Annotated in this window: 126 protein-coding genes, 3 tRNA genes and 2 pseudogenes (2 of these 131 cut by a window edge); 36 read left to right on the plus strand and 95 right to left on the minus strand. The window is 52.3% G+C overall.

Going from position 1 to position 110,186, the window contains the following annotated elements; genetic code table 11:
* The 6 genes from ruvB to aspS form a co-directional block, all read right to left on the minus strand.
* On the minus strand, positions 1-827 hold the 5' portion of the coding sequence (gene ruvB, locus ACJ9Y9_RS14195) for a Holliday junction branch migration DNA helicase RuvB (RefSeq protein WP_028018631.1). 184 nt of this gene lie to the left of the window's left edge; only the first 827 of its 1,011 coding nucleotides appear in the window; its start codon is at positions 825-827; its stop codon lies off the left edge, out of view.
* 8 nt (positions 828-835) lie between these two features.
* Positions 836-1,450, minus strand: coding sequence for a Holliday junction branch migration protein RuvA (ruvA, locus tag ACJ9Y9_RS14200; RefSeq protein ID WP_028018630.1), 615 nt, complete (start codon positions 1,448-1,450; stop codon positions 836-838).
* Between the two features lie 79 nt (positions 1,451-1,529).
* Positions 1,530-2,051 carry a crossover junction endodeoxyribonuclease RuvC gene (gene ruvC / locus ACJ9Y9_RS14205; protein WP_014832404.1) on the minus strand — a complete coding sequence of 174 codons (522 nt, stop codon included), beginning with the start codon at positions 2,049-2,051 and terminating at the stop codon, positions 1,530-1,532.
* Positions 2,052-2,085: 34 nt separating this feature from the next.
* Complete coding sequence (locus ACJ9Y9_RS14210; RefSeq protein ID WP_028018629.1) at positions 2,086-2,826, minus strand: YebC/PmpR family DNA-binding transcriptional regulator; 741 nt, start codon at positions 2,824-2,826, stop codon at positions 2,086-2,088.
* A gap of 27 nt (positions 2,827-2,853) precedes the next feature.
* Positions 2,854-3,297 (minus strand): dihydroneopterin triphosphate diphosphatase, encoded by a 444-nt coding sequence (gene nudB / locus ACJ9Y9_RS14215; protein WP_028018628.1) that lies wholly within the window; start codon positions 3,295-3,297, stop codon positions 2,854-2,856.
* Position 3,298: 1 nt separating this feature from the next.
* A complete protein-coding gene (aspS, locus tag ACJ9Y9_RS14220; protein ID WP_028018627.1) occupies positions 3,299-5,071 on the minus strand; it encodes an aspartate--tRNA ligase in 1,773 nt (590 codons plus the stop codon).
* A 264-nt stretch (positions 5,072-5,335) separates the two neighbouring features.
* On the opposite strand from aspS, the gene ACJ9Y9_RS14225 reads away from it, so the two are divergent.
* From ACJ9Y9_RS14225 to cmoB, 5 genes are read left to right on the plus strand one after another with little or no spacing between them, the layout of a single operon-like run.
* On the plus strand, positions 5,336-5,902 hold the full coding sequence (locus ACJ9Y9_RS14225; RefSeq protein ID WP_028018626.1) for a hydrolase: 567 nt from the start codon (positions 5,336-5,338) through the stop codon (positions 5,900-5,902).
* Positions 5,899-6,717 (plus strand): DUF72 domain-containing protein, encoded by an 819-nt coding sequence (locus ACJ9Y9_RS14230; RefSeq protein WP_028018625.1) that lies wholly within the window; start codon positions 5,899-5,901, stop codon positions 6,715-6,717. Before ACJ9Y9_RS14225 ends, ACJ9Y9_RS14230 begins: the two co-directional genes overlap by 4 nt.
* A 52-nt stretch (positions 6,718-6,769) precedes the next feature.
* Positions 6,770-7,165: an MAPEG family protein gene (locus ACJ9Y9_RS14235; protein ID WP_028018624.1), complete on the plus strand. Its 396-nt coding sequence runs from the start codon at positions 6,770-6,772 to the stop codon at positions 7,163-7,165.
* A 41-nt stretch (positions 7,166-7,206) separates the two neighbouring features.
* On the plus strand, positions 7,207-7,950 hold the full coding sequence (gene cmoA, locus ACJ9Y9_RS14240; protein ID WP_028018623.1) for a carboxy-S-adenosyl-L-methionine synthase CmoA: 744 nt from the start codon (positions 7,207-7,209) through the stop codon (positions 7,948-7,950).
* Positions 7,947-8,918 (plus strand): tRNA 5-methoxyuridine(34)/uridine 5-oxyacetic acid(34) synthase CmoB, encoded by a 972-nt coding sequence (cmoB, locus tag ACJ9Y9_RS14245; RefSeq protein WP_028018622.1) that lies wholly within the window; start codon positions 7,947-7,949, stop codon positions 8,916-8,918. The genes cmoA and cmoB overlap by 4 nt, the downstream gene beginning before the upstream one ends.
* Before the next feature lie 139 nt (positions 8,919-9,057).
* On the opposite strand, the gene cutC is transcribed toward cmoB, so the two are convergent.
* A complete protein-coding gene (cutC, locus tag ACJ9Y9_RS14250) occupies positions 9,058-9,801 on the minus strand; it encodes a copper homeostasis protein CutC (RefSeq protein ID WP_028018621.1) in 744 nt (247 codons plus the stop codon).
* A 78-nt stretch (positions 9,802-9,879) separates the two neighbouring features.
* Entirely contained in the window at positions 9,880-10,440 is a 561-nt protein-coding gene (locus tag ACJ9Y9_RS14255) for a VOC family protein (RefSeq protein ID WP_028018620.1), read from the minus strand.
* Positions 10,441-10,679: 239 nt separating this feature from the next.
* Between ACJ9Y9_RS14255 and argS the strand changes: the two genes are divergently transcribed.
* Complete coding sequence (gene argS / locus ACJ9Y9_RS14260; RefSeq protein WP_028018619.1) at positions 10,680-12,413, plus strand: arginine--tRNA ligase; 1,734 nt, start codon at positions 10,680-10,682, stop codon at positions 12,411-12,413.
* A gap of 42 nt (positions 12,414-12,455) precedes the next feature.
* Here argS and ACJ9Y9_RS14265 read toward each other — a convergent pair whose 3' ends face one another.
* From ACJ9Y9_RS14265 to ACJ9Y9_RS14330, 14 genes are all read right to left on the minus strand, one after another.
* Positions 12,456-12,848, minus strand: a complete 393-nt coding sequence (locus ACJ9Y9_RS14265) for a flagellar protein FlhE (protein ID WP_028018618.1) — start codon at positions 12,846-12,848, stop codon at positions 12,456-12,458.
* Positions 12,848-14,926, minus strand: coding sequence for a flagellar biosynthesis protein FlhA (flhA, locus tag ACJ9Y9_RS14270; RefSeq protein WP_028018617.1), 2,079 nt, complete (start codon positions 14,924-14,926; stop codon positions 12,848-12,850). The genes ACJ9Y9_RS14265 and flhA overlap by 1 nt, the downstream gene beginning before the upstream one ends.
* Entirely contained in the window at positions 14,919-16,067 is a 1,149-nt protein-coding gene (gene flhB / locus ACJ9Y9_RS14275; RefSeq protein ID WP_028018616.1) for a flagellar biosynthesis protein FlhB, read from the minus strand. The genes flhA and flhB overlap by 8 nt, the downstream gene beginning before the upstream one ends.
* 148 nt (positions 16,068-16,215) lie before the next feature.
* A complete protein-coding gene (cheZ, locus tag ACJ9Y9_RS14280) occupies positions 16,216-16,860 on the minus strand; it encodes a protein phosphatase CheZ (RefSeq protein WP_008500432.1) in 645 nt (214 codons plus the stop codon).
* 10 nt (positions 16,861-16,870) lie between these two features.
* A complete protein-coding gene (gene cheY, locus ACJ9Y9_RS14285) occupies positions 16,871-17,260 on the minus strand; it encodes a chemotaxis response regulator CheY (protein WP_000763862.1) in 390 nt (129 codons plus the stop codon).
* Between the two features lie 17 nt (positions 17,261-17,277).
* Positions 17,278-18,327, minus strand: a complete 1,050-nt coding sequence (locus tag ACJ9Y9_RS14290) for a chemotaxis response regulator protein-glutamate methylesterase (RefSeq protein WP_028018615.1) — start codon at positions 18,325-18,327, stop codon at positions 17,278-17,280.
* Entirely contained in the window at positions 18,324-19,190 is an 867-nt protein-coding gene (gene cheR, locus ACJ9Y9_RS14295) for a protein-glutamate O-methyltransferase CheR (RefSeq protein ID WP_028018614.1), read from the minus strand. Before cheR ends, ACJ9Y9_RS14290 begins: the two co-directional genes overlap by 4 nt.
* A 19-nt stretch (positions 19,191-19,209) precedes the next feature.
* Positions 19,210-20,811 carry a methyl-accepting chemotaxis protein IV gene (tap, locus tag ACJ9Y9_RS14300; RefSeq protein WP_028018613.1) on the minus strand — a complete coding sequence of 534 codons (1,602 nt, stop codon included), beginning with the start codon at positions 20,809-20,811 and terminating at the stop codon, positions 19,210-19,212.
* Between the two features lie 44 nt (positions 20,812-20,855).
* Positions 20,856-22,523, minus strand: a complete 1,668-nt coding sequence (tar, locus tag ACJ9Y9_RS14305; protein ID WP_028018612.1) for a methyl-accepting chemotaxis protein II — start codon at positions 22,521-22,523, stop codon at positions 20,856-20,858.
* 84 nt (positions 22,524-22,607) lie between these two features.
* Positions 22,608-23,570, minus strand: coding sequence for a spore coat U domain-containing protein (locus ACJ9Y9_RS14310; protein WP_028018611.1), 963 nt, complete (start codon positions 23,568-23,570; stop codon positions 22,608-22,610).
* Positions 23,567-25,951: a fimbria/pilus outer membrane usher protein gene (locus ACJ9Y9_RS14315; protein WP_028018610.1), complete on the minus strand. Its 2,385-nt coding sequence runs from the start codon at positions 25,949-25,951 to the stop codon at positions 23,567-23,569. Before ACJ9Y9_RS14315 ends, ACJ9Y9_RS14310 begins: the two co-directional genes overlap by 4 nt.
* Positions 25,927-26,685 (minus strand): molecular chaperone, encoded by a 759-nt coding sequence (locus tag ACJ9Y9_RS14320; RefSeq protein WP_028018609.1) that lies wholly within the window; start codon positions 26,683-26,685, stop codon positions 25,927-25,929. The genes ACJ9Y9_RS14315 and ACJ9Y9_RS14320 overlap by 25 nt, the downstream gene beginning before the upstream one ends.
* 16 nt (positions 26,686-26,701) lie before the next feature.
* Positions 26,702-27,250, minus strand: a complete 549-nt coding sequence (locus tag ACJ9Y9_RS14325) for a spore coat U domain-containing protein (RefSeq protein WP_028018608.1) — start codon at positions 27,248-27,250, stop codon at positions 26,702-26,704.
* Positions 27,251-27,262: 12 nt separating this feature from the next.
* Positions 27,263-27,835 (minus strand): spore coat protein U domain-containing protein, encoded by a 573-nt coding sequence (locus tag ACJ9Y9_RS14330; RefSeq protein WP_028018607.1) that lies wholly within the window; start codon positions 27,833-27,835, stop codon positions 27,263-27,265.
* 429 nt (positions 27,836-28,264) lie between these two features.
* On the opposite strand from ACJ9Y9_RS14330, the gene ACJ9Y9_RS14335 reads away from it, so the two are divergent.
* Positions 28,265-29,524: a dicarboxylate/amino acid:cation symporter gene (locus ACJ9Y9_RS14335; protein ID WP_028018606.1), complete on the plus strand. Its 1,260-nt coding sequence runs from the start codon at positions 28,265-28,267 to the stop codon at positions 29,522-29,524.
* A 107-nt stretch (positions 29,525-29,631) separates the two neighbouring features.
* Here the strand turns inward: ACJ9Y9_RS14335 and cheW are convergent, their stop codons facing one another.
* The 6 genes and pseudogenes from cheW to flhD all read right to left on the minus strand — a co-directional run bounded on the left by cheW (position 29,632) and on the right by flhD (position 35,059).
* Positions 29,632-30,135 carry a chemotaxis protein CheW gene (gene cheW, locus ACJ9Y9_RS14340; RefSeq protein ID WP_008500420.1) on the minus strand — a complete coding sequence of 168 codons (504 nt, stop codon included), beginning with the start codon at positions 30,133-30,135 and terminating at the stop codon, positions 29,632-29,634.
* Between the two features lie 19 nt (positions 30,136-30,154).
* Positions 30,155-32,185, minus strand: a pseudogene (gene cheA, locus ACJ9Y9_RS14345) (chemotaxis protein CheA).
* Positions 32,186-32,189: 4 nt separating this feature from the next.
* A complete protein-coding gene (gene motB, locus ACJ9Y9_RS14350; protein WP_028018604.1) occupies positions 32,190-33,119 on the minus strand; it encodes a flagellar motor protein MotB in 930 nt (309 codons plus the stop codon).
* Positions 33,116-34,003: a flagellar motor stator protein MotA gene (motA, locus tag ACJ9Y9_RS14355; RefSeq protein WP_008500417.1), complete on the minus strand. Its 888-nt coding sequence runs from the start codon at positions 34,001-34,003 to the stop codon at positions 33,116-33,118. The genes motB and motA overlap by 4 nt, the downstream gene beginning before the upstream one ends.
* A gap of 124 nt (positions 34,004-34,127) precedes the next feature.
* Positions 34,128-34,706, minus strand: coding sequence for a flagellar transcriptional regulator FlhC (gene flhC / locus ACJ9Y9_RS14360; RefSeq protein WP_010432486.1), 579 nt, complete (start codon positions 34,704-34,706; stop codon positions 34,128-34,130).
* Between the two features lie 2 nt (positions 34,707-34,708).
* Positions 34,709-35,059, minus strand: a complete 351-nt coding sequence (flhD, locus tag ACJ9Y9_RS14365; RefSeq protein ID WP_023312264.1) for a flagellar transcriptional regulator FlhD — start codon at positions 35,057-35,059, stop codon at positions 34,709-34,711.
* A gap of 796 nt (positions 35,060-35,855) precedes the next feature.
* On the opposite strand from flhD, the gene uspC reads away from it, so the two are divergent.
* Entirely contained in the window at positions 35,856-36,284 is a 429-nt protein-coding gene (gene uspC, locus ACJ9Y9_RS14370; RefSeq protein ID WP_028018602.1) for a universal stress protein UspC, read from the plus strand.
* A 15-nt stretch (positions 36,285-36,299) separates the two neighbouring features.
* On the opposite strand, the gene otsA is transcribed toward uspC, so the two are convergent.
* From otsA to araF, 5 genes are all read right to left on the minus strand, one after another.
* A complete protein-coding gene (gene otsA / locus ACJ9Y9_RS14375) occupies positions 36,300-37,724 on the minus strand; it encodes an alpha,alpha-trehalose-phosphate synthase (protein WP_028018601.1) in 1,425 nt (474 codons plus the stop codon).
* Positions 37,699-38,502, minus strand: coding sequence for a trehalose-phosphatase (otsB, locus tag ACJ9Y9_RS14380; protein ID WP_028018600.1), 804 nt, complete (start codon positions 38,500-38,502; stop codon positions 37,699-37,701). Before otsB ends, otsA begins: the two co-directional genes overlap by 26 nt.
* Positions 38,503-38,678: 176 nt before the next feature.
* Complete coding sequence (araH, locus tag ACJ9Y9_RS14385) at positions 38,679-39,659, minus strand: L-arabinose ABC transporter permease AraH (RefSeq protein WP_032666953.1); 981 nt, start codon at positions 39,657-39,659, stop codon at positions 38,679-38,681.
* A 14-nt stretch (positions 39,660-39,673) separates the two neighbouring features.
* On the minus strand, positions 39,674-41,188 hold the full coding sequence (gene araG, locus ACJ9Y9_RS14390) for an L-arabinose ABC transporter ATP-binding protein AraG (protein ID WP_028018598.1): 1,515 nt from the start codon (positions 41,186-41,188) through the stop codon (positions 39,674-39,676).
* Between the two features lie 70 nt (positions 41,189-41,258).
* A complete protein-coding gene (araF, locus tag ACJ9Y9_RS14395; protein WP_024909787.1) occupies positions 41,259-42,248 on the minus strand; it encodes an arabinose ABC transporter substrate-binding protein AraF in 990 nt (329 codons plus the stop codon).
* A gap of 789 nt (positions 42,249-43,037) precedes the next feature.
* Here araF and ACJ9Y9_RS14400 point away from each other — a divergent pair.
* Together ACJ9Y9_RS14400 and ACJ9Y9_RS14405 are read left to right on the plus strand one after the other, a co-directional pair.
* Complete coding sequence (locus tag ACJ9Y9_RS14400; RefSeq protein WP_028018597.1) at positions 43,038-43,541, plus strand: non-heme ferritin-like protein; 504 nt, start codon at positions 43,038-43,040, stop codon at positions 43,539-43,541.
* Positions 43,542-43,698: 157 nt separating this feature from the next.
* Entirely contained in the window at positions 43,699-45,042 is a 1,344-nt protein-coding gene (locus ACJ9Y9_RS14405; protein ID WP_028018596.1) for an anaerobic C4-dicarboxylate transporter, read from the plus strand.
* A gap of 42 nt (positions 45,043-45,084) precedes the next feature.
* Here the strand turns inward: ACJ9Y9_RS14405 and ACJ9Y9_RS14410 are convergent, their stop codons facing one another.
* Positions 45,085-45,336, minus strand: a complete 252-nt coding sequence (locus tag ACJ9Y9_RS14410; RefSeq protein WP_028018595.1) for a DUF2766 family protein — start codon at positions 45,334-45,336, stop codon at positions 45,085-45,087.
* A gap of 231 nt (positions 45,337-45,567) precedes the next feature.
* On the opposite strand from ACJ9Y9_RS14410, the gene yecR reads away from it, so the two are divergent.
* From yecR to tyrP, 3 genes are all read left to right on the plus strand, one after another.
* Positions 45,568-45,906, plus strand: a complete 339-nt coding sequence (gene yecR, locus ACJ9Y9_RS14415) for a YecR family lipoprotein (protein ID WP_028018594.1) — start codon at positions 45,568-45,570, stop codon at positions 45,904-45,906.
* 202 nt (positions 45,907-46,108) lie between these two features.
* Positions 46,109-46,606 (plus strand): non-heme ferritin, encoded by a 498-nt coding sequence (gene ftnA / locus ACJ9Y9_RS14420; protein WP_028018593.1) that lies wholly within the window; start codon positions 46,109-46,111, stop codon positions 46,604-46,606.
* 247 nt (positions 46,607-46,853) lie between these two features.
* Positions 46,854-48,065 (plus strand): tyrosine transporter TyrP, encoded by a 1,212-nt coding sequence (gene tyrP / locus ACJ9Y9_RS14425; RefSeq protein ID WP_028018592.1) that lies wholly within the window; start codon positions 46,854-46,856, stop codon positions 48,063-48,065.
* A gap of 33 nt (positions 48,066-48,098) precedes the next feature.
* On the opposite strand, the gene ACJ9Y9_RS14430 is transcribed toward tyrP, so the two are convergent.
* Complete coding sequence (locus ACJ9Y9_RS14430) at positions 48,099-48,767, minus strand: YecA family protein (RefSeq protein ID WP_028018591.1); 669 nt, start codon at positions 48,765-48,767, stop codon at positions 48,099-48,101.
* Between the two features lie 425 nt (positions 48,768-49,192).
* On the opposite strand from ACJ9Y9_RS14430, the gene ACJ9Y9_RS14435 reads away from it, so the two are divergent.
* The 7 genes from ACJ9Y9_RS14435 to ACJ9Y9_RS14465 all read left to right on the plus strand — a co-directional run bounded on the left by ACJ9Y9_RS14435 (position 49,193) and on the right by ACJ9Y9_RS14465 (position 57,707).
* Positions 49,193-50,314: a branched-chain amino acid ABC transporter substrate-binding protein gene (locus ACJ9Y9_RS14435; RefSeq protein ID WP_028021355.1), complete on the plus strand. Its 1,122-nt coding sequence runs from the start codon at positions 49,193-49,195 to the stop codon at positions 50,312-50,314.
* A 100-nt stretch (positions 50,315-50,414) separates the two neighbouring features.
* Entirely contained in the window at positions 50,415-51,329 is a 915-nt protein-coding gene (locus ACJ9Y9_RS14440; RefSeq protein ID WP_028018589.1) for an ABC transporter permease subunit, read from the plus strand.
* A gap of 10 nt (positions 51,330-51,339) precedes the next feature.
* Positions 51,340-52,614 carry a high-affinity branched-chain amino acid ABC transporter permease LivM gene (gene livM, locus ACJ9Y9_RS14445; protein ID WP_028018588.1) on the plus strand — a complete coding sequence of 425 codons (1,275 nt, stop codon included), beginning with the start codon at positions 51,340-51,342 and terminating at the stop codon, positions 52,612-52,614.
* On the plus strand, positions 52,611-53,486 hold the full coding sequence (locus ACJ9Y9_RS14450; protein ID WP_028018587.1) for an ABC transporter ATP-binding protein: 876 nt from the start codon (positions 52,611-52,613) through the stop codon (positions 53,484-53,486). Before livM ends, ACJ9Y9_RS14450 begins: the two co-directional genes overlap by 4 nt.
* Positions 53,483-54,199 carry an ABC transporter ATP-binding protein gene (locus ACJ9Y9_RS14455; protein WP_028018586.1) on the plus strand — a complete coding sequence of 239 codons (717 nt, stop codon included), beginning with the start codon at positions 53,483-53,485 and terminating at the stop codon, positions 54,197-54,199. The genes ACJ9Y9_RS14450 and ACJ9Y9_RS14455 overlap by 4 nt, the downstream gene beginning before the upstream one ends.
* 553 nt (positions 54,200-54,752) lie before the next feature.
* Entirely contained in the window at positions 54,753-56,231 is a 1,479-nt protein-coding gene (locus ACJ9Y9_RS14460) for a DUF1254 domain-containing protein (RefSeq protein ID WP_028018585.1), read from the plus strand.
* A gap of 12 nt (positions 56,232-56,243) precedes the next feature.
* Positions 56,244-57,707: a DUF1254 domain-containing protein gene (locus tag ACJ9Y9_RS14465; protein ID WP_028018584.1), complete on the plus strand. Its 1,464-nt coding sequence runs from the start codon at positions 56,244-56,246 to the stop codon at positions 57,705-57,707.
* A gap of 890 nt (positions 57,708-58,597) precedes the next feature.
* Here ACJ9Y9_RS14465 and ACJ9Y9_RS14470 read toward each other — a convergent pair.
* Both ACJ9Y9_RS14470 and ACJ9Y9_RS14475 read right to left on the minus strand, forming a co-directional pair.
* Complete coding sequence (locus tag ACJ9Y9_RS14470) at positions 58,598-58,756, minus strand: hypothetical protein (protein WP_375294218.1); 159 nt, start codon at positions 58,754-58,756, stop codon at positions 58,598-58,600.
* 161 nt (positions 58,757-58,917) lie between these two features.
* Positions 58,918-59,157 (minus strand): hypothetical protein, encoded by a 240-nt coding sequence (locus ACJ9Y9_RS14475; protein ID WP_032666942.1) that lies wholly within the window; start codon positions 59,155-59,157, stop codon positions 58,918-58,920.
* An 86-nt stretch (positions 59,158-59,243) separates the two neighbouring features.
* Here ACJ9Y9_RS14475 and ACJ9Y9_RS14480 point away from each other — a divergent pair, with 86 nt between their 5' ends.
* Positions 59,244-59,510: a DinI family protein gene (locus tag ACJ9Y9_RS14480; protein ID WP_023292714.1), complete on the plus strand. Its 267-nt coding sequence runs from the start codon at positions 59,244-59,246 to the stop codon at positions 59,508-59,510.
* Positions 59,511-59,604: 94 nt separating this feature from the next.
* On the opposite strand, the gene ACJ9Y9_RS14485 is transcribed toward ACJ9Y9_RS14480, so the two are convergent.
* The 6 genes from ACJ9Y9_RS14485 to ACJ9Y9_RS14510 are packed head-to-tail and all read right to left on the minus strand — an operon-like array spanning position 59,605 to position 66,254.
* The gene (locus ACJ9Y9_RS14485; RefSeq protein ID WP_028018572.1) at positions 59,605-60,960 is read right to left on the minus strand and encodes a hypothetical protein; all 1,356 of its coding nucleotides are present in this window, start codon (positions 60,958-60,960) and stop codon (positions 59,605-59,607) included.
* 47 nt (positions 60,961-61,007) lie between these two features.
* Positions 61,008-61,961: a DUF6453 family protein gene (locus ACJ9Y9_RS14490; protein WP_231079213.1), complete on the minus strand. Its 954-nt coding sequence runs from the start codon at positions 61,959-61,961 to the stop codon at positions 61,008-61,010.
* Positions 61,962-61,963: 2 nt separating this feature from the next.
* Positions 61,964-64,672: a DUF1983 domain-containing protein gene (locus ACJ9Y9_RS14495; protein ID WP_231079214.1), complete on the minus strand. Its 2,709-nt coding sequence runs from the start codon at positions 64,670-64,672 to the stop codon at positions 61,964-61,966.
* Positions 64,672-65,070, minus strand: coding sequence for a DUF6950 family protein (locus ACJ9Y9_RS14500; protein ID WP_231079216.1), 399 nt, complete (start codon positions 65,068-65,070; stop codon positions 64,672-64,674). The genes ACJ9Y9_RS14495 and ACJ9Y9_RS14500 overlap by 1 nt, the downstream gene beginning before the upstream one ends.
* A gap of 6 nt (positions 65,071-65,076) precedes the next feature.
* Complete coding sequence (locus tag ACJ9Y9_RS14505) at positions 65,077-65,661, minus strand: hypothetical protein (RefSeq protein ID WP_231079217.1); 585 nt, start codon at positions 65,659-65,661, stop codon at positions 65,077-65,079.
* On the minus strand, positions 65,661-66,254 hold the full coding sequence (locus tag ACJ9Y9_RS14510; protein WP_028019713.1) for a hypothetical protein: 594 nt from the start codon (positions 66,252-66,254) through the stop codon (positions 65,661-65,663). Before ACJ9Y9_RS14510 ends, ACJ9Y9_RS14505 begins: the two co-directional genes overlap by 1 nt.
* A gap of 150 nt (positions 66,255-66,404) precedes the next feature.
* Here ACJ9Y9_RS14510 and ACJ9Y9_RS14515 point away from each other — a divergent pair, with 150 nt between their 5' ends.
* Positions 66,405-66,662, plus strand: coding sequence for a hypothetical protein (locus ACJ9Y9_RS14515; RefSeq protein WP_050482969.1), 258 nt, complete (start codon positions 66,405-66,407; stop codon positions 66,660-66,662).
* Between the two features lie 109 nt (positions 66,663-66,771).
* Here ACJ9Y9_RS14515 and ACJ9Y9_RS14520 read toward each other — a convergent pair whose 3' ends face one another.
* The 17 genes and pseudogenes from ACJ9Y9_RS14520 to ACJ9Y9_RS14600 form a co-directional block, all read right to left on the minus strand.
* Positions 66,772-70,044: a phage tail tape measure protein gene (locus tag ACJ9Y9_RS14520; RefSeq protein ID WP_407226235.1), complete on the minus strand. Its 3,273-nt coding sequence runs from the start codon at positions 70,042-70,044 to the stop codon at positions 66,772-66,774.
* A 42-nt stretch (positions 70,045-70,086) separates the two neighbouring features.
* Entirely contained in the window at positions 70,087-70,275 is a 189-nt protein-coding gene (locus tag ACJ9Y9_RS14525; RefSeq protein ID WP_028019712.1) for a YebO family protein, read from the minus strand.
* A 57-nt stretch (positions 70,276-70,332) separates the two neighbouring features.
* On the minus strand, positions 70,333-70,623 hold the full coding sequence (locus ACJ9Y9_RS14530) for a DUF4035 domain-containing protein (protein ID WP_028019711.1): 291 nt from the start codon (positions 70,621-70,623) through the stop codon (positions 70,333-70,335).
* Positions 70,624-70,634: 11 nt separating this feature from the next.
* Positions 70,635-71,003 (minus strand): phage tail assembly chaperone, encoded by a 369-nt coding sequence (locus ACJ9Y9_RS14535; protein WP_028019710.1) that lies wholly within the window; start codon positions 71,001-71,003, stop codon positions 70,635-70,637.
* 34 nt (positions 71,004-71,037) lie between these two features.
* A pseudogene (locus tag ACJ9Y9_RS14540) lies at positions 71,038-71,457 on the minus strand (phage tail protein); the annotation flags it as partial.
* Between the two features lie 56 nt (positions 71,458-71,513).
* Entirely contained in the window at positions 71,514-71,861 is a 348-nt protein-coding gene (locus ACJ9Y9_RS14545; RefSeq protein WP_028019708.1) for a DUF3168 domain-containing protein, read from the minus strand.
* Complete coding sequence (locus ACJ9Y9_RS14550) at positions 71,858-72,307, minus strand: HK97-gp10 family putative phage morphogenesis protein (RefSeq protein ID WP_028019707.1); 450 nt, start codon at positions 72,305-72,307, stop codon at positions 71,858-71,860. The genes ACJ9Y9_RS14545 and ACJ9Y9_RS14550 overlap by 4 nt, the downstream gene beginning before the upstream one ends.
* Positions 72,304-72,642 carry a phage head closure protein gene (locus ACJ9Y9_RS14555; protein WP_028019706.1) on the minus strand — a complete coding sequence of 113 codons (339 nt, stop codon included), beginning with the start codon at positions 72,640-72,642 and terminating at the stop codon, positions 72,304-72,306. Before ACJ9Y9_RS14555 ends, ACJ9Y9_RS14550 begins: the two co-directional genes overlap by 4 nt.
* Positions 72,643-72,650: 8 nt before the next feature.
* Positions 72,651-72,977: a head-tail connector protein gene (locus ACJ9Y9_RS14560; RefSeq protein ID WP_028019705.1), complete on the minus strand. Its 327-nt coding sequence runs from the start codon at positions 72,975-72,977 to the stop codon at positions 72,651-72,653.
* A gap of 43 nt (positions 72,978-73,020) precedes the next feature.
* The gene (locus ACJ9Y9_RS14565; protein ID WP_028021402.1) at positions 73,021-74,232 is read right to left on the minus strand and encodes a phage major capsid protein; all 1,212 of its coding nucleotides are present in this window, start codon (positions 74,230-74,232) and stop codon (positions 73,021-73,023) included.
* Between the two features lie 9 nt (positions 74,233-74,241).
* Positions 74,242-75,090 (minus strand): head maturation protease, ClpP-related, encoded by an 849-nt coding sequence (locus tag ACJ9Y9_RS14570; protein WP_231079218.1) that lies wholly within the window; start codon positions 75,088-75,090, stop codon positions 74,242-74,244.
* 13 nt (positions 75,091-75,103) lie between these two features.
* Positions 75,104-76,408: a phage portal protein gene (locus ACJ9Y9_RS14575; protein WP_059476491.1), complete on the minus strand. Its 1,305-nt coding sequence runs from the start codon at positions 76,406-76,408 to the stop codon at positions 75,104-75,106.
* The gene (locus tag ACJ9Y9_RS14580; RefSeq protein ID WP_231079219.1) at positions 76,408-78,144 is read right to left on the minus strand and encodes a terminase large subunit; all 1,737 of its coding nucleotides are present in this window, start codon (positions 78,142-78,144) and stop codon (positions 76,408-76,410) included. Before ACJ9Y9_RS14580 ends, ACJ9Y9_RS14575 begins: the two co-directional genes overlap by 1 nt.
* Entirely contained in the window at positions 78,144-78,641 is a 498-nt protein-coding gene (locus ACJ9Y9_RS14585) for a phage terminase small subunit P27 family (protein WP_231079220.1), read from the minus strand. The genes ACJ9Y9_RS14580 and ACJ9Y9_RS14585 overlap by 1 nt, the downstream gene beginning before the upstream one ends.
* Positions 78,642-78,798: 157 nt before the next feature.
* The gene (locus tag ACJ9Y9_RS14590) at positions 78,799-79,149 is read right to left on the minus strand and encodes an HNH endonuclease (protein ID WP_032619870.1); all 351 of its coding nucleotides are present in this window, start codon (positions 79,147-79,149) and stop codon (positions 78,799-78,801) included.
* A complete protein-coding gene (locus tag ACJ9Y9_RS14595) occupies positions 79,149-79,739 on the minus strand; it encodes a hypothetical protein (RefSeq protein WP_375294219.1) in 591 nt (196 codons plus the stop codon). The genes ACJ9Y9_RS14590 and ACJ9Y9_RS14595 overlap by 1 nt, the downstream gene beginning before the upstream one ends.
* Entirely contained in the window at positions 79,721-81,178 is a 1,458-nt protein-coding gene (locus ACJ9Y9_RS14600; RefSeq protein WP_028019546.1) for a glycosyltransferase family 2 protein, read from the minus strand. Before ACJ9Y9_RS14600 ends, ACJ9Y9_RS14595 begins: the two co-directional genes overlap by 19 nt.
* A gap of 69 nt (positions 81,179-81,247) precedes the next feature.
* Here ACJ9Y9_RS14600 and ACJ9Y9_RS14605 point away from each other — a divergent pair, with 69 nt between their 5' ends.
* Complete coding sequence (locus ACJ9Y9_RS14605) at positions 81,248-81,439, plus strand: hypothetical protein (protein ID WP_152546614.1); 192 nt, start codon at positions 81,248-81,250, stop codon at positions 81,437-81,439.
* A 99-nt stretch (positions 81,440-81,538) separates the two neighbouring features.
* Here the strand turns inward: ACJ9Y9_RS14605 and ACJ9Y9_RS14610 are convergent, their stop codons facing one another.
* The 7 genes from ACJ9Y9_RS14610 to ACJ9Y9_RS14640 are packed head-to-tail and all read right to left on the minus strand — an operon-like array spanning position 81,539 to position 83,815.
* On the minus strand, positions 81,539-81,763 hold the full coding sequence (locus ACJ9Y9_RS14610; protein ID WP_028019547.1) for a hypothetical protein: 225 nt from the start codon (positions 81,761-81,763) through the stop codon (positions 81,539-81,541).
* 29 nt (positions 81,764-81,792) lie between these two features.
* Positions 81,793-81,984 (minus strand): hypothetical protein, encoded by a 192-nt coding sequence (locus tag ACJ9Y9_RS14615; protein ID WP_050482960.1) that lies wholly within the window; start codon positions 81,982-81,984, stop codon positions 81,793-81,795.
* The gene (locus ACJ9Y9_RS14620; protein WP_028019548.1) at positions 81,935-82,210 is read right to left on the minus strand and encodes a hypothetical protein; all 276 of its coding nucleotides are present in this window, start codon (positions 82,208-82,210) and stop codon (positions 81,935-81,937) included. Before ACJ9Y9_RS14620 ends, ACJ9Y9_RS14615 begins: the two co-directional genes overlap by 50 nt.
* Positions 82,207-82,518, minus strand: coding sequence for a hypothetical protein (locus tag ACJ9Y9_RS14625; RefSeq protein ID WP_028019549.1), 312 nt, complete (start codon positions 82,516-82,518; stop codon positions 82,207-82,209). The genes ACJ9Y9_RS14620 and ACJ9Y9_RS14625 overlap by 4 nt, the downstream gene beginning before the upstream one ends.
* 1 nt (position 82,519) lies before the next feature.
* Entirely contained in the window at positions 82,520-83,152 is a 633-nt protein-coding gene (locus ACJ9Y9_RS14630; RefSeq protein WP_028019550.1) for a glycoside hydrolase family 19 protein, read from the minus strand.
* Positions 83,152-83,433 (minus strand): phage holin family protein, encoded by a 282-nt coding sequence (locus ACJ9Y9_RS14635; protein ID WP_028019551.1) that lies wholly within the window; start codon positions 83,431-83,433, stop codon positions 83,152-83,154. The genes ACJ9Y9_RS14630 and ACJ9Y9_RS14635 overlap by 1 nt, the downstream gene beginning before the upstream one ends.
* A complete protein-coding gene (locus ACJ9Y9_RS14640; RefSeq protein WP_022648767.1) occupies positions 83,420-83,815 on the minus strand; it encodes a phage holin family protein in 396 nt (131 codons plus the stop codon). Before ACJ9Y9_RS14640 ends, ACJ9Y9_RS14635 begins: the two co-directional genes overlap by 14 nt.
* A 124-nt stretch (positions 83,816-83,939) precedes the next feature.
* Between ACJ9Y9_RS14640 and ACJ9Y9_RS14645 the strand changes: the two genes are divergently transcribed.
* Positions 83,940-84,581 (plus strand): hypothetical protein, encoded by a 642-nt coding sequence (locus ACJ9Y9_RS14645; protein WP_032667037.1) that lies wholly within the window; start codon positions 83,940-83,942, stop codon positions 84,579-84,581.
* Between the two features lie 73 nt (positions 84,582-84,654).
* Here the strand turns inward: ACJ9Y9_RS14645 and ACJ9Y9_RS14650 are convergent, their stop codons facing one another.
* The 12 genes from ACJ9Y9_RS14650 to ACJ9Y9_RS14705 form a co-directional block, all read right to left on the minus strand.
* A complete protein-coding gene (locus ACJ9Y9_RS14650) occupies positions 84,655-85,233 on the minus strand; it encodes a DUF1133 family protein (RefSeq protein ID WP_028019553.1) in 579 nt (192 codons plus the stop codon).
* 13 nt (positions 85,234-85,246) lie between these two features.
* Positions 85,247-86,236, minus strand: coding sequence for a DUF968 domain-containing protein (locus tag ACJ9Y9_RS14655; protein WP_028021400.1), 990 nt, complete (start codon positions 86,234-86,236; stop codon positions 85,247-85,249).
* Complete coding sequence (locus ACJ9Y9_RS14660; RefSeq protein ID WP_028019555.1) at positions 86,233-86,949, minus strand: phage antirepressor KilAC domain-containing protein; 717 nt, start codon at positions 86,947-86,949, stop codon at positions 86,233-86,235. Before ACJ9Y9_RS14660 ends, ACJ9Y9_RS14655 begins: the two co-directional genes overlap by 4 nt.
* 24 nt (positions 86,950-86,973) lie before the next feature.
* Positions 86,974-87,363: a RusA family crossover junction endodeoxyribonuclease gene (locus ACJ9Y9_RS14665; RefSeq protein WP_023338483.1), complete on the minus strand. Its 390-nt coding sequence runs from the start codon at positions 87,361-87,363 to the stop codon at positions 86,974-86,976.
* Positions 87,360-87,680 (minus strand): LexA family transcriptional regulator, encoded by a 321-nt coding sequence (locus ACJ9Y9_RS14670; protein WP_028019556.1) that lies wholly within the window; start codon positions 87,678-87,680, stop codon positions 87,360-87,362. The genes ACJ9Y9_RS14665 and ACJ9Y9_RS14670 overlap by 4 nt, the downstream gene beginning before the upstream one ends.
* A complete protein-coding gene (locus ACJ9Y9_RS14675; RefSeq protein ID WP_028019557.1) occupies positions 87,677-87,925 on the minus strand; it encodes a hypothetical protein in 249 nt (82 codons plus the stop codon). The genes ACJ9Y9_RS14670 and ACJ9Y9_RS14675 overlap by 4 nt, the downstream gene beginning before the upstream one ends.
* On the minus strand, positions 87,922-88,581 hold the full coding sequence (locus tag ACJ9Y9_RS14680) for an MT-A70 family methyltransferase (RefSeq protein WP_032667038.1): 660 nt from the start codon (positions 88,579-88,581) through the stop codon (positions 87,922-87,924). The genes ACJ9Y9_RS14675 and ACJ9Y9_RS14680 overlap by 4 nt, the downstream gene beginning before the upstream one ends.
* Positions 88,581-89,075 (minus strand): hypothetical protein, encoded by a 495-nt coding sequence (locus ACJ9Y9_RS14685; RefSeq protein WP_028019559.1) that lies wholly within the window; start codon positions 89,073-89,075, stop codon positions 88,581-88,583. Before ACJ9Y9_RS14685 ends, ACJ9Y9_RS14680 begins: the two co-directional genes overlap by 1 nt.
* Positions 89,072-89,998: a conserved phage C-terminal domain-containing protein gene (locus ACJ9Y9_RS14690; RefSeq protein ID WP_028019560.1), complete on the minus strand. Its 927-nt coding sequence runs from the start codon at positions 89,996-89,998 to the stop codon at positions 89,072-89,074. Before ACJ9Y9_RS14690 ends, ACJ9Y9_RS14685 begins: the two co-directional genes overlap by 4 nt.
* A complete protein-coding gene (locus ACJ9Y9_RS14695) occupies positions 89,955-90,167 on the minus strand; it encodes a DUF4222 domain-containing protein (RefSeq protein WP_072032750.1) in 213 nt (70 codons plus the stop codon). The genes ACJ9Y9_RS14690 and ACJ9Y9_RS14695 overlap by 44 nt, the downstream gene beginning before the upstream one ends.
* Positions 90,168-90,407: 240 nt before the next feature.
* Complete coding sequence (locus tag ACJ9Y9_RS14700; protein ID WP_028019562.1) at positions 90,408-90,878, minus strand: YmfL family putative regulatory protein; 471 nt, start codon at positions 90,876-90,878, stop codon at positions 90,408-90,410.
* A 25-nt stretch (positions 90,879-90,903) separates the two neighbouring features.
* Positions 90,904-91,128 carry a helix-turn-helix transcriptional regulator gene (locus tag ACJ9Y9_RS14705; protein WP_028019563.1) on the minus strand — a complete coding sequence of 75 codons (225 nt, stop codon included), beginning with the start codon at positions 91,126-91,128 and terminating at the stop codon, positions 90,904-90,906.
* A 107-nt stretch (positions 91,129-91,235) separates the two neighbouring features.
* Here ACJ9Y9_RS14705 and ACJ9Y9_RS14710 point away from each other — a divergent pair, with 107 nt between their 5' ends.
* Positions 91,236-91,895 carry a LexA family transcriptional regulator gene (locus ACJ9Y9_RS14710; RefSeq protein ID WP_028019564.1) on the plus strand — a complete coding sequence of 220 codons (660 nt, stop codon included), beginning with the start codon at positions 91,236-91,238 and terminating at the stop codon, positions 91,893-91,895.
* Between the two features lie 305 nt (positions 91,896-92,200).
* On the opposite strand, the gene ACJ9Y9_RS14715 is transcribed toward ACJ9Y9_RS14710, so the two are convergent.
* Positions 92,201-92,518, minus strand: coding sequence for a hypothetical protein (locus ACJ9Y9_RS14715; RefSeq protein ID WP_059363706.1), 318 nt, complete (start codon positions 92,516-92,518; stop codon positions 92,201-92,203).
* 383 nt (positions 92,519-92,901) lie between these two features.
* On the opposite strand from ACJ9Y9_RS14715, the gene ACJ9Y9_RS14720 reads away from it, so the two are divergent.
* From ACJ9Y9_RS14720 to ACJ9Y9_RS14765, 10 genes are all read left to right on the plus strand, one after another.
* Positions 92,902-93,369 (plus strand): hypothetical protein, encoded by a 468-nt coding sequence (locus ACJ9Y9_RS14720; RefSeq protein WP_229255565.1) that lies wholly within the window; start codon positions 92,902-92,904, stop codon positions 93,367-93,369.
* Positions 93,362-94,396: a chromosome partitioning protein ParB gene (locus ACJ9Y9_RS14725; protein WP_028019566.1), complete on the plus strand. Its 1,035-nt coding sequence runs from the start codon at positions 93,362-93,364 to the stop codon at positions 94,394-94,396. The genes ACJ9Y9_RS14720 and ACJ9Y9_RS14725 overlap by 8 nt, the downstream gene beginning before the upstream one ends.
* Entirely contained in the window at positions 94,383-94,943 is a 561-nt protein-coding gene (locus ACJ9Y9_RS14730; protein ID WP_050482962.1) for a hypothetical protein, read from the plus strand. Before ACJ9Y9_RS14725 ends, ACJ9Y9_RS14730 begins: the two co-directional genes overlap by 14 nt.
* Positions 94,940-95,536, plus strand: coding sequence for a hypothetical protein (locus tag ACJ9Y9_RS14735; RefSeq protein ID WP_028019567.1), 597 nt, complete (start codon positions 94,940-94,942; stop codon positions 95,534-95,536). The genes ACJ9Y9_RS14730 and ACJ9Y9_RS14735 overlap by 4 nt, the downstream gene beginning before the upstream one ends.
* Positions 95,533-96,348, plus strand: a complete 816-nt coding sequence (locus ACJ9Y9_RS14740) for an ead/Ea22-like family protein (protein ID WP_028019568.1) — start codon at positions 95,533-95,535, stop codon at positions 96,346-96,348. Before ACJ9Y9_RS14735 ends, ACJ9Y9_RS14740 begins: the two co-directional genes overlap by 4 nt.
* A 3-nt stretch (positions 96,349-96,351) precedes the next feature.
* Positions 96,352-97,020: a hypothetical protein gene (locus ACJ9Y9_RS14745; protein WP_050482963.1), complete on the plus strand. Its 669-nt coding sequence runs from the start codon at positions 96,352-96,354 to the stop codon at positions 97,018-97,020.
* Complete coding sequence (locus tag ACJ9Y9_RS14750; RefSeq protein ID WP_407226180.1) at positions 97,017-97,244, plus strand: hypothetical protein; 228 nt, start codon at positions 97,017-97,019, stop codon at positions 97,242-97,244. The genes ACJ9Y9_RS14745 and ACJ9Y9_RS14750 overlap by 4 nt, the downstream gene beginning before the upstream one ends.
* A gap of 70 nt (positions 97,245-97,314) precedes the next feature.
* Complete coding sequence (locus ACJ9Y9_RS14755; protein ID WP_028019570.1) at positions 97,315-97,584, plus strand: hypothetical protein; 270 nt, start codon at positions 97,315-97,317, stop codon at positions 97,582-97,584.
* A 33-nt stretch (positions 97,585-97,617) separates the two neighbouring features.
* Positions 97,618-97,845 carry a DUF4224 domain-containing protein gene (locus ACJ9Y9_RS14760; protein ID WP_016063584.1) on the plus strand — a complete coding sequence of 76 codons (228 nt, stop codon included), beginning with the start codon at positions 97,618-97,620 and terminating at the stop codon, positions 97,843-97,845.
* The gene (locus ACJ9Y9_RS14765; RefSeq protein WP_028019571.1) at positions 97,845-98,855 is read left to right on the plus strand and encodes a tyrosine-type recombinase/integrase; all 1,011 of its coding nucleotides are present in this window, start codon (positions 97,845-97,847) and stop codon (positions 98,853-98,855) included. The genes ACJ9Y9_RS14760 and ACJ9Y9_RS14765 overlap by 1 nt, the downstream gene beginning before the upstream one ends.
* Positions 98,856-98,981: 126 nt before the next feature.
* Here the strand turns inward: ACJ9Y9_RS14765 and ACJ9Y9_RS14770 are convergent.
* The 6 genes from ACJ9Y9_RS14770 to uvrY form a co-directional block, all read right to left on the minus strand.
* Positions 98,982-99,068: transfer RNA gene (locus tag ACJ9Y9_RS14770), tRNA-Leu, on the minus strand.
* Between the two features lie 11 nt (positions 99,069-99,079).
* Positions 99,080-99,153: transfer RNA gene (locus ACJ9Y9_RS14775), tRNA-Cys, on the minus strand.
* A gap of 46 nt (positions 99,154-99,199) precedes the next feature.
* Positions 99,200-99,275 (minus strand) — tRNA-Gly (locus ACJ9Y9_RS14780).
* Between the two features lie 152 nt (positions 99,276-99,427).
* The gene (gene pgsA, locus ACJ9Y9_RS14785; protein ID WP_028019572.1) at positions 99,428-99,976 is read right to left on the minus strand and encodes a CDP-diacylglycerol--glycerol-3-phosphate 3-phosphatidyltransferase; all 549 of its coding nucleotides are present in this window, start codon (positions 99,974-99,976) and stop codon (positions 99,428-99,430) included.
* A gap of 56 nt (positions 99,977-100,032) precedes the next feature.
* Positions 100,033-101,865: an excinuclease ABC subunit UvrC gene (uvrC, locus tag ACJ9Y9_RS14790; RefSeq protein WP_028019573.1), complete on the minus strand. Its 1,833-nt coding sequence runs from the start codon at positions 101,863-101,865 to the stop codon at positions 100,033-100,035.
* Positions 101,862-102,518, minus strand: coding sequence for a UvrY/SirA/GacA family response regulator transcription factor (gene uvrY, locus ACJ9Y9_RS14795; protein ID WP_407226181.1), 657 nt, complete (start codon positions 102,516-102,518; stop codon positions 101,862-101,864). Before uvrY ends, uvrC begins: the two co-directional genes overlap by 4 nt.
* Positions 102,519-102,984: 466 nt before the next feature.
* Between uvrY and ACJ9Y9_RS14800 the strand changes: the two genes are divergently transcribed.
* Positions 102,985-103,209 (plus strand): DUF2594 family protein, encoded by a 225-nt coding sequence (locus tag ACJ9Y9_RS14800; RefSeq protein ID WP_014832453.1) that lies wholly within the window; start codon positions 102,985-102,987, stop codon positions 103,207-103,209.
* 66 nt (positions 103,210-103,275) lie between these two features.
* Here the strand turns inward: ACJ9Y9_RS14800 and sdiA are convergent, their stop codons facing one another.
* The 9 genes from sdiA to ACJ9Y9_RS14845 all read right to left on the minus strand — a co-directional run.
* A complete protein-coding gene (gene sdiA / locus ACJ9Y9_RS14805; RefSeq protein ID WP_028019575.1) occupies positions 103,276-103,998 on the minus strand; it encodes a transcriptional regulator SdiA in 723 nt (240 codons plus the stop codon).
* Positions 103,999-104,219: 221 nt separating this feature from the next.
* Positions 104,220-104,972, minus strand: coding sequence for an L-cystine ABC transporter ATP-binding protein TcyN (gene tcyN / locus ACJ9Y9_RS14810; RefSeq protein WP_023312288.1), 753 nt, complete (start codon positions 104,970-104,972; stop codon positions 104,220-104,222).
* The gene (gene tcyL / locus ACJ9Y9_RS14815) at positions 104,969-105,637 is read right to left on the minus strand and encodes a cystine ABC transporter permease (protein ID WP_028019576.1); all 669 of its coding nucleotides are present in this window, start codon (positions 105,635-105,637) and stop codon (positions 104,969-104,971) included. The genes tcyN and tcyL overlap by 4 nt, the downstream gene beginning before the upstream one ends.
* 21 nt (positions 105,638-105,658) lie before the next feature.
* Positions 105,659-106,645 carry a D-cysteine desulfhydrase gene (gene dcyD / locus ACJ9Y9_RS14820; RefSeq protein ID WP_028019577.1) on the minus strand — a complete coding sequence of 329 codons (987 nt, stop codon included), beginning with the start codon at positions 106,643-106,645 and terminating at the stop codon, positions 105,659-105,661.
* A 107-nt stretch (positions 106,646-106,752) separates the two neighbouring features.
* On the minus strand, positions 106,753-107,553 hold the full coding sequence (gene tcyJ / locus ACJ9Y9_RS14825) for a cystine ABC transporter substrate-binding protein (RefSeq protein WP_028019578.1): 801 nt from the start codon (positions 107,551-107,553) through the stop codon (positions 106,753-106,755).
* An 86-nt stretch (positions 107,554-107,639) separates the two neighbouring features.
* A complete protein-coding gene (gene fliZ, locus ACJ9Y9_RS14830; protein ID WP_028019579.1) occupies positions 107,640-108,191 on the minus strand; it encodes a flagella biosynthesis regulatory protein FliZ in 552 nt (183 codons plus the stop codon).
* A 54-nt stretch (positions 108,192-108,245) separates the two neighbouring features.
* Positions 108,246-108,965: an RNA polymerase sigma factor FliA gene (locus tag ACJ9Y9_RS14835; RefSeq protein WP_028019580.1), complete on the minus strand. Its 720-nt coding sequence runs from the start codon at positions 108,963-108,965 to the stop codon at positions 108,246-108,248.
* 132 nt (positions 108,966-109,097) lie between these two features.
* Entirely contained in the window at positions 109,098-109,811 is a 714-nt protein-coding gene (locus ACJ9Y9_RS14840) for an acyl-CoA reductase (protein ID WP_229255566.1), read from the minus strand.
* Positions 109,697-110,186, minus strand: partial view of an acyl-CoA reductase gene (locus ACJ9Y9_RS14845; protein ID WP_229255567.1) — the 3' portion only. Its footprint extends 119 nt past the window's final position; the window shows 490 of its 609 coding nt (coding positions 120-609); the start codon falls outside the window, past its right edge; it ends in the stop codon at positions 109,697-109,699. Before ACJ9Y9_RS14845 ends, ACJ9Y9_RS14840 begins: the two co-directional genes overlap by 115 nt.

Below are 110,186 nucleotides of genomic sequence, written 5' to 3' on the forward strand. Positions count from 1 at the left end.
AATTTGTCCAGCACCGCCAGTAGCAGCTTGCGGTCCATATAGTCAAAACCTTCAGCATCGACATTCAGCATATCCAGCGCCTGAGCAGCAATCTCGGCGGAAATGGAACCATCATGCTTCACTTCGGCAAAGTCACGCACGCGGCGCAGCAGGCGGTTGGCAATACGCGGTGTCCCGCGCGAGCGCTTCGCCACTTCAAACGCGCCCTCTTCGCTCATTTCCAGCCCCATATAGCGGGCGCTACGGCCAACGATGTGCTGGAGGTCCGCCACCTGGTAAAACTCAAGACGCTGTACGATGCCGAAACGGTCTCGCAGCGGAGAGGTCAACGACCCGGCGCGGGTTGTTGCGCCAATCAGGGTAAACGGTGGCAGATCGATCTTGATAGAGCGCGCAGCCGGCCCTTCACCGATCATGATATCCAGCTGGTAATCTTCCATCGCCGGATAGAGCACCTCTTCCACAACCGGCGACAGGCGGTGAATCTCATCGATAAACAGCACGTCATGGGGTTCAAGGTTGGTCAGCATCGCCGCCAGATCGCCTGCTTTCTCCAGCACCGGGCCGGAGGTAGTACGCAGGTTGACCCCCATTTCATTGGCGACGATATTCGCCAGCGTGGTTTTCCCCAGTCCCGGAGGACCAAAAATCAGCAGGTGATCGAGTGCATCGCCGCGCAGTTTTGCCGCCTGGATGAAAATCTCCATCTGGGAACGTACCTGCGGCTGGCCAATGTACTCATCAAGCAGCTTCGGGCGGATCGCACGATCCACCACGTCTTCTGCCTGAAGGGAGCCTGCCGATACCAGGCGATCTGCTTCAATCATCCTTTACCTCACAATGCAGCGCGCAGCGCTTCACGAATCAGAGTTTCACTGCTGGCATCCGGTTTGGCGATTTTACTCACCATACGGCTGGCCTCCTGAGGTTTATAGCCCAGTGCCACCAGCGCAGCAACCGCTTCCTGCTCGGCGTCATCATCCGTCGCTGGCGCGCCAGGCGAGGTCAGCACCAGATCGGTCGCAGGGGTAAAGAGATCGCCATGCAGCCCTTTGAAGCGATCTTTCATTTCGACAATCAGACGCTCGGCGGTTTTCTTGCCGATACCCGGAAGCTTAATCAGCGCTGCGGGATCTTCGCGCTCAACGGCATTCACAAACTGTGGAGCTGACATACCGGAGAGAATTGCCAGCGCCAGCTTCGGTCCGACGCCGTTGGTTTTAATCAGCTCGCGGAACAGGGTACGTTCCTGTTTGTTGTTGAAGCCGTACAGCAGTTGAGCATCTTCACGCACCACAAACTGAGTAAAGACAATCGCCTCTTTATCCGCGTCCGGCAGCTCGTAGAAGCAGGTCATCGGCATATGGACTTCATAGCCCACGCCACCCACTTCCAGCAGCACTAACGGGGGTTGTTTTTCAATGATGATGCCTCTGAGTCTGCCTATCACGTGACGCTCCTGCGTTCTGGAAAAATTAACTGCCGACATAATAAAAAAAGGCTGGATAAACATCCAGCCTGATTTTTCATTATCGTAACCTGCCTCGCGCCAGATTGAGCCGCGACTCGCTCATTTGCATCGCGTTCTGGCTGACGTGACAGTGGGTAATCGCGATAGCCAGCGCATCCGCGGCGTCCGCCTGCGGGTTCGCGGGGAGCTTTAGCAAGGTTCGCACCATGTGCTGCACCTGGCTTTTCTCCGCGCTGCCAATCCCCACCACCGTCTGCTTGACCTGCCTTGCCGCGTATTCGAACACCGGTAAATCCTGGTTTACGGCAGCAACAATGGCCACACCGCGCGCCTGACCAAGCTTTAATGCCGAATCAGCGTTTTTGGCCATAAAGACCTGTTCGATGGCGAAATAGTCTGGCTGGAACTGGGTGATAATTTCTGTCACACCTGCGTAGATCAGTTTCAGGCGTGACGGCAGATCGTCCACTTTGGTGCGAATACACCCGCTGCCGAGGTAGGTTAACTGGCGTCCCACCTGACGGATAACGCCATAGCCGGTGACGCGTGAGCCGGGGTCAATCCCGAGGATAATCGACATCACGCGTCTCCCGTTAACGGTTTACACGCTCTCATCAGAGAGTCGCTGCAACCTCATCAGAGATTTCACCGTTGTGATACACTTCCTGCACGTCGTCGCAGTCTTCGAGCATATCGATCAGACGCAGCAGTTTCGGTGCAGTTTCCGCATCCATGTCCGCTTTGGTTGATGGGATCATAGACACTTCAGCGTTGTCTGCTTTCAGACCCGCCGCTTCCAGCGCGTCACGTACCGCACCCATCTCTTCCCACGCGGTGTAGACGTCGATTGCGCCATCATCGAAGGTCACAACGTCTTCTGCACCGGCTTCCAGTGCCGCTTCCATGATCACATCTTCGTCGCCTTTCTCGAAGGAGATCACGCCTTTCTTGCTGAACAGATAAGAAACGGAACCATCAGTTCCAAGGTTACCACCGGTTTTGGTAAACGCGTGACGCACTTCGGCTACGGTACGGTTACGGTTGTCGGACAGACACTCAACCATGACCGCAGTACCGCCAGGGCCGTAACCTTCATAAATGATGGTTTCCATGTTCGCGTCTTCATCACCGCCCACGCCACGTGCGATTGCACGGTTCAGGGTGTCACGCGTCATGTTATTAGACAGCGCTTTATCAACCGCCGCGCGCAAGCGCGGGTTAGAAGCCGGATCGCCGCCGCCCAGACGTGCCGCTGTTACCAGTTCACGAATGATTTTGGTAAAGATTTTACCGCGTTTGGCATCCTGTGCCGCTTTACGGTGTTTGGTGTTGGCCCACTTACTATGACCTGCCATAAAAAGTTCTCCAAAAATCGCGCCTTCTCAGGCTGCGTTAATTACAAATTCTTCAATCGCCTGCCGGTTGCTCCACGACTTGGTCAGAGCGGCGGCATCCGCCGCACTTACCCAGCGGTAGGTCAGGTGTTCGGTAAACACAACCTCACGTTCGTGGGGGAGTGCAAGACAGAACCACGATTCCGTATTCCGCTCGGTACCCGGCGCATAGCGATGACGTAAATGGCTAAAAATTTCAAACTCCACCGTGCGCTGACAGTCCTTCAGGGTCAGTTGCTCGCGGGCAACATCAATGGTGACCTCTTCCTTTACTTCACGCGCGGCGGCCTGCAGCGCGGTCTCCCCCTCTTCCAGACTGCCAGTTACCGACTGCCAGAAATCAGGGTCATCGCGCCGCTGCAACATCAGCACCCGCTTCGTGTCTTCTGCATAGATGACCACCAGGACCGAAACGGGCAGCTTATATGTCATATCAGTTTTTCTCTTCCTTCTTCACCACTTCAATGCCCAGCTCGGCCAGAGAGGCCGGGTTAGCAAAACTTGGTGCTTCGGTCATCAGACACGCCGCGGCAGTGGTTTTCGGGAAGGCAATAACATCACGAATGTTATCGGTACCGGTCAGCAGCATGGTCAGACGGTCAAGACCGAAGGCCAGACCCGCGTGCGGAGGCGTACCGTATTTCAGGGCGTCCAGCAGGAAGCCGAATTTCTCGCGCTGCTCCTGCTCATTGATGCCCAGAATGCCGAACACGGTCTGCTGCATGTCACCGCTGTGAATACGCACGGAACCACCGCCCACTTCGTAGCCGTTGATGACCATATCGTAGGCGTTCGCCACCGCGTCTTCCGGTGCGGCTTTCAACTCAGCGGCAGTCATGTCTTTCGGCGAGGTGAATGGGTGGTGCATTGCGGTCAGACCACCTTCACCGTCGTCTTCAAACATTGGGAAGTCGATAACCCACAGCGGTGCCCATTTGTTCTCGTCGGTCAGGTTCAGGTCTTTACCGAGTTTCAGACGCAGGGCGCCCATCGCATCGGCAACCACTTTCTTGTTGTCCGCGCCGAAGAAGATCATGTCGCCGTCCTGCGCGCCAGTGCGCTCAAGGATCGCTTCCACGATGTCCGCGTTCAGGAATTTCGCGACCGGGCTGGTGATACCTTCCAGACCTTTTGCACGTTCGGTGACTTTAATATAGGCCAGACCTTTCGCGCCGTAGATCTTGATGAAGTTACCGTAGTCGTCAATCTGCTTACGGCTCAGTGCCGCACCGCCTGGTACACGCAGTGCAGCTACGCGGCCTTTAGCATCATTAGCCGGGCCAGCAAATACCGCAAACTCAACGGATTTAACCAGATCAGCAACGTCCACCAACTCCATCGGGTTACGCAGATCTGGTTTGTCAGAACCGTAGCGACGCTCAGCTTCAGCGAAGGTCATGATTGGGAAATCACCCAGTTCAACGCCTTTCACGTCGTTCCACAGGCTACGTACCAGAGCTTCCATCACTTCACGCACCTGCTCAGCGGTCATGAAGGAGGTTTCCACATCGATCTGGGTAAATTCTGGCTGGCGATCAGCACGCAGGTCTTCGTCACGGAAGCATTTTACGATCTGATAGTAGCGATCGAAACCAGACATCATCAGCAACTGTTTGAACAGCTGTGGAGACTGTGGCAGCGCGTAGAATTTACCTTTATGCACGCGGGATGGAACCAGGTAATCGCGCGCGCCCTCCGGCGTGGCTTTGGTCAGCATCGGGGTTTCGATATCCAGGAAACCGTGGTCATCCATAAAGCGACGCACCAGACTGGTGATTTTCGCGCGGGTTTTCAGGCGCTGAGCCATTTCCGGGCGACGCAGATCCAGGTAGCGGTACTTCAGACGTGCTTCTTCAGTGTTGACGTGGTTAGAGTCCAGCGGCAGCGCTTCAGCACGGTTGATAATCACCAGATCGGACGCCAGCACTTCAATTGCGCCAGTCGCCATGTCTGCGTTGACGTTTTTCTCGTCACGCGCACGAACGGTGCCGGTGACCTGAATGCAGAACTCATTACGCAGCTCAGAAGCCAGTTTCAACGCATCTGCGCGATCCGGATCGAAGAACACCTGAACGATACCTTCGCGGTCACGCATATCAATGAAGATAAGGCTACCAAGATCACGACGGCGGTTGACCCAACCACACAGGGTTACCTGCTGTCCAACGTGGGACTGACGCAGCTGCCCGCAATATTCTGTACGCATGAGATATCCCTTAATTAGCCGCAGGCTAAATGTCGCCTGGTATGCAGGCTACTATGTCGCAGCTTTCTGTATGTCACAACTGGATGAAAAAAGGCGGCTATTATACTGGAAATTCCGCCGGACGATAAGAGCGAACCTCGGCCTGACGGTCGTTTGCTGCACTCTTATTGCGCATTCTCACAAAAATTAACAAAATTATCCGACCGGTAACAGGCCATCACGTCGTATGGTGTAGCGGAAGTGATTAATTTAACTGGAGTGACTATGTTAACACTCGATACCAGCAAAACCGCGCTTGTCGTCATTGATTTACAGGAAGGCATCCTGCCTTTTGCCGGAGGCCCGCACACCGCAAATGATGTGGTCAGCCGCGCCGCTCGCCTGGCGGAAAAATGCCGCACAAGCGGAGCGCCTGTTGTCATGGTGCGCGTCGGCTGGTCCGCCGATTTTGCCGAAGCCTTAAAACAGCCCGTCGATGCGCAGATTGCGGCGCATTCGCTACCGGAAAACTGGTGGACGTATCCGGTCTCACTCGGCAAGCGTGACAGTGATATCGAAGTGACTAAACGCCAGTGGGGTGCATTTTACGGTACCGATCTGGAGCTGCAGCTGCGCCGTCGCGGAATCGACACCATCATTCTTTGTGGCATTTCCACCAACATCGGCGTGGAATCTACCGCCCGCAACGCGTGGGAACTGGGCTTTAACCTTGTGATTGCAGAAGATGCCTGCAGCGCGGCCTCCGCGGAACAGCACCTGGGCAGTATGACTCACATCTTCCCACGCATCGGTCGTGTGCGCAGCACTGACGAGATTTTAAACGCGTTATGATGTATGTGGGCCTGCCTCAATGGTCGCACCCGAAATGGGTGCGCCTTGGCATCACCAGCCTTGAGGAATATGCCCGACACTTCAATTGCGTCGAGGGTAACACCACGCTGTATGCACTACCCAAAGCAGAGATTGTTGAACGCTGGCGCGAACAAACAACCGATGATTTCCGCTTCTGCTTTAAGTTTCCGGCAACCATCTCCCATAACGCGGCCCTGCGTCACTGCGACGATTTGACCGCCGAGTTCTTGAACAGAATGTCGCCGCTGGCAAACCGCATAGGTCAGTACTGGCTGCAGCTTCCCGCCGTCTTTGGCCCACGCGATCTGCCCGCGCTCTGGGAGTTTCTGGATACACTTCCCAGGGAATTTACCTATGGTGTAGAAGTCAGGCATCCTGCATTTTTTGCCAAAGGTGAAGAAGAGAAAGCGCTCAATCGAGGCCTGCTTGAGCGCTCAGTCAACCGTGTGATCCTCGACAGCCGTCCGGTGCATAGCGCCATTCCGCATAGCGAAGCCATCATTGATGCGCAACGCAAAAAGCCCAAAGTGCCTGTTCATGCCATCGTGACGGCTCATCACCCTATGGTCAGGTTTATCGGCAGCGATAACATGCAGCAAAATCAGGAGATGTTCGCCGTCTGGCTGCAAAAATTAGCGACGTGGGAACAGACCACCACGCCATATCTCTTCCTGCACACCCCGGATATCGCGCAGGCACCTGAACTGGTCGATGCTCTCTGGCAGGCCTTGCAGGCTGCGGTACCGTCCGTGGGCAGCGCCCCCGTCATCCCACAACAATCTTCTCTTTTCTGATATCACCCCCTATCATAGTAAAGTGCCATCTGCCAAAAAACAGGGAGTTTGTATGGTCAGCGCGCTGTATGCGGTATTAGGTGCATTGCTACTGATTAAGTTTTCATTTGATGTTGTGCGCCTGAGAATGCAGTACCGCGTTTCTTACGGTGACGGCGGATTTTCCGAGCTACAAAGCGCTATCCGCGTTCACGGCAATGCGGTCGAATACATCCCGGTGGCGTTAATTTTGCTGCTGTTTATGGAGATGAATGGCGCAGAAACCTGGATGGTGCACATCTGTGGCCTGCTTCTGCTTGCCGGCCGACTAATGCATTATTACGGTTTTCACCACCGCCTGTTTCGCTGGCGTCGTTCCGGCATGAGTGCGACGTGGTGTTCACTTTTGCTGATGGTGCTGGCTAACCTTTGGTATATGCCGTGGGAGTTGGTTTTCTCCTTCCATTAGCGCACAATACGCCACTTTATTTTTCCCGGATTTTTTACGTTATGTCAGATCGCGACACGCTTTTTTCCGCGCCTATCGCCAGCCTGGGCGACTGGACCTTCGATGAACGGGTAGCCGAAGTCTTCCCGGATATGATCCAGCGCTCTGTTCCCGGTTATTCCAATATTGTCTCTATGATCGGCATGCTGGCTGAGCGCTTCGTTCAACCCGGCACAAAGGTCTATGACCTGGGCTGTTCGCTTGGCGCGGCAACGCTGTCGGTACGTCGTAACGTTCACCACGAAGGCTGCCGGATCATTGCCGTGGATAATTCCCCGGCAATGGTTGAACGCTGCCGTCGCCATATTGATGCTTACAAAGCCCCTACCCCGGTGGACGTCGTAGAAGGTGATATCCGTGAGATTGAGATCAATAACGCGTCGATGGTGGTGCTGAATTTTACCCTGCAGTTCCTGGTGCCTGAAGACCGTCAGCTGCTGCTGGACAAAATTTATAAAGGGCTGAACCCTGGCGGTGCGCTGGTCCTTTCCGAAAAATTCAGCTTTGAAGACGCCGAGGTTGGCGAACTGCTGTTCAATATGCACCACGATTTCAAACGTGCGAACGGTTACAGCGAGCTGGAGATCAGTCAGAAGCGTAGCATGCTCGAAAACGTGATGCTCACGGACTCCGTGGAGACCCATAAAGCGCGTCTGCGTCAGGCAGGATTTGAGCATAGCGAACTGTGGTTCCAGTGTTTCAACTTTGGCTCCCTGGTGGCACTGAAAGCGGGGGTTCCTGCATGATTGAGTTCGGCAACTTCTATCAGCTGATTGCGAAAAACCACCTTTCCCACTGGCTGGAAACCCTGCCGGCGCAGATTGCTACCTGGCAGCGCGATCAACAGCACGGCCTGTTAAAGCAGTGGTCAAATGCAGTGGAGTTTCTGCCTGAACTGACACCTCACCGTCTGGATCTGCTGCATAGCGTGACCGCAGAAAGCGCAGAGCCTCTTTCCGCCGGGCAGACTAACCGCATCGAAACGTTGATGCGAAACCTGATGCCATGGCGCAAAGGACCGTTTTCACTTTACGGTGTGAACATCAATACCGAATGGCGCTCAGACTGGAAATGGGATCGCGTTTTGCCGCATCTGTCCGATCTGACCGGACGTACCATTCTGGATGTCGGCTGCGGCAGTGGTTACCACATGTGGCGCATGATTGGCGCAGGTGCGCATCTGGCAGTGGGCATTGATCCGATGCAGCTGTTCCTGTGCCAGTTTGAGGCAGTGCGTAAATTGCTGGGTAACGACCAGCGCGCACACCTGCTGCCGCTGGGTATTGAGCAACTGCCAGCCCTTAAAGCCTTTGATACCGTGTTTTCCATGGGCGTGCTGTACCACCGCCGTTCCCCGCTGGAGCATCTATGGCAGCTTAAAGATCAGCTGGTCAGCGGTGGCGAACTGGTGCTGGAAACGCTGGTTATCGAAGGTGATGAGAATGCGGTTCTGGTGCCGGGTGACCGTTACGCGCAAATGCGAAATGTCTACTTCATCCCTTCCGCGCTGGCACTAAAAAACTGGCTTGAGAAGTGCGGGTTTGTGGATGTACGCATTGCAGATGTCTGCGTGACGTCAATCGAAGAACAGCGCCGCACCGACTGGATGATTACCGAATCGCTGGAGCAATTCCTTGACCCGGCCGATCACAGCAAAACCGTTGAAGGCTATCCTGCGCCGATGCGTGCGGTGTTGATTGCCACGAAGCCGTAGCCTTTTAGCCGTTGGTGGCCAACGCAGCTGCGGCTTGAAATATGAAGGATAAAAAAAGGCCCCTGTTGAAATTGCAGGGGCCTGGTACAAGCAAGCATCATATTGGGCGACATGATGCGCGGTAAAAATCGGTACGTTGCTACACGTGATGACGCTCAATCAGCGACTTCATTTCCGCAACCGACTCTCCCTCTACACCGTAGCGTGAATACTCATCCGCTTCAGCATCTGTCGACATTGACAACCCTGTATTGCGATAACGCATGGGAGACGGCATCCACTTGCCTGCCGAGCTGTGAAGCTCCTCTACCCCGGCGTTTAAAAACCGTTCCAGATTGCTGGCACGGACACCCGCACCCGCCATTATTATTGGAACACCAGAATGGGCTTTTAGTTCCGTAATTAATTGCAGACCTTTTTCCGCAGAGGACTGCTGCCCCGATGTCAGAATGCGTGCCACGCCCAGTTCGGTAAGCGAATCAAATGCTTGAAGGGGGTCTTTGCACATATCAAATGCGCGATGGAAAGTCACTGCCATCCCTTTCGCGGCATCCATGACCTGGCGCATACGTGGCATATCGACCTGACCGTCTTCATCAAGCAACCCGATAACCAGCCCGGGAAATCCCAGTTCACGAACCAGAGTGATATCTTCAAGCATGGCACTGAACTCGCCCGACGTGTAACAAAAATCGCCGCCGCGAGGACGAATAATCGGGTGAACGGGAATGGTGACGGCCTGACGGGCAGACTTTAACATGCCGTAGGATGGCGTCAGCCCACCCTCTTTGGGTGCCGCGCACAGTTCGATGCGATCAGCACCGTGTTTTTGCGCAGTCACGGCACACTCCACGCTGTAACAACAAATCTCCAGCAGTGCCATTTAATCCTCCTGACATCCCACTAAACGAATCATCATGACACGCCGCCCGTTTTTAGTCCCGGCGTTAACTCACAACTCTCACGCTTCACTGGCAACAATCTGCTCAATGGTCCACGGGTGAAACTTCACGGTGACCTGTCCGTCCGTGACGGCCAGCGTCGGGTTAGGTAAACGCTCGCGTTCGCCTTTGGGTGAACTCGTTTTGACAAAAATCCCCGGTTTGCTTAAGCCTTCATCAGATAACAAGGCCAGTGCGCGCGCGTTCAGTGTTTCTGGCTCACCCGGCAGAACAATTTCAATATGCTCCCAGCCTTCGTGCGGATAACGTTTTTCCCCCGGCCACGGCAGTTCGACAACGGTGAATTGCCAGTGCGCTACCTTCACGGGTTCATGCAGTTTAAACAGGCATATTGGGCGACCGTTAATAATGTTCTCAGAGAGCAGCTCACCGCACTGTTCAAAACCTCGACGCCAGCGCTCGGCGGTCGCATTTTGATGACAGCGCAAAGAGATGTGATCCGCTTCAAGCGGTGCGATATCCAGACCAAGGCGGGTGGCAAGTTCTGTGAACGCCTGGGTGAAGCGCGGTAAATCTGCGGAAATATCATGCAGTTCGTCAATGGAATACCAGTTCGCCATAAGTCAGTCTCTTTTCATGTCGCAAAGCCGCTAATTTACTCTGTTGCCCAGTTTTGACCAACCGCAGAATACGGCTTTTTATGACTGCATGATTATGCACGCCTTCTTAGCCTGGATTCTGAACAATCTTCGGCCCGCGCAATGCTGACGCCAGAGGGCATTTGCAGTATACTCCCGCCCTAAATTCTATAACTGGCGCGGGTGGTTGTGAGCCCGCATCAAAAAAGTAAGGTATCCAGGTGAATATTCAGGCTCTTCTCTCCGAAAAAGTCAGTCAGGCACTGATTGCCGCAGGTGCGCCTGCGGATTGCGAACCGCAGGTTCGTCAGTCAGCAAAAGTACAGTTTGGCGACTATCAGGCTAATGGCGTGATGGCAGTGGCTAAAAAACTGGGCATGCCGCCGCGACAACTCGCTGAGCAGGTACTGACGCATCTGGATCTCACCGGTATCGCCAGCAAAACCGAAATCGCCGGTCCGGGCTTTATCAACATCTTCCTGGAACCTGCTTTCCTGGCAAGCCACGTTGACGCGGCGCTGAAATCTGACCGTCTGGGTGTCTCCCAGCCGGAAGCGCAGACCGTTGTGATCGACTACTCTGCCCCGAACGTGGCGAAAGAGATGCACGTGGGTCACCTGCGCTCCACCATCATTGGTGATGCTGCCGTGCGTACCCTTGAATTCCTCGGTCACAAGGTGATCCGCGCAAACCACGTGGGCGACTGGGGTACCCAGTTCGGTATGCTGATTGCTTACCTGGAAAAACAGCAGCAGGAAAACGCGGGTGAAATGGCGCTGGCGGACCTGGAAGGGTTCTACCGCGAAGCCAAAAAACACTACGACGAAGACGAAGCCTTTGCCGAGCGCGCGCGCAGCTACGTGGTTAAACTGCAGGGCGGCGACCAGTACTTCCTCGAGATGTGGCGCAAGCTGGTTGACATCACCATGTCTCAGAACCAACTCACCTATAACCGTCTGAACGTCACCCTCACCCGTGACGATGTGATGGGTGAAAGCCTCTATAACCCAATGCTGCCGGGCATTGTGGCTGACCTGAAGGCCAAAAATCTGGCAGTTGAGAGCGAAGGCGCAACGGTCGTGTTCCTTGATGAGTACAAGAACAAGGAAGGTGAACCGATGGGCGTGATCATCCAGAAAAAGGATGGCGGCTATCTCTACACCACTACCGATATCGCCTGTGCAAAATACCGTTACGAAACGCTGCATGCCGACCGCGTGCTGTACTACATCGACTCCCGTCAGCACCAGCACCTGATGCAGGCGTGGACCATCGTGCGTAAAGCCGGTTACGTGCCGGATTGCGTTCCGCTGGAACACCATATGTTCGGCATGATGCTCGGTAAAGACGGCAAGCCGTTCAAAACCCGTGCGGGCGGTACCGTGAAGCTGTCCGACCTGCTGGACGAAGCGCTGGAACGCGCCCGTCGCCTGGTGGCGGAGAAGAACCCGGATATGCCTGCCGATGAGCTGGAAAAACTGGCGAATGCCGTGGGTATCGGTGCGGTTAAATACGCGGATCTTTCCAAGAACCGGACCACCGACTATATCTTCGACTGGGATAACATGCTGGCGTTTGAAGGCAACACGGCGCCGTACATGCAGTATGCCTACACCCGTGTGCTCTCTGTATTCCGTAAAGCCAATATCGACGAAAGCGTACTGGCGAATGCTGCCGTGACCATCACTGAAGATCGCGAAGCGCAGCTGGCAGCGCGTCTGCTGCAGTTTGAAGAGACACTGACGGTTGTGGCGCGAGACGGAACACCGCACGTGATGTGTGCTTACCTGTACGATCTGGCAGGCCTGTTCTCCGGCTTCTACGAGCACTGCCCTATCCTGTCTGCGGAAAGTGACGCGGTACGTAACAGCCGCCTGAAGCTGGCGCAGCTCACGGCGAAGACCCTGAAGCTGGGTCTGGATACCCTGGGTATCGAAACCGTAGAACGCATGTAATACAAAAAACCCGGCAAGCGCCGGGTTTCTTTTTTCACACCGTTAACGATAGTTAACGATGACAGCGTTACTCTGAACTTTCAGCGCCGGAATCAAACGCCCTCCACCCGGCACTTCCCAGATAAAACGCAAAGGTTCGATGGCCGGCACGCCATTAAATGCCTGTGTGGTGCCGTTCTCTCCGTCAATTTCCGTGCAGCGAGTCTGAGAGCAGAGACGTACCCGCAACCCTGCTGGCGTTGGGCCAATCAGCCTGTAGTTCCACACCACAAGCCCCATCTGGCCGGAAACCGGCTCAGAGGGCGACAACGGGTTTGATGACATGGCAACCCCACGATTGCTGAGGATCACGCCCATGCTGCTCGCCTGCCAGGTCCCTTCCCCGGCAGCCTGCGCCACCAGCGGGAAGAATAAGATCCATAACCACTTACGCATTATTTTCCTCCAATCGTCGCGGTCATGCGGATATGACGGTTATCCGACAGCTCCATATTTGACAGCACGACCAGTTGGTTCAGGCTACGACGCAGGAAGCGCGACAGCAGAGGACGCAGCGCATGGTTAACCAGCAGCACCGGCGGTGCTCCCAGCATCTCCTGACGCGCCAGCGCCTCCTGCGTTTGCGCCAGCAGGCGGTCCGCCAGACCCGGTTCCAGCCCGCCGCCACCCTGCAAGGCTTGCAGCAGCAGACGTTCAAGCGGCGTATCAAGACCAATAACCTGCACTTCTCCGGTTCCAGGGAACCACTGCTGGGTAATCGCGCGCCCCAGCGCCACGCGCACCACCGCGGTGAGCTCATGCGGATCGTTTTGTAACGGCGCATGTTCGGCAAGGGTTTCCAGAATGGTACGCATATCGCGGATCGGTACTTTCTCGTCGAGCAGGTTTTGCAACACTTTGTGCAGGGTAGTCAACGTCAGCACGCCCGGCACCAGATCTTCCGTCAGCTTCGGCATCTCCTGCGTGACGCGGTCAAGGAGCTGCTGCGCTTCCTGACGTCCAAACAGCTCTGCCGAGAATTGGCCAATCAGGTGATTAAGATGGGTTGCCACCACGGTACTGGCTTCGACTACCGTATACCCCTGAATTTGCGCCTGCTCTTTTAGCGCACTTTCAATCCAGATCGCGGCCAGACCAAAAGCCGGATCGATGGTTTGCTCGCCTGGCAATGTGCCTGCGGCGGTGCCGGGGTTAATCGCCAGCCAGCGTCCCGGATAGGCATCGCCGCTGCCGATTTCAACGCCTTTCATCAGGATGCGATAGCGCGCAGGCGGCAGGTCCATATTGTCGCGGATGTGTACCACCGGCGGCAGGAAGCCCATGTCCTGGGCGAATTTTTTACGGATACTGCGGATGCGGCCAAGCAGTTCGCCATCCTGCTGGAAATCGACCATCGGGATCAGGCGATACCCAACTTCCATACCCAGCGAATCTTCCAGCTGAACGTCATTCCAGGTCGCTTCGACAGCCTGGGTGTTCTCCGGCATTTTAACCGCAACAGGCTCGGCTGCCGGTTGGGTTTCACGCCCTCGCATCCACCAGGCAAGACCCAGCAGTGCCGCAGTGAACAGCAGGAACACGAGGTTTGGCATACCTGGGACCAGACCGAGTAACCCCAGTACCGCAGCGGCCAATAGCATGACGCGCGGGTTACTGAAGAGCTGGCCGACCATCTGCTCGCCAACGTCCTGATCGGTACTCACGCGGGTCACAATCACGCCCGCCGCCGTAGAGATAACCAGCGCCGGGATCTGCGCGACCAGACCGTCACCGATGGTCAGCAGCGTATAACTTTCTGCCGCGTGGCCCATGTCCATGCCATGTTGCAGAACACCGACCAGCAGGCCACCCACCACGTTGATCACCATGATCAGAATGCCCGCGATGGCGTCACCGCGCACAAACTTACTCGCACCGTCCATGGAGCCGTAGAAGTCCGCTTCCTGCGTCACTTCCGCACGGCGTTTTTTCGCTTCATCTTCCGCGATAAGACCGGCGTTCAGGTCGGCATCAATCGCCATCTGCTTGCCTGGCATCCCGTCCAGCACAAAGCGCGCGCCCACTTCGGCGATACGCCCTGCACCCTTGGTGATAACCATAAAGTTGATGATTACGAGGATCACAAACACCACGATACCGATGGCGAAATTACCGCCTACCAGGAAGTGGCCGAAGGCCTCAACCACTTTACCCGCCGCAGCCGCACCCGTATGACCTTCCATCAGAATGATACGCGTGGAGGCCACGTTCAGCGCCAGTCGCAGCAAGGTGGTAAACAGCAGAATGGTCGGGAACGCCGCGAACTCAAGGGTACGCTGGGTGAACATCGCCACCAGCAGCACCATGATGGACAACGCAATGTTGAATGTGAAAAGCAAATCGAGGATGAATGCCGGGAGCGGCAGTACCATCATCGACAGAATTAGCAGGATGAGAATCGGCCCGGCAAGGATCTGCCATTGGGTCGATTTCAGGTTGCCGGGCAGGCGCAACATTGCCACCAGATTAGCCATCAGTGTCCTTCTCGTTCAAAAAATCCAGCGCTTCAGGCACCGGAAGGTTCTCAGGTTTCACAGGTCGTTGTCCGCCAGCCAGACGCCAGCGCTTCAACTGCCATACCCAGGCCAACACTTCCGCCACGGCGGCGTAGAGTTGTCCGGGGATCTGTTGTCCAATTTCCGCATGGCGGTATAAGGCACGCGCCAGCGGAGGGGCTTCCAGGATAGGTACACGGTGTTCAGTACCAATCTCACGAATGCGAAGTGCTATCAGACCCGCCCCTTTCGCCACCACTTTCGGCGCGCTCATTTTGTTTTCGTCATAGCGCAGCGCAACGGAATAGTGTGTCGGGTTGGTGACGATCACGTCAGCTTTTGGCACGTCTTCCATCATGCGTCGACGGGCAGCGGCGCGCTGCATCTGGCGGATACGCCCTTTGACGTGCGGGTCACCTTCCATCTGTTTGTATTCGTCACGGATATCCTGGCGTGACATGCGCAGTTTCTTGAAGTGGGTATAAAGCTGGAAGATCACGTCAAAACCCACCATCGGAATAATGCTGAGCACCACCAGCAGCGCGCAGAGTCCGACCAGGTTCAGCGCATTGCTCATTGCGGTGAGGGGGGATTCACTGATAAGACGCATCATTTCCGGCCAGTGGTACCAGAGGTAAAACCCCGCTGAACTCCCCATCAGTACCGATTTGAGAATGGCTTTGAGCAACTCCGCCCCGGTCTGCGCAGAGAACATTTTCGCAATGCCCGGCAGCGGGTTCAGTTTGGAAAATTTCGGCTGCAGCGATTTGGCACTAAAGACCAGACCACCCAGCATCACCGGCGAAACCAGCGCGACCAGCACAACCCCTGTAATCAGCGGCAGCAGTGCAACCATCGCCCCTTTTATTAGCTGGATAATCTGGCTGAGGATCAGATTCGGGTCATTGACCATGCTGTGGTCAAAACGTAAGCCAGTAGACAACATTCCCGCCAGTTTGCGGGCGAGCGACTCCCCACCCCACCAGATAATGCACACCCCTACGATAAGGATCAGCAGGGAAGTCAGTTCTCGGGATCGGGGGATCTGCCCTTCCTCACGCGCCTTTTCTAGTCGGTGGGGTGTGGGGGCTTCCGTTTTGTCGTCGTTCTCTTCTGCCACAGTGCATGCCCAACCTATTAAGTCACGGGTATCATGCCAGTGCAGCGAAAATCCAATGGCGGGAAAAGCCCGTTTATTCGGGCTCTTTTCAGTGATTTTGTCGTAAACCGCCTCAGACGGTGTTAACCCTCTGAGGCGGAATGGACAATCAGAAGCCGAGGCTATCGAGCAGATCGTCCACCTGGTCCTGGCTTGCTACCACGCCCGCTTTGCTGGCGTCGAGCTGTGGACCATTGAGCAGGCTTTCGTTCTCGCGTTTTGGGCGGGCTGCAGGCTCTGGAATATTCTCCAGCAGCACCATCAGCAACTGACGTTCAATCTCCTGGATAACATCCATCATGCGCTTGATAACCTGACCGGTCAGGTCCTGGAAATCCTGCGCCATCATGATGTCCAGCAGTTGTGCGTTGGTGAAGCTGGTATGGCCAGGAACATCCCCCAGGAACTGACGGGTATCGGTAACCAGTTCACGGGCGTCCGCCAGTTCGATCGGATTCTCAAACCACTCATCCCAGCGTTTTGTCAGCGCTTTCGCGCCCTTTTCCATCGCGTCCTGGTGCGGTTGTGACGCTTCAACGCTGTTCAGCGCACGTTCAGCCGCCTGAGCAGTCATCTGCACGACATAGTCCAGGCGATCGCGCGCATCAGGAATGGCTTCCGCCGCTTCGGCAATCGCCTGATCCAGCCCCAGTTCACGCAGGCTGTCACGCAGCATGCGCGTCAGGCTGCCGATGCGTACGATGATATCGCTCGGCGAGTGTTCTTCAACGGGTTTCATAGCAGGTTGCATCATAACCAACACCTCACATGCCGAGTTTCTCGAAGATCTTGCCGAGCTTCTCTTCCAGGGTCGCAGCAGTGAATGGCTTCACCACGTAGCCGCTTGCGCCCGCCTGTGCAGCGGCAATGATGTTCTCTTTTTTCGCTTCTGCGGTGACCATCAGAACCGGCAGAGACGCCATGCCCGCATCTGCACGAATGGTTTTCAGCAGTTCCAGACCATCCATGTTTGGCATGTTCCAGTCGGAGATAACAAAACCAAACCCACCCGCCTGCAGTTTGTTCAGCGCATCAACACCATCTTCTGCTTCTTCAACGTTGTTGAAGCCCAGCTCCTTCAGCAGGTTGCGTACAATGCGACGCATGGTGGAAAAGTCATCCACAACCAAAAACTTAAGCTCTTTATCCGCCATCTAATTCTACTCCTGAGTCAAATACGTATTGCCTGTCCGGCACTGATTTTCGCCAACATCTGCTGGCTTACCTGGCTAAGATCGACCACTTCGCTCACGCCACCCATATTGATGGCCTCGCGCGGCATGCCGAACACCACACAACTTGCTTCATTCTGCGCAATCGTCCAGGCGCCAGCCTGGTGCATTGCAAGCATTCCGGCGGCACCATCGTTGCCCATCCCCGTCAGGATCACCCCAACGGCGTTGCGCCCCGCATGTTTCGCCACCGAATGAAACAGCACATCCACCGACGGACGGTGCCGGTTGACCGGCGGCCCGTCATGAATTTTGATTTGATAGTTAGCGCCGCTGCGCGCCAGCTCCATATGTTTGTCACCCGGCGCAATATACGCATGCCCCGGGAGCACGCGTTCGCCGTCTTCCGCCTCTTTCACGCTGATCTGACACAGCTTGTTCAGACGTTCAGCGAACGAGCGGGTAAAGCCAGGCGGCATATGCTGAGTGATCAGAATACCCGGACTTGAAAGCGGCAATGGCTGGAGTACATGACGAATTGCCTCTGTTCCCCCGGTTGACGCCCCAATCACCAGCAGTTTTTCCGAGCTGAGCAATGGACCCGCCTTCAACGTTGCCGGTGCAACCATCGGTTTGTGAGCGGCGAGTTTCGCTCGCGATGCGGTACGGATCTTCTCTGCGATCATCTCGCTGTAGGCCAGCATTCCTTCACGAATGCCGAGCTGCGGTTTGGTGACAAAATCCACCGCCCCTAACTCCAGCGCGCGCAGCGTGATTTCCGATCCTTTTCCCGTCAGGGAGGAGACCATCACCACCGGCATCGGGCGCAGTCGCATTAATTTTTCCAGAAAATCTATGCCATCCATGCGCGGCATCTCGACATCCAGCGTTAGCACATCGGGGTTATATTTTTTAATTAAATCCCGCGCTACCAGCGGATCCGGCGCTGTTGCCACCATCTCCATGTCGCTGTGGCTATTGATGATTTCAGTCATTATCTGGCGCATCAGCGCCGAATCATCGACAGACAATACCCTGATTTTACTCATGCTTTTTCCTTACTCAGCGCATATACCGTTTGCCCACGCAGGCTAAACTCACGCACGAGGTTGCTGAAGTTTTCCGAGTGCCCGGCAAACAGTAAACCGTCAGGCTTGAGCAACGGAACAAACCGACGCAGAATGTCCTGTTGCGTCGTTTTATCAAAATAGATCATGACGTTACGGCAAAAAATAGCGTCAAAAGGTCCCGGCACGTTGTACTGCTTATCCAGCAGGTTAACGGGCGCAAATTCGACGCAGTTCGCCAGTTCCTGGCGTACGCGTACCAGGCCTTCATGTGGACCGGTTCCACGCATGAAATAACGCTGTAGCTGTTGCGGTGACAGCGTTTTCAACTCATCCTGGCGATAAACACCGTTACGCGCTTTCTCCAGTACCTCGGTGTCGATATCGCTGGCGTAGACTTTCCAGCGTCCGGGTGCCATGCCCAGGGTATCGGCAAGGGTGATTGCCAGCGAGTACGGCTCTTCACCCGTCGAGGCTGCCGCGCTCCAGACGCGATACTCCCCGGTGCGGCGACGCGCGTGCTCTGCCAGGACCGGGAAGTGGTGCGCTTCACGGAAAAACGCCGTCAGGTTCGTGGTTAATGAGTTAATAAAAGCCTGCCACTCGGCGCTGTTCTGGTTCGCTTCGAGCATGCTCAGATAGCGACCAAAGTCATCCAGCCCCAGCGTACGCAAGCGCCGCACCAGACGGTTGTAAACCATGTCTCGCTTATGATCCGCAAGCACGATCCCCGCACGCTGGTAGATTAACTGACATATCCGACGGAAATGCGCGTCGGACAGCGCGAGGCGCTGTGTCATCTGCAACAATAATGACGTTTGCCCGGAGGGCATTGGTGATGTCATAGCGCCTTCTTAATTACATTCAGGATACAACTGGCACGGCCTGCGACCGCCCGACTTCTGTTACTGCTTCAACGTGCTCTTTCACATTAAATACCGCGACCAGTCCGGTGAGATGATCCGCCTGGCTGGCCAGCTGATCGGTTGCCGCTGCCGCTTCCTCAACTAACGAGGCGTTCTGTTGCGTGACCTGATCCATCTGACTGACTGCCTGAGCAACCTGCTCAATCCCGCGACGCTGTTCGTCCGACGCCGAGGCAATTTCGCCCATGATGTCGTTCACCCGCGTGACAGAGGTGACGATCTCGTGCATGGTTTGTGCCGCCGTATCGACCAGCGTAGAGCCCTGCTGGACGCGTGAAACCGACTCTTCTATCAGCACCTTAATCTCTTTCGCCGCGTTGGCACTTCGGCTTGCCAGGTTACGCACTTCACCCGCCACCACCGCAAAACCACGACCCTGTTCACCGGCGCGCGCCGCTTCGACAGCGGCATTGAGCGCCAGAATGTTGGTCTGGAACGCGATACCGTCAATCACGCTGATGATGTCACCAATTTTCTGCGAACTGGTGGCAATCTCCTGCATGGTGCTCGCAACATGAGACGCCTGATCCCCACCCTTTTTCGCCGTCATTGCTGCCTGTTTCGACAGGTCAGACGCCTGACGCGCGTTATCAGCGTTCTGACTTACCGTCGCAGTCAGTTGCTCCATACTGGCTGCCGTCTGCGCCAGGGAGGCCGCCTGCTGCTCGGTACGGGACGAGAGATCGTTATTGCCTGCCGCAATCTCTGAAATCCCGGTGTGCATGGCATAACTGCCCTGACGCACATCGGATACCGTTTCCCGCAGCGATCCCTGCATCGCCTTCAGGCTGGCAAAGATCGCCGAAATTTCGTTCTTGCCATAAACCGCCACCGGACGCGCCAGATTCCCCTTTGCAATACTGTCGAAGTGGCTGCTGATAATCGCCAGCGGCTGCACAATCATTTTGCGCGACCAGATCAGTGCCCCGCCGGTCAGCAGCGCCGCCAAAATCACCACCACGGCAAAAATCACGCCGGACATGTGGTAGCTCATTCGACTGTCTTCCCCAGCGCGTTGAACAAACTGGTTAATATCCTGCTGCCACGCGTTAAAGCTGCCATCAAACGCCGCCTGAGACGCCTGAACCGGTGCGGTCATAAAATCTGACAGCTGGTTGTTCTCAAGCCAGGTTGCCTGGTGGTCCAGATCGCTGTACCACTGTTCAAAGTTCTTTTTCATGGCAGCCTTTAGCGTTTTCTCTTTCTCGCTAACGGCTTCCTGCGCCGTAAAGGCTTTAAACTGCCCGTCTGCCTGTTTCAGGCTGTCACGCGCGGTCGCCATCAGCTCTTTGATGTCATCCGGCGGATAACTCAGCGCGGTTAAGGTTCCCGCCTTATTCAGCGCAGTGCTTGCCTGCAACAGCACGGCACGCGTTTGTGCCAGTGCGGAGCGCTGCTGATTACTCGCCTCAACTTCCTGCAAATTCTGATAGCCATCGCGAAACGCCCAAAAAGACAACCCGTTACTGCCAACCTGCAACACACCGCAAAGGATCAGAATCAAAAACAGTGTGGTCGAGATACGAATACGATTTAACATCCACGCTCCCATCAAGCGGCAAGCAGCCGCGGTTTAATTGTCAGTCAAAATGTTTCCCAGTTTTCATCTTGTCCGGTCGTCGCAGCACGGGTACGGGTTGCCGCTGATTCTGCAGCGGGCACACGATAGGTGGCTTGCGGGGTGACCGTGTTTCCAGCGAGTGAAGCGAGACGAAACGCCGAGACGGCCATCTTCAGACGGCTCGCCTGGTCTTCCAGGGCAGCAGCCGCCGCAGCGGACTCCTGCACCAGCGCGGCGTTTTGTTGTGTCACGCGATCCATTTCCGATACCGCCAGAGCAACCTGGTCGATACCACGACTCTGCTCGTCAGATGCAGAGGCGATTTCACCCATGATGTCCGTTACGCGAGTAACAGCATTCACGATGTCATTCATGGTTTCCCCGGCACTTTCTACCAGCACGGAGCCGGTATCCACGCGGGAAACGGAATCTTCAATCAACGCTTTGATCTCTTTCGCCGCATTGGCACTGCGACTGGCGAGGTTACGCACTTCACCCGCGACCACGGCAAACCCACGCCCCTGCTCGCCCGCACGTGCCGCTTCCACGGCGGCGTTCAGCGCAAGGATGTTGGTCTGGAAAGCAATGCCATCGATGACGCTAATGATGTCGGCGATTTTCTTCGAGCTGTCGGCGATTTCGTGCATGGTTTTCACCACGCCATCCACCACGCGACCACCACGTTGCGCCGTCTCAGAGGCACTTTCAGCCAGTTGAGAAGCCTGACGGGCGTTATCGGCGTTCTGCTTCACGGTCGCGGTAAGTTGTTCCATGCTGGCGGCCGTCTCTTCCAGGGCGGATGCCTGCTCTTCAGTACGGGAAGAGAGATCGTTATTCCCCAGCGCAATTTCGCTGGTGCCGGTATAGATAGCCTCCGACCCGTTTCGCACGTTGGCGACGGTTTCAATTAATGAACGCTGCATATGGTCAACGCTGTTGGCCAGTTCGGTGATCTCATTGCGCCCGGAAACGGTCAGCGTTTTGGTCAGGTCGCCACCGGCAATTTCACGAATGTGGGCAATGACGCGACCGAGAGGGTTCAGCAGGATATGGCGAATGCCGTACCAGACCGCGACCAGCACAATAACCAGCGCCAGCGCCATCACGGCCATCTGCCATTTCGCAAAGCGATAGTCATTCTGGCTTTCGTTAAAGGCCGAGTGATACAGATCGCTACTGACCTTCGCATATTCCCCCAGCGCTGCGCCGAGTGCGTTTTGCATCCCTTGCGTTGGCTGTGCGAAATAGGCGTCCATGTTGCCGCTTTCCAGGAACTGAATCAGCTCCGTCAGACCGGCATTGTAGGCGTTGTATTTTTCGTCAATATTCTGGCTCACCTGCTCCATGGCAGGCTGCGGGGTGATCTTTTTGAAGGCGTCGTAATGTTTTGCGGCGTCAGCGAGAGTAGCACGGGCATTTTTCAACAGATCGGTTTTCGCGCTGCTCTGCTGATTATTCGGATCCATCATCATGCGCGCGGACGAGCGGCTCAGATTGATACGCGTTTGCAGCATCAGATCCCACGTCGACGTGAGTTCACTCTGCTGAAGGCGGAGATCGTTCGAGGCCGCGAAACTGTCCTGGTTCTGTTTTAATGACGAGAAAAAAAGCCCGCCGGAGATGAGCTGAAGAAGTGCGAAAATGACCAGCACCATCATGAGCATTGTGACAACGCGGATACGGTTCAACATACAACACCTTCTCATAGATTTATTAACGGTGTTATCGGCACTGCCCACAGGAACTTTACATTTGAGAAAGGGAAAAGCGCGGGGTTAAAACGCCACGTCGACAATCAGCGTATCGGTGTAGGTTCCGGCGGGGGGCGTGGCCTGATTGGTCAGGACTTTCGCGGTGTAGTTGTAGGTGCGCAGTAAACCATCAGTACTGACCTGCGACGATACCGCGCTGGACCAGCGCTCGCTGCCGCTCCCCCCCCAACGGTTACTGGTGGCTTCTTTATAGATGTCGTAGCTCATAAAGTTGCTACCATTCACCATACGCCGTACGTTGTTCAGCGCGTTGGCACCGTTATTGATGCCGATGGTATACGAACTTCCTTTGGTACAGGTGACGGCAATCGCCTGTGAGACGGTGGGGAAACTTTGTACCAGCGGCGCGCTATTGAAGCTCACGTCTGGCGTGGTCATCGCGCTGCAGTCATTGGTGACGGTCATATCTAACAGGATGGTGGTGGTCGAGGTTCCCGTCTGATTGATTGTGCAAATGCCGAGCGCGCCCACGGAGCACACGCTGTAGGTAATGCTGAAGGTTAACTGCACCTGATATGGCCCGGCAGTGACGTTTTGCCCGGCGACGGTGCGAAAATAGAGCGGAATGTTGTACTGCTTTGACCCCAGCAGCCCCAGCAAGGTATTCCCACTCCAGGTATACGATTTACTTATCTGTACCTCGCTGCTGCTTGCGCACCCCGATAGACCGCACAATCGCGTGGGGATCACGTCCGTAATGGTCGCATTATCCGTCCGTTTCATGGTGGCCCGACTGCTGCCCGAGACCGATGCCGAGCTATAGGTCAGCGTCACTGAGTCGCTGGTCAACAGATTCAGTATGGCATCGCACGCCACCACCAGCGTGCCCGTGGTTTCGACCTCTCCGCTTCCGCTGAGTGCGAACGAGGTAACGCTACCAAACGACGCATTGACCGTGCTGATGTTACACGCCGCCCAGCCGCTGCCAGAGAACAGCAACAACATCAACAGCAGCAAGCGTTTCACTGTCCCTCCCGACAAACCAGAGGACCGTAGGTTTGCAGTTTGTGTTGCGGATTGGCACTCACCGTCAGCGTGACCGAGCAGTGCTTTCCGTCAGGGGTGATAACGTCGAGCGGGTTCACATCACTGAGATTTTCCAGCCAGGCGATACCGTCATACCCTACCACCGCATTGCTACGCGATGCGCGTCGGACCTGGCTTCCCACCGGAATAGCCTGTCCCTGCGCATCATGCAGAATAACGCTCGCCACCCGCTCCTGTTCCATCGGGAAATCGACCAGGTAGCCGCTATGGCGGCGGATCGCAATCCGGCGTTCGGTCTCTTTCAGCCGAGTATCCGCAGGCAAATTCAGCGTATCAATCCGGTAACTGGCCGGATAATACGCCGACACCCCGCTCACCAGCAGATAACCGTTGTTATTGGTTTTACCGACGGGCTGGTTCTCGTAGCTGACCGGGACATCCGGGTGACCATCGGTACTGATGACCACAAAGGCATCGTTGATCTTGTTGGCCGCAAACAGCTCGCCGTCCATCAGAACAATCGCCCCCATCGCCTCGCCCCACCAGGTCATGTTGTCCTTTTCACCATAACCGCCTCCCTGTAGCTCAATGTTGTTATTGCGCCAGCCCAGCGTTCCCTGCTGATAGTCACTGGCTTTCGACTGGTTAGCCCATGCCATGTTCCAGCTAAACCCGCCGTCGGAAGGCATCGAGTGGTTATAGTTGATGCGCTGCGTGCTGCCCGCATCCGGGGTGTTTTCGAAAGTGACGGCGGCGCTGTCACGCGCCCCCAGCGGCACCTGCAGCGACAACGCCACCGTCCAGTCTCCCCGCTGCTGGTCCCGGCTTGCCGCCAGATAAATACTGCTCGCACCCCACAGATTACGGCTCCAGGAGAGATTCAGCAGCTCGGTTTTTTGACTGTCGAAGCTCTCTACGCCGATCCAGGCTGCGCCAATATTGCCGTACTGCCCCAGATTAAAGGTGAGAGAATACTGATCCGTATTGCGACTAAAACTGGCGATGGGTTTGTCATTTTCGTCATAGACCGTCGGCTGGTCGTAGAGAGCCAGATTGCCAAAACCGCGATCGCGCCGCGTGTGCTGGGTTGCCACGCTAAACTCGCTGGTGCTGTACTGGTAACCCCAGTTGATTTGCCCGCCTGCATCACCGCGCATGCGGCTTTGCGAGTAAGAGGTATTCACCACGCCAAACTGTCCGAGTTTAACCACAGTGCCAGCTCCCCCTAACGCCAGCTCTTGTGCCCCTTCCGCATGCCCCTCCAGCGTGAGCCAGTCCGTCAAACCATAGCGATATGAACCGCTGCCTGCCGCAGGGCCGTAGTCAAAATTCCTGATGCCATAATTACGCCGCAGGCTTCCGAGCGTCACGGCCCCGTCGCTCAGGCCTTGTTTTAACAAATCACTGGTGACATAAAACGGTAGCGTGGTACTTACCTGACGACCCAATGCATCGGTGGTGACCAGCACCGCATCCCCAGCACCGTTGATATAGGGCAGATTAGTCAGCGTAAATGGCCCCGGCTGGAGCTGAGTTGAGCCGGACCGATAGCCATTAATAAAGAGATCAACCGAGGTGGGTACCGCGGCTTCTCCCGAAAATTCGGGTAGCGGCCATGTGACCAGGTCCGGACGCAGGGAGAAATCCCGTCCGTAACTTATCCCGCCCATACGCACGCTGGTACTCCAGCTCAGTGCGTCGCTGATCACATCCCCGGCACTCCAGGAAATCGCCTCATCCTCATTGGTGAACAGCAGAGTGGTGTCATAGCGGACATATCCTTCCTGCTGACCATTATTCCCGGTGAAATTTTCCCGGGCGTAGCCGGTAGAGGAAAACGAGCCGTTCTCGTTAAAGTAGCGGAATTCGTGCCAGAGCGACGCCTGACCACCAAGATGTTCCGTGTGGTTGGTGTAGAGATCATAATTCAGCAATGCCCCGCGTCCAAAGTGCGGTTTGCTCTGCGCCGTTTGTGTGCTGAACGGCGTCACGCGGGTCGTGACCCAGTCGCGGGGAACGGTCAGCAATAACCGTTGCGCAGCGCTGTCATACTCCACCCTAACCTGAGAAAGCGAAGAGAGATTAACGTCCCCGGTTGGTACATGCTCAGGGGGAAGCCCTGCGCGTAACAAATCTGCGCTGGAGATATAGAAAGCGCCTTTACGTTGCGTCACAGGCACCACCAGACCGGTATCGTAGTGGTTCAGCACGAGGGCGAGCTGGAAGACCGCCTCATCATTGATCGCCTGAGCCTGGGGGGGCGGCGGTAAACTGTCGTCGCCGGTTTCAGCCCAGGAAGTGGTACTGACGCAAAGCAGTATCATCATCGCCGGTTTCAGTTGACGGGCGTCGACTGCCATTGCGCGTCCCTGGCATTAATTTGCGCACTCATCCGGTCTGGCTGGCGAACCCCGGCGGGTATTGGCCAACTGCGGGTGCTGCCGGGGAGAACGTAACCCAGTAGTCCATCCGCTACCGTGTGTTTCCGACCTCCCTGCTCCAGCGCCACCTGGCTCAGCCTGACATGGACATCACCCCGATTTCTGACCTCCAGCGCAGGCTGCCCCTCCGCGCGCGTCACCCGCCAGCTCAGGTTTTGGGTTTCCGCCAGCGCGTGATGCGCGCCTTCTTTGATGGTCGGGATCCCCTGTCCATACACAAACAAAGGGATGGAGTAACGCATCTGCAATTTGAGGCCGATGGCGGGTTCGGCTTTTGTATCAGGCTGGGGGATTTCATCTACGATAATGCGGTAAGCCTGTTCGACACCAGCGGGAACAGAAGCCTGTTTGATAAGGCGAATAAGCTGCTTGCTGCCAGTACCAATCGTGACGATGGGCGGGCTGGCGACCACATCCTGCTGCGAGGTATAACGCTCGTGTCCGTCCTCCTGCTTCCAGCGCACGATGCGGACCTGCATCGTCGTGGCGCTGTTTCCCTGATTCTGGATCCACAGCTCCGTGGCGTTGGCGTCTGCAGCAAGCCACGGATCGATCGGCCAGAGCAGAATAGTCGCCGCCGCCTGCACCTGGCCGGTTACCGCAGCCATACCCAACGCACCCGCCAGACATACCGGTCTGAAAAATGGCTTCATCAACACTCTCCCTTTATTACCATGACAAGGTCACGGTGAGCTGATCGGAATAGGTTCCTGCCGGGCTAAATCCGGTCAGTAGCGCCACGCCAAAAAGCGGCAGCGCGATGTTATTGCTGTTGGTATACGTCACCGGTATCGCCTGGTTTACGCCAATTTCGCTGTTCGCGGCCAGCGAGCTGCTGCTGTAGAGCCGGTACGGCACCAGTTCTGTTCCACCGGACCGCTTCATCCGACGCACGGATGAATAATTTTGACCGCCATTAATGCTCATGCTCAGCGCCACGCCCGGCGTACAGGCGATAGACAACGCCCCGTTTGGCACAAAGCTGGTGCTGACCGGCGCGCTCTCGACGCCGTTATGGGTGCCAAAATCCAGCGTACCGAGAAGCCCTCCGCTACCGGTGGCCACCGCGCATCCCGGTACTATCGTCGCGCTGACCTTAAAGGACTGTGATGTCACAGCGTCCGCAGAGGGCATCACGAGCAATCCGACAATCAGCGCGAAAAAAGGCTGCACGCGTCCCTCTGCGCGTTTGCGCAGACCTGTGAGAGTTGCCTTCATGGCGGTTCGGGACTAATAGGTGACGCTGACGTTAATCGTGTCGGTGTAGGTTCCCGGGACGACCGTCACGCTGTTACCACCGCCGGTAATACGCCCGTAGAGGGTGTAGCTATCCACGCCTCCGGCCGTAGAGGCGATCGGCAACGCGGCGTTATTGGCAATCACGGTGTTAAACCCGCTGTCGCTGTACAGGCTATAAGCCACGCCCTGTGCCGCGTTGGCTGTATTAACCAGATAGCGTTCAGGCGTACCCGGCGAACCGACAACGGAGCCGGGCGCGGTGGAGTGGGTATTACCGGTGATCGCGACCGTATAGCTTGCGGTCGTACATTGAATGGTGAAGGTGTTTCCGCCGCTGGCGCCGCTCAGCTGCGTCGTAAGAGTGGAAAAGGTAGCCGGATGGGTACCGAAATCGAGCGTACCGAAGTTAATGCCACTTTGCGCGGGCGATCCGTTTATCAAACAACCGTTTGTCAGCGTCAGCGTCGCGCCGATGGTGCCGCTGCTGGTAACGGCCAGCGCCTGATGGGCCGTTGTTGCAGTCAGTAAGCTGCCTGCGCAGATCAACAGGAGTTTTCTTTTCATTTACCACCCTCCAGAAGACGTCTCCGTTCCCTTGCCGCATTTTATTTTTGTCGTTCAAGATGTTAGCCCCGCTTAAGGTTCCTTTGAGGGGGTTATTGAGAATTTAGTTTATGGATATCGCTTCTACCACCTGCCCCATGACGCATAAGCCGAATGTCTTATTGACGATGTATTTCTATAAATAACAGTTAGTTGAACTCTAAAAAACAGAGATTTTATTTTATCCACAGAGAATATATCCGCAATAATGTGATATTGATCACAATATATCGTCAGTGAATTAACAACAAAATTAATAAAACTTAAAAAGGAGTTGTATCCCCCTACACTTTGCGTCAATTTATGTGCCGAATAATTTCCCGCGTCGTAATAAAAAATTTATATGTATCGACTCGGGCTACATCTAAAGCGCATAGAGGGTCTTTTTTCGTGGCAAGTGCAAACAAACTCACACTCTTCATCGTGATTTTCATGCTGGCGGGTATTCTTTCAGGGGCAGCAATTCATGAGTACGCATCTGCGGATGCTATTAAAGCCTGGTCGGATAATATTACCCTTCTGACCGATATCTTCCTTCGCCTGATCAAAATGGTGATTGCACCTTTGGTCTTCAGCACGTTAACCGTCGGCATCATGAAACTGGGTGAAACCTCCACCATTGGCCGCGTTGGCGGCAAAGCGATGGTGTGGTTTATCAGCTCATCCGTGCTGTCTATTCTGGTGGGGCTGTTTATCGTCACGCTCGAGCATCCGGGAAGCGGTCTGAACCTGACGATCCCAACCGAAGCCGTCGATACCGGTCTGGCCGTTGGTGGCATGACGCTGAAAGCCTTCCTGTCTCACACCATTCCAACCAGTATCGCAGGGGCGATGTCGAACAATGAGATCCTGCAGATTGTGGTGTTCTCGATGTTCTTCGGCATCGGCGGCGCGTCGCTGGGACAGAAATTCAACGCGCCTCTGGTAGCTGCGCTGGATGTGGTTTCCCATATCATGCTGAAGGTGACGGGTTACGTGATGTACGTTGCGCCACTGGCCATTTTCGCGGCGATTTCATCCGTTATTGCCACTCAGGGTCTGGGCATTCTGTTGAACTACGCCTCCTTTATTGGTGGCTATTATGTTGCCATTCTTCTCACCTGCATGGTGCTGCTGGCCGTGGGTTACATGGTGCTGAAAAAAGAGGTGTTTCGCCTGGTCAGTATGCTGAAAGACCCGGTACTGGTAGCGTTTACCACCAGCAGCTCTGAAGCGGCCTATCCAAAAACGCTGGAACAGCTGGAGCGTTTTGGCTGCTCGCGCAACATTGCCTCTTTCGTCCTGCCGATTGGCTACTCCTTCAACCTGGTAGGTTCGATGGTGTACTGCTCTTTCGCCTCGATGTTTATCGCCCAGGCGTACAACATTCACCTGAGCTTCTCTGAAGTGACGGTATTGATGCTGACCCTGATGCTCGCTTCAAAAGGGATTGCGGGCGTACCGCGTTCATCGCTGGTCGTTCTGGCGGCAACTATTCCAAGCTTCAATATTCCGGTGGCCGGTATTCTGCTGCTGATGGGAATTGATCACTTCCTGGATATGGGTCGCTCTGCAATTAACGTTCTGGGGAATGGTATCGCGACCGCGATGCTGTCGCAGAATGAAGGTGCGCGGGAAGCGGAAGCTGAGCTGGTGGAGCAGGAAGCGTAACGGTATGAAAAAAAGGGTGAGGCCTGATGCCCTCACCCCAGCCCTCTCCCACAGGGAGAGGGAGCAAGCACAAAAAACGGCAACCTGGGTTGCCGTTTTGCATTTACCTACGCTACGTGACTCGCGGCGATATCCAGCAGTGCCATCTCATCGCTGTTCAGCAGCTTCTCAATATTCACCAGAATCAGCATACGCTCGCCGAGCGCGCCCAGACCGGTCAGGTATTCCGTCGACAATGTGACGGCAAATTCCGGTGCAGGACGGATTTGGTCAGAGGTCAGGGAAAGCACATCAGACACGCCATCCACCACGATGCCCACTACGCGCTGACCCAGGTTCAGAACAATCACCACGGTGTTGTCGTTGTAGTCAACGTCGCCCTGGCTGAATTTCACGCGCAGGTCAACGATTGGCACAATCACACCACGCAGGTTGGTGACACCTTTAATAAAAGCAGGCGTATTAGCGATGCGGGTAACCTGGTCGTAACCACGGATTTCCTGCACTTTCAGAATGTCGATACCGTACTCTTCGTCACCTAAAGTGAAAACCAGGAATTCCTGCCCTGATGGCTCGCCCGCCAGTTTCGTTACATTACTCATACCGGTCATGTTATTACCTTCTACTTAATCAGGCGGCTGTGTACGCCACACGTTGTTCACGATTTAATCCCTGAAGCGCCGACACATCGACGATCAGCGCCACGCTACCATCACCCAGAATGGTCGCGGCAGAAATACCTGGTACCTTGCGGTAGTTGCTTTCGAGGTTTTTCACCACCACCTGGTGCTGACCAATCAGCTGATCAACCAGCAGCGCGTAGCGACGGCCCGCACTTTGCAGGATCACAACGATACCCTGCGTGGCCTCTGTCTTCGCCCCGTCCACTTCAAACACTTTCCACAGTTCCACCAGCGGCAGATACTCACCGCGCACTTCGAGAACACGCTCGCCACCCGCCAGCGGATGCAGATCTTCCTCACGCGGCTGCAGCGATTCCATCACGGCGTTCAGAGGCAGAATAAAGACTTCGTCTGCCACTTTGACTGACATACCGTCCAGAATTGCCAGCGTCAGCGGCAGCAGGATGCGAATGGTGGTGCCAGAGCCCTGCTTAGACTGGATCTCAACGTGGCCGCCCATCTCCTGGATGTTACGTTTCACCACGTCCATGCCCACACCGCGCCCGGACACGTCGGTCACTTGTTCCGCAGTCGAGAAGCCTGGCGCAAAGATCAACATGCCCACTTCTTCGTCGGTCATGTTTTCATTGACCGCCATCCCCTGCGAAATCGCTTTTGCCAGGATGCGTTCACGGTTAAGGCCCGCACCGTCATCGGTCACTTCGATGCAGATGTTCCCACCCTGGTGTTCCGCAGAGAGGATCAGGTTGCCGACCGGAGATTTCCCGGCGGCAATGCGGTTTTCCGGCAGTTCGATACCGTGGTCGAGGCTGTTACGCACCAGGTGCGTTAACGGGTCAATAATGCGCTCGATCAGGCTCTTATCCAGTTCGGTTGAGCTGCCCATCAGGGTCAGTTCAATCTGTTTATTCAGTTTGCTGGCAAGGTCGCGGACCAGACGCGGGAAGCGGCTGAAGACATATTCCATCGGCATCATTCGGATGGACATGACCGATTCCTGCAGATCGCGGGCATTACGCTGTAATTGCCCCATGCTGGTAATCAGATCGCCGTGCGTGACCGGGTCCAGTTCGTTTGAACGTTGTGCCAGCATTGACTGAGTGATCACCAGTTCGCCCACCAGGTTAATCAGCTGGTCAACCTTCTCAACGGCAACACGGATGCTGGTGGATTCACTGGAACGCGCAGCCGGTTTTTCACCACGGCCTGGCGCCGCAGCCTCTTTTGGCACGGCTTTCAGCGCCGGAGCCGCAGGCACAACGGCCGGTGCAGTAGTCTGAGCAACAACAGCGACCTCTTCTGCTGGCGTTTCGACAACGGCCGTTTCGGTTTCGAAGGCAATCTGGTCGGCTTCAATGACGAAGCACAACACCGCCACGATATCGTCCTGGCCAATGCCGTCATCAAGCGTCGCAGCAAGACTGTCTTTGCCTTTTACCACATTGCTTAATGTCGCCAGATTACCCAGCTCTTCTTCCAGCAGGTTAACTTCATTCTCTTTCAGGCGTGACAGCACAACACGCAATTTGCCCGCTTGTGCTTCGGCAGGGGCAGACTCCTAGGCGGCAACGGCATCGACAACGCTCAGTTTTGCGGCCGGAACAACGGCTGCTGCAACCTCACCTTTTGCTTCCAGCGCGAGCTGGCGCAGCGCATTGCAGATGTATTCAAAGCTGGCGGCATCAGGCTCTGCCGAGCTTTTATAGGCGTCGAGCTGTTCCTGCATAATATCTTTGGTTTCCAAAAACAGGTTGATAATATCGGTATTGAGCTGCATCTCACCGCGTCGTGCTTCATCAAGCAGGTTTTCCATCAAATGGGTCGTTTCCTGCAGGATGGTAAATCCAAACGTTCCGGCTCCGCCTTTAATGGAGTGCGCCGCACGGAAGATGGCATTAAGCTGCTCAGAGTCTGGTGCTTCAGGCACCAAATCGAGCAAGTGTTGCTCCATATCGGCCAACAACTCGTCGGCTTCATCAAAGAATGTCTGGTAAAAATCGCTAATATCCATGCTCACGCTATCACCTCGGATTGGCTGGTGGCGATGTTGGAACGGCAGCCGAAGGAACGGCCCCAGGCTGTTTTAAATCGTCCAGTGACTCATTCTGACTTTCGGCGTTTTCATGCAGGATGGCCTGCTCCGCCTGCTGGTTCAGCACTAAAAGACTGATACGACGGTTGATGGCGTCATCCGGCCCGCGGTCAGAGACACGCATGGTTGCTGCCATGCCGACCACGCGCAGTACCTTGCCATCATCAAGCCCACCGGCCACCAGCTCGCGACGCGAGGCGTTGGCACGATCGGCAGAAAGCTCCCAGTTGCTGTATCCCTTCTCTCCACTGGCATACGGGAAATCATCCGTGTGTCCTGACAGGCTGATTCGGTTAGGAATGCCGTTCAGCACCGGCGCAATAGCACGCAAAATATCGCGCATGTACGGCTCAACTTCCGCACTCCCGGTCTTAAACATTGGGCGGTTCTGGCTATCAATAATCTGGATACGTAACCCTTCCTGTACCAGATCGATTTTCAGATGCGGACGCAGCGCGCGCAGTTTTGGATCTGCTTCAATCAGCTGATCGAGATCGCCACGCAGTTTCTTCAGGCGCGCCTGCTCCATCTTTCTTTTCAGCTCGTCGATGTTCGGCTCTTTTTTCACCTCACCCTTCTGCTGGGTGTAATCATCGCCACCGCCCGGGATTGGGCTGTCGCTGTTAGAGATGCGCGGCCCACCGGCCACCGCCGTCGCCAGCGGCGTTCGGAAATATTCCGCAATCTGGATCAGTTCTTTCGGGCTGGAGATGGAGATAAGCCACATCACCAGAAAGAACGCCATCATTGCAGTCATAAAATCGGCGTACGCAATTTTCCACGAGCCGTGTGCGCCATGCCCGCCGCCCTTATGCTTGCGTTTTTTTACGATGACGATCGGATGGGACTGGTTTTTCATGCGTCCTCAGTTGTCGTCTGTTGGTTTGGGTTTTTCACCGCACGCACGTGTTCTTCAAGTTCGATAAACGACGGACGCTCGCTGGAGTAAAGCGTTTTACGGCCAAACTCAACCGCGATCGGTGGCGCATAACCGTTGAGGTTAGAGAGCAGCGTGATCTTCACGCACTGCATCATTTTAGTCGTTTCCGCGCTCTTCTGGCGCAGAACGCTTGCCAGCGGAGAGATGAAGCCATACGCCAGCAAAATACCGAGGAAGGTGCCCACCATCGCATGGGCGATCAGTGCGCCCAGCTCAGCGGCAGGACGATCCGCCGAGGCCAGGGCGTGAACAACCCCCATGACAGCGGCAACGATACCGAACGCAGGAAGGGAATCGCCCACCAGCGCCAGGCTGTTGGCCGGCACTTCGGATTCACTTTCGTGGGTTTCGATCTCTTCGTCCATCAGCGCTTCAATTTCGAAGGTGTTCATATTGCCGCTGATGATGAGTCGCAGGTAGTCGACGATGAAATCCAGCATCATGGCGTCGGCAAGAATGCGCGGATAGCTGGCAAAAATTTCACTCTCTTTCGGGTTTTCGATATCGCGTTCAAGAGAGAACATCCCCTGTTGACGTGACTTCGCCATCAGGCGATAGAGCAGCGCCAGCAGGTCCATATACATGCTTTTGGTGTATTTCGAGCGACGGAACAGCAATGGAATCGCTTTCAGCGTGCCCTTGATCGATTTACCGTTGTTACCAACGATAAAAGCCCCTACCCCTGCGCCGCCGATGATAATAAGTTCAGCCGGTTGATAGAGTGCTCCAAGGTGCCCGCCGGTCATCATGTAACCGCCGAAAACTGTACCGAGAACTACCAGGTAACCTAATAAGATAAGCACGACATCATCCTTCCGCTAGTGACTATGGCAAGGACGTTCAGTTCGCAGCGTTTACCGTTTGCGGGGTAAAAAAAAAGCAGCGGTAATTGCTTACCGCTGCTGGAATCTTGCCCACACGTTCGGGTTAAACAGCTTGTTCGATCTGTTCATCCAGCAGTTGTGGAATAATATCGGCAGCATCCCGGGAAAGTTTACGTCTTTTTACTGCACGGGATGGAGGCTGACATAAACTACAGGCGAAGCTGCCTGCAGGCTGATGAGCATGGGTAATAAAATTGCCATCGCAGCAATTGCAGCGCGACAGTTCAAGCATTCCGCTTTCAACAAAACGCACCAGCGTCCATGCGCGGGTCAGCGCCAGCAGTGGACCATCTTCCTGCTGTGGGCATTGTTCAAGGTAAAGTTTGTACGCTTTGATCACAGCGTCAACGCCGCTACACAAACCGGTTTTGAGAAGATACTGCCAGGCGTTACAGAACATGGATGCGTGGATGTTCTGCTCCCACGTCATAAACCAGTCGGTAGAAAACGGCAGCATGCCTTTCGGCGGGGGACTACCACGTAACTCTTTGTACAGTTTGATGAGACGACCACGGCTCAACTGAGTCTCGCTTTCCAGCATTTGTAAACGAGCACCCAGTGTAATCAGCTCCATGGCCAACTGTATGTCACGCGCTTCCTGAACAATGCTTTTTTCGCTCATTGCTAGGCCCTTTTCTTACGGGCTGCGTCATCAGGCTGGCTGATTTCGTTAAGCAAGCGAGTGGAGAGAAGTATACCGGTATGGATCTGTTGAAGATCGTCAACACGGGATTCCTGCGTCAGACGCGTTATTGTCTGTGAATCATCGAAACGGAACTGACAAACCAGCTGATTCGTTTCGGCCAGTTTAACCATCTGAGGGAGGGTTAACCCCCCCAGCATGGTTGCCATTTCTTCGTTAATACCCAGACGAAACATCGCGGACGCCTTGTCCTGACTAATCAAACGCTGCGCGAGCAGTAAATACGACAAATTGATGTCATAGATATGTTTTAGCAACTCGGATGTATGCATTGTTCCCATCCCGAATAACCAACTATTATTTTTATGCGGAAAGACCGCACCCCGTGATGTCGCCGGGAAATCACCCGGTATAAAAAAGAAAAGGCCAAATGCATAGTTGAATTTAGGTTTGTATTCATTTGATACACGCAAGAGAAGAAACGCCGTTGCGCCTCTTACATCTTTTATCATTTCTTACAAATAACTAAGATTTTTCCTAATTCGACGCAAACTCTACTCGTCAGATTTGATACATACAATGCAGCCTTCCTCAAATTTAAAAAAAATGTGATCCACGTCACATAATTTAAGTGAATATCACCCATAAATCCATCAGTATGACTTGTAATTTGTTCAAATATCGAACAATCAGTACTGTTTTGTATTCTTAAATGCCGAATACTCATGCAGAAGGGTGAACATAACTGGCATATCACGTGCTTTGCCTGTCATTCCCGGTGTCTGCAATCGTTCACATCCCGAGAATGTCCTGGATACATTTTTCTTACCTCGAAAAAACATATACTTATGCGTAACGCTCAAAAAAAATGTTTCAGTATGTGATCATTCGAATTGTGTTTATAACGCGTTAAAATGATTTAATAGTGGAAGAGTAAAATTGTGTGATTTACGTTAAGTTGTTAATTTTTTTCATTTAGGCGTATTTTTCAGTTATTCTTCTTATAAGAATAATTAATGAATAATTATGATAAGCTTCACACTAATGTCGTATTCAACTCTTGCAGAACCAGGGGATTCGCGGTAAAGGTGGGTAGACGCAGTCTGTCAGACATCTAAGGAGTGCACCATGAGTTACTCCCATCTTCTTGTTTCTGTTGCTGTTTCACCCGAAAGCCATCAGCTTGTCGCCCGGGCAGTTTCCATTGCCAGGCCCCATAATGCCCGCATCAGCCTCATCACTCTCGCGGCCGAACCCGAAATGTATAACCAGCTGGCAGCCCCTATGCTTGAAGATATTCGGGAGGTACTTCAGGAAGAAACACAGCAATTTCTGCGGGAGCTGGCTGAAAAGGCACAATATCCTGTTTATGAGACCGTTATTGCAACGGGAGAACTTAATGCACATATTCTTGACATGTGTCGTAAACAGAATATTGATTTAGTGATATGCGGGAACCACAACCATAGCTTTTTATCGCGCGCGGCATGTGCGGCGAAATCTATTGTTGCTTCAAGTCAGGTCGATGTGCTGTTAGTACCTCTTGGGGGAGATTAATCCCCCAGTAGAAAATCAGGCGAGTTTAGGAAATGTCGCGATCTTTTTTTGCAGATCACCATCCTTACTTTTCGGGGCGATATCACGTAAATCCTGAATAAAATTCGCCTGCCAGTGATTAATGTCGTTCTTACGGATCGTCTCCATCATTTCGGCATGCCGGGAAATGCGCTCTGTAAGCGGCATTGTCAGGGCGCGGTTCAGGGCGTTAGCCACATCATCCCGATCGTAAGGATTTACGATAAGCGCTGAAGTGAGTTCATTTGCCGCTCCGGCAAACTGTGAAAGTACCAGTACACCCGGGTCGGCAGGATCCTGGGCCGCCACATACTCTTTCGCCACCAGGTTCATCCCGTCACGCAGCGGCGTGACCAGGCCAACGTCTGCATAGCGGAACACTTTCATCAGGATTTTACGGTCAAAGTGCTGATTCAGATAAAAGAGCGGCGTCCAGCCCAGTTGGCCATAGCGGCCGTTAATGCGCCCCGCTTCTGTCTCCAGCTGATGCCGAATGTCCTGGTAGGCCTGAACTTCGCCGCGCGACGTTGGTGCTATCTGCGTATAGCGAATTTTACCGTGGTGTTGAGGGTATTTATCCAACAGCGTTTCATATGCCAGAAAGCGTTCCGGTAACCCTTTGGAATAATCAAGTCGCTCTACCGAGAAGATATTTTTCACATGCTTAAGTTCATTCTTAAGCTGCGCCAGCTTTGATGGCAACGGCCCGGCGGCCTGCTCCGCAATCTCGTCGGGTTCAATCCCAATCGGATACACTTCGGTGTGGAATGTTTTCCCCCATGCGGTATGCGTTTTTCCACCTTTGGTCACCAGGCGCGTTTTGCCTGACACAGAATCCAAAAACGCAAGGCGATCATTTTCAGTCTGGAAGCCCAACAAATCGTAATCACATAGCGCCTCCAGCAACGCTTCATGGGGTGGTAACGCCGTAAAAATCTCCGGTGTCGGGAACGGGATATGCAGGAAAAAACCAATCCGGTTATTTACGCCCCTTTCCCGCAATTCTCTGGCGAAGGGGAGCAGATGATAATCGTGGATCCATAAAATATCGTCTTCTTCGATTAAAGGCAGCAGTTTATCCGCCAGCAGCGCGTTGACTCGCGTGTAGCCTTCGAAGGATTCACGCTGGAATTTAACCAGGTCAAGACGGTAGTGAAATGCAGGCCACAGAACGGCATTCGAGAACTGCGAGTAATACTCGTCATAGTCTTTCTCTTTTAACGCGAACGATGCCCACGTAATATTTCCGCGCGTCACTTTTTTGAGCGGTTTTTCGTCTTCACTGATTTCACCACTCCAGCCAAACCACAGCCCGCCTGCAGCTTTTAAGGCACCTAACACCCCTACCGCCAGGCCACCCGCGCTGACTTTTTTATCATCAGGCGGCGCGATTCGGTTAGAGACGACGACTAAGCGACCCATAATGGTTTCCCCCTTGGTTTTGCGCTATTTGTTGTTGTTGCTGGTTAGCGATGTCAGATATCCACTGCCAGACGCTGGCGACATCCACCAGCCGCCATTGGGCAACAGTGTCGCCGGGCCCAACCTTAACGGAGATCCCTCGTGCCTGATTCACCACGCGGAACCCAGCTTCGTCGGTCAGGTCATCCCCAAAGAAAACGGGCGTCCGGCCCTTAAAAGGTTCCTCCGCCATAAACGCGGTGATGGCCGCGCCTTTATTGATCCCTTGCGGTTTTAGCTCCACCACGCATTTACCCGGCTGTAACGCCAGTTGCGGGTGCGCATTCGCAATTTCTCTGGCAAGGGCAAGCACGCGCTCTTCATGTTGTGGGGCCTGACGATAATGCAGAGCAAAGGCCATGCCTTTAGCTTCCAGTTCTGTGCCCGGCAGTTCTGCCAGCGCAGCAGAAAGTTTCTCCTGAAGACGTTGTGTGAGTGCATCGGGAAGTGAAACGATATGCGTTTGATCATGGATGTCGCGGCGCTCCGCTCCGTGTACACCGGCCAGCGGAAAGTGGTAAGGACTGGCGAGCATATCCAGCTCGGCCATTGAGCGCCCTGATATCAATGCCAGTGCTCCCTCATTCATAAGCGAGAGCTGATGCAAATCCTGTAATACCGCATCCGGAATAGACACCTGATCGGGGTGCGGTTTTATCCCGGCGAGCGTGCCGTCGAGATCAAAAAAGAAAGCATAGTGTCCGGACAGTACAGGCGGTGCGGTTAACAAGTCAGCCACCCTTTTCCTCCTTACGGTTTGCGAAAGGTAAACGCCTTTACCTCTTTCATAGCCATGTAAGTATAGACAGTGTGACGTGGCTCGCCATTTGACAACCGCCCCGCCAGTTTTACTGGCGAGGCGGTTAAGGGGTCAACTAAGGTTATAAGTTGAGCAATAAAAGACGGGAAAAAGCGTTATACGGTACGCTTCGCTTTTTGCTTGTAACGGTCGAAAATCACCGCTGCCAGCAGGATCAGGCCACGAACCACGTACTGAGAGAACGGGGAAATATTCAGCAGGTTCATGGCGTTCTCTACCGTCCCTAAGATCAGGATACCGGCCACCACATATGAGATTTTTCCGATGCCGCCCTTCAGGGAAACGCCCCCTAAAACGCAGGCCGAAATGACGATCAGCTCGTAACCGATAGAGGTCATGGGTTGGCCGCTGGTCATGCGTGATGCCAGAATAATGCCCGCGGCGGCAGAAACCAGCCCCGAGAGCACAAAGATAATAATCTTGGTTCGCACGACCGGCACCCCAGCCAGACGCGCCGCTTCTTCATTGCCACCAATCGCCAGCGTATTACGGCCAAAGGTGGTCCGGTTAAGCAGGAAGCCGAACAGGATCAGGCAGGCTACGGTCAGCCAGATAGGCGCAGGCAGACCGAGCCAGTTGGCGTAACCCAGCGTAAAGAAGCGCTCGTCTTCAATCCCCACCGCTTTACCGTCGGAAATAATATAGGCCAGGCCTCGGACAATTTGCATTGTGGCAAGCGTGGTGATCAGGGCATTTATCTTCAGACGCGCAATGACAAAACCGTTGACCAGACCGCTGATGACGCCCAGTAACAGACCGGCCAGGACGCCGATCCACAGGCTTTCAGTCATGTTGATCACCACTGCCGTGGTCACACCCGCGCAGGCAATAACGGACGCCACCGACAGGTCAAAATCGCCGGAGGCCAGGCAGAAGAGCATGCCGCAGGCCACCATCCCTGACATGGAAATGGCCAACCCCAGCCCTTTCATATTAATGAAAGTGGCAAAATTAGGAACAAAGATCGCACAGGCGAGGAACAGCGCGGCAAAGACCACCAGCATGCCGTACTGATCCCAGATGCGTCCAAAACTGAAAGCCGACTTCGGCACTCCGGATGTAGTAACAGAGGACATCATTAACTCCTTACTCAGGCGACAGCCTGGCTGACTTTAGGCATGGCGAGGTTCAACGCCTGTTGTTCATTCGCCTGTTCATGAAGTAATTCACCGGCAATTTCACCTTCACGCATCACGACAATGCGGTCGGCTACGCCAAGCACCTCCGGCAGATCGCTGGAGGCGAAGAGCACCGCCACGCCGCGTTTTGCCAGTTCATAGATCACGTTATAAATTTCGTGTTTTGCCCCCACATCAATACCGCGCGTTGGCTCATCTAATAAAATGACCTTCATATCTTCCGACAGCCAGCGGCCTAAAATAGCCTTCTGCTGGTTTCCGCCGGAGAGATTCATGATCAGCTGTTCCGGGCCAGGCGTTTTGATATTCAGCGAACGAATATGATGGTCGGCATTGCTCGACTCCCAGCTATCGTTAATCAGGCAACCGGCGCGGATAAACTTACGGCGGGCGGAAATATTGATGTTATCGCGCACCGAATGAACAGGAATAATCCCCTCCGCTTTACGGTCTTCCGGGCAGAGCATCATCCCCGCCCTGATCGCGTGGGCCGGTTTCTGAATATCTACCCGCTCGCCGTCAATGGAAACCTGACCTTCGGTAATCCGGGTACCGCCGAATAACCCTTTCATTAACTCGCTGCGCCCCGCCCCCACCAGGCCAAACAGTCCGACGATTTCACCGCTGCGTACTGACAAGGAGATTGGCGTACGCACGCCTGGCGCTTTTACGCTATCCAGACGCAGGCGTTCAGGGCCATACTCGCGCGGCTGCCAGTGATAAATGTCACCCAACTCGCGGCCAACCATCGCCTGAACAAGCTGGTCATGGTTAACCTGCTTCATGTCGGTAAAGGTGCGTACATAGCGTCCGTCTTTAAAGACGGTAATGGCATCACTCAGGGCGAATATCTCTTCCATACGGTGCGAAACGTACAAAATGGTGCGGCCTTCCTGACGCAATTCGCGGATCACACGGAACAAATTTTCGATTTCCCGCGCGGAGAGCGAACTGGTGGGTTCATCGAAGGCTATGATTCGGGCGTTACGCGCCAGCGCCTTAGCAATTTCAACCATCTGCCACTGACCAATGGAGAGATATTTCAGTGGCGTCTGGGGATCAACGTCCAGGCCAAGATGTTTAAGCTGCAGCCCCGCTTCATAATTAAGTAGCGAACGATTCACCACGCCGCTTTTATGCGGAAGCTGTCCTAAATAGATGTTTTCTGCCACGGTCATCTCAGGGATGAGGTGCAGTTCCTGATAAATAATGGCTACCCCGGCGTTGAGCGACGCCGTGGTATCGGCAAACGCCACCTCGTCTCCGCGAATAGCCAGCGTGCCGGTCGTCGGCGTGTAGTTACCGCTGAGGATTTTCAACAGCGTGGATTTTCCCGCGCCGTTTTCGCCCATCAGGGCGTGAACCTGGCCGGCATAGCAGTCGAAACTGATATCGGTCAGCGCATTAACACCGGGGAAAGTTTTACCGATGCCGCGAAAAGAGAGATACGGCTCAGACTGTTGCATAACGTCTCCGTGATTCCAGTAGTGTGTACATCTGGCCCCTCACAGGAATGAGGGGCACAATCACAGCGAATTACTTACCGCCCAATCCTTTTTTCGCCAGTTCCTCTTTGAAGTTATCGCGGGTGATCAGCACCACGTCAGTCACTTCGGTAAATTTCGGCGGTTCAGCCCCTTTGGTTACCCAGTTGTAGAGCATCTCGCTGGATTTGTAGCCGTGAACGTCCGGGCTTGGCAGCAGAGAGCCATAGAAGCCAGTGGCCTGCGCTTTGGACAGCTCGCTGACTGCGTCAACGCCGTTGATGCCGATCCCGATCACGTCAGGCGCTTTGAAGCCCTGGCCTTCCGTCGCGCGTACTCCGCCCAGCACGGTATTGTCGTTCATCCCGACCACCAGCCAGTGTTTCACCTCCGGATGCTGAACCAGCATGGAGTTCGCGGCGTCGAAAGCACCCGGGATATCGTTGGATTTGGTGGGGACTTTGTAGATCTGTTTTTCCGGGAAGCCGGCTGCTTTCAGCGCGTCCATGGAACCGGAAGTACGGCGGCGAGCCGTGTCCAGTTCGTCCGCAGTAATGGCCATCACAGCGGTTTCTTTCACATCCCAGCCACGTTTTTGCATCTCTTTATAAAGTTCCTGGCCCTGACGTTCACCGATTTTGGTCGCCGCCATCATCACCAGAGGGACGCTGTCCATCGGTTTGCCTTTGGCGTTAACGAACTGATCGTCAACCGCAATGACCTTCATGTCGTAACCACGCGCTTTCGCCGCGATTGCCGATCCCAGTTTTGGATCGGGTGTGCAGATAACGAAACCTTTCGCACCGCTGGCCGCCAGGCTGTCGATGGCATTCAGGGTTTTTTCACCGTCAGGCACGGCGATTTTAATCACTTCAAAACCTAAATCTTTTCCGGCTTTATCTGCGAATTTCCACTCAGTCTGGAACCAGGGTTCTTCGGGCTGTTTTACCAAAAAACCGAGTTTTAAATTCTCAGCGATAGCGGATTGTGACATAACGGCAGCCAGACCGATGGCCGCCAGCGCTTTAGTAAATTTGTGCATGGTAAACTCCAGCTTTAGCATTCTTTTCTGTAGGGAATATGTGCGTGCTTCTAATTTAATCGGACTTAAAACAAGGCATTAGCGCTTACCTCGTCATAAGCGTTATTGCTGGTGATAGTTTTAGCGGGAAATTAATCATCCATAAGAGAGCCCCATCACACCGCAGAATTACAGTAATTGCGTACATAAATTCAGCGAAAAATGACATAAAAAAGGCAGGATTTGTCAGACAAATGAAAGAGGGTTAAGCAGAATTATCCATAAGATTAGCTAAGAAATCCCTGACACCGTCCGCCGGGAAAAATGGCAACCAACGAAAAAAAAGATCAAACTGCGTTTCATCACAAATGCACGGGAACCACATCAGACTGTTATTCTGCAGAAATTGATTTAGCGCAATTTTTCCCGCGTATCATATATTCGCAATGAATAATCCGTATTTCATTTTTTCTCAGAGCATTATTCCGACTTAATATTTACGGAAGAACATTAGCATGCGACAAATTAAAATAATAATTAATTATCAATGGCTTATACTATATTTGCTTTATGAAAATCCATTTGCAAATTTGTAGTATTTTAATTTTTGTAATGTATGGTAAAAATAAGGTGTTTAGGAGTTTTCTTACCCCGGAGACAAGGGTATGCTTATTTATATCGAACACAGGAAGTGAATTTTAGGTCGATTTTAGATACTGCGGAAATTGTATATCTGCGAGTTCTTCGTCAATGCCTGACGCTCAGGTTAAGCAGCGGACATCTCGTCCCACAGTCAATAAGGATATGAGTATGGCTACCCCAACGATGATGCAAAAACTAAATGCGCAGATGAACCTTGAGTTCTATGCGTCCAATCTGCACCTTCACTTAAGTGCGTGGTGTGCTGAGAACAGTCTTACGGGTTCAGCAACATTCTTCCGTACTCAGGCACAAAGTAACGTCACGCACATGATGCGCGTCTTTAACTTCATGAAGGCCGTTGGCGCCAATCCTGTTGTTAAAGCCCTTGATACCATTAACGATGACTACTCCTCCCTGGAAGAACTGTTCCAGAAAACGCTTGAAGAGTATGAGCAACGTTGCACCACTCTCAGTAAACTGGCCGATGAAGCCAAAGCGCAGCAAGACACTACCACCCTTAAATTCTTACGCGACATGGACAAAGAACAGCAGCAGGACGGCATGCTGCTGAAGATACTGGCGGATGAACTGCGCAATGCGCGACAGGCAGGGTTATGCCCGGAACAGACTGACCGTCACCTGCTCGACATTGTGACGGTGCAACATCACTGATCCCTTTTAACCTGCTCCCGTCCGGGCGCAGGTTCCCCATCTCACCGCCAACCTTCTGCTTTTGCTGAAATTTAACAAATCAGATCTTGCTCCCAATGATTATCCACACAACATGTAATGATTTATTTAATTACATAATCATTGACGAGGGAGCATCATGATCACCATCGAGTTTGTTGTCATTCTCCTCTGCCTGCTGACAGGTACACGTTTCGGCGGTATGGGGCTGGGGTTAATAAGCGGTATTGGGCTTTTTATTTTGTGTTTTGTTTTTGGGCTGCAACCTGGCAAGCCCCCGGTTGACGTCATGTTGACCATCCTCGCAGTGATTGGTTGTGCTGCTACTCTGCAGACCGCAGGCGGTCTCAATGTCATGATGCAATTTGCAGAGCGCCTTCTGCGTAAACACCCGCAGCACATCACACTTCTCGCCCCCTTTACCACCTGGATGCTGACTTTTCTGTGTGGTACCGGGCATGTGGTCTACACCATGTTCCCGATCATTGCAGATATCGCCCTGAAAAAAGGGATCCGTCCGGAACGTCCAATGGCGGTAGCATCCGTGGCCTCGCAGATGGCGATTACGGCATCACCGGTTTCCGTTGCCGTTGTATCGCTGGTGTCCATCCTGGGCGCTCAGCATGGAATTGGCCATGCGTGGGGCATCCTTGAAATACTTGCAGTGTCAGTTCCTGCTTCACTTTTCGGTGTAGCCATCGCTGCCCTGTGGAGTTTGCGGCGCGGGAAAGATCTGGCCGACGACATGGATTTTCAGGAGAAGCTTAAAGATCCAAAGCAGCGCGAGTTTATCTATGGCGGAACAGAGACGTTAATGAATCAACGTTTTCCAAAACAAGCCTACTGGTCCACGTGGATTTTCTTTGCCGGTATTGCCGTAGTAGTTCTGCTGGGTGCATTCCCGGAATTGCGCCCCGCCTTTGAACTGAAAGGCAAAATGACGGCGCTGTCGATGAACCTTGTCATTCAGATGATGATGCTAATTGCAGGCGCCGTAATGCTGATGGCCTGCAAGGTCAATGCCTCTGCTATTTCTAACGGTGCGGTATTCAAAGCCGGAATGGTGGCGATCTTCTCGGTGTTCGGCGTAGCGTGGATGAGTGATACCTTTTTCCAGGCGCATCTTGACGAGTTAAAACTGGCGCTGGAAGGCGTAGTGAAAAGCCACCCGTGGACGTATGCCATTGTACTGTTTCTGGTGTCGAAGCTGGTGAACAGCCAGGCCGCAGCGCTGACGGCCGTTGCGCCCATGGGCCTGATGTTGGGTATTGAGCCGAAAATGCTGATCGCCTTTTTCCCGGCGTCATACGGGTATTTTGTCCTGCCGACCTACCCAAGTGATTTGGCCTGTATCGGTTTTGACCGTTCAGGCACGACCCGCATCGGCAAATTTATCATCAACCACAGCTTTATTCTGCCAGGGCTGATTGGTGTAAGTTGCGCGTGCGCGGCAAGCTACCTGCTGGTCCAGACGTTCTTCTGATGGCATTGAAGGGCGACAAATACTGTCGCCCATTTCCACTCTTCAGTGAGACTCACTCTGCGGTGTGAATCGCAGCTCAATCAGCGCAATGGCTTTTTGGATGGCACGAAGCGTAACCGGATCAGCCGCTGCCGGATGACTGGCGAAATCAATGTTTTTCAGCTGAGTTGACATCTTCTCGCGCACTTCAACCGGCGCAATAACGTCCAGGACATCAAGGATTTGTTTGATAACCAGCTGACAGGCGACAACGTCAGAGACCAGTTCCTGATCGGCACTCAGGTTTTGAGACATGGGGGCTTTCTCCTTATTTAAAGGCCGCCATAGTAGCAAAACGCAGGCTCTTTTATCTCCCCTTCGTCACGTACAGGTACAAAAAAACCGCCAATATTAAATGTACCGGATGCGGATTACATTCAATTCCATCCCGTTGCAAAGAGAGAGGGCAGATTGTCCGGCTATTCCAGGCATTGCAGCAGACATCTGCAGGTACGATAACGTATTTCCATCCATTCAGAGCGAACCATGAAAAGAGTCATCGTAGCTGGCACGATCCTGCTGCTCGCGGGGTGTAGCATTAACCGCCAGGCTGAGGTCAGTAGTCTCGACGCGCCCAACGGCATAGTCCGCCTCGACTACGGCCAGGCGGCGCTACAAAATGCGTATTCTGATGAGTATGTGAATAACGGTACGGCGGCAAAAGCGTGTCAGAGCATGGGGTATGCCACCGCCTCTGCCTATGGCCAGCCCATCAAAACCTGCACGCTGATTAGCGGCTCTCTGTGTCTGAACGAGAGCGTGACTATCCAGTATAAATGTATGGGTTTTGCCGTTAACCCTAAGTCAAATAATCCGTGGTATTAATCAGGACTGCCAGTGTTTGCTGGCAGTTTATTTCATTACGAACAAAAATAATTCTCATTAATAAATATAAAAATCGTCAATGCGTTTTATTCCCATTCGTATTTTAAATAAAGAAATAAAAATTTTACGTTTTGCAAATAATTAAATAACAAATTATAGTATCGCTCATTGTGAATCAGAAATAATAACCAGGAGCGCCACTATGCTGAAAACTGAAATGATCGACAAGCTCAATGCACAAATGAACCTTGAGCTTTTTTCGTCCCTGCTCTACCAGCAGATGAGCGCCTGGTGCAGCTTCCACAGTTTCGAAGGCGCGGCTGCGTTTTTGCGTCGTCACGCTCAGGAAGAGATGACCCATATGCAACGTCTGTTTGATTATCTGACAGATACCGGCGCCCTGCCGCGCATTGAGAACGTGGCATCACCGTTTGCTGAGTACACATCTCTCGATGAACTGTTCCGCGCGACCTACGAGCACGAACAATTAATCACACAGAAAATTAACGAACTGGTTCATGCGGCGATGACCAGCCAGGATTATCCAACCTTTAACTTCCTGCAATGGTATGTTGCTGAACAGCACGAAGAAGAGAAGCTGTTTAAATCCGTCCTGGATAAATTATCTCTGGTGGGTAAATCTGGCGAAGGTCTTTACTTTATTGATAAAGAACTTTCTACCCTCGATACGCAAAACTAATTCCAGCGCGGTGCCGAAAATCGGCGCCGCGTTTTTTACTTACATTCCCTGCATCAAAACCCTCATTGTATTTCCTGTTCCCCTTATTAACGTTACGTCTGGATGACGCCCCATGCATGATCGCAGAGCGCTCAATTTCGTAAACATTTCATTACACTACTTGTAACGGTGATTTGACGAGTTACCGCTTTTCCCTTACTCTGCGCCGCAGATTTTGTCGCGATTACGAATAGTTGTAGAGGAAAGCGTGAAAAACAGAACCCTGGGAAGTATTTTTATCGTCGCCGGAACGACGATTGGAGCAGGAATGCTGGCAATGCCCCTGGCAGCCGCAGGCGTGGGGTTTGGGATGACCTTGCTGCTACTTGGCATGCTCTGGGCGTTAATGTGCTACACCGCACTGTTGTTACTTGAGGTTTATCAGCATGTGCCAGCCGACACGGGTCTGGGTTCTCTTGCAGCACGCTACCTGGGACGCTACGGTCAGTGGATAACCGGCTTTAGCATGATGTTCCTGATGTACGCTCTGACTGCCGCCTATATTAGCGGTGCCGGGGAGCTCATCGCCTCCAGCGTCAATGACTGGTTCGGATCCGATATTACCCCGGCAACCGGCGCCATTTTCTTTGCACTCATCGGCGGGGGTGTGGTCTGCGTGGGGACGTCGCTGGTCGATCTGTTTAACCGTATTCTGTTCAGCGCCAAAATTCTGTTCCTGATTGTGATGCTGGTACTGCTCGCGCCGCATGTACATAAGGTCAACCTGCTGACGCTGCCGCTGGAAAAAGGGCTGGCGCTTTCCGCGATCCCGGTCATTTTCACTTCGTTTGGTTTTCACGGCAGCGTGCCGAGCATTGTCAGCTATATGAACGGCGATATTCGCAAGCTGCGCCGTGTCTTTGTTATCGGCAGCGCGATCCCCCTGATTGCCTATATTTTCTGGCAACTGGTGACGCTGGGCAGCATTGACTCTTCGACCTTTATTGGACTGATGGCGCAACACGCTGGCCTGAATGGTTTTCTGCTGGCACTGCGCGAGGTTGTGACCTCCCCACATGTGGAACTGGCGGTACACCTGTTTGCCGACCTGGCACTGGCCACGTCGTTCCTGGGTGTTGCGCTGGGCCTGTTTGATTACCTGGCTGACCTGTTCCAGCGTCGCAATACCGCGGCTGGCCGGTTGCAGACGGGCGCAATCACCTTCCTGCCACCGCTGGCCTTTGCACTGTTTTACCCGCGCGGGTTTGTGATGGCGCTGGGTTACGCGGGGGTGGCACTGTCGATCCTTGCCCTGTTGCTCCCTTCCCTGCTGGCATGGAAGAGCCGTCAGCAACATCCTCAGCAAGGGTATCGCGTGGCGGGGGGAAAACCGCTGCTGTGTATCGTATTTGGCTGTGGCGTGGTGATTATTCTGGTGCAGGTTTTGATTGCAGCGGGAATGCTGCCGGAAGTGGGGTAACTAAAAAAGGGGCTATCATCAGCCCCTTTTTTATCAGTGCAAACAGCAGCTCTTAAACTTCTTCCCGCTGCCGCAAGGACACGGATCGTTACGCCCGACCTTCGCCCCATTCACAATCGGCTTCTTCGCTTCCGGTTGCTGCGGGTTATTCACCCAATAATTGTACAAACGTAGTGCCGCAGGCTGGATGCTTTCAATGCTGGCTTTATATTCCTCTTCTGTCAGCGCATCCAGTTTCTCACTGTTCTCTTCCGTACCGTGCAGCGCAATCACATCCAGATCGGCCTTTAGATCTTCCGGCAAGGCAGACCAGTCCGTCAGCGCCACGCCGCGCATGTAGCCGTAGCACCACTCTTCCACAACGGTATAGCTTTCACCGTCCACGTCGTTGTAACCAAACATCGGTTCAAACTGATCCGGGTATTCGCTCAGGCGCTCGGCGATATCGTTCATATGCTTAAAGCAGAGATCGATAAAACGGTTCATCTCACGATCGTTTTTCCAGCGTGGAATGTATTTCTCGCCACCCCACACCGCCACCAGCCAGGTATCGGGCTCGACGACAACGGGGCCAGAAAGCACTGCGGTAAGCATGCCGTCCAGTTCGGAGACGTCAATCACGGACGCATCGTCGTGACCGTAAGACATTAATGTCTCTTCAAGCCACTCCATTTCGCTTTCATTCAATGGGCCTTCAGTCATCGCTGACACTCCTGATAAAAAGGAAAGGATCCTACCACATATCGCACACCTTTCCGGGTTGAAGTTTAGGTCTTTATTGCTGCAAAAACGTGCAAATCGTGACTCCTGCACAACTTATGGGCTTTATTGTTAACGATATGTGATCTCCGCTGTAATTTCTTCTCCTCCCGCAAGGCGACATAACACGGGGCTCTATACTCAAACATGTCGCAAACCCATCAATGGGTTAACCATTCTGGCAACGTTTTTGCTTAATGTTCTTCGCGCGAAGTTGCGCATGGAAACCTCGCCGTATCACGCAGGATGCAGTCTGGATCTTGTTCGTTTAGTGCATTTTGTTCTTGCTCGTGTTTTGGACTGGCTGCGCCGTCGGGCGTTTGGGTATACGCCGTGGTGCAAAAACCTCTTTGCTAAGGAACATAATAATGTCGCTGAAATTTATCAGAACGCCTCTTTCTCTTGTGTTGGCCGGTTGCCTGGTGACCGCATTTTCCGCCCAGGCAGATATTGTGATTGGTGTCGCCGGACCATTCACAGGCCCCAATGCCACCTATGGCGATCAGTACTGGCACGGCGCAACGCAAGCCGCTGAAGACATTAATGCTGCTGGCGGCATTAACGGGGAGAAGATCAAACTGGTTCAGGGGGATGACGCCTGCGAGCCGAAACAGGCTGTGGCTGTTGCTAACCGTCTGGTGGACCAGGATAAAGTCAACGCCGTGGTTGGCCACTTCTGCTCCTCTTCCACCATGCCCGCCTCCGAGGTTTACAGCGATGCGGGGATTATTGCCATCACTCCCGGCTCGACCAACCCGCTGATTACGGAACGCGGTATGAGCGACATGTTCCGCATGTGCGGACGCGATGACCAGCAGGGCCAGGTCGCCAGCGACTTCATCATCGACAAGCTGAAAGCCAAACGTGTGGTGATCATTCACGATAAAGATACCTATGGTCAGGGTCTGGCTGACGCCACCAAAGCGGCGCTGGCGAAACGCGGGGTTCAGGATGTGATGTATGAGGGACTTTCGCGCGGTGAAAAAGACTTTAACGCGCTGGTGACGAAGATCGGTGCACAAAAACCGGACGTGGTGTTCTTCGGCGGCTGTCACCCGGAAGCCGGTCCGCTGGTTCGCCAGATGCGTGAACAGGGCGTGCAGGCGAAATTCTTCTCCGGCGACTGTATTGTCAACGAAGAGATGGTAACCGCCGCGGGCGGCCCGCAATACACCAACGGCATTTATATGACCTTCGGTAAAGATCCGCGCCTGATCCCGGACGGTAAAGCGGTTATCGAGAAATTCCGCGCCGGTAAATTCGAACCCGAAGGTTACACCCTCTATTCCTATGCCTCTGTACAGGCCATTGCTGCTGCCTTCAAAGCCACCGGTGGCAAGGACTCTGCCAAAGCCAGCGAGTGGCTGAAAGCCAATGCCGTCGACACGGTGATGGGCAAAAAAGCCTGGGACAGCAAAGGCGATCTGAAAGTGTCTGACTACGTGGTTTACCAGTGGGACGACAAAGGAAAATATAAGGAAGTGCAGTAACGGGACGGAATCACGCTCAACGCCGGCAGGCCAGCCTGTCGGCGCGTAATAAACATCAGGCTGCGTAAGTCGCGCAGCCTATAAAAACGAGCGCGCTAAGATGAGTACATTCTTCCTGCAACAGTTAATTAATGGCTTAACGCTGGGCTCCGTCTACGGCCTGATCGCCATCGGCTACACCATGGTGTACGGCATTATCGGCATGATTAATTTCGCCCACGGCGAAGTGTATATGATTTCCGCCTATCTCTGCGCCATTGGCCTGGCGCTGCTGTCATTCTTCGGCCTGCAGTCGTTCCCTCTGTTGATCCTCGGGACGCTGGTTTTCACTATTGTGGTGACCGGGGTTTACGGCTGGACCATCGAGCGAATTGCCTATAAACCGCTGCGGAACTCCACACGCCTGGCGCCACTGATCTCCGCCATCGGTATGTCGCTTATTCTGCAAAACTACGCGCAGTTGAGCCAGGGCCCGCGCCAGCAAGGGGTTCCGACCATGCTGGATGGCGTTATTCGCCTGCATCTGGGGGAAGGGTTCGTTCAGATAACCTATACCAAAGTGTTTATTCTGGTCGCTTCATTTGCCGGCATGCTGGTCCTCACCTGGATAATCAACCATACCCGCCTGGGACGGATGTGCCGCGCGGTGCAACAGGACCGCAAAATGGCCTCCATTCTGGGGATAAACACCGATCGGATTATTTCGCTGGTCTTTGTCATCGGCGCGGCAATGGCGGGTCTGGCGGGTGTGCTCATCACCATGAATTACGGCACCTTTGATTTCTACGTCGGATTTGTCATTGGTATCAAAGCCTTTACCGCGGCGGTACTCGGCGGCATCGGTTCCCTGCCCGGGGCAATGCTCGGCGGACTTATTCTCGGCGTGGCGGAAGCCCAGTTCTCGGGCATGGTGAACTCGGACTATAAAGATGTGTTCTCGTTTGGGCTTCTGGTGATGATCCTTATTTTCCGTCCCCAGGGACTGCTTGGTCGCCCGATTGTGGCCAAAGTGTGAGGGAGCAACGATGACAAGCCACGGTTTTTCTCTCAAACGCTGCACTCTGGACGCTATTTTTTCCGGGCTGATTGCGCTGATTATCTTCGGCCCAATTGCGGGCGTGGTGCTGGACGGGTACAGCTTTAACTTCGCCGGGCAGCGACTGGCCTGGATGGTTGGCATTGTGATGCTGGGGCGCTTTCTGTTAAGCGCTTTTTTGGGTACTGCCACCGGAGCCCGTTTCCAGTCACGCTTTGAAGCCGATAGCGCGGGCGTGTATGTCCGCCCCCCGGAATACAAAAGCCGCATGCGCTGGATTATTCCTCTGGTGATTACCCTTGCGATTTGCTTCCCGTTTGTCGCCACCAAATATGTGCTGACCGTTGCCATTCTCGGGCTGATCTACGTGCTTCTTGGTCTGGGACTTAACATCGTCGTGGGTCTGGCCGGTCTGCTGGACCTGGGATATGTCGCGTTCTATGCCATCGGCGCTTATGGCCTGGCGCTGGGTTATCAGTATCTTGGGTTAGGCTTCTGGAGCATGCTACCGCTGGCGGCAATCATGGCCGCTGCCGCAGGTGCCCTGCTCGGTTTCCCGGTGCTGCGCATGCACGGTGACTATCTGGCCATTGTGACCCTCGGGTTTGGGGAGATCATTCGTCTGATCCTGAACAACTGGCTGACCTTCACCGGAGGGCCCAATGGTGTTTCAGCCCCTCCTCCTACCTTTTTCGGTCTGGAGTTTGGCCGTCGGGCTAAAGAAGGTGGAGTGCCCTTCCATGAATTTTTCCACCTGACCTACAACCCCAATATGAAGTTTATCTTTATCTATGCGGTACTGTTTCTGGTGGTGATGCTGGTGCTCTATATTAAGCACCGCCTGACGCGGATGCCGATTGGCCGGGCGTGGGAAGCATTGCGCGAAGACGAAATCGCCTGTCGCTCAATGGGCTTGAATCATGTTCTGGTCAAGCTTTCGGCCTTTACGCTCGGTGCCTCAACCGCCGGGATTGCCGGGGTATTCTTTGCGACTTATCAGGGTTTCGTGAATCCGACCTCATTTACGTTTTTTGAATCGGCACTGATCCTCGCCATCGTGGTGCTGGGCGGCATGGGCTCTACGCTTGGCGTCGTGCTGGCGGCCTTTGTGCTCACCGTCACACCCGAGTTGCTGCGCAGTTTTGCCGAATACCGGGTCCTGCTGTTTGGCATGCTGATGGTGGTGATGATGATCTGGCGTCCACGCGGTTTGATCCGCATTAACCGCAGCGGGTTTGCCGTGCGTAAGGGCGTTGCGCCATGAACGATATGATATTGCGCGTTGAACATCTGATGATGCACTTCGGCGGGATTAAGGCGCTAAACGATGTCAACCTGGACGTGCAGCGTGGCTCTATTACCGCCCTGATTGGGCCAAACGGTGCGGGGAAAACCACCGTGTTTAACTGCCTGACGGGCTTCTACAGAGCCTCTGGCGGCAACATTTTATTTAATACCCGCAATAAAACGACCAACGTCATTCAGGTCCTCGGGCAAAAATTCCAGCCAGGTGACTGGATTAACCCCGCGCAGTTTGGGCAGCGTCTTTTCTACAAAATGTTTGGCGGAACCCACCTGGTCAACCGCGCCGGACTGGCGCGCACGTTTCAAAATATCCGGCTTTTTCGCGAAATGTCGGTCGTGGAAAACCTGCTGGTTGCACAGCATATGCGCGTTAACCGCAATCTTCTTGCCGGGATCTTAAATACGCCGGCATACCGCCGGGCGGAGAGTGATGCCCTGGACAGAGCCTTCTACTGGCTGGAAGTGGTTGATCTGGTGGAGTGCGCCAATCGCCTGGCGGGAGAGATGTCGTATGGGCAACAGCGGCGTCTGGAAATCGCGCGGGCAATGTGTACCGGGCCGGAGATGATCTGCCTGGATGAGCCCGCTGCCGGGCTTAACCCGGTAGAAACACATAAGCTGAGCAGCATAGTTCGTTTTCTGCGCGATCATCACGACATCACGGTGTTGTTGATCGAGCATGATATGGGGATGGTGATGGAGATTTCGGACGACATTATCGTGCTCGACCACGGCGATGTTATTGCCAGAGGAAAACCCGAGCAGATCCAGCATGATGAAAAGGTCATTGCCGCCTACCTGGGTACGGACGAAAGCGAGGTCACCTTATGAACGAACCGCTGCTGGCATTTCGCGAGGTGGACGTGTTTTACGGCGTCATTCAGGCGCTGAAGCAGGTTTCCCTGGAGGTCAATAAGGGTGAAACCGTAGCGCTGATTGGCGCAAACGGCGCGGGTAAATCGACACTGCTGATGTCCATCTTTGGCCAGCCCCGTATCCGCAACGGGCAGATCCTTTTTGGTGGTGAAGATATCAGCCATAAATCCACCCACTACGTCGCGTCCGGCGGCATTGCGCAGGCGCCGGAAGGCAGACGAATCTTCCCGGATATGACGGTTGAAGAAAACCTGCTGATGGGGACTATCCCCATCGGCAATCAATTTGCGACTGAAGATATGCAAACCATGTTTGACCTGTTTCCGCGCCTCAAAGAGCGTCGCAAGCAGCGCGCGATGACCATGTCCGGCGGTGAACAACAAATGCTGGCCATTGCCCGGGCGTTGATGAGTCGCCCGAAATTGCTGCTGCTGGATGAACCGAGTCTTGGGCTGGCACCCATTGTGGTAAAACAGATTTTCCAGACGCTGCGCGAGCTGGCCCGCAACGGCATGACGATTTTTCTGGTCGAGCAGAATGCGCACCATGCGCTGAAACTTTCTGACCGGGGATATGTGATGGTTAATGGCCAGATCCGCCTGAGCGGTAGCGGCGAGGAGCTGCTGGGCAATCAGGAGGTGAGGAAAGCGTATTTAGGTGGGGTTTGATTCGATACCCGTCATGGTTACAGCCCAACTGAGGGCGTTTGGCACACTGCAGGTATATTGATGAAACCCTTTTCACCGCTACTTATCTGGTATGCAGAAAAGTATGGTTATGTCTGGAGGAAGACTTTCTTAATTTCTACACGTTGATTTTATTCACAGCTGCGATTTCAACCACAACTTTAAATCGGCAGGTGAAAAACGTGGAGGTTTTTCTTCGTTAACTGATAAAAATCGCACAATTGCTATTCTTATATTCCGTAAACAACCAGTAAACCCCACCGCAGTTTCCACCGAGGAAAGCGCAAGCCACCCGGTGTCATTTTGATCGTTAAGCGCTGTCCGTTGCGCCTCCGTACAAGACTTTTTTTCATTTAGAAAGAAGAAAGCTTTTATTTCGAAGATTTATTAATAAATAAATCTAAAGATTACAAATTTTCAGCTTTAACTATCATTAAATGGCATTCGGCATTTTTCAGTGCCAGACGTTAATGTCCTCAGGGGTACAGAAGGCATTCGCTACTGGTTTTTCAGCTTATTCATTCAGGAATGTGTTATGAAAGTTCAGATAATCACATCTGCTGTTTTACTGGCACTGACATTTTCTCAGCCAGTATTCGCAGCCGATGCGCCTTTATCACCATTGATGAAACAACTCAATAACGGCAACTGGCTGGCACCTGATGAGGCGCAGTCGCTCAGCGACGAACTTTATTATCAGGATGCTATTCAGGTATACATTCAAACGTTGCCCCTTCTGAACACCATCGGGTTACGTGACGGATCAGAAGCCGCATTTGGCAAAGGGTACAATGTCCTGCCAATTTGGAAAGAGCGCATGGACAGCCGTGCCGTCGTGCCGACGCCAAACGGCGATGTCATCTATTCGATGAGTTATCTGGATCTTAAAGAGACAGGTCCGCTGGTTATAAAAGCCCCGGCAAATGTCATCGGCATGTTTACTGATTTCTTCCAGAAAACCATCACCGACGTGGGTGCTATCGGTCCTGACCGCGCTCGCGGTGGCTTGTATTTACTGTTACCCCCAGACTATGAAGGGCCAGTGCCTCAGGGTTACTATGCCTTTAAATCATCAACTTATAACGTATTCCTCTTCTTCAGAACCATCATGGCAAAGGGTGATGGTAAACCCGATCCTGTCCCGGCGGTAAAAAATGCAGAAACGACGCGTATTTATCCGCTTTGGGATGTAGAGAAAGAGGTCAAACCGATGCAGTTCCCGGACGCCAGCGGCAAGCGCGTCAATATGATGTATCCAACAGACGCCAGCTACTGGCAGAAACTGAAAACCTTCATGGACTATGAGCCTTTAACAGCGATACCAGAAGCGACACGGAGCGCACTGTTAAGTATTGGGATGGTCAAAGGTAAACCCTTCAGCCCAACGGCGAAGCAGCAGGAGATGCTCAACAAAGCAGTCGCTACTGCGCCACGTATGATTCTGGCGCGCCGACAGGTTGGGCGAGATGACCAGCGGCAGCTGTACTACAAAGACAGACAGTGGGAAAACTCATGGGCAGGTGCTACCGCAGAATGGATGCAGTACGGCACACTTGATGCTAACCAGCGCGCGGCCTTCTTCCAAATTGCCTATTCCAGCGCGGCTGCGATGGTGATGCATACCACCGGAGCTGGCTCGAAATACCCTTTCGCCACCAAAGACAACACCGGTAAATTCTTGAACGGCAGTAATACTTACAAACTGCATTTACCGCCAAATCCACCAGCTGCTCTGTTCTGGGCGGTGACGGCCTACAACATTACTGATGGCACGATGCCTGAAACCGATCAGCTACTCCCTTCCACCAACGGTTACTACAACATCCCGAAAAACAATGACGGCTCTATCGATCTCTGGTTTGGTCCAAACAAACCTGATGGCGTAGCGGACAGCGCGTTTATTAAAACAGTCCCTGACCGTAATTTCCTTGTTGCCCTACGCCTGTATGGAACCGAGGACGGCTTCTACGATCAGACATGGGTACCTGACGATCTGATTCAGACAAACAAATAATAGAGAGAAAATATGAATAAACATTACCTCACCCTCTTCACTGCACTGACGCTCAGCGCCGGCGTATATGCGCAAACAGCACCGCTGACTATTCCGCATCCAACCCAGTTTGATCAGTTAACTCAGCCGTCTGCCGATGTAACGATGCCTGAAAGTTACGTAAAGGCAATTGCTCAGCAGGCCTACATTTGGGGCTGGCCAATGGTGAACCAATTCAACCGCCGGGAAACCATCACCAAAGCGCCCTATCCTGCACTTAATGGTGGGATGGTTCCTGTCGCGCCAATGGGTCAACTCAGCATGCTGACAGACTATATTAAACCAGAAGAAACCTTCGTCACCTGCCCCAATCAGGATGTTGCATATGGTCTGGGCTTCTTCGAGTTAGATAAAGAACCGATAGTTATTCAGGTTCCCGATTTCGGTGAGCGTTTCTGGGTTTACGCTCTCTATGACGCACGCACGAATCAAATTGGTAATGTTGGTAAACCTTACGGCACCAAGCCTGGATTTTATTTATTTGTCGGGCCGAACTGGAAAGGCGAAACACCGAAGGGGATTGCAGGGATTATCCGTTCGTCTACTGAAATGGCCAACGTTATTCCGCGCGTACAGATGGATGATACCCCGGAAGATCGTAAAGCGATTCAGGCTCCAATAAAAGAAATCATGACCTACCCGTTAAACCAGTTTGACGGGAAAATGAAATCCTTTGAATACTCAAAAATTCCGGCTATTGGTGATAAACCAGATGCCAGCGCAGGCGAGACGCGCTGGGTGGTGCCTGAGAAATTCTTTGATCAATTCGCAAATGTGCTGGAAAAAGTGCCGCCACTGCCTGGCGAAGAGGCCATGTACGCTCAGTACCGCCATCTGGTAGAGGCCGGGAAGAAAAACCCTGAGGTGCGCAAATGGATGGATGAAACAGCCATCGAGACGGATAAAACGGTTATTGCAGAATTCTTTAAATGGAAGAATAACGGCGTACCTGCCGGCAATGGCTGGAACCGTTCTAAAAATAACGCCGAGTTCGGTGTGGACTACTACAACCGAACCGGCACCTCCAAATCGAATATGTTCGATAACAAACCGAACGAAACCCAGTATTTCTACACCGACAATGATGCCGCAAACGTACAGCTTTCCGGAGCCCATGACTACACGGTAACCTTCGCAAAAGGCGAACTTCCTCCTGTAAAAGGGTTCTGGTCACTCACGCTTTACAACAGCAAGCATCTGTTTAGTCCAAATGAGCTTAACCGTTACTCTCTGGGGACGAAAAATAAAAATCTGAAGTACAACGATGACGGCTCTCTGACACTGTACGTCAGCAAAAATCGCCCATCAGAGGATAAAGTGAATAACTGGCTTCCGGCACCTGACGGTAACCTGTCACTCTATATCCGCGCTTACTGGGGAGAGCAGTCGATTCTCGATGGCACCTGGCAGCCACCGAAAATTGAAACGGTAAAATAAGCCTAACTAATGACCCTTTGTTTAAAACTTAGGGTCGTTTTACTTACATATACACAAGGTCTACTTTTCGCTTCAGACCGAAATCGATCGTTACGCTTTGGTCGAGTTCAGATGAGCAAATTCAGTAAACCACTGCAAAGGCTCTAGTCACGCATAGGGGAAACAGGAAAATTACTGTAGTGGAGGGTGGAAAAGGCAATAAAAAACCACCTTTCGGTGGTTTATACGACACTGCTTATCATTGATTTTATTCTTCTGTTCCCATGGTAGCCGGAGTGGGACTTGAACCCACACAGCGCGAACGCCGAGGGATTTTAAATCATGCTTGTTATCTATAGTTAACAAGCACATACGATGATTTTTCGCCATTAATCCATAATTGACAGATTAGATGAATCAACAAGTTACGATTATCAAATAGTCGCAATGGCGAAATTTTTACGCATAAAAGATGGTTTTCACATCAGATACCTGACATTAGTTGATGTACTAGATTCACTCTTGCATCTGCACTCAGCCCTAATGTCAAAGCGAAGAAATTAGCATTTTGCTCACTATGTTCATATCCATGTCTTTCAAGATATTCATGATATCGAATCCTCATATCTGAGTTTTCTCTGGTCTGGCGTGCAACTTGTGCAAAATGTTCAGGTGTCTTTCTTGGCATTTGAATCACTCCGAGATTTTTAGTTTATGAATTATACATTTATAGATGATCCTAATTGAACCATAAATGCCTTCGCGCACCATCATGGGGTGTCGGGGGTCGGAGGTTCAAATCCTCTCGTGCCGACCAAAAATACATTGAAAACCAGCCTTTTATGGCTGGTTTTTTGTTGCCATAAAATCATGATGGCGAAACGATGGTGAAATGATGGCAGAACCTTGCTTTAAATTGCCGGGCAATCATCGTTACCGACCCGGTTAAGACTATGTGTTAGCACGCCAAAAACCTCAACGTCATCCAGCGCATCGCCTTCTATCGCTTCACCATCTTCAGTTATCAATGCCGACCCGTAGAGCTTTGCAAACTCGTTCCTGTTATCCATTCTTACCAGTAGCGTATCTCCCTGCTCTGGCCTCAGAGCAATGTTAATGACTGCCCAACCACAGGATGTTTCTATTACCCTGCAGTTACCGTCAATTCCGCATAGCAGATCTATGGTCAACCGCTGTTCCTGGTAATCCATAGCTGGTGAAGGAAAGCCCATCAGAAAACCCTCCCCATATTACGCAAGATCCAGTAACGGTTATCGCTTTCATCCGTCGTCTTATCAGCAAAGTCTGGTTGGTATCTCTTAATCCATGCATTGGCATCTGCCTGGCTGAAATGCCAATTCCTAACGCGCAATTCAGTGATGAATTTGTCAGTGTTCAAACAAAGATATCCTTTTGGATTCTGTTGTATGGCCGCTAAAAAGGCTGCACGTATATCAGGTTGACGGGGCATAGCAGCACCCTCACTTGCTTGTTGACTGTATGCATATACAGTAGTATTTTTGTATCAACAGATCAAGTCAGCAAGGATGGAGAGTGATGTTCGTTGAGCTGGTTTATGACAAGCGTAATGTTGAGGGGCTCGAAGGGGCCAGAGAGATCATACTGGCCGAGCTGACTAAGCGGGTGCATCAGATTTTCCCTGATGCCGAAGTGAAGGTGAAGCCGATGCAGGCGAACGGCTTGAATAGCGATGCCAGCAAAAGCGATCGGGAAAAACTGAACCGCATGCTGGAAGAAATGTTTGAAGAATCCGATATGTGGTTGGTTTCTGAGTTCCCGACAGTTCGCCAGGTTGGCCTGTAGATATTGTTCGGGTAATATTTCCGACGTTTGCTCGGGCATGAACACTGAGCAATCAACCGCCGCTCATTCTTACACAAAATGGACGGCGGTTTTTTTAAGAGCCCTGCTCCTGCTTTAAAGCCTCTTCAGTTTGTATCTTTTTCTGATTCCAGATGCTACTCGCTGGCATTTCTACACGAACGCTGACGAACTGATCTGACGGGATATCAATAGGCTCTCCGTCATTGATCCCGTCACGTTCATTTCTGGCAAAAGCAGGTGCTGAAGGATGTGTGCGGTGGTAGGTTTTCACCAAGATAGAACCGTCAGCATTGACCTCATAATCCAGCCATATGAGCGGTTGCTTATTCCTGTCAGTAGGAATCTCAAAACCTCCGTCAATACCGCCCCAGGCAGCGTCTGAATTGAGTGCTTCACACCCATCAATGAGATATTGGCCTACATCCAGACGAGTGACCGTAACGCCTTCTGATTCATCGTTGGTTTTGTATTTGCCATCACCATAAATTTTCACAACAGGAGACGCTACTTTTATAAAACCGTTACTGTCAACAGTGGTATTTCTGGTATCACGAGTTGTTACCATTGGTGTTAATGCACCATTAAATACACCTTGCCAGCACAAGCTTCCTGAATTACCAGTGATCGTATACGGTACAAAAAAAAGAGTTCGGTTTTGTTGATTGCCAAGACTTAGACTTTGAGCATAGGCATACCCCGTGCCGTTTTGTGAAGGATTTGGCCCGCCAGTATTCAATGTATAGTCACTGGCTGAGGTACACCAGCCGTTCCATATAGTAGTTAAAAAGTTAAAGCCTGAAACTGCACTTCCAGCTACCGGAAACGGGGATGAAAAGTCAGGATAAATGAGTTTTTGTTTAATGGGATAAATATTACCTGCCTCAGAACCAATCACCAGTCCAAGGTTTGTGCGGGCGCCTGATGCTGTTGTCGAACCGGTACCACCCTGTGCTAAAGACAGAGCTGTCGTGAGTCCGCTGAGAGAGGTAATGTCGCTGTTTTCACCTTTTGCCGCTTTGCCTGAAAGCGATGTGGTAATGCTATTCCAGGCTGGGCCCGTCCATGCCGTTCCATCCGGCAGAGTTACCGTTATATCTCCTGTTCCAGTAAAAATGCGTTGCCAGTTCTGTTTGTCGTAATTCAGTCCACGCAGCGCTTCAGCACTTTGCGCCACCAGCGCAGCAGTGACCATATTCAGCGCCACGCGCGGGACCGCTGACCAGGCCGCTCCGGATTGTGTCGGCCCGGTAAAGTTGCTGACCAGCGTAAGTTGCGCATTACTCTCTACCGATTTAACAGGCAATGTATACGACACGCCGCCCACAGTAGAGACAATAAAGTCACCAGCGGCCAACTCTGTTGTGAATGAAGTTCCGGAACCGCCAACAATAGCGGACCCGTTTGTCAGGGTTATGGTTCCTGCTGACATAGTGGACTCCTGAATTCTGATAATAAAAAACCCGCCTAAGCGGGTTGTCAGTAAATTGCATCAATAATGGGGATAGAGAGACTTGTCAGCCGCCGACCTACGACGCTGTATTGCGATGTCCATGAAGCGGCATTTCTTCCCCTCCCGGCGCGCACCAGATTTCCATTACGGATAAGTCCAGCCCATTTTATGTAGTCCCAGCCTGTGTAGACCTCGCTGTTATAGCCATAGCGCCCAAGTAGTATCATGCCCTCACCAATATCGGTGTTTGACCATGACGGCGTATAGGTCTGGTTTCGATACACAAACGGCCTTCGCGTGGTGGAGAACACGCAGACGCCACTCTTAATGATATTCAGCCCACTGCCTGGCGTCGGGCTTACGCCACTGGCAAAAATTGCGATTTGCATCGTGACCGTAGCATCCTGATCGAGACCAGAATGGTCTTTCGTAGCGATAATATTTGAACCGTCAAACTCAATTGTGACGTTTTCAGCACTCCATTTTGCGAACACCATATAGCGATCACGGGAAATATTTGTCGTCGGCGTAGCCCAGCTTCCGGTGAAAGTGATGGTGCCGCGCCAGACGCAGTAACCTGACATCGTGGCGTCGGTGATTGAGAGGAAATCTGTACTGTCCTTGATCAGCAGTCCTCTCCCTGATGAAGCCGGGAGGATTTGCCAGATTGACGCCGCAAAGGTCTTTGGTCTCCCCCAGTTGTCACTCCACCAGGTATTCATGGTGATGGTATTACCTGATACGGTAAATCCATCCAGCATACCGATGGTGGGAATGAGGTTTGTCCCCCTGTTCAGCTTGTAAACCGTATTGCGCGGGATAAGTATGATCTGACTGCCATCCACGCGCTGATTAATCGTGTACTGATTAATATCCCATGCTTCGCTGACGTTCTGGCAAAATGAAGGGCAGCGAAGCCCGGAAGTTATTTCCATTGCCGGGCCGCCATCGGCGTAGGTAATACGCAATCCTTTTGGCATAGTTACCACTCTCCAAGAACAATCAGGTTACCGCCGCCGAGATCAATTTTTACGCCCTTTCCGTCAATGGTGACGCCATTACCGTTCCCGGTGAACGCGAAATTACCGCTGTCGGCATACAGCGCGCCGTGCATCTCGCAGTTACCTGATTTATCAATGTTCCAGCCTGCGCCGCCGGGACCAGCGACATAGTTTGATGATCGGATGTAATTACCGATTTTTGCATTCGTAATGCTACCGTCCTGAATAAAGGCATCACGGATGAACACCTGACCGTTATAGACAAAAAATGCAGCCTGGTAATTCCCCGGATCGCTTCCCGAGTAGATGCCAAACTGATCGGCAGCAAAGACCACCGTAGATTTATAGGTACCGCCGGATGGCTCAATCGACATCCCGAAACCAGTGTTGTACTTCACACCATTTCTGACTATCCCGAGGTTGAGCGTATAGGATGCCTTTCCTGTTCCATCACTGTTTACCTCTGCCGTCAATTTCTGGTTAACAGCTGCGGTCAAATCCCCTACCTGAGCCTGCACGTAGGTAGAAAGGTCTGCCAGGCCTTTATCCACTTCTGCGACCGTTGTTTTAACAACCAGGATATCAGCGCGCACCTCCCCGTACTGCTGATACTGGTGTTCAACCGTTCCGTGATTTGCCAGGGCATTCTGCATGGCTGCTTCGAGGTTGGTGTCCACGCCTTCAGAAACATTTTTGAAAGCGCCTGAGTCACGCACAGCATCATCAATAATATCGATCAGCTCTCCGGTTTCCGTCTGGCACAGCGCGGCCACCTGGATGAAAGCAGATGTACCGAATGCATTGATGGTTCTGATGTACCAGTAATAGGTGTGTCCGTTCTTCAGGTTTTGGCTTGTCCACGTCGTGCCAATACCCGCGCGCGTGGCCCCTACCTCCACGGTCGCCGTATCTGTGTTGGCAAGCGGCTGCTCGCCGGACGTCCAGAAATCGAACTGGGTAGAAACATTCGTGACGGCTGCAAGGCGGGGAATAAGCATCACTGAAAAGAATGCCTGCTCAATAGTGACTCCAGTCGGCGGTGGCGGTGCCTGAATGCTGAATTCAAGATATGCCTCTGGCGAAGCTGCCCCCATCTGATTAACGGCGGTGACGTGGGCTGTGTAAGTATCCTGCAGCAGACCAGTTAATCGCGTGAACGAGCCGGGAACCTGGGCTGTGAGCACCGGCTGGCCATTCCTGCGAATGACAACCTGGTTATAGACAAACTGTCCGATGTTCTGCCAGGAGAGAACGCCCTGCACCACCTGACCTATTTCCTCCACGGTGTACTTCAGATTCTGAGGCTGCGCCACCCCACCAGGAGGGAGCTGGGTAAAATCAGGACGATCGATCGGCTTACCAATGGCATCACCCCACACGTCAGCGGTTTCCTGCTTCAGTGTAATCTGCACGCCGTTCTGCACGCCAAATTTCCAGTCTGTCACGCGCATCTCAACGTTAACGATCCCAAGCGAGGGAAAATTAACTTTTACATACATACCTGGGCGGTACCGGTACCCACTGAGGTTCAGCGTGAGATTCATTGTGCGGGAAATGCGGGTCCGCTTGAGCTTGATGTCCGCCAGGCGCTGGGCCTGAAATTCAGACGTAACGAAACGCAGCTTAAGATCCTGCGATATCTCCACGCCGTCTTCGGTTACCCACTCGCTCACAGATACTGATGGAAAATCGGCTTCAGAGTATGTCTGTTTAGGATCGACAAACGTACCGCTGATGGTGTTAACGCGCTCAGACTGTGACACCTCAGGCATGATCTCGATATCGCCGGCCAGCTGACTCTCGGTAATAACTTCGGTTGCGGGGCCGTAATACGCGCCAACGAGGATGCCATGTTTACCGGCGATGTAGGTTGGCTCTGCTGCGCCAGCTGTCAGCATCGCCTCAAGAATGCTCGCTTTATTTTCGCTGAGGTCAAATTCCCCGTTCAGCGTGTAACGCTTTTCCGTCGTGCCGTCGCCGTTAGTCACCAGCTCGTCGCAGATGTTGGCCGCTTCCTGAAACTGATCCCAGTTAATATCAGCATCAGCGACTTTCAGGTAACTCCGGTAATAGTCCAGCACACACAGCGCCAGATTGTTGCTGTACTCCGTGCGGCCGGTGCGCGGGTCGTATACTTTCCGGCCCGTCTTTTCAACCTTCACGTTCGGGATGCCGGACGGGAATTTCTCAGCATTGTATTTCAGAGATAGACGCAGCCAGGAAATCCCCTTGCCGATCATGTCATCTTTCCACGACGGGCAATTTGCCAACATGAAAGGATCTGCTGTCTGGCGGTCGATATGCACTTCATACGTGGCATTCTCGCCATACGAGCCAATATCGTCATCGCCCAGGTAAATGGTGCCCGTGCCTGAAATGGGGTGCCCCGCCAGAGTAATGGCAAGATGGACCCATTCACCATCAGTCTGCTCGCCAGGCTGTTCTTCAGCGAAAAACAGAGTGCCTGCAGATACGGTTCTGCCATAAACAACCGTTTTAGGGCTGGCAGCCGCGCGCAGCACCTGCTTCCGTTCCGCAGTGTCCCGGTAAGATCCCAGTGATGGCTTCTTCGTCATCATCTGTGTGGCGACCTGAGCGGCAATGGTGATTGCCATTGCGATAGCGTAGGCTCCATTGGCTGCCGCGGCGCCGGCGGCTACCGTCGCTATGATAGGGATTGCAGCAGGCATCAGCGAACCCTCCACGTACTCAGGGGCTTAATCCGAAGGCAAACCAGCCCAGTTTCACCCGGCACCCACACTGCGCCACCGTAAATTACCCCGGCGCATCGGGTACCCGCGTTTTCCACTACCGCGATATCTCCGCGCTGAGCCAACTTCACCGGCACTTCATCGAGGTATTTAGCCAGCACCTTTTCAAGTGAGCCACCGCCGCGCAGCAGCGCCTTTTTTGCGCCCGTTTCGCTGTCGTAGGTCCCGCGCCAGCCGTCGGCGAAATTATCCCCGGTCATCGCTTCCGCACAATCTGCCGCAAACAGGCAGCAGTCATGTTCGCCCCATAAAAAAGGCCGCTTTTCAGCGGCCCTTATCACGGCGATTAATCTGTTATGCCAGTCTGGATGCTTCATGCTTCCTCACGAATAGGTAAACCCTGGCGCATCTTTTTTGCTGCCCCAGTAAATTGAACGTTCTGCCATCTGCGCGACGTAACGAAATATGCGGTCGCCTGGCTGGGTGGCCTGGTGTGACTCGTCGGTATAGCGGTCCGGGAACGGTCGCTGCCAGTCCTCAAAAATATTACTTACGGTGTACTGCAGGGCATTCGTTTCACCCGACGTTGCCCCGGTACCGGAAACCTTCCCCTTAAAAATCAGGTCCGCTACCTGAACGACGCCGTTATCATCCATCGCCACCAGATACAGCTCCGCTGGCCTTCCCACACAGCGCTCATTGAGCGTTTTAGCAAACAGCGACATATCCAGCCCTGATAGCGTCATCCTGAGCTGCGTCGGGCTTGTCGTGTTGGTTTCGCCTACATCGTCGATAGCGCCCATCGTACCCATGCCGTAATAGACATAACCGCCCAGCACCAGCGTGCCGGTACCGGAATGTACGTAGGCGGTACCGGACTCAAACTGGACATTAGCCGCCAGCACGGCGGTAACCCTGTCGCGGGATAGCCAGTCCACCATCGAATCAGAAAACGGGGAATACAGCATCAGAAAGCCTCCTCAAACTCCAGCGTATAGCTGGTAAAACCGCCAGGAATGCGATTCCCAGCCCCCTGCTGGTTATCCTTCAGCTTGAAAATTCCGTATGGCTTAGCGACTTCGATTTTTCCATTGGCAGGGGGAGAGGCGCGCAACATAGGTGCAAAGGGAATAACGGCAGTTCCTGCAGCAGTGCTGGTCACATCAGCGGTGGCCATCTTCAGCTCGTCATTAACGGTAAAGTAATCACCGGTGCGCAGTACCAGTGTGCTAGGTGTCCAACCCTTACTGCCGAGCTGCGTACCTGTCTGGTTCGCGTCAGAAACCACCGGATTTCCGGCTGGCGTCCTGCCAGCCCTCCCCCAGTCCCGGATCTTCACCCTGCCATATTCACCATCAAGATCGGCCACCAGCGCATCGATGCGCCGGGATTTATCGTCTGTAAGGTTGCTAAACGTCAGAGAGCAGATCCAGCGGGTGCCGGGGAAACGGACGGTCTGTGATGCACCATTAAACGGGGAACGAAAGGTTTTGGTGTTACTTTCCGGCCGCCACGTCAGCGACGCCGGACATACATCTTCAGGCCATTCAAGCGCAGCCATAGTTTCTCCCGATGTTGAAAACACTGATCTTTTATCAGGATGTTATTGATTTACATACCTGGCTATGGTTGAGGCTCAGCCCGTCAGCGGTGGGACGCTGGCGCACTCCATGAAGAGGGATGGCTGATTACCTCTGTCTAAGGGACCTAAATGTCAAACGAACAACGAATTGAAAATTTTGAATCCAGAATTCAACAACTGGAAGGTATCGCAAAACATCTACAGGTACGTTCCGAATTAACGATGTATATTGTCTCGGCAATTATTGGCGCAGGAGGGCTGAAGAAAGAAGGGGTTTTAGAACTTATAAGGGATGCCAATTTCAATGCGCCAGACATAAGCCCTGCAATTATCGCCAAAGAAAAAGAAATCGTTTCCACACTGGTAAACAAAGTGAAGATTTCTTAACCTGCACACTGAGCAACATTGGGGCATCAAAGGCTGCTCTTTGGGTGGCCTTTTTTTCTTTCATATCTATCTCCTGCCTTTCGGCTCATTAATAACACAATAAGTTCCATTAAACGCCAAGCATCCTCCTGGCCTGACCATTGGTCTGGAAATCTTGCAGCATCTCCTGTCTGGCCAGCTTCGCACCATCTCTGGTGCCCTTAGCGGCGGCCTCTTGCATTGCCTGATTAAGCGCAGCATCCCCGTTACCAGAAACATTGATATGCTGGGTGATATGTATTTCTCCGCCGCCTCCCGGAGCCGTTTGAGCTCCTGTTACCCGAACGCCGAGTGAACCATCTGCAGATCGCGTGAGCGGCATAATGGCTTCCGGGCCTGCCTCCCCCATAAGCCCAGCACCTTTCGCAAAAGCAAAGTATGTCGGTGATCTGACTATGCTGTTACTGTAAGCACTGAGGCTGGCAGACGCGTAAGCGCCCCCCTTAGCGTTGAGCTGAAGGCCAGATGCTGCCGAATTATAAGAACCAGACGGTGTTGAGCCACCAGCAGAACCGCCAAACAACCCGCCAAGGAAACCACCACCGCCCATAGAAGACTGCAGAGAGTTGACGATCATCGCGTTGAGGATAATTTTCTGCATTGAAGCAAGCACTGATTTCGACCAGTCCTCCCAGTCAACCTTGTTACCAGCAAGAGCTTCAGAAATATTCCCCACAAGCCCAGACATGCTGTTGTTAACCAGATCAGCAGATTGTGAGGCATAATCCGACGCAGTATCTGCCCAGTTAGCAAAGCCCTCTTTCATGCCGGCTGCCCAGTTGTCCCTCTGGGCATCTGATGCACTATAGAATCCCTGTTGATCACGCAGACGCTCATCGAGAAAGCGTTTATTCAGGTCCAATTCCTGTCGATACAGATCTTCCGTGATATCGCCAGACTGATATTGTCGTTGGAGATCAACGTTTTTCTGCTGAAATTCCTCCCTGATACGCAGCATTTCCTGCATACGCTCACGCATACGACTACCCTGACCATACCCAGTGAGTTCAGCCTGGTTTGATGCGCGTGCGCTGGCGTTAGCATCGGAAAGGTTTGCTTCATACGCCGCCAGTTGTTCCCTAATTTTCCGCTGATCAATAAGTGCAGCATTTTGCAGCAGAGTTTGTTTCTGGGCCTCTGTAAGAGTCGCGAGTTCCCCCTGGCTCGCCTGGTATTTCAGTTTTGCCAGTTCGGTATTCTGACCTGCCAGCGCGATCTGCTCTTTCTGCTGTTTGATCAGCTTGTCATAGGTATCAGCTGTTTTTTCAGCCTCGGATTTCCCGCCATTATGGCGGCTGGAGTCACGAATTGCTTGCAACTGCCTGGCAGACTCAACTTCCATGCTGACATACTTCTCACGCCAACCAGCCGGGAGATTAAGGTCAGATGCATCGAATTCCGCCTGCCTACGGGTTTTATCCAATCCCTTAAGGCCGGATAACTCAAGCTGTCGCTGCGCCTTGTCTATGGCTTGCTGCTGCTTATTATCAAGCGCAGGAAGTACAGGTCCTGCATATTTTGGTGGGGACACTGCTGTAGACTGTCTGGAAACCTTGTTCAGCCGGTCATACATCTCTGTAAGAGAACTGACGGCGCCAGCCATTTCTACTGTTTTATTTATAGCCTGATCAGTTATGTCGTTTATTAACTGTTGTGTTTGCTTTCTTTTATTGAGCATTTGCTCAAGTCGGCCTTCTTCAACCGCAAGTTCTGAAGCAAAGTCTGCAGCTTTCTCAACCGCATCGTTATACAGCCATGTTCCTTCTGAAGCAGAATTGGCCGCTAATTTTGCGTTATAAAGTTGATTGGATAATTCAGCAACTTTCTGCTTCTGCTGTTCAATCGCACTATTCTGAGCATCAAGTGAAATATTCGCCTGTCCAAGGTTGGCGGATATCTGCGTCTGAGACATTGATTTCAGATTATCTCGTACCTGCTCGATTGTGTCCGCATATTGGATTGCAGATTCCCTGGCTTGTTCTTGACGTTGATACATCGTGTACCACGCCCCAGCACCCAACATTAAAATTCCTGGCAAACCACCAACTAACGACAAAAGACCCGTAGCGCCAGATTTGAACAAATTCATTACCGATGTTGATCGGTTGAGTGCTTCTTGCGACGCTGATACTGCTCTATTTGACTGAACGAGAGTAGCATTGGCGGCTATCATTGCGCGCCGTTTGGCAATAGAATTTTGTGTAGCTATCGCTTCTGCATTTGTGTTTTTTGCAAGTTCCAGCTCGGATAGCGAGAGCTGATAAGCACGCTCGGCAGCAATTGCATCTGCAGCCGCCTTTCGTTGTGATTGGGTAGCAGATTCAGCCCTTGCAGATGCGAGCGCAATTTCGTTCTTTCTGGCATCTATTAATTGCGCCGTCTGGTTCCCAAGATCGCCAAACATCCCTCCAAGATAGCGAGCTCCACCTATTGCAGCCAAAGCTCCGGCAGCCGTAGCCACAGTGTCGATATTGTCAGAAACTGTATTCAATACAGCAACAAGAGTACTTGTCGCACCAGTAGCTTCATTAGCGCCACCTACCCATGCCATGAAAGCATTTTCGATTTTCGTCGTGGCAGCAGAAACGGTCTGCGGCATTGCCTCAAATTCACCACGCATAGTGCCAAGTTGACTTATCAGGGCCGGGACAACTTTATCTGCGGTTAGCATCCCCTGGTCGGCCATTGCCTTCAGATCTTTACGAGCTACACCCATCCCAGCGGCCAGCGCACGGATAACTCGATCACCGTTTTCGTTAACAGAGTTGAATTCCTCGCCCCGCAGCACGCCCTGTGCTAATGCCTGACTAAACTGGGTGATAACAGAACTTGCTTCTGCCGTGCTGGCGCCGGATAACTTTAGTCCAGTAGAAATGGCCTCGGTTACATCCAGAACTTGCTGCGAACTGTATCCGTATTCACGCATCGATGCGGCGGAACGCGCAAACAGACTCGCATTATCAGAGAAGGCGGTTCCGGTTCGTTGGCTAATATCCATCAGCGCCCGCTGAGACTCCGTGAAATCATCAGACGACAGGGAAGCCTGCTTTAGCCTGGCATTAACAGAGCTCCATTCATCCGCCAGCGATATAAGATGACCAGTTGCAAATGCTCCAGCAAATGCACCTACCATTCCCAGTGCTGAGGCCTTCGCGGTGTTTATTTGACTAGTTACCTCAGCCAAGGCGCGCTGAGTCTCCCGCGAAGCTGCGGCCGCTTGGCGTCCTCCGGTCTGCATTACCCGGTAATAGTCATTACCCATTCTTGAAGCACGAGAGATTTCTGACTGGAATGACTGGGAGTTTGCAGATATTTTGATGATCAGTTCGCGCAACGTAGCCATATTTTCACCCATAAAAAAACCCGCTTGGTAGCGGGTCTTGAGTTATAAACTGTCTTTTCTTTGGTGAGCGACTTGTATTAATAAATCTATTTGCGCATCTTGCTTTCTATTTATCTCTTTAAGGGCTTCAACTTGTTCATTTGCCCTTGTGCTAAACCGTAATAAATAAAAAATCACAATTAGATTTATCAGCCAGCCGAATATTCCAAACACTACTACCAGTGGTTCCATAACGCCTCCTTTTCTTAAGGAAAGAGCGTATCGCCACATTGAAGACATGTGAAGCAATTATTGTGTCGCAGCAGTTAGCGCCGCCTCAAGCCCGGCAAACGGGTCTGCACCTTCATCATCAGGATCACGCTGCCAGCGCAGCAGCATGTCACTCAGCGTGGCTTTTGCGCCCTGAGCATTAAACACAGCCGTTGCAATTTGTGCCGCCTGAATGTCGCCCCGGATATCACCTATTGGGCTATGCTTATCAAATTCAGCCCAGAGCCTGAGCTCACTGGCAGACATGATATCCCGAAGCTCTGATAGCGTGCGCCCCATGCGGAGCGCAAGCGACATCAGAAACCGCATGCCGGGCTGTGCTACTTTCCCTCAACTTCCTTCGGGTCAGTAGTCAGATTAAGAGCCTGGCGCAGCAACCGCGCATGAACAGGGCCATACACCGCTTCAACATCGGCAAAATCATTCTTGCTGAATACCGGTTCACCCTGTTCGTCAAACAAAACGTCAATAAACAGTGTGACATCGGCGCGAAGATTGCGGTGCGCACGTTCTGACACGGACAACTCACCATCAGTATCACCCGGTTTAATCACGTCCTGCCAGTGCAACCATGCTTCTGCTGATGGTTCCCTGAGCATAATCTTTACTCCATCCCATTCCGGCACTTCAACAGTAACGTGGCGGAATGCGGACTGACGCGACAGCGCGAGCTCCTTAATAGATTTCATCGGTTACTCCTTATGAACCCGGATCAATTTTCTGGGGCTTGCCCTTCAGACGCAGCGAGAATGTGGCGGCCACGACGTTGTTTGTACCTGATGACCAGGTGTGCTGGCGAACTTCAGCTAGGAACTGGAAGCCGATCCCAGAAGGGAAAATGATTTTGAAACCGTATGTGGTGTCGTTGTCGTAGGCTTCACGCAGGGCATCCTGTGCCGGGTTGGAGTAGAAGTTACCCGACAGTGAAATTTCTGACTGTGCACCCAGGCCGTTGATATTCTCCTGCTCTGTAGAACACAGGGTTGTGACGTCGATATCCTGTTTCTGACCGCCAGTGAACTGCACCTCTTTAATGGTGCACTGCAAATCCAGATAGGTTGCTGAACCGACCGTTTCTGGCGTTGCCGGGGCGGAAGTGATCTGAATCTTCGTGCCCTGTGATTTTTCATAAAGTGAGGACATAACTGTCTCCTGAAATAAAAAAACCCGCCGGAGCGGGTGGGATGGTTTAGGCCTGGTCAGACGGTGACCTGAAATTCGAGCGTTGCCCGGTGATAGCGCAGATCAGGCTCATAGCCCGGCGTTTTTACAATACTTCCCGGCTTCAGCACCTGCAGAGCATCAAGCGCCATATTCCTGATCGTGCGCGCTTCAGCGATGGTGCTGGAATAGACATCAACCTGCACAGAAACGGCAGATTCAGCCTGACCGCAAAGAACGTCTGCGGCCACGTCGGTAATAATCGAGAAAATTACCCAGGGCGGAGAGACTGAAGGTTTTCCGTCACTGCCGAGAGGCGCAACGTAGGGATAAACCTGCCCTCCGGCCAGCGGCGCCAGCAGAGGATAGAGATCGTCTTCCGTCATTTGCTTAATGCCTCGTCAATGGCCTGGTTCATACGCCTGATTGCGACCTCCGTCGCCTGCTCCTGACGTACATCGAACGCGGGACGAATGAAAGGGTGCGGCGGCATGTTAACGGTACCCATTTCGACGAATCGCCAGTAAAAGGCGTTTCTCGGGTTATTCGCCTTCATCGTGTTATCGCTGTTCCCGGTGCGCGGGTTTACACCACGAATGTGGACGCCGGAAGAAATTTCCCCGCGGCGGCGGCTTTTTTGGGTCACCACCACCACGTTTTTTTTCAGTTTCCCGGTACGCACCGGCGCGCGGGCGATCACTTCTTCCTTAAGCACTTCGGCGCCAGCGCGCGTGGCATCGCGAAGAACCTTGTTATTTTCAGCGCGGCTGAGCGACTCAAGGTCTTTTGCGATGTCATTTAAACCGGAAAAGTCGAGGCTCGTTTCAATCATTTTTCGGCCCCCTGCTTACATAAAATTTCGAAAAGAACACCACGAGAATCAGGTATTGGTGGACCAACAATATTTAAAACAGCCCCCTTAAACGGGCCAGTTTCAACCCTTATCCTGGAGGCAGCAGTGATATCACGGCGAAATCGTGTCCATACCCTGATAGTAGCGATGGCGGTTTCAGCCCCTGCCGCTACCAGTTCACGTCCACTAATCCCTTTTACTTCGGCCCATGTCTCCGAGCCGTCATGCCATGATTCAACGGGCTGCCCGGAGCTATCCCTTTCCGAAGAAAGGTTCTGTACGGTGATTCTGTCTCTGAGTCTCCCGGCCTGCATAACACCTCCTACAACCCATAGATTCGGTACGGCTGCAGTAGCGCTTCCACAGCAAATGGGATATCTGATGTTATGTTCCCGATATTTACCGCCTCTCGGTTTGCATACCAGTGACCGATAAGGAGTAACATCGCCGCCTTCACATCATCTTTAAGGAGAATCGAATCAGGGTCTTCTGCGTATCCAGGGCTGCTTTCAGTGTCATAGAGCGTTCGCCTTGTCCATGTCTGTACATATTGCGCAGCCGCACCTGTGTATATCTTCAGCAGAGCATCATCGCCGGTAAAATCGGTATCAATGCGGCAGTGCTGTTTCACCACATCTTGATCAAGCATTTATTCACCCCGAAAAAAAGCGGCCCGAAGGCCGCATTATTTATCAGCTACCAGCGCCAGTGCTGAATGAACCGTACACGAACGCTTCAGGGCGTTTAACGGCCAGCGCCAGACGTTCTTCACAACGGATGGTGATCATGTTTTTCTCAAAGTCGTCGGTGTTCTCCGTGGAGATAACCACGTTAGCATCTTCGCGGTCGAAGATTTGCGCCCCAGCGTTGAAAGCACCGGTCAGGAATTTACCCTGGAAGGCCGCCGCTTCCGTGGCTACAACCGGCAAGCCCCAAAGCGTCGGTCCAGTCAGCGCTGCAGGGTTAGCCAGGATGTAACGGCCAAGGCTGTCTTTGGTCAGTTCGATCCGCGCCCAGTCAATGAAGTGAAGAACGTGGCCAGATGCCGGGAATCGCGCCAGTTGCGCCTGCAGCATTGCCAGGCGCAGATCGTCAATCCCGCTCTGCTGTTCCACAGTGAACGCCGGATTAAACGCTGACGCCTGAGGAACAATGCCATGCAGATGCACGCCGGTACCATCACCGAAGAGAATTTCCTGCTCTTCCGCGTACTTCAGTCCGTAGCGCATTTCTGCATCAACGGTTGACTGCAGCTGTGCGAAGTCATCCAGGATCTGCTTCGAGGCTTTGAACAGGTGAGCGATGGTGCTTACGCCAGTGATTTTCGGCGTGAACTCAATTTCGCTGTATGGTTTCTGCGTATTTTCAGGAACCACTTTCGCGTTATTGGTAAAGCCTGTCTGCTGCACCCAGAAAATAGCTGAGGATGATGTACGGCCTGGAGCAATCAGATCGCGGATGAACAGGCGCTGTTTCGGTGCCGTATCAATACCCGGCAGGCGCTGTGGCTCCACAACACCATCAGGAACATCCACCGAAGTCAGGGCTGCCTTAACCGGAATACTGATGCGCTTACCACCTTCCACGCTGGAAGCAAAGGTTTTCAGGGCTTCAGCGGAGATCACCTGGTGGCCAACGGACTCGACAATCTGTTTCGCGTTTGCCAGCGGCATCTGGGCAACATGTTGCTCAAGTTCGCCCATTGCGGCCTTCAGCGTTTTTTCTGCTTCACGCAGGGCGTTGAACTCAGAAGCCATTTTATCGACGGCTGCCTTTGTTTCTTCTGACAGCTTGCCGGATTTCTGCGCCTCTTTGAGTGCATCTTCTGCTTTAGCGTTGAACTTTCCGGTTGCCTCTTCGATGCTGGCCGTGACTTTTTTCAAAATATCGTTTACTTCAGACATAAAGGGTCCTTATTTGACTAACGCCGCCAGGGCGATTTCAAGTGAATTGATGGTTTCAGGTTTGATGTCTTCGGCAGCGCCCGGCGTACCGTCGTTGGTGGTGACAGCGCCAGGCATGCCACCGGATAAGGCTTTAATGAGTTTTCTGCGCTCAGAGCGCGGGGTGTTGGTCTTGGCCAGCAATGCATCAAGTTTGCGAAGCGCAGCTGCAGGCGATTCGTCGCCGTCGCTGACCGCATCAGCAGAAAGCAAGCTATCTGCCAGCCCCTTCGCCACAGCATCACTGCCACCGATATAGCTTTCCGCGTCCATCAGCTTTTTCACAGCGGCCATATCAAGGCCGGAGCGCGCCGCGTAGATGTCAGCCATAGCGGTATCGAAAGGTTCCAGTGACTGTGCCAGTTCTGCAAAATCATGGCGGTTTCCCATCGCGTATACCCAGCAGTTGTGGATCATCAGGAAGGCGCCGCGGCCAATCTGAATATCATCCCCGGCCATCGCAATTATCGAGGCGGCGCTGGCGGCAATTCCCAGCACCTTCACCGTTATACGGCCTTCGTATTCGCGGAGCAGGTTATAAATAGCCAGACCCTCGAACATGTCGCCGCCCGGTGAGTTGATATTCACCGTAACGTCGGCACCGTTCATAGCCCGAAGCGCACCGGCAATGCGTTTAGCTGTTACCCCTTCGCCCCAGTAGTCCTGCCCGATAACATCAAAAACAGAAATGCTGTTATCGTCGGTGGCCGCCGCTTTGATCCCGCCGTCCCAGCGGTCCAGTGCGGACGGTAATGTTTCACAGGTAACGCGCGCGCAGGGGCGACCCGCCGGTGCTACCGGAAGTTGTTTTTTGCTCATCAGGAAAGTGCTCCTAAGCGGCCTGTTTCAGCGGAGATTGTTCAAAGGAAATATCGGGAAATACGTGGTTATGCAGCTCTCGCAGGGCCAGTGCCTGAACAGCAGGGTTGCTGCTTTCGAGATTTTTCAGTTGCGTCAGGTTGAGCTGAACGGTGTAAATATCGCCCCCTTCAATCGGCGGCATGTTCTCAAGACGACGAACGTCATTACGGGACATCCAGCCATTCTGAAGCGCGCTGGTATAGTATGCCGCGCGACCGGCACTATCGGCTCGCAGCAGACCTTCAACAGAGAATTCTGCAAACACTTCGTCATCGCTGTCGAGTAAGCACCGGCCAATTTCCTGCTCAATATTCACCAGCAGCGGTCGAAGTGTATGAGTCAGAAACTGCAGGTTCATACCTTCCAGGCTGGATGCCCAGCTGCTTTGTTTCGTGGTGTGACCAACCATGAAAGGCGGCACGCGAAACCAGCGGCAGATCTCCTCAATGCTAAATGCGCGGCTTTCGAGCATCTGAGCATCTTCCGGGTTCATGGTCACGCCCTGGTACGTCAAACCACCCTCAAGAACCATGATTTTCCCGGCGTTTTTCGAACCGGTAAACGCCGCCATGTAACCGCGAAGTTTTTCACGTTGAGTATCATCCAGAGCTTTATCAGAAGAGAGGAATCCTGAACTCTGCAGGCCCTGTTCGAATATCTTCGCAGCGGACTCTTCAACGGCCATTGCTGAACCGATCACATCCCGGCCAGTCTTCATCGGCATCATGCCGCAAACACCGTCCAGACCGAACCCGCGAATGTGCATGATGTTTTTGACCGGAATGACGCGCTCGTTTCCGTTTTCAGTGTATTTGTATTCCAGCGCCCCAGTAGTGAGACGTTTAACCACCATGTTCTGCGGCAGTAAAGGCACCAGCGAAACAAGGCGGTTTGCGATGAATTTCTTCTCAATGAAGGCGTTCCCGCGCAGGCAAATACTGGCGACCACCATCAACATAAAGCGTGATGGTGTCATTTCTGAATTGGGGCGGCGGCACAGTATCGAATAGGCCGGATGATCGGTTGCCGCTTTGCGCGAACCGTCAGGCTGTCGAACATATATTTTCAGCGGAAGGGTTGAAATAGACTCGCTTAACAGCCTTACGCATGCCCACACAGCCGATAGCTGGATGGCTTTATCGGCCGTGACCACCTTTCCGCTGCTGCTGGTGCCAAACCATTCCTCCCAGAACGTGCCGGTAGTCAGGCTGATAGGCACACCAAGCCAGTTAAGCAGAGCGCTTTTCACCCTGCCTGGCTGTTTGTTTTTTTTCATCAGAAACCTACCATGATGGGATTATTGAAGAATCCGGAGAGATCCTGCTGGTCGTTGCCACCGTTAACCAGAACGCGGCTCATTGCTGTGAACAATGCCGCCGGGCCATCAATCTTGGCCTCTGGTGTGGACTTGTTCGGGAAAATGTTCTCGTTTCGGTCAGGTTTGACGGTTACGTTGGACATCATCCAGTTCATTACCGGGTGATCGCTGTGATGGAAGCGGCCACCGTATACCAGTGCTTCGACCTCTTTCATCGCCTCAGAGAAATTGCGAACCGTCTGCGGCACTTCCACCAGCGGCAGCCCTTCTTCTGCCAGCGCAAGGCTGAACTGCGTCGCACTCCACGGGTCGAAGCCAATTTCTTTCAGACTCTCTCCAGCAACCCACACCTGTAGCTCTTCCTTAATCTGAGCATGGTCGATTACATCCCCGTCGGTAAGGATCAGCTTGTCCATCTCGGCCCACTTACGATAGAGCTCTGCCATCTGGCGTGAACACTTATCAAGGCGTCCCTCCGGCAGCCAGAATTTAAAATCCGCATGAACGTGGCCACCTGGTGCGCGCCAGACTTTAGCGGCTGCACAGATATCAATTTTGTTTGAAAGGTCAACGCCCACCCAGGAGGGATAGGTTTTAAGTTCGTGCTGCGGGGCGATAAACTCGCATTTTTCCCATTTCATCATGTCCATCCAGGCAGACTCAGCGGTAACCCAGATATTCATGTGTTTGGTGAAAAAGTTTATCCTGGCCGAAACCTGCTCTTTCGCCTTTTTAGCTAGGCGGCGCAGGTCATCCCAGCGCTTACAGATACCCAGCCCCGGATTCGCCTTCTGCCAGACTTTTTCATCAAAGGGATCGTCACCTTCATCTAAGGTGTAGATGATGGCAAAAAACGTATCGTCTTTAACCAGGCCGCGCAGGACCTTGATTGCGTAATCGCGTAGTTCGTAACAGATACCTTCTTTGTTGAAGCCGGCGGTGGTGATACCGAAAAGCAGCGATTGCAGGCGCGCGCCTGTGGCCGTCTCCAGAACGTCCCAGACGTCACGGGTTTTATGAGCATGCAGCTCGTCGACGATGGCACAGTGGATGTTCAGGCCGTCGAGGTTGTTCGCATCTGATGATAAAGGCTCGAATTTGGAGGCCGTTTGCTCCTGGTAGATAGCGAGCTTGTTGAATTCGAAGATCCGGCCAAGAGTGGCTTTCGCCTTCTTGACCATATTTTTCGCGTCTTCAAAAACAATTCGCGCCTGGTCACGGGTGGTTGCAGCGGAATAAACCTCCGCCCCGCCCTCGCCGTCTGCGCCAGCCATATAAAGCCCCACACCGGAGCAAAGCGTTGATTTGGCATTTTTACGGGCCACCTCAACATCTGCTGTACGGAAACGCCGAACCATCACCGGCCGACCGCTGCCGTCGTTACGCAGAACGGTTTCCCCCGTCTCTTCGTTAACCAGCGGGATAACAAAACCAAAAATATTAATCAGGATGAAAACATGCCAGTCCATCAGCTCAATAGGCTGGCCTGCCAGCGCACCTTTGACGTGAGGAACAAAATTATAGAAATTCAGAATGTGCTGCGCGCGCGGCTCACTGAAGAAAATACCGCGCTCTTCGCCGTGTGCCAGATCGTCAAGAAAACGCTGACAGGCAAGGCGCACATACTCACAGGCAATAATTTCTCCCGCCACCACCCTATCGGCGTAGCGGATGCCTTCTGCAACCTTAGCCATTAATCCCTCGCTTTCATAAACTCGGCCAACGGATCAACCGCATCAGGACCTTTTGCATTCACTTTAGAGCGGCTGGCTGGCGTCATGCCGAACTCACCGAGCATGGCACGCAGACGTTTCCAGGCATCAGCTTTCATGACGGCTGCCGGGTGAGCCTTGATCATGCGAATCTCTCGCTCTTTGCCTTCGTCTGGCTCTTCGTCGCTATATACGGCGTAGGTGTAGCCTTCTCTCTCCAGCGTATCGCAGTGATGCCGGTACTCGGTGTAAACCTCAACCAGAAGCTCAAGGGCTCTGGCGTCCAGTTGGGACATCACACCGATAGCATCGAGCTCGTCGGCCATCCGCTTGAACCAGTATTTCCCCTGCTTGTCGAAATGCTTCGGCGTTGGGGGTACCCCTGCAACGGGTTTTGGTTCGTTCTCATTGATCGGGCGTTTTGATGGGTTACCCCTCACCAAACGTAGATGGGTCGGGGTTTTCGGTGGTCCAGACATAATCGAAAACTCCTATTAATCATCGAGTGGGGGACCCCATAAAAAAGTTTTCTAACCTGCGGCGATGTGAAAAGAGGTTAGGCGGCGGTCCTTTGGCGCGTCGTTCCTGAACTTTCAACCCGCCCTCCCCATCGGTCGATTCAAATGAGAATTGATGTCATTTGAGTCTTTCGACCGCTGTCTTCGCCCTGTGGCAAGGCTTGCAGAGGCTTTCGAGGTTGGACAGGTCATCGGTCCCCCCATTTGCTTTGGCGGTGATGTGGTCCACCGTCTCAGCGGGTGTATACCTTCCATTTCGCAGGCATTCCTGACAAAGGTGTTTATCTCTGTCGAGAACGATTGGGCGCAGCCTGTCCCACTTGCTGCCATAACCTCGCTGATGCCTGCTCTGTCCTCGCTGATGCTGCTGCCAGCCTTCGTTAAGGTGCTTGGGACAATAGCCTGAGCGGTCTGTGGTTGTGCCAGGACAGCCACGCTTACGGCATGCTCTCGGTATTAACGCAGGCATCAGGCTAACCTCCACGCCCGGCGGCGTTCTGTGCGTGGCGCTGAGTCAGGGTGACGCTCAACCGGCTCGCCGTCAGCATGGTCCACCAGCGAGTAACACGGATAGATCACTGAGCCACCCCAAGCATCACCCACTGCAAAATCGGCAGGCTTATCACTGTCCCATCGAGATAGCACACGGCTTATACGGTGATGCGGCACGCTGTAGCAAACACCATGAATCAGGCGAGGAAACGAAATGAATTCATATCGAGCTTTATCAGCAATGATTAGCCGTTCGGCTATTTGCATCTGATACTGAGGAGGCCGACCAGTACCGAGGTAAAAGCTCAGAAGGTCATCTGGGCAGCGTACTAACCAGTCGGTTACCTTTTCGGTGAATCCAGGTACCGGCAGCGCGTCGTCTTCCAGCACCACTACCCGGCAGGTTTGCTCTGCAGCCCACTCAAGCGCGCGACGATGATTCCAGTTAGCACCGTGGTTACCGTCATCAATCAGAAGATGAGCATCCAGCAGCGCGGCAAGTCGTTGCGCATAACCTATGCGAGAGTGATGGCCAACCACAACAAACTTCACTTGTGTTTCCACCATGCGACCTCCTTACCGATACCATCAGTTTTGAAAACGGTATGAACCAGAGGGCCGGTGACCAGCCTGTCAGCGAATGACTGCGCGACAATACCGAACGCCAGCATGTCACCCACCGCGGCGCCAGCCTGTTCTTTCTTCCAGAAGCGATAACTCTCGATCCGGTAGTAAAGACGGATGATGCAGTGAGAGAACGCCATTACATCAGCGCGGGTGCCACCCAGCAGACCAGCGTTAAACATCACATCGTTGCGGTGCGCTTCAATAAATTCCTGATAGATACGCTCCGGATGATTCTGCTTTGCCCAGGTGTCCGCGTATGTCTTCGGTTCTGAACCGACATAAACCTTTCCTGGCTGCATTTCTTCCCACGGTGCGCGAAGCATTTCGACATCGGTACCATCAGTACACCAGACGAACCGGTATTCAGGGTGATCGCGCAGGTGCTGCCAGATATGCAGCCAGCGCCGGAAGTAGACATTCATCTTCACGTCAGAAACGCGATACAGCTCAACGTCTGCCGGTGCCGTCTGAAGTTCATCCACCAGCGCGATACGGCCACAGTTTCGAAGCGAGGCAGCCCACTTGGTCAGCATGTCAGGTGCGGCCGCCATTTTCGTACCGCGCTGCGGGTCTGGCTGGCTGGTAAGCAACGTTGTTATAACCACGTCGCGCTGAGAACGATACTCGGCATAGCCTGTATATCCTGAATCACGGCGCTGGCCATAAATCACAGCGTTCCTTTTATCGAGCGCTTCACGTTCAGGTCTCGGTATGCTGCGGGCGCCTTCTTCATACTCGTCCATTGAGTGAATCAGCTTTTCAGAGCCAACCACATCAGCAAACGCCCAGGACGTTAAACCAGCATTGTGAATCCGAAGGGCCAGGTCAGGATGTTCGTACATGCCGCGACCGTATACCGGATCGAATCCTCCGACCTTCTCGATTGCACTGCGATGGTAATACAGCATCACACCGCGCTGCCCGGTGTAAGCGATATGCTTATCATCCCGGTACAGGACGGTCATATCGTTAATCTTTCGTGGTCCAGCAAGGTCAAGAAACTGATAAGCCAGATGGGGTTCTGGTGACTCGATGTATGGAAGATGCCAGTTATCGGCGATGGGCCAGGCATCATCATCCCAAAGGAATAGATGCTCGCACCCGGCATCCATCAGGGCTGAAAGGCTGGCGTTCTTCGAAGCAACAATGCCGAGTGATGTTTCATTGCGAAGCAGCTGCACGCCGTCGGGCACTACCGCTGCAGGTTTTGAACCATCATCGATAACCACCACCAGCGCACAGGCTGGCAGGTGCCTCAGATGCTGCTCAAGTGCTCTTTTCAAAACATCTTGGCGTTGATGTGTCGTTATAGCAATGCCAATCAATGGCAGGTTGGATTCAAGCGGGGCGTAATGGGTACCATCAATAATAACTTCCATTGTGTCCTATAACCCTGTCAAAGATTGTCGTAGACTGTGATTTCACACACTTTTGCAAAGGAATTGATTATGGCTTCAAGCACAAAATGCCCAAAATGCGATTCGACGAGTTTTGAACTGGATATGAGAACCAGAGTATCTGGCAGCAACCACCAATTTTATTTCGTGCGCTGCTCCGGGTGCGGAGCAGCTATTTCAGCCACAAGCTATAAGTTGCATTTACTGATTGAAGAAATGGCAAAAAAAATGGGTATTTCCTGAATATCCCTCAGCAATATCTCATCTGAGGGATATTGCTGACCTTATTCTTCTTTTGGAATAACCATTATCAAGCCCACCTGCAGGTGAGCTTTGTAATGGTTACTGAGCCGGTTGAATATCGATGAAGTATTCTTTCCCCTGCTCGAACTGTTCGAAAGCTGCTGGGTTAGAGATGACCATCTGCAGTTGACCGCTGGGGGTATACTTCGACCAGGCTTCGTTATCCTTACTGCCGGTCGTTACCGCCATCAGGTTGACGACAGCAGAAGAGTTATCTGGCGATTTATTGATGCTGTTACATTGAAATTTTGCACGTACAGTCATTGGGATTCCTCGGCTAGTAAAAAGCCCCGCTATTGCGAGGCTCTGGTTTCTTTCTGGCAGTTCGCCTGCCACGCTTTGTTATGCGCCAGGATGTCTTTCTTCGTCTGGCGGTCCATAACGTCAATATCATGATCGGTCAGGTAGATTGGCTTTACCCAATCACAGGCGGTATCAACCACCACCGGGACGCTTCCACGTGTCACGCAGCTCGCGATCAACATCGTCATCAGGCATATGGTTAACAGTCTGCTGTGCATTGCTGGCCTCTTTCGTTGTCTCTACCCGGCGCTCTGCTACAGCGACCGTTGCGGCGGCGTTCTCTTCGGTTCGCTGCTGCTCTGCTTTCGCCTCAGCTTTGCTGGTACCACGTGAATGACCGATGCCAAACGCTCCGGCAATCACTGCAATCGCTGCAAATATCAGCCCTAAAATTATTTCAAGGTTCATCGTTCGTCCCTTACCTGCTGCTGGACTTTTCCGACCAGTTGGCTATGAGAACCAACCTCCGATATGCCGATTCCACTTATTCCGATGTATTCACGTCCAGTTTGTTTGTCCTGGATGAGATAAACACCGCGCCAATTGTCATAGGCGAGACCATCACGAAACTCTGACATTTTTGTCACCTTGATGCGGTCAGCATCAGAGGAAAGTTGCGAGGAAACTGCCATGGTAGATTTGGCTGGCTCTGGCCCATTGTCGCAAGCAGAGAGAAGAAGAACGGTGGAAAGTGCCAGAAATATCTTTGATGTCATATCACACCACCAGCACTGATTTTGCCAGGTTAAACAGCGCACGGCGTTTATCCAGCCCGTTACGACCACCATTGATAAGCAGTGTCACGCGCTCAACATCGCCGGAATGAAGAAGGCAACCATGAGAGACATAGAACCATGCAGCGGAGCGTGCAGCGTACTCGTCCCGCTCCAGCAGCTCAGGCTGGGTAACAAGGTCCAGTTTCAGAGCCTGCCCACAGCTGCGGTAATTGCTCAGCCCAGTGATTTGCTTCAGTCCGCGTCCGCGATATTTCCAGCCATCACCAGTAACCTGATTCCCCAGATACTCTTTACCCCATTCCCCGCCGTAAACCAGATTGGCTATTGCTTTCTGATTGGCCGGTTGCGTTGCCGTTCTGCCGAGTACTGAGGCCTGCTGCTCAGTGATACGGTGCTTACCGAATGTCGGTACCAGGTTCTCTACCGCATAGTTCAGGCTTTCCACCATCCGGGTAAATCCCCCAGACTCGTGCCCCATTTGAGCGATAAACATGGCCTGATCCAGCGATGCCGTAATGCCGAACTCTTTCATTGCAGAATCCAGATGTGGAAACCAGCGCGCAGCTAACCCGGCGCTTAACCCAGCCGCCTTTTGGAATTGTGATTGGTTCATTAGTGCCTCAGTGCATCAACCAGGCGCGCTACGTTTCCCCGAGCCCAGAGAACGGCGGCGCATATCAGGACGTTCACCAGCACCACGAACCAGTGCGATTCATGATACAGGCCGAACAGATAACGGAAAGGGACGCTGGCGTATACCAGCACCGTAAAATAAGCCATCAGCGATATCAGAGGGCGATGTCTCGCCCCACCGCGCTGGTAGAACATCAGAGCAAGTACGATCACCCCACAGATAAGTGCATTCACCATTGCACTCGGATCACTTGTTACCATTGCTGGCCCCTCCACCACGTAAACGTGAGAGAATTCCAAACAGGCTACCCAAATCCTGACTGTTGACGAACGTCAGCAGCTTAATAGCAATAGCGGCTACGATTACCGCGCCCAGCGCATCAAGTGGCCTGTCGCTATACCCCGTCCATTTGGAGAAGTAAGAGCCAAGCAGAGGCGCGCCAATAACGCCGAAGATGAATGAGGTGATGAAGTAGCCCACCAGCTTAAGTCGACTGATGTTTACCGCCGTAGCGACGTAGAACACCGCACCAGCGAATGCGCCGAACACCACACCGTAATCTATGCCAGTTGCCAGACCGAACATGCTGGCCCCCATCAGACCACCAGCCGCTACCGTAGTGCCAGAAACAGGATCGGACATTTAGCCCCCTCTTATTGCCGTGAGTCCTCTCATAAAAATTGAGGGGAAAGTTTTCTTTTTATCTGTAAAGGTTCAAAATACATATTTGAATAAAATACATACCATCTAATAGGAGGTAAGAGATTTGCTTTACAAATACATAAAATCAGAACATGCGGAAATGTTTTTCCAGAATGGTACATTGAGAATAGGAACTCTTTTAGATTTCAAAAAAAACGAGACTTTTAATGAAGCCATCGGAGATAAAAAAGAAGGTTCTCATTTCCCATTTATGGACATAGACCAGACTTTGTATATTGATGAAATGACTGAATCGCAATCATCATTTCTCAATGGGTTTATGGATTTAGGTGCTGGTTCATCAATAACTGGTATAAAGTTAGTCCGTGAAATTAGTTCGGAAGATTTCTATGTTTTCTGCATGACTACAGAACCAAGCAGAAAAGCGATGAATGAATTTGATTGCGACACTTGCATAGAGATTTTTAACCCTATCTTATTTATCAATGCCTTGACAAATAAGATAAGACGAACAGCAGGTGAAATTGCTTGGCATGGCGAAATCACTTATATGGATAAGGAATATCCTTACTTTATAGATACTAAGTTACACCCTGCTCAAACAAAAGATATTAAATATTCTTATCAGAAAGAGTACAGGGCAATCTGGCAAAGAAGGAGCGTAACACCTGTTGATACCATTTTGAGCCCTATATTTATTAAGGCTCCAAAAGCCATAAAGCATTGCAGGCTCATTAAGATATAAAAAAACCCGCGACTTAGCGGGTTCTTTATGTTTTGTAGCTCAATTCGCTTTAACGTCCCGAGCTTAACACAATTTAAGCACTTTCTTGCTCACTCTGCAACTTAAATCTGTCGCCATTTGTGTCAAACGCGTCACAAAGTGGAGCGTACAGGATCGATTCTGCCAAACTTATCCATGTGTCGATTCGGCGGCGGCATGTTATGAGGGTCCAGTCAGGGTGTTTGGCATTAAGCTCGTTCGCCATCTGAAGCTTGCTCTTGCGAAGTCTGTGACGGTCCACAATGACGCCATAAAGCGATCGGTAGTCGTCATTCATCAGGACTGACGCAATTACACCATCCACCTTAAGCCCCTCTTCGTCTGAGCAGAACGCCAGGCCGCTTTTGTTTTTGCTGTCGAGGATTTCGCGCAGGTAAGCTTCCAGTTCAGGTTTAGTGATGCCGGATTTCTTCATGCGGCGCAGCGCATCGTTGATTGCGGTCTTGGTAATTTTCCCGGACGCAAGCAGCTGGTTGAACATGTTTCCGCCTGAGCCACCACCGATATAAGACCAGCGACCCCACATACGGAGCTTACCCTGTACCCAGATGCTTTCGAGAGTGCGAAGGCGAACCATCTCGCCGGATTTGCCAACTTCTGAAGGATTGATCATGTTGCGTCTCCACTTACGCCAGTACGCCGATTTCCAGCGCACGATCTAAAAACCGAAACAACAGCACCAACTGGTCGCCGTGCTTCGCTTCAAATGCCACAGGATCAGCGTGCAACTCATCGTGATGCGCTCTGCACAGCGGTATCACAAACAGGTCATGCGCTTTGGTACCCATTCCACCCTGCCCGTGGCCTATCAGGTGGTGGGGGTCGTCTGCCGGGTTATTGCAGCAACTGCACTGCTGAGACTTCACCCAGCGGGTGTATTTGTCGTTCTCCCAGCGACGGCGCTTTGGCCTCAGCATGAAAGATTCCGGTGATTCAGGATCGACCTTCACCGAGACTATCTTCTTAACTTTCTCCTGGAGGATTTCTGTAGCCGGTAATGACGGAACAATGTCGCTTTCCCGCATCACTGAACTGTGCGATTCAGGCTTAATCCTGAGTGCCTGGTTAGCCACTGATTCAGGAATAAGGTCAGCCAGATCGTTACGTACCATCCACCAGCAGAACTCTGGAAGCGTCAGGGTGTGGTCAGCGCCAAAGCCCAGCATAATATTCACCCTTTCGAGCAGCCATTTTACCAGGTTCTGCATGGCAATTCCTGCCAGTCTTTCAGAGGTTTGTTCACGTAACTGGTTATCACAGCCCCAGCAGAGGCTAATGCTTCCGGGGGTATGACGCATCACCGTAAAGTCCTTTGAGTGCCATTCATTATGGGGCCACTGACATTCGAATTTACGCTCCAGCCAGGCATCAAGGCCGCTAAGACCACCAGCACGCTGAATTACTCTCTCATTCAGAAAAAGCTCCTGCATGCTGACATCATCTGTCAGTGGCTGGTGCGCTTCCGGAATAAGACCAGATGGAAGATGCTTGATTGCTTCTGATGGGATTTCAATCACTACCCGGCCACGACGGAACAGCCACAGCAACTCGTTACCAGGGCGGAACAGCACCACCCCGGACATTGGCGCAACTTCAGGTGTCAGTATGGCTCTCACGCGATTTGCCCCTTAGCGATATGTTCAGCCCACAGGCCGCCAATCCAGCGCACGCCCTTTGCGGTGAAGCGAGACTGATTGAATGTGTAGTTGGTCTGGTTGGTGGTGCCGGTCTTCACTTCAAAGCGCCCTGCTTCGATGTGTTTACTCTTTGGTGTAAGCACACGGTTTAGCCGGTACATGATGCCGTTCTCAATGAGGAACATCGCGAACTCAGGTTCTTTGGCGTTCAGGAGCTTGGCAACCTGCCGGAACGTCATTGAGCCAGTAGCTTTGACGTAGCGATCAACAAATTCTGCCTTTGGTGCGGCGATGGCCAGCTCTTCACTCAGGCGCTGTTTCTGTTCGGCAAGATCGGCGGCCAGGCGGAGTGCTTCAGGTAGAGTTTGAGGCACAACCATCCCGGCTCCGCTCTCCAGTTCCTGCCAGCGGTCAACAAGGCGGGCGGTAAACTCAGGGCAAAGCTGCGCGACGATAACGTAGCTATCGCGCTTGTTAACTTCGTAGTAATGGTAAACCTGCTGGTTTTGAGGGTGGGTGTACTGCAATGCAGCATACCCCCCAATTACGCCAGAATTCATGAGGCGCTCGATGGTCACACAGACGTTGCTGTGTCGTGAGTCGACCAGCTTAGCAATCTCACGGCTGGACATAGTTATTTGCTGTCCCATCGCGGCGACGTGGTGAGTATGACACATTACGGTGATATTCATCTGATTCATGCTCTTCTCCACTTATCAGGCGGCTGCACCCGCCAGAGGTTCATGTTTCTTGATCGATATCTCTACTCGTCCACCAGGTACTTTCGGCCCCCACTCCACCAGCATTCTCTGCACCTGGCTGTCATCCTCCCAGATACCTGCGTGAGTGAGAGCGTCAAACAGGGCCTTGTTGTAGTTGTCGATATCGCGGCGGCGTTCGTCCGGTGGGTACAGCATAATCTCGACTGCAGCCGGTGCAGTTGAAGGTTTTGGAAGGAACCGCAACTGCTCAACTATGGCCACACATGCCGCGCTTTGATATGCCCTGCCTTTGGCGCTGATAAGATGACGACCTTTTAACGGCCCCTTATTCGGGGCTCGCCAGTAGGTGTTTACGCTCGGCGGGAACGGGAGCACCAGTTTCATAAAGTCACTCCCTGTTTTTTCAGCCATTGAACAGCGTTATCTCTGGCCTTTTCTCCACCGGATAACAGGTCTTTAATGATCGCTACCGGATCAACGTCCAATTCTGTTTTGACGACGGTCATGCCCCTGGCAACGCCAGGAGCAACGGAGAGGTAACCTTTTTTCTTTAGCGCCTTAACGTGCTCAGCAGCAGCGTTCTGTGATGAGCAACCAATCAATTCAGCAAGCTCTATCAACGTTGGCGGGAAGCCGACCTTTTCAATGTGAACCTTGATAGCTTCATACACTTCACTTTGACGCGGCGTTAACTCGTTCATGAGCCCTCCCCAATACGACCCTTGTAGCGGCCAAAGCGACCGTTAAGCCGCCCGATGATGCTGTAGAACATCATTAGGCTGACCCCCATAGGCTTAACCTTCTCGTGATATTCCTTCAGGATCGGCGTTGCTATTGAGTTCCACCCTGCTGATGGATTCTCAACGATGGCTTTCTTAAGCGCGGTGCTGCATTGACGAGCAACATCACGAACCGCGTTATCCTGCTCGGTTGATAGTTTTATCATGCTGCATGCTCCCGGTTATTTGTCACCGGAACAGCAACGCCTGGAATCAATTCAACTGCTGCTTGCTCGGCCTGATTTCCCCAATGGTCACAGCCTGGCGCACCGCAACGGCTGAACATTTCGATGCGAGGTACGTCACCGTAAAGCTTCTCTAGGCGGAAACGGGCCTCTGCTGGTTTCTGGCTGTGCTCTCCGAGTGGGCTATAGATAACCTGCTTGATGCTGGCGCACTGGCGTTCCAGTCCATTCCCCCTGGTGGCGATCAGCATGTCCTCGGTATTGGCTCGGGTGTAGTTGCCGCCGTTCATGCGCGTCTGCGCGTTCAAAAGGTTGAGAAAGTCGTAAAAGTCCTCCACTCCACCAGCCTGAAGCGCTTTGTTGATGTGCTGCTCTGCCAGCGGGTTGAACTTAACCCATGTGAAGCCCTTCATTGTGCGGACCTTAAAGCCCCATGCTTCAGCCAGTTCAATAGCCTCGCGGGTGTGCGTTCCGGTGAACCACATGGCCAGAACAGCATCATCGGCAGCAAGGTCCCACACTGGAAGACGCTTCATGTCGATCAGCTTCATCGTGTCGTAGTGGTCTTCTGCTGCACCGTTGCTGGCTTTGTTGTCATAGAGCCAGGCTGGGTCAGCGTAAATCAGAGAGTATTTCATCAGACGTTCCTCGCTCGGCCAGCCAGACACCAGCCATCCCCGGTGGTTTTAACCATCGGCGCCATACTCAGGCAGCGCTTACGCTCTTTGAGAATTTTGGCTCGCATGGTTTCGTTCTTTGAGCGATTGAATGCCTCCATCAGAACGGTAGCAGCACGCAGATAAAGTCCCTTGTCAGATAACTCTTTAGCCTTTGCCATCATCGCAATGACTGCCGGGTTTGGTGCGGCTTCCTGCTTTGGCTCAGGAATTACTTCTGATTTCTCAACCGGCATTCGTGGAGTGATAGGCCCAATAGGACCTTCCGGCGCTTTAGCGTAGTAACGAAAGTTGTGACGTTCGCCTTTGCGCTCAGCACGATTAAGCATGACAAGGCGACATACAGCACGCTGAACACTGTGCAAGGCATACTCCGGGAGTGCTGCAGCGATCTCTTTGTTCGTCAGTCCAGGGTTGTTGGCCACGAACAGCTGAATTGTTTTGAGAAAGCTCATGAGTTTATCCCCCTGAAACCCGCTGGTGTCTTGCTGTAATCAGTGGTTTTGAAACTGGTTTTAAACACGTCATCTTCGCGAACCCATTTCCCGTTAACTCGTGCTGGTCTCCCGGCATTTGCCCAACTGTTCGCGGACTTCAGGTAGCCAGGGAACTTGGTAGGCTGGAAAAGCGTCTGTGGGCGTAGGTATGCGGACATCGTGAGATCTTCGCTCCACTTGGCGTTGCAGTAGTCAACAACGAGTGAGAGCTCTTCGACGGTGAATCCTTCCCCAATTCTGGCTCTGATGTTTTGCAGGGAGTTTTTTGATACCTGGTATTTGGAGTTAGTCACCAGGTTCAGGTGAACCAAAACCTGTTTAGCCTGATCGGTGATCAACACATCACCGTCTGGTTGCGGCGCAACCGGACAAATAGGTTTTTTAATATCTGTAGTATTCTCTGTTGTATTCTCTGTAAGAACATCAGTGCAATTTGACCTGATGAGAGCGGTTCGTTTTGACCCGTTGGAGCGTTTCACTTTGACCTCTTCCATCGGTTCATTTTGACCTGATGGAAGAGTGCATTTTGAACTCTTCGATTTGGTCACTTTGACCTCATCTAAAAGCTCGCTTTCGTAGTTGATCGTGTAGTAGTTCGTCATGTCGCGCTGAGATTTGTTCAGCTGCTCAATTTTGAGTACGCCGAGCTGCTTCAGGCGGGTGAATGTGCGCTTCAGCGTAGACTCAGACCAGAACGGAAACTGCTCCAGCCACTGCTCGTTGGTGTTGTAAATCCAGCGCACGCCGTCACGCTCCAGTCCGGAGGTGGTTTCTTTAAGCCAGTAGTTAACCTGCTGCAACGCAATAGCCTCGTTCAGGCCAATGCTGTACGCAAGGTCAGGGTTTATCACTATCGGCCGGGATGGCATCAACAGGCTCATGGTCGTCCTTTAACTCTGTAAATTTACGCCGGAATTGCTCAAGAGGGCTGAAGCACTCATGATCGTACCCTTCGCGAAGGTATATAACGCGTCGAGTCTGTGGCTCCCACCTGATGACATGGACCGGGACGCCGTAGTGGTCTTTGAATCGCCGGTTAACTTCAGCCATTCCTCACGCCCCTTCTCGTTCATCTGAGCAAAAGCCTCTACCATCGCGTTCTCAGGCTGGTAGTTGTTCGCACCAGCCTGGTCGTTTAATCTCTCCACATAGCCGAAGGGAGAGTCTTTTCCCACCAGTGGAAGGCATCTGAATTGCTTCGCTGGTCTCAATCGGTTTAAACTGTTCATGCGTTAGTTTCTCCACTGAATACGACACGCCACGACGCCCGGAGCTGCACACTCGCGGGCGTCACTTCTTTTGGCTTTTCTTACGGCTAAACAGCGCGACAATCGCGCGGATTTCTTCTTCACGCGCTGCCAGGTGACGGCGGTGATGCTCGTGAATCTCATCGGCTTCATGCGGTTCAATAACTCCGTCTTCCAGGGCTTTCTGGATAATCTGATCTACCTGACCACGTGCTGCTGCAGTTCTCATTGCGTGGGTAAACAGATCTACACGGTCAAGGTCTTCAAGCTGCGGTACGTCCACCAGCAGAGCGCCGCGACGTTGCGCGAAGTAATCAGCCAGGAGAGACGTGTTTGAAATGTCTTCCATCGCCTCCAGCTCGTTCACTTCGAAAAAGCGGCAGCCGTTCTTCTCGTACAGGTTGTTGTTAAACTGCGTCACTGACATGCCGAGAGCACCGGCCATAGCCTCACGGCCTCCGGGGTACGCTTTACACATCGCTTTCACTACTTCTTTCAGGCTTTGCTCTACCATGTTGTTTTTCCTTTGGTAGTTATGTTTATGCAGCCGTTTCACTAGACTGCAGAGGTGGGAAAACATCATCGATACTGACTTCTGCACCGAAATCATTGAGGGCAGAAACGATTGCACGGCACTGATCGATGTTCATTTTCCTTTTGCTGTTTTCGTAGTGACAAACAGCCCCTTTTGTTACACCAAGTGCACTTGCTAAGTGCCTTTGTGTGATACCCAGCTTTGTTCTTATTGCTCGAAGATTATTCATTACGTTCTCCCGTTAACGATATGAATATACATTTTGTATCTTAAATTCACAAGTGAGATATACATTTTGTGACTCGATTAAAAGTATACAGGTTGTATTATTTTGGTATGACGATGAAATGGTACGACCTAGCTAAATCCCTGATGAAATCACAGGGAATTACTCAAGAGCAGATGGCAGAACATCTTGGCATAACCAAAGGTGCAGTAAGCCATTGGTTGAATGCTCGGCGTGAGCCTAGCCTGCAGGAGATCGCACGAATCCTAGAGTTTTTAGGGAAAAAAAATTTTTCTGTTGGTGCGGGTGGTTTAATAGTTGATGAAACCATCAAAGGGGATGTTGAGTACGTTGGCAGGTATAAGCCAGGTAAAAAGTATCCAGTATTGAGTAGCGTCAAAGCTGGGGCCTGGGGGGAAGCTGTAGAAGCTTACACCCTGAAAGATATCGATCTGTGGCTTGAGTCTGATGCCCATATCCAGGGAGAGGCATTCTGGCTGGAAGTTGAAGGTGATTCTATGACAGCACCAGTTGGCCTGAGTATTCCTGAGGGTACCTTTGTCTTGTTCGATACAGGAAGAGATCCTATAAACGGTAGCTTGGTGATTGCAAAACTATCAGATACAAATGAAGCTACTTTCAAAAAATTGATCATTGATGGGGGCCAAAAATATTTAAAAGGACTAAATCCGCAATGGCCACTTGTTCCAATCAATGGAAACTGTCGAATCATTGGTGTTGCCGTTGAAACTAAGCTACGACTTATCTAGAAATCATACTATGCCCAGCTACCCGCTGGGTTATATGAATCATACTTCGCTCCCCGTCTAAATAGTCCTATACGCAACTTTCTACAACAATTCTTTCGTTAAAAAACAAATACATAATGTTAACTACGATTTTTGTATACAAATCGTATTGACCTAAATGAATACGTTTTGTATATTCAAATCATCAACAGTAACCATTGTGGGTAGGCAGTATGAGCACTAGTGCAAACAGAAAGATGGTAAATCTCCCTAAAGGGATGATGTTTACACCTGTTTATAGCAAGTGCCCTAAATGCGGTTGTGACCTACAAAAGTGGCATGATTCCCTTGTAGATCAGATAAGCACCAAGCAAGCAAAGAATGGTGCCTGTGATACTGAATTTGCGCTTGAAGCCAGTACCAAGAAATCTTTGGCCCATGGCCTCTTCGAGGATTGTGTAGCGTGGATGATTTTTCCATTCACCACAGCAAAAAAATACGCCGCCAAGAGAAATAAGAAGCGCTGAATTTGTAGGTAATTTTGGTAGCAGTCCACCAGCGGTAGAGAGGAATACGATCGTGCAAATGACGATCAGCACCTTGTACCAAACATCCAACTGAAGGTTGGATAAAGGATTGTTCATGTTTTTCATTTTCTTGGTTGTGTGAGAACTCCAAGAATACCACCGAGCCTGATGTGGTGAAAAGACAGGCAAAAGTTTCATTGCTGTGTGTAGTCTTGGCGGTCGGCAGTTGTGAATGTCCTTAATGTCGACCGCCCCTTTTCACAACTGAAAGCGCGTTCAGCCGGTTCCTTGAGAGGCCTCAGTCGTTAGATCAACTCAGGAGAACGCGCTCCCAATTGTGGAGAAGCTAACTGGCGGTTGCAGCCGCCCGTTTCACTAAGTGCCCTGGTTGGGTGCTTACTAAAACGAAACCCCTTTATGTTTTTTCGCCAATCGGCGAGGGATTCGTGCAACCAAAATTAAGCGCTGTGCAGAGCGCTTATAACACGGAGAAACTATCCATGACGAACACACAGAACGTCACAGAGTTACAACCACGTATGACCAGGGAGACGCTTGTTGCTCTTGCCCGTAAAGCGGCTGTATACCTCCCTACTGCCTCATGTCAGCTGATGAATGAGCTCGCAAACCGTCTTGACCAAACCAGCGTTGCGCTTTGCGAGTCGATGGAGCAGCGTAAGGAGTTGGCAAAAGAAAACTGCGCGCTGAAATTTGGTGTTCAGAGTATCCACGACACCTTCACTTCAAGTGACGATGAAGATGTTTTCGAAGCTATCAAGCTCGTTCACACCCTCCCAACTACGGCAACTGATGTTGTTGCTCGGGAACTTGCAGCAGACAGTATTGATGAAGCTGTCCAGATTGTTATTTCACTGATTAACCATCAGGCACCTGGTGTTGTTGCTGTTCTCAACATCCTTAATCTGCATTCTTCCAACCTGCGCGCGGGGAATGTTAAGCATGGCTAACTCATTCAAACAGATGACCCGTGACGGGAGCATTAAGCGCACCGATACAGGAATGTTTATCGCCCTTTCCGATATCCATGTTCGTGAAGGTTTCAACAAGCGTGAAGACGATGAGCGCACCCGCCTGGCTGATGATGACCTGTTCAACTACCTGATGAACGGCGGTTCCGTTCCTCCACTGGAAGTTATCGCTCGTGATGAAGGTGGTGTGTGGGTTGTTGAAGGTCACCGCCGTCGTCGCTGCTATGCGCGCTGTGCTGAAGCTGGCAAGCCAGTAGACCGCATCCACATCATGCCGTTCAACGGTAACGATGTTCAGCGTCTGGCGCGCATCATGACCAGTAACAACCAGCTGCCACTTTCCGATATGGAACAGGCTGCGGTTATTCAGGAGCTTCATAACGCTTTTAACCAGACCACCAGCGAGATAGCGAAACTGGTCAATAAGTCTGTGGCCACCGTTGAGAAGCTGCTGCTCCTCAGTACGGCGAACCATGACGTTCAGCAGGAGGTTAAATCCGGTGCTGTGTCAGTCGATGTCGCGGTTGATCGCGTTATGGAATATGGAGAACAGGCAGGAAAAGTTCTTCAGCACGATAAGGCAGTAGCAGCTGCCCAGGGGAAAACGAGAGTTACCCGCAGTTCTATCGCTCCGGAACTCAGCGTAAAGAACGCGCGCCGCTTCGTTGAGCTGATGGCCCTGGCCGCTATCAGTGATGAAGGTGTTTTCACTTTAGAAGGCGCTGCCCTTGCTGAAGCGCTGGCAATTATGGATGAGCACAAAGCGATTGCAGAAGCGCGTGAAACATACCGACTTTCTCAGCCAGTTCCTACCACAGAAATTATAGGGAAGGTTCTCTACGTAAGGATGGACGGTAAGGATATTGGAAAAGCCGTTATCTATCGCGGGAAGAACGTCACACTGGATTTAGGCGATAAGCAAATTGTGGCGAGCCAGTCTAAAGCTGTGGCCCACTTCGTTAAGCAATACAAACTGCAGCAGGAAAATAATCATGACAACCAATAAACCAATGACCGGCGAACAACTGGATGAACTGATGACTGTTGCAGTCAATATGCAGCGCGATGCTGAGATCGATTGTAACCGCCCTTCCGCTATGTTCGCTTATGCAGTTCAGGTTGCAGTTCTGGAACTTCGTAAGGTTCGTGATGATGCTTCGGCGCTGGCTGCGGAGAATGCGGGGCTGAAGGATTTTGTCAAAACCTGCTTCCGTGCTGCTGCTGATGGTGCATCGCTGGATGGTGCTGATATTCAGGAATTGGGTGAGCGCCTTGGGCTGTTTGGACGTGAAACATATCAACCGGTGTTACATGGCTACATTTGCGGGCATGAGGCTGGAGAGGACACTGTCTACGTCATGAAGAAAACCCCGGAGACAGATGTTTTCCTGGCTGAAGTGCGGGCGCAGGGTGTGGAAATGTTTGCCGCACATAAGCGAGAACGACAGCAGGCTCTGCGCAGCCGAAGCATGAGGATGTCTGAAGAGGCTGCTGGCATGGCCGCAGATGCTGAGAACTTCGCCGACGAGCTTCGCAAAGGAGTGCGCTCATGAAAGAGCGCGGAATGATTTTCAACTCTGAGATGGTTCGCGCCATTCTCGACGGCAGGAAGACGCAGACGCGGCGAATCATCAAGCCACAACCTGTAATGTACGAGCCCGGTCAAAGCATCCACGTTTCAGACATGATCAACGATGCTCTTCGCTGCCCCTTCGGTTCCGTCGGCGATCGCATCTGGGTGCGCGAAACGTGGGCAGAAGCTGGTGCTGGCGCGCCGGACCTGAAACTTTATCGCGCGAATTACCCTGAGCACGTTCCAGCTCATTACGAGAATGTGCCGCCGGTTGATGAAATACGCTGGACGCCTTCCATTCACATGCCGCGCTGGGCCAGTCGCATCACGCTGGAAATTGTCGGCGTGCGAGTTGAGCGATTGCAGGATATTAGCCAGGCAGATGCCGTAGCGGAAGGCGCCCCACAAAGCCACCCATCAATCGATGCAGTTTCTCAGCAGCACGGGTTCCCTGATTTTTCCCGTTCATGGTACGGCCAGACCTGGCAATCCATCTACGGCGCTGAAAGCTGGCAGTTCAACCCATGGGTCTGGGTAATCGAATTTAAGCGCATAGAGGAGGCCGACCAATGAGCAACATCGACAAACAGGCGCTGCGTGAAGCAGCTGAGAAGGCGACACCAGGCCCATGGAGAATGGCATTAACGAAATTTAATGGAATTACTCACGGTAAATTCTCCTTCACCAAAGAAGACATTATCGCTTCATCGCCAGAAAAGCGTAATGCGATATTCATCGCCGCAGCTAACCCAAAAGCCGTGCTGGCGCTGCTGGATGAGCTGGAAGCCAAAGACAAGCGCCTGAATGACATTCTCACGCCGAACATGCTGCTGCCAGTTGTTGACGATATGGATGCAGATAATCTGCGTCACGTCATTAAGACAGTCAGCGAAAACTATTCGTTGCTGCACGCGAAATGGGAAGCCGCAGATAAGCGGATTGCTGAGCTGGAGGCGAGGACTGCTCCCAACGCATTCAGCGTCATAGGTGAAAACATTCGAACGCAGGATAACAGGGTCACATCTGATCCAATGTTTTGCGTGTACCAGAAGAGGGAAATTGTTACTCATGAAGACTATGACCATTCCCGCATCGTGTGGATTGATGAGGATGGAAATGAGGCCACTCAGCGCCAAAGAATGCGTCTGGAATTGCTTCACGAAAACTTCCGCGAGACGCCCGAAAAGTGGCGCAGGGTTGCAGTGAAAGAGATTGATGAATTTGTTACTTGCTGCTTCACCGAGAAGGGCTGCAAAGACTATCTGGCATGTAACGGACATAACCTTCGACTGCCATTCATCTACGCCAAAAGCGGCTTCAGGAACGCAGAGTATATCGGAATTCGTAACTGGCTATCAGGCATCCGCATCCAAGGAGAGGACTAATCCATGAGCACTATTACCAGAGAATTCACCAAAGAGCAGCTGGTCGAGCATTTGCGCACGCGGATTGAACATCGGAAGGGTCTTATAGCCAGCATGCATATTGATCGTGGCTATCGTGACTATCTGAAACTTGAACTGCGTTCATCGGAAATCGCGCTGGCATCGCTCGAAGCGGAACCGGTTGGTTATTTCTACTCAGATAAACCAGGCGATTGGTATCAACTTTCAGATGGCGACAGAGTGCAAAGTCACCGTCGTATACCGCTATACGCTAATCCGCAGTCATCGCCAGTAGTGAAACTACCGAATGAATTCATCAGCAGTGAGGGTATCGTTGTTCAGATAGAAAAGTTGATGGCTGTGTTAGCTGTGCATGGAATTCAGTATGAGCGCAAAGGTAACGCCTGCCGCGCCGCCATGCTTCAGTCGTTCGGTAATTCCGAACAACTCAACTCTCCGGTGATTCCGGATGACGTTCAGCGCATGGACTGGCTTGTCTCAAAAACTGTGAACGTCCGCGAGCCGCTAGTTTACGGAAGCCATAATATTTTATGGTCTCAAGCCATCACGGATGAACAGGATGATCATCACGCCACAAAATTGCGCGAGCAAATCGATGCTGCAATGGCGGCCGAGAATGCAGCAGCACCTCAGCAGGAGGTGAAGCCGTGAGTAAATCCGAATTGCTTAAGAAGATATCGGCGCTCGCTACTGAATGCCACACACTGGCCTGTGAGCTAGATATTGGCGACGAAAGAACAGAGATGTTCGAAATCTACGGAGTGCTGCACAACCTCGGTCGACGCGGCTACGCCAGCCAAGTAGGCCGCCGAATGAATCCTCTACTCGCATCCTGCGATGAAGATGATGACGAGGATGACGAGGATGACGATTGATGTCTAACCCATTCGACGCCGTGATGTTCGTGCTCCTCACCTGGGGCGTAATCGACCAGGCGGGGTGGACATGGTGAGCAAACTCAAACAGCGGCGCTTGCGCCGCCTCAAGGCCGATATCGCCTGGTGGATCGCCGAAGCGCAGGACTGGAAGCAAATCGCCATCGAGCACGCCGCTGAAATAGACAGGCTCAGGAAGTTGGTCATCCGTGTGCCGATGCCGGTTCTCATGCCTAAGGAGATGGTCCACCAGCTGTATAACACTGAAACAAAGAGATGTCGTACCTGCAATGATGGACTCCGTGGTGGATGTTCATCTTGCATTTTCTATAAGAGATAGCCGGGTGCAGCCGGTTAAGTGGAGAGCTATACGATGAGCGGACAAAGCCAACGTTTTCTTACCCCTGATGACCTTTATCAGCTTACTGGTTATCGCCGCCCTTCCCTTCAGTGCCGAGCACTGAAAGAAAGCGGTGTGTTTTTCGTACCGCGAAAAGACGGCAGACCTGGTACTACATGGGATCATGTTACTAATCCTGCTGGACTGAAGCTGGTAGTGAATAATCCAGAGGAAGAAGAACCAAACTTTAAGGACATGTAATGCCCAGAATCCGCAAAAACCCAGATGATAACTGGATGCCGCCCCGCGTTCGTCGGGGCAAGTCAGCTTATGAATTCAGAACGCCAGACGGCAGAACTGTGAGACTTTGCAATCACGATCTTACTAAATCTCAGGTCTGGGCTGCCTATGAAAACTTCATCAACGATATCAAGGTTGGTTCCAACTTCCATGCTCTGTGCGAAGAGTTTTTTAACTCAGGTGACTTCCATGAGCTGGCAACAGAAACCAGAAAGGATTACCGGAAATATGGTTCAAAGGTAAATGTCGTTTTCGGCAAAATGAAACCAGAAAACATCAAGCCGGAGCACATCAGAAAGTATATGGATAAGAGGGGTGTTAAGAGCAGGGTTCAGGCGAACCGCGAGAAAGCGTTTATGTCGAGGGTGTTCAGGTGGGCATATGAGCGTGGCAAAGTGAAGATGAATCCATGCCAGGGTGTGAAGCAGTTTAAAGAGCAGGCCCGCACCAGGTACGTGACGGATAAGGAATATGATGCACTATTTAGTGTTTCGTCGGTCCCGGTGAAAATTGCTATGGAGTTGGCCTATTTATGCTGCGCACGCCAGGGAGACATTCTGAATCTTAAAAAGAGTCAGATACTGGATGAAGGGATTCTAATTCAGCAAAGCAAGACGGCAGTGAGTCAGATTAAAGCGTGGACAGTTCGCCTATCAAATGCGATCACCCTGGCCGATTCACTTCCTTTAAATAGTGGCATGGTGAGCTTGTACGTAATCCACCAGCAGTCAGGTTCTCGTTATACACGAGATGCCTTTAATGCTCAGTGGATGAAAGCGAAAAAGTTAGCCGCTGATAAATTCCCTGAACTCGAATTTAACTTCACGTTCCACGATCTGAAAGCTAAAGGGATATCTGATCTGGAAGGAACTCTGCATGAGAAACAGGAAATATCAGGCCACAAAAATGCTTCGCAGACAGCACGATATAACCGAAAGATATCTGTAGTACCGGTGGTCGGGGGGCAGTAATGCCCTCTTTCTCTGGCGAAGTTGAATGGCGAAACAATGGCGAATGGCGAAAAACAGGCAATAAAAAACCACCCGTAGGTGGTTTATACGACACTGCTTATCATTGATTTTATTCTTTATTTCCCATGGTAGCCGGAGTGGGACTTGAACCCACACAGCGCGAACGCCGAGGGATTTTAAATCCCTTGTGTCTACCGATTCCACCATCCGGCCAGGGAAGAAAGTGGAGGCGCGTTCCGGAGTCGAACCGGACTAGACGGATTTGCAATCCGCTACATAACCGCTTTGCTAACGCGCCGTTAAATCTTTCAAACTGACACCCGCTATTGCGCATGTCTTTAATCTGGAGCGGGAAACGAGACTCGAACTCGCGACCCCGACCTTGGCAAGGTCGTGCTCTACCAACTGAGCTATTCCCGCATGTCATCAAGTTGACTTATAACCACTTGATTTCATTATCGTCCGGCTTGCTGTGCCGCCGTTCGATGCGTTGCATTCTACTGATATGACGTTATGAGTCAACGTTATTTTTTGCATCCCAGGATCGTTTGCTGAAAATTACGGCGAAACGATCACTGATCAAGCAAATCCCCGCGGGCAGCGTTTAAATATTGCAGCATTGACCACAGCGTCAGCACTGCCGCAACCCACAGCAGGCCAATCCCCGCCCACTCAACCCAGGCGTTCGGACGCCAGAGCATCCAGACCAGCGCAGCCATTTGCGCAGTCGTTTTCACTTTACCAATCCAGGAGACCGCCACGCTGCTGCGTTTACCCAGTTCAGCCATCCACTCACGCAGTGCAGAGATAATAATTTCACGGCCGATCATCGTCGCCGCAGGCAGCGTCACCCACCAGGTATGATAATGCTCGGCCACCAGCACCATCGCGATAGCGACCATCACTTTATCAGCAACGGGATCGAGAAAGGCACCAAAACGGGTACTTTGATTCCAGCGACGTGCCAGGTAGCCGTCAAACCAGTCGGTGACTGCTGCAATCAGGAAGATCAATGCACAGGCGAAAGGTGCCCAGACAACCGGCAGGTAAAACGCCAGTACAAAGAACGGAATAAGCACGACACGAAAGAGAGTGAGCAACGTAGGGATATTAAATTGCATAATGACGGTAACTGTTTGTTGTCAGTAAAATTTAGCTCTATGTTGCTACAGAGCCCTCAATGTTTCAACGAGTAGTAGATCTTTTCTGCCAGCCCTTGCGAAATACCCGGCACTTTTGCAATTTCCTCCATGCTGGCGTTGAGTAATCCTTGCAATCCACCCATATATTTCAGCAGCATCTGACGACGTTTTGGCCCCACGCCTTCAATCGTTTCCAGGGTACTGGTATTTTTTACCTTTGCCCGTTTTTTACGATGACCGCTGATAGCATGATCGTGTGATTCATCGCGAATATGCTGAATGACATGCAACGCCGGGGAGTCCGGCGGCAGGCTGAACCCCTCACCTTCCGGCTCGAAGAAAAGCGTTTCCAGACCAGCCTTGCGATCGGCCCCTTTTGCGACACCCAGCAGCAGCGGATGGTTTTTATCCCAACTGACATCAAGCGATTCAAATACCGCTTTCGCCTGGCCGAGCTGCCCTTTCCCACCGTCAATCAGGATCACATCCGGGATTTTGCTCTCTTCAATCGCTTTACCATAGCGACGGCGCAGCACCTGATTCATGGCCGCATAATCATCACCTGGCGTTATTCCGGTTATGTTATAGCGGCGATACTCGGCGCGCAGTGGGCCATTGGCATCAAACACCACACAGGACGCTACCGTCTGTTCACCCATCGTATGGCTGATGTCGAAACACTCCATACGTTTCACTTCCGGCAGCTTCAGCAGCGTCGCCAGGGCGGTTAAGCGCTGGCTCACCGTAGATTGCTGAGATAGCTTCGTCGTGAGCGCCGTCGCCGCGTTGGTTCGTGCCAGCTTCAGATAACGCGCGCGATCGCCACGCGGTTTGGTTTGTACGTTAACCCGACGACCGGCGAGTTCAGAAAGCGAATCTGCCAGCAGCGTTTTATCACCGAGGTTAAAATCAAGCAGGATCTCCGATGGCAGCGTGCGCATCTGGCTCCCCTGCAGATAGAACTGGCCGACAAAGGTTTCCACCACTTCACCCAGCTCGGTGCCGCCAGGCACTTTTGGGAAATAGCTGCGGCTGCCGAGCACTTTGCCCTGACGAATAAAGAGAACGTGCACACAGGCCATCCCGGCGTCAAAGGCCACGCCGATGACGTCGAGATCGTCACCAGTATTTGAGACAAACTGCTTCTCAGTGACTCTGCGCACCGCTTGGATCTGGTCGCGGATACGCGCTGCCTCTTCAAACTCGAGTGCGGCGCTGGCTTTTTCCATCCGTTCGATCAGCTGCGTTAATACCTGATCGTCCTTTCCAGCCAAAAACAGGCGCACATAATCAACCTGCTGAGCATACTCTTCTTCACTCACCAGCCCGGCAACGCAGGGCCCCAGACAACGCCCAATCTGGTACTGCAGGCACGGACGCGATCGGTTACGGTAGACGCTATTTTCACACTGGCGGATCGGGAAAATTTTCTGCAGCAGCGCCAGCGTCTCGCGAACGGCATAGCCGTTAGGAAACGGTCCAAAATATTCACCTTTCGCATGCTTTGCACCGCGGTGCATAGCAAGACGCGGATGGGTATCACCACTCAGAAAGATAAATGGATAGGATTTATCATCACGCAACAGGACGTTATAGCGCGGCTGGTAGAGCTTTATATAGTTGTGCTCAAGCAGCAGCGCTTCGGTTTCGGTATGCGTGACGGTGACATCAATGTTCTGAATGAGTGAGACCAATGCTTCGGTCTTACGGGAGGCAAGGTTGCTGCGGAAATAGCTGGAGAGGCGTTTTTTAAGATCTTTTGCCTTCCCCACATAGATAACCGTGCCGCCAGCGTCATACATGCGATAGACGCCAGGCTGGCTGGTTACGGTTTTCAGAAACGCTTTTGAATCGAACACATCGCTCACTGACTTAACAACGTCTCCGCATTACACAAACCATGTCGGATGGCCAGATGAGTCAGTTCGACATCACCATGAATGTTCAGTTTACTGAACATCCGATAACGATAGCTGTTCACCGTTTTCGGGCTGAGATTCAGTTGCTCCGAGATCTCATTCACCTTCTGACCTTTGGTGATCATCAGCATAATCTGCAATTCACGCTCAGACAAACTGGCGAACGGTGATTCGTTTTTCTCAGGCTCGATCTGACTTAGCGCCATCTGCTGAGCAATGTCGGAGGCGATGTAACGCTGTCCGGCAAACACAGAGCGGATAGCATTAACAACTTCTTGTGGTGCAGCACCTTTACTCAGGTAACCCGCAGCACCCGCCTGCATCACTTTCGCGGGCAGAGGATTTTCGGTATGCACGGTCAGCATGATGACTTTCGTATCGACGAAAGTCCGCGCAATTTTGCGTGTTGCTTCGAGTCCACCGATACCGGGCATGTTCATATCCATTAGCACCACATCGGCCGAGTTTGTGCGGTACCATTTTACGGCATCTTCCCCACAGCACGCCTCACCGGCAACTTTAATACCTTTAATATCTTCAAGAATGCGTCGTATCCCTGCGCGCACCAGTTCGTGGTCATCAACAAGAAGGACGTTGATCAAAGGAAATGTCTCCAGAATAGGGATAACGCTACTGAGTGATAATTTGGTTTATATTAACGGTTTTCCTCACAAGATTAAAACGTTAAAAAACTGGCTATTCGATTTTGCTCTCGTTTCTGGAAATTAGCCTGTACAGGCTCTGGAAAGCGGGTCCGTGCATTCAGGGCTTTTGCGGCTATTTTTAAGCATCTGTATTCAAATAGTTACAAAAAAATTGCAGAGATTCCCCACCAGAAAACAGCATTCAAATTTTTGTAACAATAATTAACGGCAAGCGAACCGGACATAAACAATTAATAGCCACTGGCTGTCGCTCAGTTTACGGGCACGCTCTGTTTACGCAATTAAACATCTGCGTAAAAGTACGAAAAACAACCGCTGCATTTTTTGCTGCAGCTTGTGGTATACTCCGCCGCCTTGACTTTCGTCGTCGCGCTTTAGCGCCGTTTAATAATGAGGAAAATAAATGAGCACACCTGAATTTGCCACTGCGGAGAATAACCAGGAACTGGCACAGGAAGTAAACTGTCTGAAGGCGTTGCTAACACTGATGCTACAGGCGATGGGCCAGGCTGATGCCGGTCGTGTGATCATTAAAATGGAAAAACAAATCGCGCAGATGGAAGACCAGGCGGAATCAGCGGTATTTGCCAACACCGTTAAGCAAATCAAACAAGCCTACCGCCAGTAATAAAAAACGGCTGGATGCATTGCATTCAGCCGTTAGCTCGTCTGGCACGCAGAACGTAGAGTTTAATCAGATCAGTCCCGTTGCCGCCGCATAGCACGCAATCTGCGTCTTGTTTGGCGCGTTGAATTTCTTCTGCATATTCTTCTGATGGAAGTTAACGGTATTCTCCGAAATTGAAAGAATGATCGCTATTTCCGCTGACGTCTTCCCTTCCGCGGTCCATTTCAGAATTTCGCGCTCACGCTTGCTGAATTTCATTTCAGGCTGCATGACCATCTCATCTTCAAAACGGGTCAGCGTGGTTAAGGCCATTTGTACCAGCATCTGCAAGCGTAATTCTATTTCTTCGCTGGCTAAGGGTATTTCCAGCACACTAGTACGGGAAACCGACAGAAAACCGAGTGCGTGATTCGGCAGCATCAGACACTGCGTTATTCCTTTACGTAAACCGTGGTCTTGCGCGCTGTTCCATAATTCCTGAGCATCCGCAAATAATTCATCGGTCCAGGGTAAATGACCATGAATGAAATTCTCGGGTTTTAACACTGGATCAACCGTGAAATAGTTCGCAGATTGATATTGCGCCATCCACTGCTTTGGGTAAGTGGTATGCACTGCAATCTTAGGACGCGTAAATGGCACGGGATGACGCACACAGAGTGCGTAATAATCAAATTCAAGCGCCTGAGTTTGTCTCTGTAGTTCCTGATATACCTCGTCGGCACAGGTCAATTCCTGAAACCGGAGGGAGCAATCCCGTCGCCAGGTGAAAAAGTCTGAATCCTTCATACTTACTAAATGAAGCCCCTGAAAAGATAATCATTATTATGGTGAATATAAATTAACACATAAAACTTATTTCTAACTACAAAATATCGGCAATAGCACAATTAACTTTACTATTGATAAGGTTTATCCGAGCTGGATGGAATAAAAAAACATGGGATAAGGCGATAAAGGAGAATAATTTGCCCCAGGCTAAATTCCTGGAGCAAATTAGTGCAAAAATGCTACTGCATGAGGAATTTTTCCAGGAACTGGCGAGTTCGCGGCTGCTGAGGGTTAGCAAACAGGCTTTTCGCCGGCCCCTGCTCCACAATTCGCCCTTGATCCATGAAGATGGCTCTGTCGGCAACATCGCGGGCAAAGCTCATTTCATGGGTCACGATAACCATCGTACGTTTTTCCTGAGCCAGCTGACGAATAGTGTTCAACACTTCCCCCACCAGCTCAGGGTCGAGTGCAGAGGTAGGCTCATCAAACAGGATCACGTCAGGACGCATGGCCAGCGCACGCGCGATTGCCACGCGCTGCTGTTGCCCCCCTGACAAACGGCGCGGGTAGCTGGTTTCTTTACCCGCCAGCCCGACTTTGGCAAGCAGTTCACGCGCTCGAACTGTTGCTTCCTCTTTTGATTCCCCTTTCACAATTACCGGCCCTTCAATAATGTTTTCCAGCACCGTGCGGTGCGGGAAAAGATTGAAGTTCTGGAAAACGAAGCCAACATGCTGGCGCAAACGGCGAATTAACCCTTTCTGCTGACTGATGGATTTGCCGGTATCAATGGTTATATCACCGACACGGATGGTTCCACCTTCCGGCTGTTCCAGCAGGTTAATGCTGCGCAGCAGCGTCGTCTTTCCCGAACCACTCGGTCCGATAATTGCCACCACTTCCCCTTGCTCAACTTCCAGATCAATCCCGTGGAGCACCGTTTGACCGTGGAATTTTTTCACCAGGTTTTTGACGTCGATAGCACTCATTTTGGATCACGCTCCTGGCGGTTAAGCTGGTTTTCGAAATAGTTTTGCAGGGCAGACAGCACCGTCGCCATCACCCAGTAAATCAGCGAGGCCGCCAGATACATCGTGAAGACTTCCAGCGTACGCGAGGTAATGAGCTGCGCCTGGCGGAACAGCTCCGGCACCTGAATCGTCGCCGCCAGAGAAGTATCTTTCACCAGACTGATGAAGCTGTTGCTAAGTGGCGGAAGCGCGACTCTCGCGGCCTGCGGCAGAATGGCCCGGCGCAGCGTCTGCCATGGCGTCATCCCGATACTGGCGGCGGCTTCCCATTGTCCTTTGTCAATAGAGGAGATGGCCGCACGCAGCGTTTCTGAGGTATATGCCGCGGTATTAAGCGACAGGCCAATCATTGCCGCCGGAATCGGATCCAGCTCGATACCAAACTGCGGTAAACCGTAGTAAATCATAAAGAGCTGAGCGATAAGTGGCGTACCGCGAAACACAGAGATATAAAAACGCGCCAGCCAACGCACCGGTAAAACCGGTGACATGCGCATTAAGGCCAGCACAAAGCCCAGCACCAGCCCAAAGAACATCCCGCCAATACTGAGTTGTAACGTAAATACCGCACCTTTCAGCAAATACGGCAGAGAATCAATAACCAGTTGAATACTTTCTTGCATTATTATTTTTCGACCTGATTTTTAGACATGAGGATGGTAGGCAAACAGCGCAGGCGCCCCGCCGGTATGGACAAATAAAATCGGCCCTTCATCCTTAAAGCGTTTCTGTGCAATGCCATCAATAAGCCCGGCCATCGCTTTACCGGTATAGACCGGATCAAGCAAAATACCCTCAAGGCGAGCCAGCAGCTTAACCGCTTCCATGCCCTCTTCGTTAGGCGTGCCATAACCCGGCGCAAAGTAGTCATCCCAGAGCACAATATCGGCCTTTGCCTTGAGCTCCAGTTGTTCTGCTACCGCCTGCTGCAAGGTGACCACTTTCGGTTTCTGGTCCGCGACGCTGCGGGATACCGTCACGCCAATCAGCTCGACGTCCGGCAGCAGTTGTTCGAGCCCCACCGCCAGCCCGGCATGCGTGCCCGCACTGCCTGAGGCCACCACGACGGATGAGAGGTTGACCGCGCCCTCGCACTGCTGAGCAATTTCCAGCGCGCTTTCCACATACCCCAGCGCACCCAGCGCGTTCGAGCCACCGACAGGAATAACGTAGGGACGAAAGCCCTGCGCTTCCAGACGTGTCGCCAGTTCATCAAGCTGTTCGGTCGGGTCGTTCAAGGCATCCACCATCTCAACCTGCACGTTAAAGAGATCTAACAGCAGACGGTTACCGTTGGTCAGATAGTTTTCTGCCCGCGTCCCAATCGGGTTCTCCAGCAAGGCCACGCAATGGAGCCCAAGTTTTGCTGCCACTGCCGCCGTCTGACGAACGTGGTTGGACTGAATGGCCCCGGCAGTAATGAGCGTATCCGCCCCTTCGCGCAGCGCATCAGCCGCCAGAAACTCCAGCTTGCGCAGTTTGTTGCCACCCATTGCCATTGGCGTCACGTCATCACGCTTAATAAAAATATCGCGTCCTAAATAATCAGAAAATCGCGGCAGATACTCCAGCGGAGTCGGTGCGCCGATAAACTCCAGGCGAGGAAAGCGCGTTAAATTCTGTAGTGACATGGGTTCTCCGGTAGCTCAGACAAAATGTGATATTTTTCATTATGCACGCAGACGCGTAAGAAATAAAAAAGGCGCTTTTAAAAGCGCCTTTTTTTAACGTCAGAAACTTATTTCGTGACGTCTGCCCCGAACCACTTCTCAGAGAGTGCTTTCAGACTTCCGTCTTTCTGCATATCAGCAATCGCAGTATCAATGGCTTTTACCAGGTCTTCGTTGCCTTTACGAACGGCCACACCTGATTCCTGACGAGAGAACGCATCACCCGCTACTGCCAGGGTATTATTGGTTTTCTTCACCAGATCCAGCGCCGCCAGGCGGTCAACCAGAATCGCGTCAATACGGCCCACGCGCAGGTCCTGGTATTTCGTCGGGTCATCATCATAGGTGCGGATATCCACGCCCTGAACGTTCTGGCGCAACCACTCTTCGTAGTTGGTTCCCAGACCCACACCGACTTTCTTCCCTTTCAGGTCTGCAGCGGTTTTGATGGTACCTTCGTTGCCTTTCTTCACCAGCGCCTGAATACCGGACACGGTGTACGGCGTAGAGAAGTCATACTTCTTCTTACGCTCGTCTGAAATGGTCACCTGGTTAATCACCACATCAATACGTTTGGAATCCAGCGACGCCAGCATACCATCCCATTTGGTCGGTTTCAGGGACGCTTTAACGCCAAGGTGCTTCGCCAGTTCTTCTGCAAACTCCACTTCAAAACCGGTCAGCTTACCGTCATCGCCCTGGAAGCTGAACGGAGGATAGGTTCCTTCCAGCCCGACCAGCAGCGTACCGCGCTCTTTTACTTTATTCAGCAGGTTTTCTGCGGCGAACGTTTTCACGCTCATGCCCGCAACCAGCGCAACGGCCATAACACCCATCAGCGCCTGACGACCCAGAAGTGCAAATTTCATAAATACCCCGATATAGTGGAATTTTTACGTAGTGTAGATAAATCGCCTGTAACGTCAAAGGCGACTGCGCTACATCTTATTCTTTTTTAATATATATCAGAAGTTGTTCCGGCGAGCGCTTTCTGCTTCATAACGCCCGGCATTTGCACCTTGTATTGTGCATACTTGCGCAGCGCAATACGGTAATTGTTGGTGCTGGTTGCAGGCAGCCACGGCTCCAGATTTTCATCCAGATAACCGGTCTTCAGCAGATCGCGGGAAATGTTGTTTACGGTCAGATGTTGCCCGAGGCGACGCAGGCGAACGACATATTCGCGAACGGTCCCATGGCTCATCTCCGTTTGTTCAAACAGGAACTGTTTGAAGCCGATAATATCGAAGAAGTCGCTTTGCTCTTTGCAGTGGAGATCGCCACAGAAACGGCAAAGCGCCACCCACTCTTTCTGTTCTTCGAGCCATGCTGATTCATCCATCAACGTGTCGAGACGAGAAATCGCGATCTTATTGACGATTTCGCCACGACGAACCAGCGTGATACGATCGAGTAACTTGTTACAGTGGGCGCAATGCGTCTGGCTGTGTTTAAAGTCTTTCAGGTAGCGGCTTAAAGGCCGTCTTTTAGATTGCTGCACCGTCATGATAACTCCTGGTTGTCAATACGTTGTGCGGCATTTCCCAGGTGAATTAATCACCTATAACTTACCCAGCTTTGTTCGTAAGCGTTTAATGGCCTGGCTGTGCAACTGGCTCACCCGCGATTCTCCCACCTCCAGAACAGCGCCAATCTCTTTGAGGTTTAGCTCTTCCTGGTAATAAAGGGTCAACACCAGCTGCTCGCGTTCCGGTAAAGCTTCAATCGCTTCCATTACGCGCTGGCGTAAATTACCTTCCATTAAATGGTGTAACGGGTTTTCTTGCTGATGCTCATCCGTCACCAGCTCGATGCTATCGCCATGCTCTTCGCGCCACTCGTCATAAGAGAAGAGTTGGCTATTGTTGGTATCGAGCAACATCTGACGATACTCTTCAACAGCAATGCCAAGACGTTCCGCCACTTCAGTTTCCGTTGCGTTACGTCCCAGTTCCTGTTCCAGCTGCCCTATCGCATGCGCCACTTCGCGGGCGTTACGGCGAACACTGCGCGGCACCCAGTCGCGACTGCGCAGTTCGTCCAGCATCGCACCACGAATACGCTGAACTGCGTAAGTCGTAAATGCCGTTCCTTGCAGAGCGTCGTATCGGTCAACTGCATTCAATAACCCGATACCGCCCGCCTGTAGCAGATCGTCCAGTTCCACGCTCGCCGGCAAGCGCACCTGGAGGCGCAATGCTTCGTGACGCACCAGCGGGACATAACGCTGCCACAGCGAGTGTTTATCCATTACACCTTCAGCGGTATAGAGTGAATTCACGATAAACAGCCCTGCGTTAGTTGAGTTATCGGCATGATTATCCGATTCTGCAGGGCGTTCAATTGGATGAATAGTGGGTGAAATGGGTGGTTATTTAGGGGTTATAGTAAAAATGAGAGTGTGGCCGACAAGTTACCCGCGTTTCAAGACTAAGGTTCTGGTCAACATTTTCAGCAAATCATATCCGTCCCAGTGCAAAGAAAAGTTCATGGTTTGCCCAAGCGGAACAATGCGATCAATACCTTTAGGTGCGCCCCGAATAATCAGACGATTAATCATTTCTTCTGGAACGCCCAACGTAGCGAGCGTCTGGCATTTCACGCCGCATACCGGAACGATCTCCAATATATCATCAACCAACCATTCATAGAAAAGGCCATCGCCGCGATGTTCCTCCAACATTTTCTGGCTGACAGCGGTCGCCTCTGCTCGTAAAAAACGCCGGGTGGGTGCCGCAATATATTTTAATCGCGGATCTTCTGCGGCGTATCGGCAATAATTAGCCAGAGCGTTAACTACTGCGACGGATTCAAGTGCCGGTCGATCACAAAGCCAGCGATGAAAACCTGACCAAAACTGCTCTCGGGCCGCTGCTTTACTCTCCTTCTCTCCCGTCCAGACCACCAGCTTCGGTGCCGTACAAGCTTGCTGTTGTGTTAATAACGTATCGTTAAAGAAATCTTCAGCAATACGCCTTTTATTTTCGACAGCAAGATAATAATCAGCATTAATTACACAAATGGAGTACCGGTCAGCAAAAGCAATATCCACCGTGCGGGGTGGCAGGGAAAATTTACGAATATCTGTAATCGTCCTGTCGCCCCCCAGATTAAACGTGCCTGACACACTGCGGAAAGTGCCTGAGTTATTTCATCCTCATGGTTGTATTCAACCAGACAAATCAATTCGCGTATTGCCGCATGCTCTTCCAACGTCTGGTTAAGAGCCTGGCAAATAATATTAACCTGAATGAATTTTTTAGACGGGAGACGAACGATATTCGCATTGCCGGTCAACAGCCCGGTAAGCAAAGAATAGGCAAAATTGACCGCGACGTTTGACGGGGCAATATGAAAGACAACACCTCTCCCCAGCAGGATACCGTCTGGTGTGTAAGTCTCTTTCATTTGTCTGAGAGCAGATTTCCGGCACCAGAATGCCAAGGAAACCACATCGCTAAATTCACGTGACTGCGCCAGCGCAGGCAGCGTTCGCGAGAAT

This window comes from Enterobacter sp. CPE_E1241, assembly GCF_045618265.1.
GTDB lineage: Bacteria > Pseudomonadota > Gammaproteobacteria > Enterobacterales > Enterobacteriaceae > Enterobacter > Enterobacter adelaidei.

Bases quoted from the DNA above. Each gene is read 5' to 3' on its own strand.
- ruvC (WP_014832404.1), bottom strand. From the start codon at position 2,051: ATGTCGATTATCCTCGGGATTGACCCCGGCTCACGCGTCACCGGCTAT.
- ACJ9Y9_RS14210 (WP_028018629.1), bottom strand. From the start codon at position 2,826: ATGGCAGGTCATAGTAAGTGGGCCAACACCAAACACCGTAAAGCGGCA.
- nudB (WP_028018628.1), bottom strand. From the start codon at position 3,297: ATGACATATAAGCTGCCCGTTTCGGTCCTGGTGGTCATCTATGCAGAA.
- aspS (WP_028018627.1), bottom strand. From the start codon at position 5,071: ATGCGTACAGAATATTGCGGGCAGCTGCGTCAGTCCCACGTTGGACAG.
- ACJ9Y9_RS14225 (WP_028018626.1), top strand. From the start codon at position 5,336: ATGTTAACACTCGATACCAGCAAAACCGCGCTTGTCGTCATTGATTTA.
- ACJ9Y9_RS14230 (WP_028018625.1), top strand. From the start codon at position 5,899: ATGATGTATGTGGGCCTGCCTCAATGGTCGCACCCGAAATGGGTGCGC.
- ACJ9Y9_RS14235 (WP_028018624.1), top strand. From the start codon at position 6,770: ATGGTCAGCGCGCTGTATGCGGTATTAGGTGCATTGCTACTGATTAAG.
- cmoA (WP_028018623.1), top strand. From the start codon at position 7,207: ATGTCAGATCGCGACACGCTTTTTTCCGCGCCTATCGCCAGCCTGGGC.
- cmoB (WP_028018622.1), top strand. From the start codon at position 7,947: ATGATTGAGTTCGGCAACTTCTATCAGCTGATTGCGAAAAACCACCTT.
- cutC (WP_028018621.1), bottom strand. From the start codon at position 9,801: ATGGCACTGCTGGAGATTTGTTGTTACAGCGTGGAGTGTGCCGTGACT.
- ACJ9Y9_RS14255 (WP_028018620.1), bottom strand. From the start codon at position 10,440: ATGGCGAACTGGTATTCCATTGACGAACTGCATGATATTTCCGCAGAT.
- ACJ9Y9_RS14265 (WP_028018618.1), bottom strand. From the start codon at position 12,848: ATGCGTAAGTGGTTATGGATCTTATTCTTCCCGCTGGTGGCGCAGGCT.
- flhA (WP_028018617.1), bottom strand. From the start codon at position 14,926: ATGGCTAATCTGGTGGCAATGTTGCGCCTGCCCGGCAACCTGAAATCG.
- cheZ (WP_008500432.1), bottom strand. From the start codon at position 16,860: ATGATGCAACCTGCTATGAAACCCGTTGAAGAACACTCGCCGAGCGAT.
- cheY (WP_000763862.1), bottom strand. From the start codon at position 17,260: ATGGCGGATAAAGAGCTTAAGTTTTTGGTTGTGGATGACTTTTCCACC.
- ACJ9Y9_RS14290 (WP_028018615.1), bottom strand. From the start codon at position 18,327: ATGAGTAAAATCAGGGTATTGTCTGTCGATGATTCGGCGCTGATGCGC.
- cheR (WP_028018614.1), bottom strand. From the start codon at position 19,190: ATGACATCACCAATGCCCTCCGGGCAAACGTCATTATTGTTGCAGATG.
- tap (WP_028018613.1), bottom strand. From the start codon at position 20,811: ATGTTAAATCGTATTCGTATCTCGACCACACTGTTTTTGATTCTGATC.
- tar (WP_028018612.1), bottom strand. From the start codon at position 22,523: ATGTTGAACCGTATCCGCGTTGTCACAATGCTCATGATGGTGCTGGTC.
- ACJ9Y9_RS14315 (WP_028018610.1), bottom strand. From the start codon at position 25,951: ATGGCAGTCGACGCCCGTCAACTGAAACCGGCGATGATGATACTGCTT.
- ACJ9Y9_RS14320 (WP_028018609.1), bottom strand. From the start codon at position 26,685: ATGAAGCCATTTTTCAGACCGGTATGTCTGGCGGGTGCGTTGGGTATG.
- ACJ9Y9_RS14325 (WP_028018608.1), bottom strand. From the start codon at position 27,250: ATGAAGGCAACTCTCACAGGTCTGCGCAAACGCGCAGAGGGACGCGTG.
- ACJ9Y9_RS14330 (WP_028018607.1), bottom strand. From the start codon at position 27,835: ATGAAAAGAAAACTCCTGTTGATCTGCGCAGGCAGCTTACTGACTGCA.
- cheW (WP_008500420.1), bottom strand. From the start codon at position 30,135: ATGACCGGTATGAGTAATGTAACGAAACTGGCGGGCGAGCCATCAGGG.
- motB (WP_028018604.1), bottom strand. From the start codon at position 33,119: ATGAAAAACCAGTCCCATCCGATCGTCATCGTAAAAAAACGCAAGCAT.
- flhC (WP_010432486.1), bottom strand. From the start codon at position 34,706: ATGAGCGAAAAAAGCATTGTTCAGGAAGCGCGTGACATACAGTTGGCC.
- flhD (WP_023312264.1), bottom strand. From the start codon at position 35,059: ATGCATACATCCGAGTTGCTAAAACATATCTATGACATCAATTTGTCG.
- uspC (WP_028018602.1), top strand. From the start codon at position 35,856: ATGAGTTACTCCCATCTTCTTGTTTCTGTTGCTGTTTCACCCGAAAGC.
- otsA (WP_028018601.1), bottom strand. From the start codon at position 37,724: ATGGGTCGCTTAGTCGTCGTCTCTAACCGAATCGCGCCGCCTGATGAT.
- araH (WP_032666953.1), bottom strand. From the start codon at position 39,659: ATGTCCTCTGTTACTACATCCGGAGTGCCGAAGTCGGCTTTCAGTTTT.
- araG (WP_028018598.1), bottom strand. From the start codon at position 41,188: ATGCAACAGTCTGAGCCGTATCTCTCTTTTCGCGGCATCGGTAAAACT.
- araF (WP_024909787.1), bottom strand. From the start codon at position 42,248: ATGCACAAATTTACTAAAGCGCTGGCGGCCATCGGTCTGGCTGCCGTT.
- ACJ9Y9_RS14400 (WP_028018597.1), top strand. From the start codon at position 43,038: ATGGCTACCCCAACGATGATGCAAAAACTAAATGCGCAGATGAACCTT.
- ACJ9Y9_RS14405 (WP_028018596.1), top strand. From the start codon at position 43,699: ATGATCACCATCGAGTTTGTTGTCATTCTCCTCTGCCTGCTGACAGGT.
- ACJ9Y9_RS14410 (WP_028018595.1), bottom strand. From the start codon at position 45,336: ATGTCTCAAAACCTGAGTGCCGATCAGGAACTGGTCTCTGACGTTGTC.
- yecR (WP_028018594.1), top strand. From the start codon at position 45,568: ATGAAAAGAGTCATCGTAGCTGGCACGATCCTGCTGCTCGCGGGGTGT.
- ftnA (WP_028018593.1), top strand. From the start codon at position 46,109: ATGCTGAAAACTGAAATGATCGACAAGCTCAATGCACAAATGAACCTT.
- ACJ9Y9_RS14430 (WP_028018591.1), bottom strand. From the start codon at position 48,767: ATGACTGAAGGCCCATTGAATGAAAGCGAAATGGAGTGGCTTGAAGAG.
- ACJ9Y9_RS14435 (WP_028021355.1), top strand. From the start codon at position 49,193: ATGTCGCTGAAATTTATCAGAACGCCTCTTTCTCTTGTGTTGGCCGGT.
- ACJ9Y9_RS14440 (WP_028018589.1), top strand. From the start codon at position 50,415: ATGAGTACATTCTTCCTGCAACAGTTAATTAATGGCTTAACGCTGGGC.
- livM (WP_028018588.1), top strand. From the start codon at position 51,340: ATGACAAGCCACGGTTTTTCTCTCAAACGCTGCACTCTGGACGCTATT.
- ACJ9Y9_RS14450 (WP_028018587.1), top strand. From the start codon at position 52,611: ATGAACGATATGATATTGCGCGTTGAACATCTGATGATGCACTTCGGC.
- ACJ9Y9_RS14455 (WP_028018586.1), top strand. From the start codon at position 53,483: ATGAACGAACCGCTGCTGGCATTTCGCGAGGTGGACGTGTTTTACGGC.
- ACJ9Y9_RS14460 (WP_028018585.1), top strand. From the start codon at position 54,753: ATGAAAGTTCAGATAATCACATCTGCTGTTTTACTGGCACTGACATTT.
- ACJ9Y9_RS14465 (WP_028018584.1), top strand. From the start codon at position 56,244: ATGAATAAACATTACCTCACCCTCTTCACTGCACTGACGCTCAGCGCC.
- ACJ9Y9_RS14470 (WP_375294218.1), bottom strand. From the start codon at position 58,756: ATGGATAACAGGAACGAGTTTGCAAAGCTCTACGGGTCGGCATTGATA.
- ACJ9Y9_RS14475 (WP_032666942.1), bottom strand. From the start codon at position 59,157: ATGCCCCGTCAACCTGATATACGTGCAGCCTTTTTAGCGGCCATACAA.
- ACJ9Y9_RS14480 (WP_023292714.1), top strand. From the start codon at position 59,244: ATGTTCGTTGAGCTGGTTTATGACAAGCGTAATGTTGAGGGGCTCGAA.
- ACJ9Y9_RS14485 (WP_028018572.1), bottom strand. From the start codon at position 60,960: ATGTCAGCAGGAACCATAACCCTGACAAACGGGTCCGCTATTGTTGGC.
- ACJ9Y9_RS14490 (WP_231079213.1), bottom strand. From the start codon at position 61,961: ATGCCAAAAGGATTGCGTATTACCTACGCCGATGGCGGCCCGGCAATG.
- ACJ9Y9_RS14495 (WP_231079214.1), bottom strand. From the start codon at position 64,672: ATGCCTGCTGCAATCCCTATCATAGCGACGGTAGCCGCCGGCGCCGCG.
- ACJ9Y9_RS14500 (WP_231079216.1), bottom strand. From the start codon at position 65,070: ATGAAGCATCCAGACTGGCATAACAGATTAATCGCCGTGATAAGGGCC.
- ACJ9Y9_RS14505 (WP_231079217.1), bottom strand. From the start codon at position 65,661: ATGCTGTATTCCCCGTTTTCTGATTCGATGGTGGACTGGCTATCCCGC.
- ACJ9Y9_RS14510 (WP_028019713.1), bottom strand. From the start codon at position 66,254: ATGGCTGCGCTTGAATGGCCTGAAGATGTATGTCCGGCGTCGCTGACG.
- ACJ9Y9_RS14515 (WP_050482969.1), top strand. From the start codon at position 66,405: ATGTCAAACGAACAACGAATTGAAAATTTTGAATCCAGAATTCAACAA.
- ACJ9Y9_RS14520 (WP_407226235.1), bottom strand. From the start codon at position 70,044: ATGGCTACGTTGCGCGAACTGATCATCAAAATATCTGCAAACTCCCAG.
- ACJ9Y9_RS14525 (WP_028019712.1), bottom strand. From the start codon at position 70,275: ATGGAACCACTGGTAGTAGTGTTTGGAATATTCGGCTGGCTGATAAAT.
- ACJ9Y9_RS14530 (WP_028019711.1), bottom strand. From the start codon at position 70,623: ATGCGGTTTCTGATGTCGCTTGCGCTCCGCATGGGGCGCACGCTATCA.
- ACJ9Y9_RS14535 (WP_028019710.1), bottom strand. From the start codon at position 71,003: ATGAAATCTATTAAGGAGCTCGCGCTGTCGCGTCAGTCCGCATTCCGC.
- ACJ9Y9_RS14545 (WP_028019708.1), bottom strand. From the start codon at position 71,861: ATGACGGAAGACGATCTCTATCCTCTGCTGGCGCCGCTGGCCGGAGGG.
- ACJ9Y9_RS14550 (WP_028019707.1), bottom strand. From the start codon at position 72,307: ATGATTGAAACGAGCCTCGACTTTTCCGGTTTAAATGACATCGCAAAA.
- ACJ9Y9_RS14555 (WP_028019706.1), bottom strand. From the start codon at position 72,642: ATGCAGGCCGGGAGACTCAGAGACAGAATCACCGTACAGAACCTTTCT.
- ACJ9Y9_RS14560 (WP_028019705.1), bottom strand. From the start codon at position 72,977: ATGCTTGATCAAGATGTGGTGAAACAGCACTGCCGCATTGATACCGAT.
- ACJ9Y9_RS14565 (WP_028021402.1), bottom strand. From the start codon at position 74,232: ATGTCTGAAGTAAACGATATTTTGAAAAAAGTCACGGCCAGCATCGAA.
- ACJ9Y9_RS14570 (WP_231079218.1), bottom strand. From the start codon at position 75,090: ATGAGCAAAAAACAACTTCCGGTAGCACCGGCGGGTCGCCCCTGCGCG.
- ACJ9Y9_RS14575 (WP_059476491.1), bottom strand. From the start codon at position 76,408: ATGAAAAAAAACAAACAGCCAGGCAGGGTGAAAAGCGCTCTGCTTAAC.
- ACJ9Y9_RS14580 (WP_231079219.1), bottom strand. From the start codon at position 78,144: ATGGCTAAGGTTGCAGAAGGCATCCGCTACGCCGATAGGGTGGTGGCG.
- ACJ9Y9_RS14585 (WP_231079220.1), bottom strand. From the start codon at position 78,641: ATGTCTGGACCACCGAAAACCCCGACCCATCTACGTTTGGTGAGGGGT.
- ACJ9Y9_RS14590 (WP_032619870.1), bottom strand. From the start codon at position 79,149: ATGCCTGCGTTAATACCGAGAGCATGCCGTAAGCGTGGCTGTCCTGGC.
- ACJ9Y9_RS14595 (WP_375294219.1), bottom strand. From the start codon at position 79,739: ATGGTGGAAACACAAGTGAAGTTTGTTGTGGTTGGCCATCACTCTCGC.
- ACJ9Y9_RS14600 (WP_028019546.1), bottom strand. From the start codon at position 81,178: ATGGAAGTTATTATTGATGGTACCCATTACGCCCCGCTTGAATCCAAC.
- ACJ9Y9_RS14605 (WP_152546614.1), top strand. From the start codon at position 81,248: ATGGCTTCAAGCACAAAATGCCCAAAATGCGATTCGACGAGTTTTGAA.
- ACJ9Y9_RS14610 (WP_028019547.1), bottom strand. From the start codon at position 81,763: ATGACTGTACGTGCAAAATTTCAATGTAACAGCATCAATAAATCGCCA.
- ACJ9Y9_RS14615 (WP_050482960.1), bottom strand. From the start codon at position 81,984: ATGTTGATCGCGAGCTGCGTGACACGTGGAAGCGTCCCGGTGGTGGTT.
- ACJ9Y9_RS14620 (WP_028019548.1), bottom strand. From the start codon at position 82,210: ATGAACCTTGAAATAATTTTAGGGCTGATATTTGCAGCGATTGCAGTG.
- ACJ9Y9_RS14625 (WP_028019549.1), bottom strand. From the start codon at position 82,518: ATGACATCAAAGATATTTCTGGCACTTTCCACCGTTCTTCTTCTCTCT.
- ACJ9Y9_RS14630 (WP_028019550.1), bottom strand. From the start codon at position 83,152: ATGAACCAATCACAATTCCAAAAGGCGGCTGGGTTAAGCGCCGGGTTA.
- ACJ9Y9_RS14635 (WP_028019551.1), bottom strand. From the start codon at position 83,433: ATGGTAACAAGTGATCCGAGTGCAATGGTGAATGCACTTATCTGTGGG.
- ACJ9Y9_RS14640 (WP_022648767.1), bottom strand. From the start codon at position 83,815: ATGTCCGATCCTGTTTCTGGCACTACGGTAGCGGCTGGTGGTCTGATG.
- ACJ9Y9_RS14650 (WP_028019553.1), bottom strand. From the start codon at position 85,233: ATGATCAATCCTTCAGAAGTTGGCAAATCCGGCGAGATGGTTCGCCTT.
- ACJ9Y9_RS14660 (WP_028019555.1), bottom strand. From the start codon at position 86,949: ATGAATATCACCGTAATGTGTCATACTCACCACGTCGCCGCGATGGGA.
- ACJ9Y9_RS14665 (WP_023338483.1), bottom strand. From the start codon at position 87,363: ATGAAACTGGTGCTCCCGTTCCCGCCGAGCGTAAACACCTACTGGCGA.
- ACJ9Y9_RS14670 (WP_028019556.1), bottom strand. From the start codon at position 87,680: ATGAACGAGTTAACGCCGCGTCAAAGTGAAGTGTATGAAGCTATCAAG.
- ACJ9Y9_RS14675 (WP_028019557.1), bottom strand. From the start codon at position 87,925: ATGATAAAACTATCAACCGAGCAGGATAACGCGGTTCGTGATGTTGCT.
- ACJ9Y9_RS14680 (WP_032667038.1), bottom strand. From the start codon at position 88,581: ATGAAATACTCTCTGATTTACGCTGACCCAGCCTGGCTCTATGACAAC.
- ACJ9Y9_RS14685 (WP_028019559.1), bottom strand. From the start codon at position 89,075: ATGAGCTTTCTCAAAACAATTCAGCTGTTCGTGGCCAACAACCCTGGA.
- ACJ9Y9_RS14690 (WP_028019560.1), bottom strand. From the start codon at position 89,998: ATGAGCCTGTTGATGCCATCCCGGCCGATAGTGATAAACCCTGACCTT.
- ACJ9Y9_RS14695 (WP_072032750.1), bottom strand. From the start codon at position 90,167: ATGGCTGAAGTTAACCGGCGATTCAAAGACCACTACGGCGTCCCGGTC.
- ACJ9Y9_RS14700 (WP_028019562.1), bottom strand. From the start codon at position 90,878: ATGGTAGAGCAAAGCCTGAAAGAAGTAGTGAAAGCGATGTGTAAAGCG.
- ACJ9Y9_RS14705 (WP_028019563.1), bottom strand. From the start codon at position 91,128: ATGAATAATCTTCGAGCAATAAGAACAAAGCTGGGTATCACACAAAGG.
- ACJ9Y9_RS14710 (WP_028019564.1), top strand. From the start codon at position 91,236: ATGACGATGAAATGGTACGACCTAGCTAAATCCCTGATGAAATCACAG.
- ACJ9Y9_RS14715 (WP_059363706.1), bottom strand. From the start codon at position 92,518: ATGAACAATCCTTTATCCAACCTTCAGTTGGATGTTTGGTACAAGGTG.
- ACJ9Y9_RS14720 (WP_229255565.1), top strand. From the start codon at position 92,902: ATGACGAACACACAGAACGTCACAGAGTTACAACCACGTATGACCAGG.
- ACJ9Y9_RS14725 (WP_028019566.1), top strand. From the start codon at position 93,362: ATGGCTAACTCATTCAAACAGATGACCCGTGACGGGAGCATTAAGCGC.
- ACJ9Y9_RS14730 (WP_050482962.1), top strand. From the start codon at position 94,383: ATGACAACCAATAAACCAATGACCGGCGAACAACTGGATGAACTGATG.
- ACJ9Y9_RS14735 (WP_028019567.1), top strand. From the start codon at position 94,940: ATGAAAGAGCGCGGAATGATTTTCAACTCTGAGATGGTTCGCGCCATT.
- ACJ9Y9_RS14740 (WP_028019568.1), top strand. From the start codon at position 95,533: ATGAGCAACATCGACAAACAGGCGCTGCGTGAAGCAGCTGAGAAGGCG.
- ACJ9Y9_RS14745 (WP_050482963.1), top strand. From the start codon at position 96,352: ATGAGCACTATTACCAGAGAATTCACCAAAGAGCAGCTGGTCGAGCAT.
- ACJ9Y9_RS14755 (WP_028019570.1), top strand. From the start codon at position 97,315: ATGGTGAGCAAACTCAAACAGCGGCGCTTGCGCCGCCTCAAGGCCGAT.
- ACJ9Y9_RS14760 (WP_016063584.1), top strand. From the start codon at position 97,618: ATGAGCGGACAAAGCCAACGTTTTCTTACCCCTGATGACCTTTATCAG.
- ACJ9Y9_RS14765 (WP_028019571.1), top strand. From the start codon at position 97,845: ATGCCCAGAATCCGCAAAAACCCAGATGATAACTGGATGCCGCCCCGC.
- pgsA (WP_028019572.1), bottom strand. From the start codon at position 99,976: ATGCAATTTAATATCCCTACGTTGCTCACTCTCTTTCGTGTCGTGCTT.
- ACJ9Y9_RS14800 (WP_014832453.1), top strand. From the start codon at position 102,985: ATGAGCACACCTGAATTTGCCACTGCGGAGAATAACCAGGAACTGGCA.
- sdiA (WP_028019575.1), bottom strand. From the start codon at position 103,998: ATGAAGGATTCAGACTTTTTCACCTGGCGACGGGATTGCTCCCTCCGG.
- tcyN (WP_023312288.1), bottom strand. From the start codon at position 104,972: ATGAGTGCTATCGACGTCAAAAACCTGGTGAAAAAATTCCACGGTCAA.
- tcyL (WP_028019576.1), bottom strand. From the start codon at position 105,637: ATGCAAGAAAGTATTCAACTGGTTATTGATTCTCTGCCGTATTTGCTG.
- dcyD (WP_028019577.1), bottom strand. From the start codon at position 106,645: ATGTCACTACAGAATTTAACGCGCTTTCCTCGCCTGGAGTTTATCGGC.
- tcyJ (WP_028019578.1), bottom strand. From the start codon at position 107,553: ATGAAATTTGCACTTCTGGGTCGTCAGGCGCTGATGGGTGTTATGGCC.
- fliZ (WP_028019579.1), bottom strand. From the start codon at position 108,191: ATGACGGTGCAGCAATCTAAAAGACGGCCTTTAAGCCGCTACCTGAAA.